The organism is Pseudomonas sp., from assembly GCF_030690725.1.
Lineage (GTDB): Bacteria > Pseudomonadota > Gammaproteobacteria > Pseudomonadales > Pseudomonadaceae > Aquipseudomonas.
Map to the genome: position 1 here is coordinate 1 of NZ_JAUYGD010000037.1, position 115,343 is coordinate 115,343.

Here is a 115,343-nt window from a genome sequence, read left to right on the forward strand (position 1 = left end):
AATGGCCACCGGAGTGGGGTCCGGGTGGCGAAAACGTAAGAAATACTCGTCGAATTGATTGTTTTTTGATCATTTGGCGAGTTTAAAAGTTGCGCTAGGTGGTATGCCGGGGAAATACATGGCTACTTCAGACCATCCTTAGCACTTGCTAGCGCTTTGAACCGTCCGCAATGCCTGCGGCAAGTATTTTTAATGAACTAGGAACAATTACTCTGTGCAGGGGGGGCGACAAAGAACATGTAAATTTTTCCGAGTACATTATTCACATGCACCACTGTGGTGACATGAACAACTGCATACTCGCCATCAGGCTCAACTAAGAACGAAACCCGTACATCCAAATGCTTATCGCGATCTTCCAGAATCACTTCATTCTCAAGATTTTCTGCAAGCTTAAATATCCCGACTACATCTCCAATCTTGTAGGTTTCACTGGACTCCCCATGGTTAAACTCATTTATTCCTCCCAGATCTTTAAGACCAAGCTTAGAGACAACCCAATTCCTCAAGCTCATCAGCTGAACCACCCAAGAAGGAGTGCTCTTCGCAACTGCAATGTAAAAATCCAGAGCAGATTGTTTGTTGTATTTTGTTCTTGCTGAGTGACTATCCCAGAAATATGCACTTTCCAGTGAGCCTTGAAGAATTGAGTTTTGGGGTGCGTTCATTTAATACTTCCATGTAATGGCTTAGCGTTTGATTAATGGATGAGATCCCAGTAAGTAGTCTGAATCGCTTGCTATACGGCACTTTTCAAAATCTCTAATTCGTCAGATTCTAGTGTTTTTGGGCTGACACGAGGCAGACCTGAGGAATTGAACAGAGGCGATTTCTTGTACTGTCCGCTGATACAGCTTTTGGCTACGATCCAGATAAAACGAGCTATAACACCCAAGAGCCCGTGCTGAGTTGGCTTCGGTTTACCCAGTGCGGTGTCAGTGTTTAACACAGCAACCTTGGTGCCAAAGTCTTTGTCCATTTGCTGGCGATCAAGGCAAGTATGGATAAGACCTATAAATGACACTTTACGGCTGGCCATCGTATTACCAATAGGCGATGTACAGCATGTGGCATACCAGCGGAGCATACCTTTTTCAGTAAGGCGGACTGCCGCCAAAAGATCTTCGCCTTGGCAGAATCGCAGATAGCTCTGAGCTACTTGGACGATCTCGGTTCCGCCTTGTTTATCCAGCACAAAAGGCGCTTTACCAAGAAAGTGTGCGAACGCCCGGCAATCGGTGCAATAGCAGATAATACGATTACTGACGCCAATACTGTCGAGTTCCCCTCTAACAGCACCGCATTGACATTGAATTGAATGCATAGATATCACCACTCCTTGGCTTGGTACGACCTGTTTTGTGCCGTTACGGGTTAAGGTTGGACTACAGTGAACTGCTTTAAATGCTGCTAGCTGAAATCTAGGCCCCGTGGCATTTTTTATATTTTTTCCCACTTCCACAAGCGCAAAGGTCGTTTCGTGATTGTTTTTTAGCACAGTTCCTTTCTATGACCAATTGCACTCTTTGCTTCAAAGCAGTAACTAATTCTGCCGATTCAGGGTCTATTCGAATCATTTCATCATAGTGGCTAATTGCTTTATTATGCTCACCTAAAAGCTCGGAACAGTAACTTCCATACGCAAAATGCGCCTCGAGATAATCCGGATTTAACACCAAGGCCTTCTCGTAAAGTTCGCATATTTTTTCTCGCGACTCCTTGCTGTCTTTTTTGTACGATTTATAGTAATTGGTTAAATTTGCGTACGCCTTTGACTCTGCTGGATTGTAAGAAATTATTGTTTCATATTGCTCTTTCGCGCCTTCATAATCATCAAAATAATTAGTCAGCAGCACTCCCAGATTAAGTCTCGCCTCAGTTAGATTTGGCATTATGCTAACTGCCCTTTCAAACAGACCCCTTGCTTTCTCTAGCTGCGTTTTCCGACAATAGAGCATGTACCCATAGTTGTTTAGGGCGTATGCATTATCGCCATTTAGCTCTAGCGACTTCTCATAATTAATTTCCGCTTTTTTGATGTTTCCTCGGCGCGAAGCGATACCGGCCCTTATTGAGTAGGCATCTGATATAGGTTCGTTTTCTTCCAGCCATTGGTCTAGAGCAATTTCTTTTTCATCAATATCCTCAATGAACGAAATTCTTAATAATCCAACTAGATGCGTAATATTTAACCCGCCCAGACAGGTTATAATCGACGCATAGCTTTCCTTCTTAAGCTCATCAAAAGTCAGATTCTTCCTGTCACTTATATAAGCCAAAAACTCATTGATGCAAGATGCAATACTCTCAACTGATCTTAGCTCATTAAGCTCGCTGATTATTGAGGTCGGCGGCAAGGCATCTATCAGATATTTAATCTTTTCCTGCTCTTGAAGCCAGTGCCTTGTATATGCAAGCCGGTCTGCGACTGAATAAATACTAGTGCCCCTGACTATTACAGGTAGGATTTTATTTTCATAATCCCTATCTTTTAGCAAGTGCAGAACTTCTCTCATGCAGTTTTTTGAGCGCAAATAACCATCGCTAATCAAAATAACTGCAAAGTCAGCTTCCCTTATCGACTCCATAAAGCCAGATATGCTGCTTTTGTATTCAAGGTCCCGTACGTCGCGAGTTATGTTTAGCTGCAGTGCAGTTAGGTCTTTTTCGATTTGATCTGCAATTTCCATGTCGGACCAAGAGTACGACAGAAATATGTTCTTTCTTATACTCACAAAAATTACTCGCTGGTTATTTTTACCCGCAACTAAACAGCTGGCTCACAATTAATTGCCATTGTGGCTAAGTAATAAAAACATGATCTGTATTAGTCTCCAACCTAAAGGCACCACATGGCTTTCAAGAAAGCGACACCCCATAAACCAGCCAGAACCTACGTCTTTGCCGCCGCACTGTCTAGCAGCTCTCGATCAATTCCTCAGTAGCGCCAGCCCAATGCCAAGCCTCGGTTTTTCACGTTAAAAACAAGCCTCCCTAAAAAATGCTCACCAAGCCAGCCGTGTGCGGGCGTCGAGCAGGCATGGGCTGATAAAGCTGCGCCGCGCTGGTTTTGTGCTAGATATTTAGCTGATGGTTTTGCCGTTTTTTAAAACCCCAAAACAATAATCGCAAGGGACGGTACGTGCATATGAGTACAGAGCTGAACACAGCCCAGCCCAAGTCCGCCCATTGGCGGTTTAAGTTGGGTATCGCGATTATCTGTTTGATTCCGGCTTTGTGGCTTCTGGTGCCGCTGGCAGCGGCGGCGGATGTGCCGGGGTCTAAGGTGGCGGCGCTTTCGGGGGCGCTGTTTATCCTTAACAAGATTCTCTTGCTGCTGGTTATCGCCATCATGGGCAAGGCGGGTTTCCAGGAGCTGAAGCAGCATATCTACGGCTATATGTCTTCGATGGTGCCGAGCACTGAGGATGAGATCAGCCCGATGCGCCATCGCATTGGCTTGGTGATGTTCTGCCTGCCACTGATTTCTTCCTTTCTTGAACCCTATATCGACGCTATCGCGCCCGGTCTGCGGCCTAATAACTGGGCACTGCAGATGCTCGGCGATGCCATGCTGATTGGCAGCTTCTTTGTTTTGGGCGGCAATTTCTGGGAGAAGCTGCGTGCGCTGTTTATTCGCACCGCACGGGTTAGCAGCCCCGACGCTGCGTGATCTACCCCGCACTGCCGAGTCAACCTTGGTGCTTGCTCCATCTGCCTTACGGGAACCCTTATGTCTGAAGCACTAGAGCAGCCTGACAGCACGCCACCGGACGAGACGCCGGTGGCCGTCGATAAATCCGCGCCGCCAGCCAACCCGCTGCGACGTATTGCGTTGATCGTGGTGTCAGTTGCCGCCGCGCTGTTTGTGCTGTCCATCCTGATGGAGCGCAGCACCCCGTCTACCTCGCAGGCGGTGGTGCAGGGTTATGTGGTGCAGATGGCATCCGAGGTGGGTGGCCGCGTGGTGGAAATCGCGGTGCTCGACAATGCGCGGGTGGAGGCTGGGCAGCTGCTGTTTCGCATTGATCCGCAGCCTTACAAGATCGCCATTGCCGAAGCCGAGGCGCGCCTTGAGCAAACAGGCCAGGCGTTGGGGGCCAACACCGCATCGGTGGATGCGGCCCAGGCTCAGCTCGTTTCCGCCCGCGCCCAGCGTGACAATGTGCGCGAGCAAGCGCGCCGGGTAATGCAGCTGGTTGAACGCGGCGTTTATGCGCGGGCGCGTTTGGATGAAGCCACCGCGTCGCTGAACTCCGCCGAAGCTGCCGTGGTCAAGGCGCAGGCCGATTTGCAACGCGCACGTCAGGAACTGGGGCCAACCGGTACGGCTAACCCGCAGTTCAAGCAGGCCCTCGCGCAGCTGGAAAAGGCCCGGCTTGATCTGGTGCGTACGGAAATTACCGCGCCAGCCGACGGGGTGATCACCAATCTGCAGCTCGCCGTTGGCCAGGTGGTCAGCGCCGGCCAGCCCGCGCTGACCTTTATCGACACCGGCACTGTATGGATTTCCGCGGCCTTTAAAGAAAACAGCCTGGAGCACGTGCAGGCCGATGATACGGCCGAGCTGGTGTTCGACGTGTTGCCTGGGCGTATTTTCAATGCGCGGGTCGAGAGCGTCGGCTGGGGCGTTGCAACAGAAGGCAGCAGCTCTTCTGCCCTGCCCTCGGTACGCAACCAGAGCGGCTGGGTACGTGACCCGCAACGCTTCCCCGTGCGCCTGGTGGTGATGGAGCCTTATCCGAAAGGCCTGCGCTATGGCTCACAGGTTACGGTGGTGATTTACACCGGCGATAACCCGCTGGCGAATATGTTTGGCGTAATCACCGCGCGGCTTGTGGCGCTGCTGACCTATGTCAACTGAGGCCTTGGCGGCCCCCTCCCCGTCAATCGATCTGGCGCGCGCCAAGCGTCAAGGCTTGCGTGTGGCTCTGGCAGTAACGCTGGGATTCAGCCTGGGCTTGGTCAACGACAGTGTGCTGCCCTTTCTCGCACCGCTATTTGCCACTCAGTTTCTGCTGGCCAGCTACAACCCGCCCGGTTTACGTCAGGGGCTGGGCACTGTATTGCTGATCTTTATGGTGGGCGCGCTGCTGATCTTCCTCACCGGCCTGCTCGGTGAGCGGCCGTTGGTGCTGCTGCCGTTGCTCTGGCTGTGCTACTTCAGCTGCTTTTTCGCCCAGGGTCGCCAGGTGGGTGGCGCGGGGCCGGCGTTGATGCTGGTGATTGCGATTGTGGTGCCGCTGCTCGACATCCTCCAGCGTGACCTCGGCGAGTCGATTGTCTTGGTTCTGGCCAAGGCGGTCAGCATCGGCCTGCTGCTTGCCTGGGGCGCTCATGCAGTATTCCCGGATCTCGGCCCCGCGCCGGTAGCCCCTGCGCCTTTGCCGCGCACGGAGCTGGGCTACGTGACGCGCCAGGCCATGGTCAGTGGCGCCATCCTGCTGGGCATGGTTGCACTGTGCTTGATCGACTCGCGCCTGGCCACGGCGATGGTCATACCGATTACCGTGGCCTCGTTGCTCAGCCAGTTCGAGCTGGGGATGAGCAGCCGAACCGCTGCCGCGCTGATCGTCATCAACCTGCTGGGCGGGGTTGTCGCATCCCTGGCATTTACCGTGAGCGAACTGCGGCCCAGCCTCTTGTGGGTCATCCTAATCCTGCTGACGGTGAGCCTGCTGTTTGCCGGCCGAGCTGTTATGGGCGCGGTGACGGGCAAGGTGTTTGGCGGCGGGCTGACGACCTTTCTGATTCTCTTTGGTCTGGGCGTTTCGCCATTGCCCGGCGAAACGCCAGAGCTGTTTTCCACGCGAATTGCCTATGTGCTGTTCGCGGTTCTGTATGCCTTGTGCATGGCCAGCCTGTTCTGGCCCAGGCCGCGTAACGCCAGTCATTAATCGCTGTACTGCTGCTAATCAGGTGCCGTCTATGCGCAAGCTCTGGAGCAAGTACCTGGCGCTGCTGGATGCAGACTTAAGCGCCAAGATCTTCGACAACATCAAAAACCTGCTGGTCTGCGCGCTGCTGTTTGCCGCCGGCACTGACGCGTTGCATGGCAACCATCAGATCTTTATGGGGCTCTGGGGCTCAACCCTGGCAGGTTGGGGGTTGATCATCGTATCGGCGCTTCTGCTGCTACTGAATATCAGCGACGCCCTGCGGCGCCTGGCCAAATTGCGCCATCACGTGGTGCTGCAGCTCATCCTGTTTCTGCTTTACCTGATCCTGGCTGTGCGCGTGGTGGAAATAGTCTGGAGTTTCAGGGCGACATAAGCCCACTGGAGCGTTGGCAATGCTCAATCAGCTGGTCTGGGTGCAACTCGGCTGCCCAGCCGAGTAACGCACGCCGGGGCTGACTGCGGCGTTGAATTCTTTCAGGGCCGATGAGCCGATCAGCAGCGGGAATTCAAAGGCGCTGCGGTCGGTCAGGTTGACCTCGATGTTCTTCAGTTCATCACCCACGCAGATGTCCATCGCGATCACAGGGCGGGCGGTATACAGCTGTTTGTCGCCGGGTTTGCGGTCATCGGCGCGGCGTTTGATATAGCTCATGCGCGCCAGCGGCCTTTCGATGATCTGCGCTTGCTTGGCGTCTTGCATACCCAGCTGGAAACGCACCCATTCGCCGCCATTACGCTTGAACATTTCAATGTTCTTGGCGCTGAGCGAGGCGGTCTCGGCACCGGTATCGAGCTTGGCGGGCAGCTCCAGGGCCAGTTCATGCAGCGAAACCTTCTCGTGCAGGCCGTAAATCTGCGGCTGGTTGGCCATCGTGCCGGTGGCGAACAGTGCGGCGCAGAATGCAAAGGCGGCCGGCAGCTGTTTGAGCGGTACGCAGGCGAGGTTCGACATCAGGTGGCTCCAATAGCATTTAGAAAGTCAGGCTAAGTTAACGGCGCTGGCTGAATTCAAGCTTAATCAGACACTTATAAAAACTTCGCCCCGCCATGAATGACCATGGAGGGGCGAAGTGGTTTCAATTGAGGCCGGCTAGGCCTCTATGCGGATCACTTGAGATCAAAGCGATCCAGGTTCATCACTTTGGTCCAGGCGGCGACGAAGTCCTGCACAAACTTCGCGGGTGCATCGCTGGTGGCATAAACCTCAGCCTGAGCGCGCAGCTGCGAGTTGGAGCCGAACACCAGGTCAACCTGGGTGGCGGTCCATTTCAGGTCGCCAGTTTTACGGTCGCGGCCTTCCAGCACACCTTCGCTGGCAGACTTCTGCCACTTGGTGCCCATGTCGAGCAGGTTGACGAAGAAGTCATTGCTCAGGGTTTCCGGGCGCTTGCTGAACACCCCATGCTGGGCTTTACCGGCATGGGCATTCAGTGCGCGCAGACCGCCGATCAGCACGGTCATCTCCGGCGACGTCAGTTCCAGCAGCTGCGCCTTATCGACCAGCAACTCGGCCGCAACGTTTTCGTAACCCTTGCGGGCGTAGTTACGGAAGCCATCGGCCTTGGGCTCCAGCACCGCGAAGGATTCGACATCGGTCTGATCCTGCGAAGCGTCGGTACGGCCTGGGGCGAACGGCACCACTGCATCCACGCCGCCCTTCTTCGCCGCGGCTTCCACCGCTGCGGAGCCGGCGAGAACAATCAGGTCGGCCAGGGAGATTTTCTTGCCGCCGGCGGCCGAGGCGTTGAAGTCCTTCTGGATGGCTTCCAACGCTGCCAGCACCTTGGCCAGTTCGGCCGGCTGGTTAACTTCCCAGTCCTTTTGCGGCGCCAGACGAATACGCGCGCCGTTGGCACCACCACGTTTGTCGCTGCCACGGTAGGTGGAGGCCGATGCCCAGGCCGTGTTGACCAGTTGCGCAATCGACAGGCCGGATGCCAGCACCTTGGCCTTGAGGCTGGCGATGTCCTGCGCATCCACCAGGGCATGGTCGACGGCCGGAACCGGGTCTTGCCAGATCAGCACTTCGGCAGGTACCAGCGGGCCGAGGTAACGGGCACGCGGGCCCATGTCACGGTGGGTCAGCTTGAACCAGGCGCGGGCGAATGCATCGGCAAACGCTTGCGGGTTCTGGTGGAAGTGGCGGGAAATCTTCTCGTAGGCCGGGTCCATACGCAGCGACATATCGGCGGTGGTCATCATCGGCGGGTGTTTCTTCGCCGGGTCGTGAGCATCTGGGATCAAGTGCTCAGGTTTGACGTTCTTCGGCGTCCACTGGTGGGCACCGGCCGGGCTCTTGCTCAGTTCCCACTCGTAGCCGAACAGCATGTCGAAATAGCCGTTATCCCAGGTGGTGGGGTTGGGCTTCCAGGCGCCTTCGATACCGCTGGTGGTGGTGTGCACGCCTTTGCCAGTGCCAAGCTTGTTGATCCAGCCCAGGCCCTGTTCTTCAAGCGGTGCGGCTTCGGGCTCAGGGCCGACCAGTGATGGGTCACCCGCGCCGTGGGCTTTACCGAAGGTGTGACCGCCGGCTACCAGGGCCACGGTTTCTTCATCATTCATGGCCATGCGGGCAAAGGTTTCGCGCACATCGCGGCCCGATGCCAGCGGATCAGGGTTGCCGTCCGGGCCTTCCGGGTTGACGTAAATCAGGCCCATCTGCACGGCGGCCAGCGGGTTTTCCAACTCGCGATTGCCGGTGTAACGGCTGTGTGGTTTGTCGCTGGTGGCCAGCCACTCGGTTTCCGAACCCCAGTAGGTGTCTTCTTCCGGCTCCCAGATGTCCGGGCGGCCGCCGGCAAAGCCGAAGGTTTTGAAGCCCATGGACTCCAAGGCAACGTTACCGGCCAGAACGAACAGGTCAGCCCAGGACAGCTTGCGGCCGTACTTCTGCTTGATCGGCCAGAGCAGGCGACGGGCCTTGTCCAGGTTGCCGTTATCCGGCCAGCTGTTAAGCGGCGCAAACCGCTGGTTACCGGTGCTCGCACCGCCACGGCCATCGTGGATGCGATAAGTGCCTGCAGCATGCCAGGCCATACGAATCATCAGGCCGCCGTAATGCCCCCAGTCGGCTGGCCACCAGTCTTGCGAGTCGGTCATCAATGCCGTGAGGTCTTTGATAACGGCATGCAGATCAAGAGTCTTGAATTCATCGGCGTAGTTGAAGCCCGCACCCATGGGGTCGGACTTGGAGGAATGTTGATGGAGAATTTTCAGGCTGAGTTGGTTAGGCCACCAGTCGGCGTTCTTCGGTGCGCCGCCAGCCACACTGTTGGTTCCGGCAGCACCCGAGAACGGGCATTTCGCATCGTTTGACATGTCTCTCTCCTGTTGTTTTTACCTAACGGGGTGGACTCAGCTTGGTAGCTGGACTGCGAACGAGCCAATAGGATTTGGGTATGACCTTTATAGTAGTCAGGGTATATGACTCAGTGACTATAGAGTCATCGCCGTAAAACAGCTGATAAAGTGGCGGGTGTCTGCGCCCTATTCGCGCCGAAAAACACCGCGTTAAATCACCCCAAATGAGCGCTTGAACCGTGGAAGAGACCCGCCAAACAGCAGCCGCCAGCGACGCCGAAGTGCTGGCTTATATGCAGCGTCAACTGCGCTCCGGCCGCGTAAAACCGAGCGTGCTGGTGAGCCTGACGCAAAAGGAATTCGCCGATGTCAGCCATGAGCGCATCGTGCAGTGCTTCAATCAGTTGGACTCTTCGTTGCTTAAACGCTGAGCGCTAGATCAATGGGCACGCCACTAGCCGCTCGCCAGCCGATGCAGGCTGTTTGCATCCATCTCGTAAGCACGCCATTTCTCGACTGCTTTGCCGCCATGACGCTGATAGAACTGCTCGGCGCGGTTATTGCCGGCCAGCACATCCCAGCGCAAGCGCCCTGCCCCGTCGGTCAGCGCCCGGCCTGCGATAGCCTTGAGTAACTGCGCACCGACGCCAGCCGAGCGGTAAGCGGGATTGACGTAGAGTTCTTTCAGCACCAGGGTTGGCCGCAAATCGTAGGTAAAGGCAATCGGCAAGGTCACTGCGTAGCCCTGCACCATGCCGGCAGCTTCGGCGACCTGGATATGGCACTGCGCGTCAGGGCCAAACGCCCGTGAGCGCAGTGCCTCGATATCTACTGCGAAGGCCTCGATATACCCCTCAAAGCGCGCCAGTGCCTGCATCAGCGTCAACACCTGAGGAAGGTCCGCGACAGTGGCGTCGCGGATGCACAGGGCCGAACTCAGCATTCGCATGCCACAGCTCGATTGGACGGTTCCGGTAAAGCCGTGTTCAGACTGAACCCTTCATCCAGCCAGCCGCTGATGCCGCCGATCATTTCCTTGACTGGGTAGCCCAGCGCCGCAAGTTTCAGCGCCGCACGGTTGGCGCCGTTGCAGTGCGGCCCGGCGCAATACACCACAAACAGGCTGTTCTTGCTGTACTGCTGCATAAAGTCGGCAGTGATCAAGCGGTGTGCGATATTGATCGCTCCCGGTATATGACCCGAGGCGAACGCGTTGGGACCGCGCGCATCAACCAGCACGAAATCGACCTCGCCGGCCTGCTGGCTGGCATGCACATCGGAGCAGTCGGTTTCAAAGGTCAGGCGGTTGCTGAAATGCATCATGGCAATCGCGGATGGCGCGGCGGGTGTTTCACGAACCAGGCTTGGCATGGTCTTACTCCATTGGTGAGTGGTGGTGCGAGGCACTGTAACTTCAGCAAAGTTGCCGCTACAGTGGCGCACAAGACACTTACTGGTAGTTTTACGCCAATGCATCAGGTTCCTGGTTTGGTCGCAATTCTGGCCTATGACGGCCTGTGCACCTTTGAATTCGGTATCGCGGTGGAGGTATTCGGTCTGCCGCGCCCCGAGTTCGATTTCCCCTGGTACGAGCACCGTATCGTGGCCGTCGATCAGGGGCCGATGCGGGCCATGGGCGGCATCCAGGTTCTCGCGGATGGCGGTTTGGAGCAGCTGAAAAGCGCACACACCATCATCATTCCCGGCTGGCGCAGCCGCACCGAGCCACCACCCGAACAATTGCTTGAAGCGCTGCATCAGGCCCATGCCGGTGGCGCGCGAATCGTGTCGATCTGCTCCGGCGTCTTCGTCCTGGCGGCCAGTGGTTTGCTCAACGGCCTGGGCGCCACCACCCATTGGCGCTACACCGATGAGCTGGCAAGCCGTTATCCGAGCATTACGGTCGATCCGGATGTGCTCTATGTCGACTCCGGCCAGCTGATTACCTCCGCCGGCAGCGCCGCAGGAATAGATGCCTGCCTGCACCTGGTGGCCCGCGACTTTGGTGCGCAGGTGGCCAATAGCGTGGCGCGCCGCCTGGTAACCCCACCACAACGCAGCGGCGGGCAGGTGCAATTTATTCCGGCACCGGTCAGCCGCACGCCACGCAATGACTTGTCGGGCGTTATGCAGTGGGCCCGTGAACGCCTGCATGAGCCGCTGGATGTTGGGCAGTTGGCCAGTCGAGCAGCGATGAGCGAGCGGACTTTTCTGCGGCACTTCAGCGAGGCCACGGGATTGCCGCCGAAGTCCTGGCTCCAGCATGAGCGCCTGGCCCGGGCCAGGGAACTGCTGGAAAGCACCACCCTGAGCAGCGAGCAAATCGCCGAAATGTGCGGCTATCGTTCGGTAGAAAGTTTTCGCGTGGCGTTTCGCGGCAGCGTGGGTGTGCCGCCATCGCGCTACCGTGAACGCTTCGGTGCCCGTTAAATCTAGCCCTCGCTTGCCCGCTCGACCCGGCACTGGAAGCAGTTGAACTTGGAGCGGATATGCACGTAGGCCACGCTGGGGTCGCGAAGAATCTGCTGACAGACCGCTGTTAACTCTTTGCCTGACACCACCTGGCCGGTGTCGTAACGAATCCAGTCGTCACTGCCGTAGCCACGCACAATCGCCGGTTCCAGAAACGCAAACCAGGCAGGCAATGTCGCCTGTTCATACCGTTCACAGGGTTGCTGATGCAGAAAGATCGGTCCAGTTTCGGCATAGGGTTGCAGCGCCGCAAAGGGCCGGTAAGCCAACACCAGTTTGGTGGCGCCGGGGGTAATCAGGTTCAAGCAGTGTCTGCAGGGATTGGCCAGGCCTTCAGCCGGCCGTTGCACGGGTAACTGGCCGTTGGCATCCAGCCCGCCCTGCCAGATATGCATGGCCTCGGCACTGGCTATGCCGCGAACGCGCAACGCAATGGGCGCTGCATCAGTGGATGGGTTCATCGCCAAGCTCCTTTGTCCGGGGTGTGCGACAGACCTTAGCCAGCGGAAATGCTGCCCGCTATGCACTTTTGGCTTTCAAACTTCTGGGCTTTTGCTCAACGCCTGGTGCGCCGTTATGCTCGCGCAAATCCAATGGCTTTCTACAGGGAGCGTTATCCATGCTTGGCAAACTGCTGGTGACCCTTGGCATCGTGTTTTATGCCGTGGTGGTGCCGATTTTCGAGCTGAACGACTCGCATGTGTTTAACCCAAGCTGGGAGGCCCATGCGCGTTTGCATGAGGTCTGGCAGCTGGCGACCAATTGCGCGATTGGCGCGTTCTCGTTCTGGCTGGTGTGGTTTAGAGCCAACCTGCGCCTGAGCAGCCTGATGACATTCTTCGTCACCGGCGGCTTTCTCCTGGCCTATGCCTTGCGCGGCAGCTATGGCGGCTCGATGGTGTTGTCCGATGGTTCGGAAAAAATGATCCTGGGCATCAATCTGGGCTTGTTTGCCTATTCGCTGGCGATCATCCTTGCGCTGCTAGCCCTGTATCTGGATCGCTCAAACAGGCCTGCAACTTAAATTCGCGCCGAGCATCTGATGCCTCGGCAGAGTATCTGCCTCAGTCAATGCGAACGCCTCTACCGGAGATTCAGATGTCCCGCGCCACCTCAATCAAGCCTCTGCTCGCCCTGATTGCTCTCGCCTGCTTTGCCATGCTCGGCGGTGCCTTGCTGCTGCAGCATTTGGCCGGTTGGGAGCCTTGCACCCTGTGTATTCAGATTCGCCTGTGGCTGCTCTGTGGTGGCGTTGTCAGTCTGTTGATTCTGGCCGCAGAAGCCCTCGGCCTGCGTTGGCTGACCTTGCCGCTCTGGCCGTTACTACTGGCCGCTGCGGGTATGGCAGTGTATGACAACACGCACCTGGTGCTGATCGAAACCGGCGTGCTGGAAAGCTCCAGTTGCTCGCCCTTCCCCTTCTATGCCTTCTACCTGCCACTGCATGACTGGCTGCCCAGCGTATTTATGAGCGCCGGCGTGTGCGGGCAGAACGACTACAGCATCCTCGGTCTGTCGTTTACCCACTGGACCCTGCTCAGCGTCGCCCTACTCTTGGCTTTGTGTCTGTTTACGGCCTGGCGCGCCGCACGTCGCTGATCCGCCGATAGCACTTCCCCCGCAGGTGGCGGTAAAACGCCACCCACGCCCTCAATAAGCGGTTTTTTGCCGATTTTTGCGCATAAATGGCGATTTCTCGCCAGCGGCTGTGCGTTCGATCACGGCCACTTTGTGGCCGCTCAAGCCCTGCAGCCGTTTTGCCACTCTGGCATAGGCATTGCGATATAGCCGGTGCACTGCGCACGGCAACCTAGCGTGCTGCCGCGCCAACCTGACAGCCCGCACCAGCCAGCCTGCTGAAACGTACCCTGGCACGCCGTCAACACAACAACATAAGAAGAATAGGAACACCGCTATGTTCAAGTCGATCTGCGCTATTGTCGCTGGCAGCCTGCTGCTGGCGTCTACCACGCTTCACGCGGCAACCGACAAGGGGCCAATCGTGATCAAGTTTGCCCACGTGGTTGCAGACAACACCCCCAAAGGCCAAGGCGCACTGCTGTTCAAGAAGCTGGCCGAGGAACGCCTGGGCAACAAGGTAATAGTCGAGGTGTACCCCAACTCCACGCTGTATGGCGATGCCAACGAACTCGACGCGTTGGCTAAAAACGAAGTGCAACTGCTGGCACCGTCGCTGGCCAAGTTCGAGAAATACACCAAGCAGCTGCAGGTGTTCGATCTGCCGTTTCTGTTCGATGACCTGGATGCTGTCAACCGCTTCCAGAAGCGCGCCAAAGGCCGCCAGCTGCTGCGCTCCATGGAAGACCACAACATCGTCGGCCTGGCCTATTGGCACAACGGCATGAAGCAGCTTTCGGCCACCAAGGCGCTACTGGTACCGGGCGACGCAGCCGGTTTGAAGTTCCGTATCCAGCCTTCCTCGGTGCTTGAAGCGCAGTTCAACCAGCTTGGCGCCACGCCTTTGGTCATGCCATTTGCCGAAGTCTTCGACGCGCTGAAAAGCGGCAAGGTGCAGGGCGCTGAAAATCCCTGGTCGAACATCTACAGCAAGCAACTGCACAGCGTGCAGCCGTTTATCACCGAGACCAACCACGGCGTGCTCGACTACATGCTGGTGAGCAACCCACGCTTCTGGTACGCCATCCCGCATCAGATCCGTATGGAGCTGGAAGGCATCATCGATGAGGTGACCTACGAGGTGAACCGCCAGGCCGAAGCAGCCAACCAGGCCGACCGCGACCGCATCGCCGCTGCCAGCGGCACCCAGGTGATCGCCCTCAGCGACGAACAACGCGACGCTTGGCGCAAAGCCATGCAGCCGGTGTGGCAACAGTTCGAAAGCGTGATTGGGGCTGACGTGATGAAGGCCGCGCAAACGGTTAACCGCAACAAGCGTTAAGACGTGCGCCATCGCACTCCACGCCCTCACCAAGTGCAGTAACCTGCGCGCCGCTCTAACTAGCCCCTCGCCCATCCCTGGTTGATCACCAGGGATGCCGGCAAAAAGCCGCTACGCTTTAACCTGGGTTTAAACCCCGACTATTCAAGACTGCTCGCCTGCCTCAACCAAGGACTCACCTATGTTCAAGTCGATTGCTGTTATAGCCGTTGGCACCCTGCTGTTCAGTGCATTCAACCTCTGCAACGCTCAAGAACAGGAGCCCATCCTGATCAAGTTTGCCCATGTCGCCGATGAGCACACGCCCAAGGGCCAGGGCGCACTGCTGTTCAAACAGCTGGTCGATCAACGCCTGGCAGGCAAGGTCAACGTCGAGGTTTACCCGACATCCAGCCTATTTGGCGATGACAACGAATTGCAGGCTTTGGCTAACAATGAGGTGCAATTGCTGGCGCCGTCGCTGGCCAAGTTCGAGAAATACACCAAACAACTGCAAGTCTTCGACCTGCCCTTCCTGTTCGATGATCTGGAAGCCGTAACGCGCTTCCAGAAACGCGCCAAGGGCCGCCAATTGCTGCGTTCCATGGAGGCGCATAACATCATTGGTCTGGCGTATTGGCATAACGGCATGAAGCAGCTCTCGGCAACCAAAGCGCTGCACGTGCCCAGCGATGCAGCGGGTTTGAAGTTCCGTATTCAGCCCTCCAGCGTGCTGGAAGCGCAGTTCTATCAGATCGGTGCGACGCCACTGGCCATGCCTTTTGCCGAAGTCTTCGACGCGCTGCAGAGCGGCAAGGTGCAAGGCACCGAAAATGCCTGGTCAAACATCTACACCAAGCAGTTGCACACCCTGCAGCCGTTTATCACCGAGACCAACCACGGTGCGCTCGACTACATGCTGGTCAGTAACCAGCGTTTCTGGTTTTCCATTCCTCACCATATCCGCAGTGAGCTGGAAGCCATCATTGATGAAGTGAGTTTTGAGGTGAACCGCCAATCCGAGGCCGCCAATCGCGCTGATCGTCAGCGTATCGAGGCGTCGGGCAGCAGCCAGATCATCAGCCTCAGCGACGAACAACGCGCCGCCTGGCGCGCCGCTATGCAACCGGTTTGGCAGCAGTTTGAAGCCGACATCGGTGCAGACATCCTCAAAGCCGCGCAAACGGTTAACCGCAAAAACCGCGAATAGCACTCCCTGAGCCTTGAGCGTCAATACGGCGGTAGTCCGTACTGACGCTTGGCTTGTTTAGCGGTCTTCTTGCTTTTGCTCTTGCACCTCTAAATCACCCTGCCAACCACCACCCAGCGCAGCGATCAGTTGCACGCTGGCGGTCAAACGGCTGCCCAGCAGGCTGAGATTGCTGCGTTCGTTGTTCAGCGCCGTGGCCTGCACGTTGACCACGCTGTTGAAGTCCACGGTGCCGGCGCGGTACTGGTTTTCGATCAGGCGCAGGGATTCACGGGCGGCGTCCAGCGCTTCCTGCTGGATCACGGCTTCCTGCTGCAGTACGCGCAGTTGCACCAGGTAGTCCTCCACCTCACGGAAGCTGTCGAGCACCGCTTGGCGGTATTGCGCCACGGTCTGGTCGTAGGCCGCTTCGCTGCGTTCCAGCTCGGCGCTGCGCGCGCCGCCATCGAACAGAGTCAGTGCCAGCTGCGGGCCGAGCGACCAGAAGCGGTTGGGCAGATCGATCCAGTCGGCAAAGCTGCTGCCGCGGTAACCGCCGCTGGCGGAGATGGTCAGATCCGGATACCAAGCGGCTTCTGCTACGCCGATCTCGGCGTTGGCGGCTATCACCCGGCGCTCCGCAGCAGCCACATCCGGGCGGCGCTCCAGCAGTTGCGATGGCAATGCCACAGGGATTTCCGGCAGCGCGGGCAATTGCTCACGCACGACGATGCTGAGCTCGCTGGGCGGTACGCCGATCAGCACAGCAATCGCATGTTCCAGCTGGGCGCGCTGCCATTTCAAATCGATGGCCTGGGCCTGGGTGCTTTTCAGCTGGGTCAGCGCCTGGCTGACGTCGGATTTCGGCACGATGCCGGCGTTGTACTGGTTCTCGGTGAGTTTCAGCGAGCGAGCGTAGGCCGCGACTGTGGCATCGAGAAGACGCTGCTGATCGTCCAGCACGCGCAGTTGCAGGTAGTTCTGCACCAGTTCTGCCTGCAGGCTGAGCTTTAACGCAGCCAGGTCTGCGGCGCTAGCCTCGAAACCGGCGCGACTGGATTCCAGCGAGCGGCGCAGCTTGCCCCAGATATCCAGTTCCCAGGCGGCATTCAGACTGAGGTCATAGCTGGTGGACACGCCGCTGTTGTTGGAGCTGGTGCCGCTGGACGTGCTCTGGCTCCCTGTGCCCTGCCCGCTGCGGCTGGCCCCGGAGCTACTCGACAGGCTCGGGTAGAACGCCGCTCGTGCACCGCGCACCAAAGCGCGAGCCTGGCGATATTGCGCCTCGCTGGCGGCCAGGTTCTGGTTGGAGATATTCAACCGCTCGACCAAAGCATTCAGCTCAGCATCGCCATACAACTGCCACCAGCTGCCGCGCTCCAGCACGTCGCCGGGCTTGGCCTGGGTCCAGCCTTCGATCTGTTTGAACTGCGCCGGGGTTTGCAACTGCGGGCGCTGATAATCCGGGCCGATGGCGCAGCCGCCTAACAATAAGCTGAGTGTAAGCAGCCCCATGTAGGAGCGGGCCATGCCCGCGAATGGCTTGGCAACAGAAAAGGTTTCGCGAGCACGGCTCGTTCCTACGTGTGTGGGCAGCAGAGTCATAACGGGGTTTCCAGAGCAGCGTCAGTGCGCACACCGCGCCAGCGGTTGACCCGGTGGCGCAGGCGGTCGAAATACAGGTAGATCACCGGCGTGGTGTAGAGGGTCAGCAGCTGGCTCAGCACCAACCCGCCGACAATGGTGATGCCCAGCGGCTGGCGCATTTCTGCGCCTTCGGCGCTACTGAGCATCAGCGGCAGCGCGCCGAGAATCGCCGCCAGGGTGGTCATCATGATCGGCCTGAAGCGCAGCAGGCAGGCCTGGCGGATCGACTCCTCCGGGCTCAGGTGCTGCTGGCGTTCCAGCTGCAGCGCCAGGTCGATCATCAGAATGGCGTTCTTCTTGACGATGCCGATCAGCAGGAACAGACCGAGCAGCGAGATCAGGCTGAATTCGATGCTCATCAGCTGCAGCGCCAGCAGCGCGCCGACCCCAGCCGAGGGCAAGGTGGAGAGAATGGTCAGCGGGTGGATATAGCTCTCGTACAGCACGCCGAGGACGATATACACCACCACCAACGCCAGCAGGATCATCCACGGCTGGTTCTGCTGGGTCTGCTGGAAGGCACCGCCGGTGCCGCCGAGCATGCCCTGCACCTCGGTGGGTAAACCGACCCGAGCAACCGCGTTGTTGATCGCCTCGCTGGCCTGATCCAGGCTGACCCCTTCGGCCAGGGCGAAGCCGATGTTTTCTGCGGCGAACTGGCCCTGGTGATGCACGCGGTCTTCTTCCAGGCTGCGCTCCCAGCGGGCGAAACTGGATAACGGCACCCGCGCGCCCTCGGCGGTGATCAGCTGAATCTGGTCGAGGGTTTCCGGGTACTGGGCAAACTGCGGGTTGATCTCCATCACCACGCTGTACTGATTCAGGCTGTCGTAGATAGTCGACACCTGACGCTGGCTAAAGGCGTTATTCAGCACCGCGGTGATCATGTTCATGTCCACACCCAGGCGCTTGGCCATGTCGCGGTCGACCACCAGGCGGATCTGCTGGGTGCCTTCGGCTTCCTTGGCGTCGATATCAGTCAGTTCCGGCAAGGCGCGCAGTGCTTCGCGCACCGGTGGCAGCCACTTGCGCAATTCGTCGAGATCGCCGGATAGCAGCATGTACTCGTTTTCCGAGCTACGCCCTTCCCGCCCGCCGATCTGCAGATCCTGATCGGGCATCAGGAACATCCGTCCGCCCGGCACTTTTGGCACCGACTGGCGCAGGCGGTTGATCACCTCCTGGGAGCTGACCTTGCGTTCGGCGACCGGCTTGAGGCGCACGATCATAAAGGCGTTATTGATCCCGCCATTGCCGCCGATAAACCCGGCCACGCTGTCCACCGCAGGATCGGCCAGCACCGCGCGGCGGAAGATTTCCATCTTCGGCTGCATCACCTGAAACGACAGGCCGTCATCGCCACGGATCATGCCGATCAGCTGGCCGGTGTCCTGCTGCGGCATAAAGGTTTTCGGCACGCTGACAAACAGAAAGATATTCAGCGCGATGGTCGCCAGCAGGCTAAACAGCATCAGCAAGGAGTGCTTCAGTGCCCAGTCCAAACCGCGCGCGTAAAACGCCAGCACACGCGTCTGCACGGCCCCACCCCAACGCTGCATGGCACTGGGCTTATGCTCGGCGGTTTCGGCCTTGAGCCAGCGTGCGCAGAGCATCGGCGTCAGGGTCAGCGACACCAGTAGGGAAATCACGATGGCCACGGCCAAGGTGATGGAAAACTCGCGGAATAGCCGCTCGACGATGCCGCCCATAAACAGGATCGAGATAAACACCGCGACCAGCGACAGGTTCATCGCCAGCAAGGTGAAGCCCACCTCGCGCGCGCCCTTGAACGCCGCCGCCATGGGCGTTTCACCGGCCTCGATATGCCGCGAAATGTTTTCCAAGACGACGATGGCATCGTCCACCACCAGGCCGGTGGCGATAATCAGCGCCATCAGCGACAGGTTGTTCAGGGAGAAATCCAGCAGGTACATCACCGCAAAGGTGCCGACCAGCGACACCGGTACGGCCAAGGCCGGAATCAGCGCCGCGCGCCAACGGCCGAGGAAGGCGAACACCACCAGAATCACCAGCACCACGGCGATCAGCAGAGTTTGCTCGGCCTCATGCAGGGTGGCGCGAATCACCGGCGAACGGTCCATCGCCACTTCCAGCTCGATGCTGGCGGGAATCACCGCACGCAGAGCCGGCAGTTGCTCGCGAATACCGGCGATGGTTTCGATGATATTGGCCCCGGTCTGGCGGTTGATTACCAGCAGCACCGCCTGCTCATCGTTGAAGAAGCCGCTGTTGTAGCGGTCCTCGACGCCATCGGTAACGCTCGCCACATCGCCCAGGCGCACGGCCGCGCCGTCCTGGTAGCGAATGATCAGCGGCAGGTAATCGGCGGCTTTTTCCAGTTGATCACTGGCCTGCACCTGCCAGTGCCGCTCGGCATCTTCCACCGCGCCTTTCGGCCGCTTGGCGTTGGCTGCGCTGATGCTTTGGCGCACTTCATCCAGGGCGATGCCGTACTGATCGAGCAGGCGCGGCTCCAGGGCCACTCGCACGGCGGGCAAGGAGCTGCCGCCAATCTGCACTTCGCCGACGCCGGTTACCTGGGCGAGTTTCTGCGCCAGGATGGTCGAGGCCACGTCGTACAGCTGGCCCTTGTTGAGTACATCGCTGGTAAGCGACAGCACCATGATCGGCGCCTGCGACGGGTTGACCTTGGCGTAGGTCGGCATGCTGCGCATACCGCTGGGCAGCAGCTCGCGTGAGGCATTGATCGCCGCCTGCACCTCGCGGGCGGCGGCGTTGATGTCTCGGTCCAGGTCGAACTGGATCATGATCCGCGTGTTGCCCTGACTGCTGCGGCTGTTCATCTGGCTGATGCCGGCGATGGTGCCGAGCGAACGCTCCAGCGGCGTGGCCACGCTGGACGCCATGATCTGCGGGCTGGCCCCCGGCAGGCTGGCCTGCACGGTGATCGTAGGGAAATCCATTTGCGGCAGCGGCGCTACCGGCAGCAGACCGAAGCTGACGCCGCCGAGCAGCAGAATCGCCAGGCTCAGCAGCAGCGTGGCCACCGGCCGGCGGATAAAGGGGCCGGAGAGGTTCATGGGTTAACCACAAGCCCGGCCGCGCTACGGCCGCTGACCCGCCGCGACAGGCGGTCGAAGTACAGGTAGATCACTGGCGTGGTAAACAGCGTCAGCACTTGGCTCAGCAGCAGCCCACCAACCATCACCAGGCCCAGCGGCTGGCGCAGTTCAGCCCCGGAGCCAGTCGCCAGCATCAGCGGGATCGCGCCAAACAGCGCGGCCAGGGTGGTCATCAGAATCGGCCGAAAGCGCAGCAGCGCCGCCTGGTAAATCGCCGCTTCCGGCTGCATGCCCTGGTTGCGTTCGGCGTCGAGGGCGAAGTCGATCATCATGATGGCGTTCTTCTTGACGATGCCAATCAGCAAGATGATGCCGATGATCGCAATCAACCCCAGCTCGTTTCCGCTGAGCAGCAAGGCCAGCAGCGCGCCGACCCCGGCCGAGGGCAAGGTGGAGAGAATGGTGATCGGGTGGATATAGCTCTCGTAGAGCACGCCAAGCACGATGTACATGGTGACGATGGCCGCCAGAATCAGCAGCAGGGTGCTCGACAAGGAGGCGCGGAAGGCTTCAGCCGCGCCCTGGAAGCGGCTCTGCACCGCCGACGGAATGCCGATCTCCTGTTCGACCCGTTCGATCACCGCCACCGCCTCGCCCAGCGATACGCCGCTGGCCAGGTTGAATGACAGGGTGGCGGCCGGGAATTGACCGATGTGGTTGATCAACAGGCTGGCGGCGCGCTCCTCGACCTGGGCCAGGGTCGACAGTGCGACCTGCTGGCCATCGGCGGCCTTGACGTGTATCTGCCGCAGCGCCGCTGGGCCGATGCTGCCGGCGTTCTCGCTTTCCAGCACCACGCGGTACTGGCTGGCCTGGGTGTATATGGTGGAAATCTGCCGCTGGCCGAAGGCGTCGTACAGCGCGTTGTCGATATCGGCAATGCTTACGCCAAGGCGCCCGGCCATATCGCGGTCGATCTGCAGAAACACCTGCAGGCCGCGGTTCTGCAGGTCGCTGGCCACGTCAGTCAGCTCCGGCTGCTCGCGCAACGCACTGACCAGCTTGGGCACCCACTCTTCGAGCAGGCTGATATCCGGCGACTCCATGCTGAACTGGAACTGCGTGCGGCTGACCCGATCCTCGATGGACAGGTCCTGCACCGGCTGCAGGTACAGCTCGATTCCGGGAATCCGCGCCAGTTCCGGGCGCAGCCGCTCGATGATTTGGCTGGCGCTGACATCGCGCTCGGCCCGTGGCGTCAGGTTGATTAACAGGCGGCCGCTGTTCAGCGTCGGGTTGTCACCGTCCACGCCGATGTAGGACGACAGGCTGGCCACGGCCGGGTCCTGCAGAATGACTTCGGCCAGGCGTTGCTGGCGCTCGCTCATGGCGCGGAAGGAAATCGACTGCGGCGCCTCGGAAATGCCCTGGATCACCCCGGTGTCCTGCACCGGGAAAAAGCCCTTGGGCACGGCCAGGTACAGCACTACGGTCAGCGCCATCGTGCCGATGGCCACCAGCAGGGTCAGCGGCTGATGCTTGAGCACCCAGGTCAGCCACACGCCGTAACGGGCGATCATGCCGTCGATTACCGCCCCGGCGGCGCGGTAGAAACGCCCTTCTTCCTCGGGCTTTTCCGCCTTGAGCAGGCGTGCGCACATCATTGGCGTCAGGGTCAGCGACACCACCAGGGAAATCAGAATGGCTACCGCCAGGGTGATGGCGAATTCGCGGAACAGCCGCCCGACCACGTCGGCCATAAACAGCAGCGGAATCAGCACGGCGATCAGCGAGATGGTCAGCGACACCAGGGTAAAGCCGATCTGCCGCGCGCCTTTCAGCGCCGCATTTAGCGGCGTTTCGCCCTCCTCCAGATGACGGGTGATGTTCTCCAGCATGACGATGGCATCGTCCACCACAAAGCCAGTGGCGATGGTCAGCGCCATCAGCGTCAGGTTGTTGATGGTGAAACCGGCCAGGTACATCACGCCGAAGGTGCCGATCAGCGACAGCGGCACGACGATGGACGGGATGATGGTCGCTGAAACCTTGCGCAGAAACAGGAAGGTCACCAGCACGACCAGGGCGATGGCCAGCAATAGCTCATGCTGCACACCCTTGACCGCGGCGCGGATGGTTTCGGTGCGGTCGGTCAGCACGCTGACCTCGACGCTGGCCGGCAGCCCCTGAGTCAGGTTGGGCAGCAGGGTCTGAATACTGTCGACCACATCAATCACGTTGGCACCGGGTTGGCGCTGCACATTGACCAGTACCGCTTCGTTGCGATTGGCCCAGGCGGCCAGGCGCTGGTTTTCCGCGCCATCGATGATCTCGGCGACATCTTTAAGGCGCAGCGTGGCGCCGTTCTGGTAGCCGAGAATCAGCTCGCGGTATTCGTCGACGGATTTCAGCTGGTCGTTGGCATCCAGCTGCGACACCCGGGTCGGGCCGTCGAAGTTGCCCTTGGGCTGATTGACGTTGCTGGCGGTGATCAGCGTGCGTACATCGCTGAGGTTCAAGCCATAAGAAGCCAGCGCTTCCGGGTTGACCCGCAAACGCACCGCCGGGCGTTGCCCGCCGGCCAGGGTGACCAGACCGACGCCGCTGGTTTGCGCAAGCTTCTGCGCCAGGCGGGTATCGACCAGGTCGAACACCTGCGGCAGCGGCATGGTTTTCGAGCTGATGGCCAGGGTCAGTACCGGGGTGTCGGCCGGGTTGACCTTGTTGTACACCGGCGGTGCGGGCAGATCGCTGGGCAGCAGGTTGCTCGCGCCATTGATCGCCGCCTGCACTTCCTGTTCGGCGACATCCAGCTTCACCTCCAGGTTAAAGCGCAGGGTAATTACCGAGGCGCCGCCCGAGCTGGTCGAAGACATCTGTTTTAGCCCGGCCATCTGGCCGAACTGGCGCTCCAGCGGCGCGGTGACCGCACTGGTCATCACATCCGGGCTGGCGCCGGGATACAGGGTCATCACCCGGATGGTCGGGTAATCCACTTCCGGCAGCGCCGAGACCGGCAGCAAGCGGTAGGCGATCAGACCGCTCAAGAAGATCGCCAGCATGATCAGCGTGGTGGCGACCGGGCGCAGGATAAACAGGCGAGAGGCGTTCATTGGACGCGCGGCGCTCCTTTGCGCTCAGGCGTATCAGCTTCCGTCTGAGCGGCAACCGGTTTGTCGCCGATCACTTCGACCGGATTGCCCGAACGCAGACGGTCGGTGCCTTCCAGCACCAGGCGATCACCGGCTTTGAGGCCCTGCTCGACCACGCTGAGCTGGCCGTCGCTGGCGCCAACGCTGATCGGCGTCAGCTGCACCTTGTCTTCAGCGTCCACCACATAGGCGAAGGTGCCGCTGGCGCCGAACTGCAGCGCGGCGGCTGGCATCAGGGTGACGTTCTGCAGGGTTTTCACCCGCAGGCGCACGTTGACGAACTGATTGGGGAAGAGCATTTCTTCGGCGTTGGCGAAGCGTGCCTTGAGCTTGACCGTGCCGGTGGCCGTGTCGATCAGGTTGTCGACGCTTTCCAGCTCACCTTCGGCCAGTTTGAGCTTTTCACTGCGGTCCCAGGCCTCGACGGCCAGGGTTGCGCCGCTACGCAGCTGCTGCACCACCGCCGGCAATTCGGCTTCGGGCAGGGTAAACATCACGGCAATCGGCAGAGTCTGGGTAATCACCACCAGCGGTAATGCATCGCCGGAGCTAACCAGGTTGCCGACATCGGCCTGGCGGATGCCCAGGCGGCCGCTAATAGGCGCGCGCACCTGGGTGAAATCCAGGTTCAGCCGCGCAGTGGCAACATTCGCCTGCAGGCTTTTGATCCCGCCACGGTATTGGTTGACCAGGGCTTCCTGGGTGTCGAGGGTCTGCTTGGCAATCGAATCTTCAGCAAACAGACCGCGGTAGCGCGCCAGATCCAGCTCGGCATTACGCAGCTGCGCCTGGCTTTCCTGCAGCGCGCCTTGAGCTTGCTGCAGGGCGATCTCGTAAGAGCGCGGATCGATCACTGCGAGCAGGTCGCCGGCCTTGACCTGCTGGCCATCCTTGAACAGCAGCTTGACCAGCTCACCCTCCACCCGGCCACGCACATTCACCGTGTTGTAGGCAGTGACGGTGCCCAGGGCCTTGAGCTCAATCGGGAAATCACCCTGGCTGACAGTCGCCACGCGCACCGGCACCGGCCCGCCATCGCGCCAAGGCCCGCCACGCTTGGGCGCTTCCGGCGGGCTGGGCCAGAACCACCACAGCAATAAGGCGAGAACAGCCAGCGCGAGCGAGCCGACCAGCCATTGGCGCGACAGGTTGCGAGGACGGGGGGTGAGCTGTGTATCAGGCATGGCAACGATCACTTCCTTGGGGAGCGTGAACGATATGCAGTATCAGCCGGCCTGCAAAGCTTCTTTACCGCCTATTTACCTTTTCCTTACGTAACTAAATATCTGATCCACATATGAAAAGTGCTTGTCATAAAAACCTGCATCAACAAAAACGGCCTGCAGAGCAGGCCGTTGGACACACATTGAGCGGGTGTTACTTGAGCGCAGCAATCGCGGCGTCGTAGTTCGGCTCATCGGCAATTTCGCCAACCAGCTCGCTGTGCAGCACCTTGTCGTTTTCATCCAGCACCACGACTGCGCGAGCGGCAACACCCACCAGCGGGCCGCTGGCAATGGCCACGCCGTAGTTCTGCAGGAAGTCAGCGCCACGCATGGTCGACAGGTTGATCACGTTTTCCAGACCTTCAGTACCGCAGAAACGCGCCTGGGCGAACGGCAGGTCGGTGGAGATACACAGCACCACGGTGTTGGCCAGCTTGCTTGCGCTGGCATTGAACGTACGCACCGAGGTGGCGCAGGTCGGGGTGTCGACGCTTGGGAAAATGTTCAGAACTTTGCGCTTGCCGGCCAGGCTGGCCAGGCTCACATCGCTCAGGTCACCGGCAACCAGGCTAAACGCCGGCGCTTGCTGACCAATTTGCGGCAGTTGACCGGTGACTTCAATCGGGGAACCTTTGAGGGTGACTTGTGCCATGGGATTGATCCTTATCAGTGGAAATGAGGGGCGGAAAACAAGTAAGGGCGCGAACCTGCCAAATGGCAAGCTCGCGCCCTCTTGAAGCAAACCGTTGAAAAACGTAAGCGAGGCAGGCAGGACAAGGCAAAAACAGGCGAGGAAGCGGAGTTTACGGGTTTGTAAATGAGCATTCCGAGCCTGTTTTTAACGCAGTACTGCCAACGCAGGTAGTTTTTCAACGGTTTGCCAGGGTGGGCAAGCATAGCTGACCAGAAAGTCAGACTACCCTGCCCGCCCAGGCGACACATCAATTTTTTGCGAAGTGATCCTTGGTCAGCTTGACCACGATCGGACTGAGCAACAGCAGCGACAACAGGTTAGGGATCGCCATCAGACCGTTGAGGGTATCGGCCACCAGCCAGGCGAAGTCCAGCTGGGCAATCGCGCCAAACGGCACAGCAATCACCCAGAGAATGCGGAACGGCAGGATCGACTTGGTGCCGACCATGTATTCCCAGCACTTCTCGCCGAAATAGCTCCAACCGAGGATGGTGGTAAAGGCAAACACCACCAGGGCGATAGTCAGAATATAACCACCGACGCCAGGCATGGCCTGCTCGAAGGCTGCCGCCGACAGCGCTGCACCGCTGGCACCGCTGGTCCATACGCCGGAGGTGATGATCGCCAGGCCAGTCATCGAGCAGATGATGATGGTGTCGATAAAGGTCCCGAGCATGCCGATCATCCCCGAACGTACCGGGCTATTGGTGGTGCCGGCCGCCTGAGCGATACCTGCAGTACCCAGGCCTGCTTCGTTGGAGAAAATACCGCGCGCCACACCGAAGCGAATCGCTGCCATTACCGCTGCACCGGCAAAACCACCGGTAGCCGCAATCGGGGTAAAGGCGTAGGTGAAGATCATTTCAAAGGCCGCCGGGATTTCCGCGGCATTGACCACCAGCACCACCAACGCGGCGATGATGTAGGCGACACACATAAACGGCACCAGGGTCGCCGCCACTTTACCGATACGCTTGATACCGCCGAGGATCACCATGCCAACAAACAGCATGGTCACCACGCCGGTGACCCACAGCGGAATGTTGAAGGTGGTGTGCAAGGCTGCAGCCATGCTGTTGACCTGCACCATATTGCCGATACCGAAACCGGCAAAGCCGCCGAAGATGGCGAACGCGGTACCCAGCCACAGCCACTTTTTGCCTAGGCCGTTTTTGATCGCGTACATCGGGCCGCCGACGTGTTCGCCGCGCTTATCCTTCTCGCGGTAATGCACCGCCAGCACCACTTCGCAGTACTTGGTGGCCATGCCGACCAGTGCGGTACACCACATCCAGAACAATGCACCTGGGCCGCCGAGGAAGATTGCGGTGGCCACACCGGCGATATTACCGGTACCCACAGTGGCGGCCAGGCAGGTCATCAATGCCTGGAACGGGCTGATCTCGCCGCTCTCAGCATCGCCTTTCTGGCGGCCTTGCCACATCAGTTTGAAGCCGGCGCCGATCTTGCTCAGCGGCATGAATTTCAGGCGCAACATGAGGAACAGACCGGTGCCGAGAATCAGCACCAGCATGGGCGGGCCCCAGACCACGCCATTGAGTTGATTGACCAGGGTGTTGACGAATTCCATGCTCATTTCCTTATTCTTGTAGTGAACGCGAGGTGGGTAGCCTTCGCTTGTCCGATTGCCGGGTAGGCCAGGCTGTTACGCAGAACGCGAGCCGGGTTGGCGCGCCTGCAAACAACGGATCGGGCTATACCAGTCAGCGCAATGACTGCCCGGTGATCAGCGGCGGTCAGTATATGAAGACTGTGATAGTGGTTTTCACTGTTTAGATTTCAACGCTCAGACGTTTTGAGCGAGGGGCGCAATTTAAACGCGAATTAACTGGGTTAATCCAGCGTTGCCCCGCAGAAACATGGCCTAGAAATCGCGTCGATAGAACAAATCCAGGGAGCTGGCCAACCCGCTGGCAGCCTCTAGGTAGAGCCGTCGGCTCAGCTCATAACGCAAGGCGATGGTATTGGCTGGCTCGAATACCCCGACGCCGTAACGCAGGCTCAAACGCTCGGACAGGTTGCCGCTGGCCACCACGCTGGTGGTCACCCCCGAGCCCTGGGTGTCGAGTTGAAAATCGCTGATGCCCAGGCCCTGCGCCAAGGTATTGACCAGCGGTGCACTGCCGGCCATGCCCAGGGCCAGCGCAGCTTGCGCCAGCATGCTGTTGTCACCACCGCCCTGCCCCAGCGGCCGGCCCATAACCAGATAGGACAGCGCTTGCTCCTGGCTCATGGCCGGCTCAGAAAACACCGTACTGGTCGGTTGCGCGGCATTGCCACTGAGGCGCAGGCCGGCGGTCACGTCATCGACCTGGCGCACCGCCTCGATATCGAGAAACGGCTGATCGATAGGCCCGGCAAACAGCAGGCGCGCGCGGCGCACATTCAGGCGCTGACCATAGGCGCGGAATCGGCCCTTGTTCAGGCTCAACTCGCCACGGGTATCCAGGTCATTGCCGATATGCACGCGGCCGAGCAGCTCGGCCTCCAGGCCAAAGCCGCTGAAGGTCAGGCGCTGCTGGCCGACTTCAACATCGATATCCATGGCGATTGCCGTGGCCTGCTGCTGCGTGCTGTCGCGGCCCACCACCACGGCATCGCTGGAAACCTGCACAGTTGAGGGCGGCAGTTCGCGCACTTGAATCTTGCCGCTGGGAATCAGCACCTTGCCGGCCACTGCCAGCTGTTCACCACGCAGGCTCAGGCGCAGATCCGGCGCGACTTCCAGCGCGGCGTAGGGCTCCACCGTCACCGGCAGCTGGCTGCCGCGCAGCTGCATGTCAGCTAGCAATCCATCGGCCCAGCTCAGCTCGCCATTCAGGCTGCCCTGGCCCTGCTCGCCACTGCGCCAATCGCCCTCCAGCTGCAGCCGCTCACCCTCGATGCGCGCCTGTAGTTGCAGCTGCTCGATATTCATCGGCAGCTCGCCACCGGCTACTTCGCCATTAACCACGCGCAGGTTGCCGTTGATCTGCGGCGCCAGCAGCCCGCCTGACAAGGTGCCCGCGCCATTCAGTTGCCCGGCAATACGCTCGACCATCGGCACAAATGGACGGGCCAGCGCCAGATCCAGGCCATTTAGGCGGAAGCTGCCAGACAGCGGCTTGCTCGCTGGGCGCGGATCAAGCTGGGCCTGCAGCGACAGCTCGCCAATGGCCGGGCCGCGCAACTCCAGCAGGCTGTCGATGCGTTGCGGGCGCAATTGCGCGCTCAGGCGCAGGCTGTCGTAGGCAAAGTCCAACCACTGTTGTTGATCACGAATACGCCAGATACCGCTGCCGGCATCCAACTCCAGGCTGCCATTCGGCCCGCTGGCCGGCAGATCCAGCTGCAGCCGGCCATTGAGCTGGCCTTGCCAGGCGAAGTCCTTGGGCCACCACTGCGCCAGGCTATCCATGGGGAAGTTGCTTAGCTGGTAGTTCAGCTTGGGCTGCGGCAGCAGGCGCTGCTCCGCGCCACACAGGCTGGCAGCGCCAGAACGCCAGCAATGTGCGCCCAGGCTGAGCAGCCCATTGGCCAGCCGCACCAGCGTGGCCGGCTGTTGCAGGCGCCAATTCTGGCCGCCGCTTTGCACCTCGCCACGGCTCAGGCTGCCGCGCCAGTTGCCCTTATCCAGCTTGCCGGCCAGGGCCAGCTGACTTTGCAGCAAGGGCCCTTGCAGTTGCAGTTCAAGGCTTTGTTGCTGCTGATCACCGGCGGCAGTGACATCCAGGCGACCCAGTTCGGTTTCACCCAGCTGAATTCCCAATGCCTCCAGGGTTACTCGGCCGCGTTGGGCGCTGTTCAGGCTGGCATCGAGTTTGAGCTGTTGCAGGCGTTGGTCATCAAAGGCCAACCGCAGGCCTTGCAGCTGCAACTGCCCCTGGGGTGCTTGCAGGTTGCCGGCCAGATCCAGCTGACCATTGAGTTGGCCCTGCAAGCCCGGCCAGAGCTGCCCCAGCCGCGGCATTGCCAGCAGCAATTGACCGCTCAGCTGTTGACGCAGCGCCGCTTGGCCGCTGATGCGGTTATCCCCCAGGCGGATATCCAGGGCACTCAACTCGCCTTGCTCCAGGCCGCCGGCAAACTTCGCCAGCAGCTTGGCTGGCTGCCCGCGCAAACGGCCAGTGAGGTCGATATCGGCGTTAAGGTTCAGTTGCTGATTGATCAGGCTGCCGGAGCTGTTTAACGGGCCGGCCAGCGTGCCAGGCAGTTCGGCCAACCAGTAGGCCGGATCGAACTGGCTCAACTGCAAACGCACATCCCAGCTGAGCTGCTCGGCAAACCCCAGGCTGACCTGGCCCTCGGCGCGGCCTTGGCCGGCTTGCAGGCGCAGCTCAGGCAGATACAGCTTCTGTAGATCGCCACTCAGCGGGCTTTGCAGGCTAAAAGCGCCGGCCGGGCCATCCAGCTCGGCGGCAAAATGGCCGAGGTAGTTGCCATCCTGATAGGCCAACTCACCACTGAGCGTGCGCAACGCCACCGGCAGCTCTTCTTCCAGGGGATAGAGACGCTGCCAGGGAAAGTTCTGCCAGTTGACGCGGCTGTCCAGGCTCAGGCCCTGCTGCCAGTTCAGCTCGCCGCTGACGATTACTTGCTGCTCAGGTTCGGCCGTAAGGCTCAGGTTGCTGATGCTCGCACCGTCAGCCTTAAGCAGCCCCGCTAACGCCAGGGCAATTGGCCCCTCGGTTGCCGGCAAGCTGGCACTGCCGGAGACCTGGTAGCCGGCCTGCAGATCGCCCTGGGCATTGAGCTCAACCTGCTCAAGACTCAAGGTATCGGGCAGTTCAGCACTGGCCTTGAAGGTGGCAACCTGCAAGCGCAGTTGCGCCGGCAGATGCTCCGCCAGCGGCTGCAGCCAGCCAGTCAGTTCACCATGCAAATATCCGCTGCTGCTGGCTTTCAGTTGCACCCGCTCGCGCAGCTCACCTTTAAGCTGCAGCGCCACCGGCCAGGCCTGTTGCTCGGGCGCCGGCAATTGCAGTTGCCCGCTCAGTTGCAGCGGCCAGCTGCCGGAGGTTTGCAGCTGGCCCTGCAGCGCCACCTGCAGATCGGCGTTATGCACGCTGAGGTTATCGATCTGAATGCCCTGCGCAGTCCAGCGTGCGGCCAGCTGCAGGCCTTGCAGCTGCTCGACGCCATTGAGCTGCAGGCTGTCGATATGCACCTGCCCCAGCTGCAACGCCAGCGGCAAGCTCAGGTCCGGCAGGCTAAATGGCTCGCTGCTGGGCTGCTCATCATCCGGGAAAACCAGACTGATCGGCCCGCTGTGCAGTTGCTCGATACACAGGGTCAAGCGCAGCAAGCAGGCTGGCGACCAATCCAGACTAGGCGCCATTACCTGCACGCTATTCTCGCCTTGCTGCCAGCGCAGCTCTGTCGTGCTCCAGCTGCCGCCCAGGCGACCGTTGAAGTCGTCTACCTGCAAGCCCGGCACCTGCGTCAATAACCAGCGGCTGCCAGCCTGGGTGCCCAGCAGCAGACTCAGGCTGATGACCAGCACCAGCAGCAGCCCTAGCAGACTGAACAGCCCATTACGCAGCCCGCGCTTCACAGTTCCGGCCCCATGGAGAAATGCAGGCGCACACCGCCCTGATCATCCAGCGGATGCGCCAGGTCAAGGCGCAATGGCCCCAACGGCGACACCCAGCGCACGCCAACGCCCACCGCGCTTTTTAGCGAGGGAATTTCCAGCGAATCGAAGGTATTGCCCTGGTCGAAGAAGCTCGCCAAGCGCCAGCGCTCGGTCAGGCTGTATTGGTATTCCAGGCTGCTGGTAAACAGATAGCGCCCGCCGATCTTGTCGCCGGCACGGTTCTCCGGCGACAGGCTCTGGTAGTCATAACCGCGCACGCTCTGGTCGCCCCCGGCGAAGAAGCGCAGCGACGGCGGCACCTTGGCAAAGCCATCGGATTCAGTGCCGCCCACTTGCACCCGGCCGAGCAGTCGATGGCGGTTAAAGACAGTGGTTAGCCCCTTGAGCTGGATATTGCCGTGCAACACATTGGCATCGGACAACAGCCCCTTGGCCGCGCCAGACAGATCGAGTTGCAGGCGATAGCCGTGGTTGGGGTCGATCTGGTTGTCACTGTGCAGATAGGAATAACTCAGGCCCGGCATCAACAGCGTGCTGGTGCCGGCGTCGTCACCGAGGTCGTACTGTTCGTGCCGCCACTTCAGCGAGAGCACGCGCTGCCAGCCGCTGTCGAGCTTGCTGTGCCATTCCGGGCCGAAGGTCAGCAGGCGGCTACTGCTGTCGGTATTGGCCAGGTCTTCGGCCTGGTAACCGCCGGCCACGCGCAGTTTGTCGGTCAGCGGTGGATCGAGCGGCACGTCGTACCACAGGCCGACATTCTGCCGTGGCGCCGACAGCTCGAACTCCGCGCCATAGCTATGCCCCTGCGGGTTGGCCCAGTGCCGCGTCCAGTTGGCCCGGCCACGCGGGCCAACGTCGGTGGAAAACCCCAAGCCCAACCCCATGCTGCGCGGCTTGCGCGCCTGCAATTGAACCTGCACCGGGATCTGTTCGGCGGCAGCGCTGCCAGGGTTGGCATCCACCTGTACCGACTCGAAATAGCCGCTGGAGCGCAGCGCCTGATACAGCTCGGCAATCAGCGCCGAGTCGTAGGGTGTGTCGGCCGGGAACGGCACCATGCGCTGCAGCAACTGCTCATCGAACGGCGCATCGCCGACAAAACTCACTTCACCCAGTTGGTAACGCGGCCCGCTGAGATAGATCAGCTCGATATCGGCAACCCCGGCGGCGGGGTCGATGCTCAGTCGCTGCTGACTAAAGCGCCCGGCGAAGAAGCCATAGCGCGAGGCCTGATTCTGAATCTCGCGCTTGGCCGTGTCGTAACGCCCGTGATTGAGCTGCGCGCCGCTGCGCAGCTGCGGGTCATTGGGCGTGCGAAAGGCGCGCAGCTGCGCGGCAGGCCCGTCGACGCGCACCACCACATCACGTAACCGCACCGGTTCACCGGGCTGGATGCGCAGGGTCAGGCGCGGTGTCGTGCCCTCGCTGACTTCGCTGCTGATCTGCGCCTGGTAGTAGCCCAGGGCCTGGGCGGCTTTTTCCGCCTGGTTCTCGGCGACTCGGCGAAAACGCTGCAGGGCCTCGGCATCGCGCTCGCCCAGGCTGCCGATATAGCCCTCGATATTGCTTTTCAGCGCGCTATTGGCCGGTTCAACCCGCACACGCAACTGCGCTTCGGCCAGGGCCGTAGCACTCAGCAGCAGGAGAAACAGCCCGGCGAGAAGGTTGGGAAAAACACACATGAGGGCGATGCTAGCACGAGCTCAGGGCCGACTTAGAGCACCAGTGCTGGCAAATAGTTGCGACTCGATGTGTCGGTAAACACATCGAGTCGGCCATTCTCAGGCGCTGGCCTTGATTGCTTCTTGCGGGCTGGGATGGAAAAACACGTGCTCGATAATCGGGCCAATGGCCACTTCGCCGATTTCCTCGTAGCCCTGACGCTTATAGAAATCCAGGTAATGTCCATTGCCTGTATCCAGTACCACGCCCTGGGAACTGGCGTCTTCGGCGCACCAGTTGTGCAGCGCCTCAAGCAGTTGCTCGCCGAGGTGTTTGCCCTGGTATTCCGGGTGAATGCCCAGCAGTGGCAGTACGTGATACGGCCCCGGCGGCAGGCAGGCGATCACCGCGTCGTGATATTCCAGATAACGCTTGGTGCAGCGAAAACCAGCGGTCAGCAGCATGCGCATGCGCCAGCCCCAGCTTTCGGTGATGTCCATGCGCCGCTGCGGCGGTGCGATCAGCGCCATGCCGATCAGGCGGTCGTCGATCAGCAGGCCAATGGCCGGCAGGTCCTCATTAAAGTGCTGCTGCACCAGCTCGCGCACAGTGGCGCGCACACGCTGGTCATAGCCGGGACGCTCGGCTTCAAACAGGTAGGCGAAGGTGGGGTCGTGGCGGTAGGCGTGGTACAGCAGCGAGCGTGCTTCGCGGGCATAACCGCCATCGAGCATGCGTACTTCGGCGAGACTGTTGGGCATCTGCTTGACCTCTGTTGTTCTTGATTTACTGGGCCTGCAGCCACGTTAGCACCGCGCACCCAGCACCGCCACAGGCTGGCCGGCAGGGCCGCTAATCGGCTAGCATCGCTGGCTTTCCAGAGCCACAGCCAGGACTGCCGCCCATGAAGATCGTCTCCTTCAATATCAATGGCCTGCGTGCACGCCCCCATCAACTGGCAGCATTGATCGAGAAACACCAGCCGGATGTGATCGGCCTGCAGGAAACCAAGGTGGCCGACGAGCAGTTCCCTGAGGCGGATATCCGCCAGCTCGGCTACCACGTGCATTACCACGGCCAGAAAGGCCACTACGGCGTCGCCCTGCTCTCGCGCCAGGAACCACTGAGCCTGCACAAGGGTTTTCCCGGCGATGCCGAAGACGCGCAGCGGCGCTTTATCTACGGCACCTTCGCCGATGCCCAGGGCAACCCGGTCACGGTAATGAATGGCTATTTCCCGCAGGGCGAAAGCCGCGACCACCCGACCAAGTTCCCGGCCAAGCAGCGCTTCTATGCCGACCTGCAGCAACTGCTGCTCAGCCAGTTCAGCCCCGAGCAGGCGTTGGTGGTGATGGGCGATATCAATATCTCGCCGGAAGACTGCGACATCGGCATCGGTGAACCCAATCGCTTGCGCTGGCTGAAAACCGGTAAATGCAGCTTCCTGCCGGAAGAGCGCGAGTGGTTGGCCACCCTGAAGAACTGGGGTCTGGTCGACAGCTTCCGCCACCTCAACCCGGCGGTGAATGACCGCTTCAGCTGGTTCGATTATCGCAGCCGCGGTTTCGAGGACGAACCCAAGCGCGGCCTGCGCATCGACGTGATTCTCGCCTCCCAGGCACTGCAGGAGCGGATCAAGGACGCCGGCGTCGACTACGACCTGCGCGGCATGGAAAAGCCATCGGACCACGCGCCGATCTGGCTGGAGCTGGTGCAGTAACCCTGTAGTAGAGCCTTCACATAGATAAGTGACTGTCATATTGCAGTCACTTTTTTGTCTTATCGTCGCGGCACTTTCACTCACCCATATAAGGTGTTTGCCGCATGTTGCGCGCCTGCTCTGCCTTCGAACGTGATACCTGGATTCGCACCGTCAGCTTTCTGCTGCTCGGCTCCATCTGCTACGCCCTGCCCTGGTCGGTATTTGCCGCCCTGCCCATCCCCAGTGACAACAGCAGCGTGCTGCGTATACAGGGCTCCAACACCATCGGCGCGCGGCTTGGCCCGGCGCTGGTCAAAGGCCTATTCGAAGAACAGGGGCTGAGCGCCATTCGCATCGAAGCGGGCGCGGCGGAAAACGAGCAGAAGATCATCGGTAAGACCGCCGATGGCCGCAGCGTAAGCATTGAAGTGGCGGCCCACGGTTCGGGCACCGGCTTTACTTCGCTGGCCGACGGCAGCGCCGAACTGGCCGCCTCGTCCCGGCCGATCAAGGACAGTGAAGCCACCAGCCTGCTGAGTCTGGGCGACCTGAAAAGCGCCAGCGCCGAGCAGATCATCGCCCTCGATGGCCTGGCCATCATCCTGCATCCAAGCAATCCGCTGGCGGCGCTGAACACCGCGCAGCTGGCGCAAATATTTGCCGGCGAGATCAACGACTGGGCACAACTCGGTGCGCCCGCCGGAGCCATCAACCTGTACGCCCGTGATGACAAATCCGGCACCTTCGACACCTTCAAGGAGTTGGTACTCAGCGCCAACGGCAAAGCCCTGGCTGCCAACGCCAAACGCTTCGAGTCCAGCGAAAAACTCTCCGACTCGGTCAGCCAGGACCCTAACGGCATCGGCTTTATCGGCCTGCCTTATATCCGCCAGGCCAAGGCCGTGGCGATTGCCGCCGGCGACTCGCAACCGATGCTGCCGAGTCTGACCCTGATTGCCACCGAGGATTACCCGCTGTCGCGCCGGCTGTTTCTGTATAACCAGCCGGAGCTGAGCAACCCCTGGGGCCGTGCATTGGTGCAGTTCGCCCACAGTACCCGTGGCCAGGCGATTGTCGACCAGAGCGGCTTTATCGCGCAGACCGTGCAGGCGGTGAAAATCCCCGCCAATGCGCAAATGCCGGCGAACTACCAGGATCTAGCGAAGAACGCTCAACGCCTGTCGGTGAACTTCCGCTTTCAGGAAGGCAGCGCCAACCTAGACAACAAGGCCCTGCGCGACCTCAACCGGCTGATGACCTACCTGCGCGAGCAGGACAAGCTGCACGACAAGGTGGTGCTGGTGGGCTTCGGCGATGCCAAGGCCGACACCGCTCGCGCCGAGCTGCTATCGAAACTGCGTGCTATGGCCGTGCGCCGTGAGCTGAACAAGGGTGGCGTGATCTTCCGCGACATCATCGGCATGGGCGATGAGCTGCCGGTAGCGGCCAACAGCGGCGATGACGGGCGAATCAAGAACCGCCGGGTGGAAGTCTGGGTTTACTAAGCCTGGAATCACCCCCACAGAAAACCCGGCGTTGTTTGCAGGTATTGCTGCATCAGGCAGTGATTAACAGCGCCGAGTGGCTAAGCTGAACAGACTTTCTCGCCTCTATTTGAGGTTCTGCCATGCCCGCTAAACCTCTGCGGCTGATCCTGCTGCTGGCTCTGCTGCTCGTACAAACCGCCCAGGCCGAGGTGTTTCGGGTGTTTGGCGCACACGATGGCTTCCCCAAGTACTTTGAGGAGGATGGCGAGGCCAAGGGCATTGTCGTGGACATCAGCAAACATTGCCTGAACCAGATGCAGGTGCCCTATCAGATCCAGCTCTTGCCGTGGAAACGCGCCTACACCATGGCTGAGCGCAGTGAAGGCGGCGTGATCGGCTTGTCGATCAGTGATGAGCGCCTGACTCTGTTCGACTTTTCTGAGCCGATCTTCACTGAACATATCGTGCTGGTGGTGCAGAAAGGCCGCGAGTTTCCCTACCAGAACATCATTGACCTCAAAGACAAGCTGATCGGCGCCACTATCGGCACCAGCTATGGCACTGCGTATGACGAAGCCGTGGCCAACGGCACCCTGACCATCGTCGGTTTCAACGACACCCGCAGCGGCCTGGGTATGCTGCAGCGTGAACGCATCGATGCGATCCTGCTTGGCTCCAGCGTCGATATCCGCAGGCTCGCCCAGAGCTGGCCTGGTCTGCATCCGGATGCCTTCACCACCTTACCGGTGCCATTCAAGAGCGACAGCAAGCACATGGGCATTGCCAAAGCGCTGAAGATGGGCTGGTTCCTCGAGCAGTTCAATCAGTGCCTGAAAAATGGCCACGACACCGGGATTTTTGCCCCGATCATCTACCAGTACAGCAACTGAAATCCCCCGCTCCTGCGCTTGCCAAGTTCGCCGCCAAGGCCTATTGCTTAATCAGCGTGACGCCGGGCCCCTCTGGCGGTGAGCCTTCACCGTGATGTCGGAGTCACTGAGTTGATTTTCAACTTAGGCAGACATTCGAGGTGGCTCCATGGATAGCCTGACAAGCATGCTCACAACCCCACTGTTTGGCACCCCTGGCTGGTTCTGGCTGGCCTTTTTGCTGATCATTCTCGGCCTCTTGATACTCGACCTCGGCGTGCTGCACCGCGATCAGCACGAGATCGAGATGCGCGAGAGCCTGCTGCTATACAGCGGCTATTTCAGCGTTGGCCTGGCCTTTGGCGGCTGGATCTGGTTGCAGCTGGGCGCGACCAAGGCGCTGAAGTTCTACACCGGCTTTCTGGTCGAGCAATCGCTCTCGATGGACAACGTGTTCGTTATGGCGGTGATTCTCAACTTCTTCGCCATCCCCAGGCGCTATCAACACCGCGTGCTGTTCTGGGGCATTCTCGGGGTGATCGTGCTGCGCGCAACGATGATCGGCCTGGGCACGGCGCTGGTGCAGAACTTCGAATGGGTGCTGTACCTGTTCGGCGCGTTTCTGCTGTTTACCGGCGTACGCATGCTTTCGGCCAAGGAAGAACAGCACCCCGACCTCAGCCAGAACCGCCTACTGCAGTTTCTGCGCAGGCATATTCGAGTAACCGAGGATATGCACGAGGGCCGCTTTCTTGTTCGCCAGCCGGATAGAAAAACAGGCAAGCACCTGCTGCATGCCACCCCGCTGCTGCTGGCGCTGGTGCTGATCGAGCTGGCCGACCTGGTGTTTGCCGTGGACAGCGTGCCGGCGGTGCTGGCCATCTCCCAGGACCCGTTTATCGTCTACACCTCAAACATCTTTGCGATTCTCGGCCTGCGCGCGCTGTACTTTGCCCTGGCGGCGCTGATGCACCGTTTTATCTACCTGAAATACGCCCTGGCACTGGTGCTGATGTTTATCGGTGGCAAGATCTTTCTCCACGACATGATCAAGGTGCCCGCCCTGCTCTCGCTGTGCATGACCCTCGGCTTGCTGGCGGGCGGAGTGGTACTGTCGCTACTGAAAACCCGCGCACCCAGGCAGGAGCATTGATCGTTTGAGTTCACCGAGCATCGTTATTGAGCCGCTGGTGCAGCGCGGCAAGCTGCGTTGGCAAGTGCGCATGGGCCGCCGCAGCCTGATCTTCCATCAGGAGCAAGCCGCTCGCGCCTTCGCGGCGCAGTTGCATATGCGCCTGCTCTGGCTGCAACAAAGCGCTAATCCCGATGATGAGTTTGCTCCGCCGGGAACACCGCATTAGCCATAACGCACAAGGCCCGCAAATGCGGGCCTTGTGGTTTTTCAGTGACGCGCTTTAGCGGCTGGCGTTCATCACTTCTTTCGACACGTACTTGCCGATCTCGAACTTACCGATGGCCGCGCGGTGCACTTCATCCGGGCCGTCAGCCAGGCGCAAGGTGCGCTGCATGGCGTACCAGTAGGCCAGCGGGAAGTCGTTGGAAACCCCGGCGCCACCGTGGATCTGGATTGCACGGTCGATCACCTTCAGCGCCACATTCGGTGCGACCACCTTGATCTGAGCGATTTCACTGGCGGCAATCTTGTTGCCCACGGTGTCCATCATATAAGCCGCGTTCAGGGTCAGCAGGCGGGCCATATTGATCTCCATGCGCGAATCAGCGATGTGATCGATATTGCCGCCCAGGCGGGCCAGCGGCTTACCGAAGGCAGTGCGGTTGATCGAGCGCTCGCACATCAACTTCAGCGCGCGCTCGGCCATGCCGATGGAACGCATGCAGTGGTGGATACGGCCTGGGCCAAGGCGACCCTGGGCAATCTCGAAACCACGGCCCTCGCCCAGCAGCACGTTCTCGTACGGTACGCGGACGTTTTCGAACAGTACTTCGGCATGGCCGTGTGGCGCGTCGTCGTAGCCAAATACCGGCAGCGGGCGCAGCACTTTCACGCCTGGGGCATCCATCGGCACCAGAATCATCGAGTGTTGTTGATGGCGCGGGCCATCCGGGTTGGTCAGGCCCATAAAGATCATGATCTTGCAGCGCGGATCGCAAGCGCCGGAAGTCCACCACTTGCGGCCGTTGATCACCCACTCATCGCCCTGGCGCACGGCGCTGGCCTGCATATTGGTGGCATCGGAGGACGCTACGCCTGGCTCGGTCATGGCGAAAGCGGAACGGATGGTGCCGTCCAGCAGCGGCTTGAGCCACTGCTCTTTCTGCGCTTCGTTGGCGTAACGCACCAGCACTTCCATATTGCCTGTATCTGGCGCGGCGCAGTTGAACGGCTCAGCACCGATCAACGAGCTGCCCATGATTTCCGCCAGTGGCGCGTATTCAGTGTTGGTCAGGCCGGCGCCCAGCGCGGACTCCGGCAGAAACAGGTTCCACAGGCCTTCGGCTTTAGCCTTGGCTTTCAACTCTTCCATGATCGCGGTGGGCTGCCAGCGGTCGCCTTCATTGACCTGCTGCTCGAACACGGCCTCGGCTGGATAGACATGGGTCTCCATAAACGCGGTGACGCGTTCACGCAGCTGCTGAACCTTGGGGGAGTAGGCGAAATCCATGATGGCTACCTTCTGACGCTGATTTTTGGGGAGTTCGGTGAAGTGGAAATGATGCTAGAACAGGGCTTAGGATTTATCTAATCTATTCTCACCGTGTATAAACATTCATCACCGATATATGATCCACTGATACCGACAACCTGCGGAGCGAGCGTGCAATGAATCTGAACAAGGTCGACCTCAACCTCTTTGTCGTCTTCGATGCCATCTACACCGAGGCCAATCTGACCCGGGCCGGACAGATCGTCGGCATTACTCAGCCCGCAGTATCCAACGCCCTCGCTCGCCTGCGTGAAACCTTCAATGACCCGCTGTTTGTGCGTACCGCCCAGGGTATGGTGCCCACGCCCATGGCGCAGAACATCATCGGTCCGGTGCGCAACGCGCTGCAGCAACTGCGCATCTCCGTGCAGGAAAGCCGCATCTTCAACCCGGGGCAGGCCAACAAGACTTTCCGCATCAGCATGACCGACCTCACCGAGGCCATCGTCCTGCCGCCGCTGTTTCAGCGCCTGCGCCGCCTGGCGCCGAACGTGAATATCGAGAGCATGCTGGCCCGGCGCCGCGAAACCACTAAAGAGCTGGCCGCTGGCCGCCTGGATTTTGCCGTGGACGCGCCGCTCAACACCGACCCGCAGGTGCGCCATGTCAAGCTGATGGAGGACCGCTACGTGTGCGCCATGCGCCGTGGCCATCCGCTGGCCAAAGAGAAAATCAGCCTGGACGAATACATGGGCATGACCCATATCCATATTTCCAGCCGCCGCAGTGGTCTGGGCCACGTCGACCTGGCCCTGGGCCGCATGGGCATCCAGCGCAAGATCGCCCTGCGCTCGCAGCATTACCTGATGGCCACCACCGTGCTGCAAGGTACCGATATGGCCATGACCGTGCCGGAGCGCTTTGCTCGGCGTAACGACCTGCACTTTGTCGAGCTGCCAATCAAGGACATGACGCCGCTGGAGACCCACATCTACTGGCACGAAAGCACCGACCAGGACCCAGCCAACCGCTGGATGCGCGAGCAGATCATCGAAATTTCCCAGCAGGCCACGGCCCAGGAAAAGAAAGCCTGACGGCGAATGCACCGCGCTATTTGTGATCAAGGAAATCGCCTGCAAGACACCATCACTGTGCTTCAATGGCCTGGACGGCCCTGCCTTTGAAACCGCTGGCGATTAGCTCAGGCGCTGCACGAGGATCACAACATGAATTCAATCCGGATTATCTCTATCGCACTGGTCGTGGCTGGCCTGTTGGGGCTGCTGTATGGCGGTTTCAGCTACACCAAGGACACCACCGCAGTGAAGCTCGGCCCGATCGAGCTCTCGGTGCAGGAGAAGGAAAGAGTCAACGTGCCAGTTTGGGCGGGTATCGGCGCCATACTCGCGGGCGGCCTACTATTCGGCTTCGCCGGCAGAAAGCCCTGAGCTGCGCTGAAATAACTTAACCCCGCGCCGATTGTGGAAAACTTTTTTGCCTCTCAAGTTACTGTTTATCTGCGCTAAAAATCGCCTACGCAGCCCTACCGCCGAGCAGCTGTTCGCTGATTGGCCCGGTGTGGAAACCGCATCGGCCGGCGTCAATCATGACGCCGACACACCAGTCTGCCCCGAGCTGCTGGCCTGGGCCGATCTGGTTCTGGTGATGCAGCGAGTGCATCGCAGCAAACTGGCCAGCAAATTCAAAGCCCACCTGACCAACAAACGCGTGGTTTGTCTGGATATTCCGGACGACTACGAGTTTATGGACCCCGCCCTGATAGCACTGCTGAACACCAAGATGCAGCGCTTTTTGCCGCCACGCTAAATCCCCCGATCTATCTCGCCGCTTAGCCAGCGAGGCGCGTCTCCGTCCGCTCGCGTCTTCGAAGTGGCATAAATTCCTCATGTCATCTTTAGCTATCCGCCCTAAGCCTTTGTTTTAAAAGTTATCCGGCGAACCTATAAAACACATCAACTAGGCACCCACTAAAGGTGATTGACTAAATATCGGCGCAGCCTTACGTTAACGTAAAGGTAAACAAGAGCGCTGCCGCATGTCCGCCACCACCTACTCCATTTCCGAACTGGCCCGCGAGCTGGATATCACCACCCGCGCCATTCGTTTCTATGAAGAACAGCAGATGCTCAGCCCCGAACGCCGCGGCCAGGAACGCATCTACACCGCCAAAGACAAGGTCACCCTCAAGCTGATCCTGCGCGGCAAACGCATCGGCTTTTCCCTCGCCGAGTGCAAGGAACTGATCGAGCTGTACGACCCGGTGCACGGCAACCACAAGCAGCTGCACACCTTTATGGCGAAGATCGCCGAGCGTCGCGCCCAGCTGCAGCAGCAACTGCTGGACATCGAACAGATGCAGCTTGAGCTGGATACCGCCGAAGAGCGCTGCCTGGCTGCCTTGGCTGAAACTGATAAAAAACAAACCGTTATCTCCTGAACTTAATTCGAACAATTACAGGTGGAACCATGAGCTACCCATCCCTCAACTTCGGTCTCGGCGAGACCATCGATATGCTGCGCGACTCGGTGTATCAGTTCTCACAGGCCGAACTGGCGCCGCGTGCCGCGCAGATCGACCGCGACAACGAGTTCCCCATGGACATGTGGCGCAAGTTCGGCGACATGGGCCTGCTCGGCATGACCGTGGAAGAGGAATACGGCGGCACCAACATGGGTTACTTGGCCCATGTGGTGGCGATGGAAGAGATCAGCCGCGCCTCGGCCTCAGTCGGCCTGTCCTACGGTGCCCACTCCAACCTGTGCCTGAATCAGATCCGCAAGAACGGCACGCATGAGCAGAAGGCCAAGTACCTGCCCAAGCTGTGCTCCGGCGAACACGTCGGCGCCCTGGCCATGAGCGAGCCGAACGCCGGCTCCGACGTGGTATCGATGAAGCTGCGCGCCGAGAAACGCGGCGACCGCTACGTGCTCAACGGCAACAAGATGTGGATCACCAACGGCCCGGACGCCCACACCTACGTGATCTACGCCAAGACCGACATTAGCGCCGGCTCGCGCGGCATGACCGCGTTTATCGTCGAGCGTGACTACAAGGGTTTCTCCCGCCACCAGAAGCTGGACAAGCTGGGCATGCGCGGCTCGAACACCTGCGAGCTGGTGTTCGAGGATTGCGAAGTACCGGAAGAGAACATCCTCGGTGCCGAAGGCGGCGGCGTGCGCGTGCTGATGAGCGGCCTGGACTACGAGCGCACTGTGCTCTCCGGCGGCCCGACCGGGATCATGACTGCCTGCATGGATGTGGTACTGCCCTACGTGCACGAACGCCAGCAGTTCAAGCAATCGATCGGCGAATTCCAGCTGGTGCAGGGCAAGCTGGCCGACATGTACGCTGGCATGAACGCGTCCAAGTCCTACCTCTACAACGTCGCAAAGGCCTGCGACCGCGGCGAGGAATCGCGCAAGGACGCCGCCGCAGTGATCCTCTACACGGCAGAAATGGCCACCAAGATGGCGCTGGACACCATCCAGCTGCTCGGTGGTAACGGCTACACCAACGAGTACCCGGCCGGCCGCCTGCTGCGCGACGCCAAGCTCTACGAGATCGGTGCCGGCACCAGCGAAATCCGCCGCATGCTGATCGGCCGCGAACTGTTCAACGAAACCAAATAGCCTGACGGAGCGCGCCAGATGGCCATTCTGCACACCCAGATCAACACCCGTTCGCCGGAGTTCGCCGCCAATAGCGCGGCGATGCTTACTCAGGTAAACGACCTGCGCGCCCTGCTCGCCCGCGTTCACGAAGGCGGCGGCGCCAAGGCTCAGGAGCGTCACACCTCGCGCGGCAAACTGCTGCCACGTGAACGGATTAACCGTTTGCTGGATATCGGCTCGCCGTTTCTCGAAATCGGTCAGCTGGCCGCCCATGAGGTGTACGGCGAAGAAGTGCCGGCGGCGGGCGTGGTGGCCGGTATCGGCCGGGTCGAGGGTGTGGAATGCATGATCGTGGCCAACGACGCCACGGTAAAAGGCGGTAGCTACTACCCGTTGACGGTGAAAAAACACCTGCGCGCGCAGACCATTGCTCAGCAGAATCGCCTGCCGTGCATCTACCTAGTGGATTCCGGCGGTGCCAACCTGCCGCGCCAGGATGAGGTGTTCCCGGATCGCGAGCACTTTGGGCGGATCTTCTTCAACCAGGCCAACATGTCGGCCATGGGCATCCCGCAGATCGCCGTGGTCATGGGTTCCTGCACCGCTGGTGGTGCCTATGTGCCGGCCATGGCCGATGAAGCGATCATGGTGCGCAATCAGGCCACCATCTTCCTCGCCGGGCCACCGCTGGTAAAAGCCGCCACCGGTGAGGTGGTCAGTGCCGAAGACCTCGGCGGTGCCGATGTGCACTGCAAAACCAGCGGCGTGGCCGACCATTACGCCGACAACGATGAGCACGCCCTGGCTCTGGCGCGGCGCAGCATTTCCAATCTGAACTGGCGCAAGCTCGGCGTGCTCAACAACCGCGCGCCGATCAACCCGCTGTACAGCGGCGAAGAGCTGTATGGGGTGATCCCGGCAGATGCCAAACAGCCCTTCGATGTGCGTGAAGTCATCGCCCGCACCGTCGACGGCAGCGTATTCGATGAATTCAAGGCGCTGTTTGGCGCAACCCTGGTGTGCGGCTTTGCGCATATCCACGGCTATCCGGTGGCGATCCTCGCCAATAACGGGATCTTATTCGCCGAGTCAGCACAGAAAGGCGCGCACTTTATCGAGCTGGCCTGCCAGCGCGGCATTCCTTTGCTATTCCTGCAGAACATCACCGGCTTTATGGTCGGGCAGAAGTACGAAGCCGGCGGTATCGCCAAGCACGGCGCCAAGCTGGTCAACGCAGTGGCCTGCGCCAAGGTGCCGAAATTCACCGTGATCATCGGCGGCAGCTTTGGCGCCGGTAACTACGGTATGTGCGGCCGTGCCTACGATCCACGCTTCCTGTGGATGTGGCCGAATGCGCGCATCGGCGTGATGGGCGCCGAACAGGCCGCCGGCGTACTGGTGCAGGTCAAACACGAACAAGCCGCCCGCGCCGGACAGAGCTTCTCCGCCGAAGATGAAGCCAAGCTCAAGCAGCCGATCCTCGAACAGTACGAGCGCCAGGGCCATCCGTATTACTCCAGCGCCCGTCTGTGGGACGACGGTGTTATCGACCCCGCGCAAACCCGTGACGTACTGGGCCTGGCGCTGTCCGCCAGCCTTAACGCGCCGATTGAGCCGACCACCTTTGGCGTGTTCCGCATGTAAGGCAGCGCCCTGCCCCGGATTCTAGAGCGACAGACCATGACCGACTTCAACACCATCGAACTGCAAACAGACCCACGCGGTTTTGCCACCCTCTGGCTCAATCGCGCGGACAAGAACAACGCATTTAACGCCGAAATGATCCGCGAGCTGATTCTCGCCCTCGACACGGTGATGGCCGACAAAACCCTGCGCTTCCTGCTGCTGCGCGGCCGCGGCAAGCACTTTTCCGCCGGCGCGGACCTCGCCTGGATGCAGCACGCGGCGACCCTGGACTACAACGCCAACCTCGCCGACTCACGCGAGCTGGCCGAGCTGATGCACAACCTGTATCAGCTGAAGATCCCGACTCTGGCCGTGGTGCAAGGCGCGGCTTTTGGCGGCGCACTCGGTTTGATCAGCTGCTGCGATATGGCCATCGGCACCGTTGACGCCCAGCTGTGCCTGTCCGAAGTGCGCATCGGCCTGGCGCCGGCGGTGATCAGCCCATTTGTTGTGCAAGCCATCGGCGAACGTGCTGCGCGGCGCTATGCCCTGACGGCTGAGCGTTTTAGCGGCCAACGTGCCCAGGAACTGGGGCTTTTTGCCGAATGCTATGCCCCGGACGCTTTGGAGCAGGCTGTGGCCGAGTGGGTCGACACATTGCTGCTCAACAGTCCGCAGGCGATGCTCGCCAGCAAGGATCTGCTGCGCGAAGTCGGCAGCGGCGTGCTGACGCCGGCGCTGCGCCGTTACACAGAAAACGCCATCGCCCGTATCCGCGTTAGCCCCGAAGGCCAGGAAGGTCTGCGGGCCTTTCTGGGCAAACGCAAACCCGCATGGCAGGAGCCGCAAACATGAACCTCAAGCCTATCGACACCCTGCTGGTGGCCAACCGTGGTGAGATCGCCTGTCGGGTGATGCGCACGGCCAAGGCCATGGGCATCCAGACCGTGGCGGTACACAGCGCCATCGACGCCAACGCGCGCCATGTGCGCGAAGCCGATCTGGCGGTGAATCTGGGCGGTGCCAAGCCAGCGGACAGCTATCTGCGGATCGACGCGCTGATCGCTGCGGCCAAAGCCAGCGGTGCCCAGGCCATCCACCCCGGTTATGGCTTTCTTTCGGAAAACGCCGGCTTTGCCCGCGCCATCGAAGCCGCCGGCCTGATCTTTCTCGGCCCGCCCGCCAGCGCCATCGACGCCATGGGCAGCAAGTCCGCGGCCAAGGCGCTGATGGAGGCCGCCGGCGTACCGCTGGTGCCGGGCTATCACGGCGAAGCGCAAGATGTAGAAACCTTCCGCGCTGCCTCGAACGCAATCGGCTACCCGGTGCTGCTCAAGGCGGCGGCCGGCGGTGGCGGCAAGGGCATGAAGGTGGTCGAGCGCGAGAGCGAGCTGGCCGAGGCCCTGGCCAGCGCCCAGCGCGAAGCGCAGTCCTCCTTCGGCGACTCGCGCATGCTGGTGGAAAAATACGTGCTCAAACCGCGCCATGTGGAAATCCAGGTCTTTGCCGACTCGCATGGCAACTGCCTGTACCTGAATGAACGCGATTGCTCGATCCAGCGCCGTCACCAGAAGGTCGTCGAAGAAGCGCCGGCTCCGGGTCTGTCAGCCGATCTTCGTCGCGCCATGGGCGAGGCTGCGGTCAAGGCCGCTCAGGCCATCGGCTATGTCGGCGCCGGCACCGTGGAGTTTCTGCTAGATGAGCGCGGCGACTTCTTCTTTATGGAGATGAACACCCGTCTGCAGGTCGAACACCCGGTCACCGAACTGATTACGGGCCTGGACCTTGTTGCCTGGCAGATCCGCGTCGCCCGTGGTGAAGCGCTGCCGATCACCCAGGAGCAAGTACCGCTGATTGGCCACGCCATTGAGGTGCGGCTGTATGCGGAAGATCCGGATAACGACTTTCTGCCTGCCACCGGCACCCTCGCGCTGTACCGCGAAGCCAATACTGGCCCAGGCCGCCGGGTAGACAGTGGGGTCAGCGAAGGTGATGAAGTCTCGCCCTTCTATGACCCGATGCTCGGCAAGCTGATCGCCTGGGGCGAAAACCGCGAAGAGGCGCGCCTGCGCCTGCTGGCCATGCTTAAGGAAACCTGCGTCGGTGGAGTTAGAACCAATCTAGCCTTTCTCACCCGCGTGCTGGCCCACCCGGCCTTTGCCAATGCGGAGCTGGATACCGGCTTTATTCCGCGTCACGAGGCACAGCTGCTGCCTCCGGTAACCGATTTACCGGCCGAATTCTGGCAACTGGCTGCCGAAGCCTTTGTGCAAAGCGAAGCGCCGCTGCAACGCCACGACGACTATCACTCGCCATGGGCGCGCAATAACGGCCTGCGTCTGGGGCTGCCGGCGGAAACTGACCTGCATCTAAGCTGCCAGAACGAGCGCCAAATAGTACGCCTGCGCCATGCTTCGGCTTCCACCGTACAACTGCAAGGTGAAAGCCTGTCGGTTGAACGCGATGGCCTGCGGCAGCAGCACCTTGCGATTCGCCGCGGCGACAGCCTGTATCTGCACTATGCCGGCGAGCTGCGCAGCATCCAGCGCGTCGACCCGATTGCCGAAGTCGAAGCCAGCCATCAGCATCACGGCGGCCTGACGGCACCGATGAACGGCAGTATCGTGCGCGTACTGGTCGAGGCCGGCCAGCCGGTCGAAGCCGGCACTGCGCTGGTGGTGCTGGAAGCGATGAAGATGGAACACAGCATCCGCGCGCCCCATGCTGGCACCGTCAAGGCGCTGTATTGCAGCGAGGGCGAGATGGTTAGCGAAGGCGCCGTGCTGGTGGAGCTGGAAGAAGCCCCTTGATGGGTTGAGCGCAGCGATACCCATGCTGCTCAGCAACGTAGGATGGGTTGAGCATCGCGATACCCATCACTGAGAACAACGAGGCAACGATGAACCTACCCCAACAAGTCCGCCTGGTCGAAGTCGGCCCGCGCGACGGTTTGCAGAATGAGAAACAGCCGATCAGCGTGGCCGACAAGGTGCGTCTGGTCGATGACCTGTCGGCCGCAGGCCTAGGCTATATCGAGGTCGGCAGCTTTGTATCGCCCAAGTGGGTGCCGCAGATGGCCGGAAGCAGAGAGGTGTTTGCGCAGATCCAGCAGTTGCCAGGTATTACCTACACTGCGCTAGCCCCAAATCTGAAAGGCTTCGAAGGCGCGCTGGAAGCGGGCGTGCGCGAAGTGGCGGTATTTGCTGCAGCTTCGGAAGCCTTCTCGCAGAAGAATATCAACTGCTCAATCAGCGAGAGCCTTGAGCGCTTTGTCCCGGTAATGGACGCAGCCAAGCAGCATGGCATTCGTGTGCGCGGGTATGTTTCCTGCGTGCTGGGCTGCCCCTATGACGGCTCTGTGCCGCCCGAGCAGGTCGCCATGGTCGCCCGCGAGCTGTTTGCCATGGGCTGCTATGAAGTATCGCTGGGCGACACCATCGGTGCCGGCACCGCTGGCGACACGCGCAGATTGATCGAAGTGGTTGGCCGCGACGTTCCACGCGACAAACTGGCCGGACACTTCCACGACACCTACGGCCAAGCCTTGGCCAATATCTACGCCAGCCTGCTCGAAGGCATCAACGTATTCGACAGCTCGGTCGCAGGCCTGGGCGGCTGCCCTTACGCCAAAGGCGCCACCGGCAATGTCGCAACCGAAGATGTGCTGTACCTGCTTGAGGGCCTGGGCATCGAAACCGGTATTGATATGGGCCGCCTGATCGCCGCTGGCCAGCGCATTTGCGCGGTGCTGGATAAGCCCAATGGCTCGCGGGTGGCGCGGGCCAAGCTGGCCAGCGCGTAGTTGTAGGTAGTGCGTAAGGTTTTATTTACGCACTGTAAAGCACCGCCGTCAGGATTACTGCCCGCTGCCTGATGGCGTTGCAAAGCGACTACAGCAGCTGCTGCTAGCGATCAGCGCGAGCGCTCAACAACTCGACGCAAGGCCCTCCGCCAGCCAGTAGGCTTGCAGCAATAAGCCGGCTAACCGCGCCGGCATAACAAGAATGATGAGGAAGCACGATGCAACAGCCACTGTGGACGCCTTCTGCCGAACGTATTGAGGCGACACGAATGGACAGCTTCCGCCGCTTCGTCAATCAGCGCCACAGCCTGCAACTGGCCGACTATCCGGCCCTGCACGCCTGGAGCGTGGCGCAGCGTGAAAGCTTCTGGCAAGCGATTGTCGAGTTCTTCGAGATCCGCTTTAGGGCACAGCCCGAGGCCGTGCTGCAAGAAAGCAGCGCCATGCCCAGCGCCCACTGGTTTCCTGGCGCAACTCTGAACTTTGCCGAACACCTGTTGCGCCGCCGCGATAACCACCCTGCGCTGATCGCCATTGGCGAGGACGGTAGCCGCGAGCAACTGAGTTACGCCGAGCTGGCCGCCCATGTCGCCGGTCTGCAAAAGAGCCTGCGGGCAGCCGGCGTCGGCAGCGGCGACCGCGTCGCAGCCTTTATGCCAAATACCTGGCAAACCCTGGTCGGCATGCTCGCCGCCAGTAGCCTGGGCGCGACCTGGTCAAGCTGCTCACCGGACTTCGGCACCCAAGGAGTTATCGACCGATTCGGCCAGATCGAACCCAAGGTACTGATCGCCGCCGCCGGCTACCGCTACGCCGGCAAGAGTCTCGACCTGACCACCAAACTCAATGAGATCCTCGAACGCCTGCCCTCGCTTGAGCAGCTGATTGTGGTGCCCTACTCCAATACCCAGGCCAAAGCCGCCGACTTCCATTCGACGGCCAAGGTCGCGCTATGGCAGGACTTCTACCAGGCCGGTGGCGAGCCCGAATTTACCCAGGTGCCGTTCGATCATCCGCTGTATATCCTCTATTCTAGCGGCACCACCGGCGTGCCCAAGTGCATCGTGCATGGCACTGGCGGCACCCTGTTGCAGCACGTCAAGGAACTCGGCCTGCACACCGATCTACATGCCGACGACACGCTGTTCTACTACACCACCTGCGGCTGGATGATGTGGAACTGGCTGGTCTCGGGCCTGGCTCTAGGCGCAACTCTGGTGCTGTTTGACGGCTCGCCCTTCCATCCGGGTGCCGAGCGCCTGATCGACCTGATCGACGCGGAAAACATCAGCATCTTCGGCACCAGCGCCAAGTTTCTCGCAGCTCTGGAAAAAGCCGGTGCCAAGCCGGGCAACACGCACAAACTGCAACGGCTTAAAGCCATTCTGTCGACCGGTTCGCCGCTGTCTCACGAGAGCTTCGAGTACGTCTACCGCGAGATCAAAGCCGATATCTGCCTGTCGTCGATCTCCGGCGGCACCGATATCGTTTCCTGCTTTGCCCTCGGTAACCCGGTGCTGCCGGTGTGGCGTGGCGAGCTGCAGTGCAAGGGCCTGGGCATGGATGTGCAAGTGTGGAACGACGCAGGCCAGCCGGTGACGGGCGAGAAAGGCGAGCTGGTTTGCGCGCAGCATTTCCCCTCGATGCCGGTGGGCTTCTGGAAGGATGCCGATGGCAGCAAGTTCCAGGCGGCCTACTTCGAGACCTTCCCCGGTATCTGGGCCCACGGCGATTACGCCGAGATCACCGCCCACGGTGGACTAGTGATTCACGGCCGCAGTGACGCGGTACTCAATCCCGGTGGCGTACGCATTGGCACCGCGGAAATCTATCGCCAGGTGGAAAAGGTCGAAGCCGTGCTGGAGTCCATCGCCATCGGCCAGGAGTGGGACGACGATGTGCGCGTGGTGCTGTTTGTCCGTCTGCGCGATGGAATCGAACTGACTGACGCGCTGCAAACGCAGATCCGTCAGGTGATCCGCGCCAACACCACACCACGCCATGTACCGGCGAAGATCATCGCCGTGGCGGATATTCCGCGCACTATCAGCGGCAAGATCGTCGAACTGGCGGTGCGCAACGTGGTGCACGGTAAACCGGTAAAAAACACCGACGCCCTGGCCAACCCGCAGGCCCTGGAGCTGTACCGCGACCTGGCAGAGCTGCGGGACTGAAGTACCAAAAACTCCAGCCGAGCCCGGCGCGCAGTGCTTATACTCCAATCCAGTCGTTGTTGGAGTGCTGCCGTGGCTGTGCGCTGGATCTGTCTCGCTGTACTGCTGACCTCGCTGAGCCTAAGCGCAACAGCACAGGAACCGCTGGAGCTGCATATGCCGGACGCGCCGCCGCTGACCTTTGTCAGCTTTCAGGGCGGCTACGGCATGGTCGGCGATGTGGCATTGGCCGCGATTGCCCGCGCAGGCTACCTCAGCCATATCCATGTAACCCCCTGGGCCCGGGCGCAGCAGCGGGTCAGTCGCGGGCAGAATCTGCTGATCATCCCGCTCTCGCGTACTCCCGAGCGCGAAGCGCTGTACACCTGGATTGCAGCCATTTCGCCACTTGAACGCGCCTTCTTCAGCCTCGATGCGCCCGTGGCCGACTTTGCCGAAGCGCGTCAGCGTTACCGGCGTATTGCCGTCGGTCATGGCACAGCACAGATGGAAATCCTCAAGCGCGAAGGCTTTAGCGAAACGCAGATTGTCAGCCTTAAGCTTGGCGATAACCCTGCGCGCATGCTCGAGCTGGGCCGCGTCGATGCCTGGTTTACCGGCGTGCCGGAAGGGCTGTATCTATGGCCGCAAAGCAACAACAAACTGCAGATGAGCCCCGTGCTGGCCAGTACCGATATGTACCTGGCCTGCTCGAAAGACTGCGATGCGCAGTTGCAGGAAGATCTGCGCAAGGCCGTTGAAGCGCTACGTGCCGAAGGCATGATCCAGCGTATTCAGGACGCCTACCGCCCCGAACAACGCTAGCGGTAAGCCGCTCTATTGGCGCCGGTGTTCAAATACCTTTGCGCCCTGGGTCCTCTGGCAGCTGTTCTTCTTCAATATCTTCCAGCTTCAACTCCAACCCCCACTCTCCCGCCGAAGCAGCGGGCGCCGCAGGTGCAGCAGGCGTCGGTGCGGCGGCCGCTGGCGCGGGCGCAGCGGCAGGTGCTGAGGTGCCTGGGTTGTCGCGATAGAGTTTGAGCTTGAGGCGTACGTTGTTCGCCGAGTCAGCGTTTTTCACCGCTTCTTCTTCATCAATCGAGCCATCGTTGACCAGGTCGATCAGCGCCTGATCGAAGGTTTGCATACCGAGGTTTTTCGACTTTTCCATGATCTCCTTGATCTCGGAAAACTCATTGCGCTTGATCAAATCACGAATGGTCGGCGTGCCCAGCAGCACCTCCACCGCCGCCCGGCGCTTGCCGTCGATGGTCTTGACCAGGCGCTGGGAGACGAACGCCTTGAGGTTGTTGCCCAGGTCATTGAGCAACTGCGGGCGGCGGTCTTCCGGGAAGAAGTTGATGATGCGGTCCAGCGCCTGGTTGGCGTTGTTGGCGTGCAGCGTGGAGATTGCCAGGTGGCCGGTGTCGGCAAAGGCCAAGGCATGCTCCATGGTTTCGCGGTCGCGGATTTCGCCGATCAGGATTACATCCGGCGCCTGACGCAGGGTGTTCTTCAGTGCGGCGTGGAAGCTGCGGGTATCCACCCCCACCTCACGCTGATTGATGATCGACTTCTTGTGCTTGTGCACATACTCCACCGGGTCCTCAATGGTGATGATATGGCCGCCGCTGTTGCGGTTGCGGTAGTCGATCAGCGCCGCCAGGGAGGTCGATTTGCCCGAACCGGTGCCGCCAACAAATAGCACCAGGCCGCGCTTCTCCATCACCGTTTTGAGCAGCACTTCCGGCAGCTTGAGGTCTTCGAATTTGGGAATTTCCATCTTGATATTGCGCGCGACGATCGACACCTCGTTGCGCTGCTTGAAGATATTGATGCGAAAACGCCCAACGCTGGGAATGGAAATCGCCAGGTTCATCTCCAGCTCACGCTCGAATTCCTCACGCTGCGCGCTATCCATCACCGAATCAGCAATGGCTGCCACCTCGCCGGCCTTGAGCGGCTCGGCGCTGAGCGCCTTGAGCACGCCATTGAACTTGGCGCAGGGCGGCGCACCAGTGGAAAGATAGAGGTCGGACCCGTCCTGGCTGGACAGGATTTTCAGCATGGCGTTGAGGTCCATAACGAGATTTCCCGCGAGTTGGATTTATTACGTTAGGCCAAGATTACGCATCGCTCCTGGGAAAATCAGAGCGTGCCAGGTTCAAGCGCTAAGCGGCTGATAATACTGGCACAATACGTTCATCCAAATCCGAGGAGCCCGTCATGCCAAAGGCAATGGCCCGCCATATTCTGGTGAAAACCGAAGCAGAAGCCGCCGCACTGAAAAAACGTATTGCCGCCGGCGAGGCGTTTGACGTGCTGGCGCGCAAATACTCAACCTGCCCCTCCGGCAAGAAAGGTGGCGATCTGGGTGAGGTGCGTCCGGGACAGATGGTGCGCGCCATCGATCAGGTGATATTCAAAAAGCCAGTGCGTGAAGTCCACGGTCCGGTGAAAAGCCAGTTTGGCTACCATCTGGTGCAGGTCTTCTACCGCGAGTGACCCCGTTATGACGCCTGAACACGTTGCTGCTTTTTGCCTGAGCCTGCCGGGTGCCCGTGAGGACATCAAATGGGGCGGCGTGCGAGTGTTCTCGGTGGCCGAGAACAAAATGTTCGCCCTGTTCCACCTGGGTAGCCATGACGGCCTGGCCTTCAAGGTCGATGCCGACCTGTTTCTCGGCTATTGCGACCGTCCCGGCATCCGCCCTGCGCCTTATCTGGCGCGCGCTCGCTGGATCAGCATGGCCGCGCCCTACCCACTGAACGATGGCGAACTGCGCGAGCTGCTGACGCGCTCCCATCAGCTGGTGGTAGCCAAACTGCCCAAACGCCTGAAGCTGGCTCTGTTGCTCGACCCACCAGCAGCGGATTCGTAACAGCCACGTCATGCCGCTGTAACCCGCTCAACGCAGACTGCGCTGGCGCTGGTCTAGCCCACCCACCTTTCGATCATTCTCGCGGTTAACGGTGACTGGAAGACTGGCCATTCCCCTACCCGGAGGCCACCCTATGCATCGCTGCCTGTTGCCACTGCTGTGTTTCAGTACGCTTGCCCTATCCGCCCCGACCTTTGCCCAGGCAAACCCGGATGAGCAGTTCAAACTGCTGGCACATAACGTATTCCTGCTGCCCAGCACGATAAAGCCGGGTTGGGGCCAACAGCAGCGCGCGGCGTTGATCGCTGAGGCGGCGTATATCAAGGGCCAGGATGCAGTGATTCTCAACGAGCTGTTCGACAACCCAGCGTCGGCCATTCTGCTCAATGGTTTGCAAAGCCAATACCCGTTTCAGACGCCCGTGCTCGGTCGTAGCCGCACGGGCTGGGATGCCACTCTGGGCGCCTATTCGGACACCACCCCGGAAGACGGCGGCGTGGCCATCGTCAGCCGCTGGCCAATCGAGCAACGCGTGCAATATGTCTACAGCCAGGGTTGCGGGGCGGATTACCTGTCCAACAAGGGCTTTGTCTACGTCAAACTCAATCGCAATGGCCAGGCCGTGCATATCATCGGCACTCATGCGCAGGCAGCGGACACCGGTTGCCCGGATGGCAAAGGCACCGCTGTGCGGGCCAGTCAGTTTGATGAACTGCAGAACTTCATCAGCGCGCGCGGCATTAGCCTTGATCAGCTGGTGTTTATTGGCGGCGACTTCAACGTCATCAAGGACAGCAGCGAGTACCACGACATGCTCGCCCGCCTGCAGGTCAACGCACCGGATAGCTATGCCGGCAGCGACACCACCTTTGACACCAAACGCAACGGCATCGCCAACTACCAATACCCCAACCATGCCCCGGAATACCTGGATTACATCTTCCTTTCGCGCAACCACCAACAACTGCCGTTCTGGCACAACCAGGTCCTGGATACCCCGGCGCCACGCTGGACGGTCAACCTGGCGGGCGCGACCTGGCAATTTCAGGACTACTCCGATCATTCCCCGGTAGCCGGCTTTACCCGCGCCGACAGCACGACGCCAACCCGCGCCAGCAAGCCGCAGCAAAACCTCTACGGCGAAGTGGTCTTGCAAAGCACCACCACCGGCAAAACCCTGCGCGCCGGCAGCAGCAAGGCCAACGACTGGGTGAAGATCAACGGCAACGGGCTGGAGCCAGAAAGCCTGTTCAGCCTGCGCAACTGGTACCACCCGGAGAGCTTCTGCATCCGCAGTGGCGACTACATTGAAGTCGAATCGCGCCGCCACCCGGGCTATTGGCTCAACTGGTGGCTGGGCGGTGGTGGCGGTAACTACGCCTATTACATGAAAGCAGGCGATTCATCCAACCAGCTACGCATCGAGCTGGCCAACAACAACGGCTGCCTCAAGGATGGCGACAACATCCGCCTGCGCGACCGCGACACGGTGCGCGGCACTGACTACTACCTGCAAAACTGGGCGTCCGGCAGCTGGAAAGAGCACCTGTACCTGTGGAGCAGCTCACCCGCCAATGCCGAACAGTTCCGCGTGCACCTCAAACGCCCGGCGCACTACCCGGACTGGAGCAGCAAGCTGCACTACTGATAGGCAGAAGGCGGCAGTAATAAGCCGCCGTTCGTGACGGGGCCTGTTTGGCAGCCAGGGGCATCTCCGATGCCCCCCATGCCCCGTCATCTGTTGCTGAGCGCTTTCAGCCAAACGTCTGGCTAAACGGCTGAGCGCTTGCCCGGATGGCTGCGGCCACCTGGGGAGCTTGCTCGCAGAGCTCGGGAAAGCGCGCGAGCACCCTTTCATGAGCGGCTAACAAACGCAGAATGCGTGCCTTGGGCTGGTCGACATCACAGGTTTTGGCGAACTCCAACAGCCCTTGCCGTGAAGCGAACAGCGACTTGTTACCGAGCAGATCCAACGCCAGCACATCGTCCGGGATATAGGCGGTGGTATTGACGATGTCATAGGCCGGGGCCAAGCGCGCATCACGCTGCGTCGGGTCGCAATAGAGCAAGCCAAAGTTCTTCAGGTGCGCATCACCATTGCCGACGATGCAGCTCAAGGCCACGCTGTCGAACAGCTGATCAAGCGAACTGCGCAGGTGCTCCGTCGGGCAGAACAGGCGGATGGCTTTGGCGATGGCAGCGTAGCTTTTGCTGTATTTCTGCTCGGCAGATAGCCCCATCAGTGCCGCCATATCTTCAAAACCAATCGGGTTCTGCTGCTCATCACGGTCAAAGCGGCGCATGACAAACAGCCTGGCGTTATCTGACAGGTAGAACTCCGGGGTGGGAATGCCGGCTTCTTGGGCAATCGACATGCAGAGAAACTCATTGATCGCCAGGCCGGGAAACTCATCGCGGCCGCTCTTGATGATCAAGTCAGAGGTTTTGCTCGTAAATTTATGCGGCACAGACGCCGCATGTTCCGGCACCAGAACCTTGGGCTGAACGCCAGAAATGCCGGCACGCAGAATGTAGCGGTCGACCAAATCGATAAAAATGTCCTCGGCACCGTCCCAGGTGAGGATTTCCTCCAGGCGTTCACCGGGAAACTGCTGGCGCAGCAATAACGCATCGACGGCCTGAGAACTTACGAAGACCCGACCAATAGGGGCGCTGCTGCCTGAAAGCGCCAGCAACAGCATCGGGTCGACATTAACGGTCTTGGCCAGACGGTTACGCAACTGTTCCAGCACATAGCCTTCGGGAAGATTCATCTGGAAAATCGGGTGCAGTTCGCGGCGGCGATACTCATCCATGCGCACAGGCATCAGCAGGCTGATCGCGGCACCTGCAGTCGCTTGGTCGGCATAGCGGAAAATGTAGTCTTCCGCACTGGTGAAGATTCGCCCGCTATCCCCTGCCGGCGTGCTGACCTGCAATGGCGTGCTCACTCAAACACCCCCTGCACTTCTTCCAGCGTCGGCATGCTGGCAGGCACAACCGACAGCTCACAGCCGAGAGCACCCAGCACGCGGGCATAGGCCGTCATACCCACAGAAATGCTGCCCTTTTCCACGGCAATGACTTTTTGCCGCGTAAGCCCGGCAATATCTGCAAGCCCAGCTTGAGTCAGCCCACGGTTAAGCCTCCGCGCGCGGATCTGCTGGCCTAATCGCTGAGTAAGAAGTAGATAGTCCATGTTACGTATACGCGACCTTTGTTTGTAAATGTAACGTATACGAAACTAAAGCTAAGATCAAATCGCCCACTAGGAGCATATTCCGCCGAATGACCTCTGCACGCAGTAAGCCTGCGGTTATTCAAACGGCGCCGTTACTGCTGAGGTTGAACGGCGCAGAGTTCTGATCAGGAGCCGAGCACAATAGAGACACTGAAGGCGCCGCCGAAACGCTGAGCGTAACGGCAGCACTATTCACATTGACGGCTAACCCTCAGCGCAACAGCCAGCGAGACAGGGCACGTGTCGCCCAAGGCATCAACCAATAGACCATGCCCAGAGACACCAAGCCGGCAACCATGACCTTAAACAACCAGGCCGGTAGGTCCAGCTCTGTACGTTCAAGAACGGCTGACATTATCCAGGGTATGAACACGGTTAACGGCAACACGACCACCCAAGACAGTAGCCATTGCTTCCACCGGGCAACAGTGACGCGCCCCTGCAACGGCTCAAACCAGAACTTTGAGTCATCCTCAGCGCGATAATAGTCCTGTCGTAGCCATGGTAACGACTCGCGCAGCAGGCCTTGGCGCACCTCAGACTTCAGCCAGGCCAGGACGTGCTCTTTGCTGACAAACCGCAGAATTATCGCGTAGCGCAGTTGCTGCCCTACCGGTTTAACAATATCCGTGGCCAAGTAGCCGGGGAAATTTTGATGAGCCTCAATAGCCTTGCTCATCCATTGTTCATAAAGCGCCTGATATTGCGGGCTAACCTCATGAACAATCACACTGACACCGGTTTCATTACTCATGGTTGTTGCCTGCGTTGCACAGCGCGTTGGTAGATTCGCGCGCGTGCTTGAATCATCGGGTCGTGGCTTGCCGAGATACCGTCGGGCAATCGCCCGGGGTTGAAATCAAGGCGTTGCTGGGTGGCTTGTTGCTCCGCCATCGGCACCACAGCATCGAGGGTGAGGATGCCCAGCTCCACCTCTTGATGGCTGCGTGACCACGGAATCGAGCCATCGTCTATGGCGTCTCCGGGAGCGGCCAACTGCACCACCAAGCGCAACTTCACTGGCCCTCTGGCAAGGCGTGTGCCGATTTCGTCCTGCAAATAATCTGCAGGCATTTCTGCGGCTTGCTGCTCAGCTAGTACGGCCTCTGCCACTAGTGGCTCAATGCGATAACGGCCGATACGCTGCTCGCCCTTCGCATTGCTGAAAACTAGAGAGTTGACACCGAAGTACTCCACAGCGGCGTAACTTTTGGGTACCTGTTTGGCTGCCTCAAGAAAGTTCTGCGCCCTTGGATGAGTGGCCAGGAATACTTGCAGCGGCAACGGATCAGGCGGTGTAGCGACATTGGCGGCAATGCCTTGCAAAAAGCTGAGAAAGTCTTCGGGCGTGGCAACCGGAAAGCCATCGAACGAGTGCGTCACAATATCCGTGAACTCGCCACTCGGTAGCGAGAAACGCACAGCCAGACCATGCGGACTGGCCATCGGGTCACCGTCTGCAGTACCTGGCAAACCACTGAAGTTGGAGAACCGCAGTTGCAGCGGAACTGCTTGACCCTGGAAATGGGCCGCTCGACTTAACACCGCAGCATCTTGCGTGGCAGTAAACATGCCGCGCATTAAAACGCCTTTAGCATGAGTAATACGAAAGCCAGGGTGATGACCAAAGGTTGCATAGAGCGCATCAAGCAATGCGTCATACAGACTGTCTTGCTGTTGGGTCAGGTTATTCATAGGAGAAAAATCATCTTCGTTTGCTGCGATGGCAAAGGGCGCTGCCATCGCCCATGCCAATGCTGCGCCGGGCAAAAATAGAGGTAGTCGCATTGGGTTCAACTCAGGGTTGCCAGGACTGGATAGTCGGTATATCCGCGGGCATCACCGCCGTAGAAGGTATTGCTATCCGGCTGCGCCAGCTCAGCATCACGGATAAACCGCTGCGGCAGATCCGGGTTGGCAATAAAGGGTTTGCCGAACGCTACTGCATCGGCCAAGCCCTGCATGAGAATGTCCTGAGCGTCTGTTTGCTGATAGCCGCCACAGACAAAGATCGCACCACTGAATAGCTCACGCAGTTGGGCACGAAAGCCCACGGGATACTGCACACCAGGCCACTCAGACAAATGCAGATAGGCAATGCGCCGCGCACTGAGGGCCTCGGCCAAGTACAACGTAATCTCTTGGGCTTCGACACTGAAGTCCATATCGTTAACGCTTGGCGGACACCAAGGCGAGAGACGAATACCCACGCGCTCCGCACCGACGACTGCAGCAACGGCATCAACCACGTCCAGGACAAATCGGGCGCGGTTTTCCAGGGAGCCGCCGTAACGGTCATTGCGCTGATTGGTGGTTACAGAGAGAAACTGCTCGAGTAAAAAACCGTTCGCCCCTTGTAGCTCAACCAAATCAAAACCTGCCTCACGAGCCCACAGTGCCGCCTGGACAAACTCCTGCACCACCACGGCAATACTCTCTTCACTCAATGCCTGTGGCGTGTCGCAATCGACCATGGCGGGGGCGCCTTGCGCATCAAACGCGAAGGTCTTGGCCTTTGCGCGGATGGCAGAAGGGGCAACGGGTAACTGTCGCTCGGGTAATACCGAGTGGTGAGAAATACGCCCGACATGCCACAGCTGAGCAGCGATCAGACCGCCATTGCCATGCACCTCATCGACGACCTGCTTCCAGCCCAGTTGTTGAGCTTCGGTATAAATACCTGGGGTATAGGCATAACCCTTGGCCCCAGGCGAGATAGGCATCCCTTCGCTGATCAACAATCCGGCACTGGCACGTTGTCCGTAGTATTGGGCGTTCAGCGCAGTTGGAATATCACCGGGCTGAGCTGAGCGTGAGCGGGTCATAGGGGCCATCAACACGCGATTAGCCAGGGTCAGAGGACCTACATGCAATGGTTCCAGCAAGGTTTTCATACGACTCATAAAATAGTTCTCATGCTGCCGCCTACGCAGCACTGTGCGCAGGCGAGCGAGTGGGATTTAGTGGTGGCGTAAGCCGGGATTGAGAGCGATGTGTTTGTATTCAACGAAATCATCCATCGCCGCCACACCATTCAAACGGCCCTGGCCGGACTGTTTGAAACCACCCTCCTCGAACTCGTCGTAGACCACTGCCCAATCATTGACCCAGACAGTGCCGGCCTCCAGCTCGCGAGCAACCCGTAAAGAGCGATCGATATCGCGAGTCCATACACTCGCGGCCAAGCCAAATTCGCTGTTGTTGGCCAGAGCAATCGCCTCTGCTTCGCTATCAAACACCTGCAGCGTCAGCACCGGACCGAACGTCTCACGCTGAACAATAGGCATCTCGGGATCAGTTACCCGCAGCAATGTTGGCCGGTAGAAAGCGCCGCTGGCCAAAGGTCCCTCGGTAACCGGACCGCCGCGCACGATGACCTCAGCACCGCCAGCGATGGCCTCTTCCACCACGTGGTTAACCCGCTGAACGTTGGGCTTATCGATCAAAGGCCCCATCTCGCTGCTTGGATCGGCAGCGGGCCCCACGCGCACGGCTTGCAGCCTCGCGGCCAAACGCTCGATCAACGCAGGAGCAATATCGCGCTGCACCAACAGCCGCGAGCCCGTCATACAAAACTGTCCAGCGAATACGGTCAGGGCTTTTTCAAGCGTTGGCACTGTTGCATCAAGGTCGGCATCGTTAAACACCAGCATGGGGGTTTTCCCGCCCAACTCCAGACCAAAACGCTTCAGCGACTGCGCGCCGACGGCGGAGATTGCGCGGCCCGTTGTGGTGCTGCCGGTAAAACTGATCACCGGAACCTTGGGCGACTCCACCAGATGGATGGAACCAGCGGCGCCATGCTCACTAAACAAGTTGATGACACCACGCGGCAGTGACACAGACTCGCTCATGATGCGTGCCACCAACGCATTGGTTTGAGCTGTTTGCCCAGGCATTTTAATGACAGTGGTACAGCCGGCCGCCAGGGCTGGTGCCAGGGAGCGAATCATCAATACGACTGGCGAGTTCCACGGCACGATGATGCCCGCCACACCAACGGCTTGACGAATCACCAGGGAAATTTTGCCGGGTTTAGGCTCTGCTGCACGACCGTACTCAGCGCGAGCCTGAGCGGCGTAGTAGCGCAACTTGGAGGGCACCATAGTGACCTCGAACGCGGCTTCGGGTTTGATCTTGCCGTTTTCCAGGGCAAGTATTGCGATCAGCTCTTCGGCATTGCGCTCAAAGGCATCCGCCAACTCCAGCAGCACCTTGGCGCGCAAGTTGCGATCATCTTTCCATGGCGTCTCGGCGAACGAGCGCTTAGCCGCTTCAATCCCCTGCTGCGCTTCATGCAAACCACCTTCAGCGTATTGACCAATGCGTTCATAGGTCGCCGGGTCGATGGAGTCTTTATAAACGCCGGAGTCCAGCCACAGGCCATCGATCCAGTTCAAAACCGGGGTGTTATTCATAGAGGTAATTCCTAGATTATTAAGCGTAGAGGCTGGCGACTTTCTCAGCCGCAGCAATCACAGTGATGTTGGTTGCCACGGAGGGCACGTCGGGAAAGATCGAGGCGTCCGCTACACGTAGCCCCTGCACACCCATTACACGCGCTTCAAGATCAACCACTGCGTGTGCGTCACCCGGTCGCCCCATGGGCGCCGTCGAGGTTGGGTGGTGATAGGTATCAAGACTGGCTTTGACACTGGTAAGCAACGCCTCGTCGGTGTCATTGCCCGGGCCTGGATTGAGTTCTGAATGAATCAGCGTGTTCAACGGCGCTGTTGTGCCGATTTTGCGAGCCAGACGAATGCCATCAAGCAGGCGCTGACGATCCTTGGGCTCGGCGAGAAAATTGAGGTCAATGCGCGGTGCAACAAACGGATCGCGACTGGCCAAGGTCACCTTGCCACGCGACAGCGGCCGAGTCAGCGCGACCGCGAGCACAAAGCCAACCTGCGTCGGGCTTTGCTCATGGGGAAACAAATGGGTCGCGGTGATGTGCAGATCCAGATCGCCGTTTTCGGCTGTGCTGCTGTGGGTCCACAGCTTGGCGCCAATGGCGGGCGACTGACTGCCAATTAGCTCAGGGTTGGCCGCGTAGGCATTGTAGTAAAACGGATGATCCATCAGGTTTTGCCCAACGGGCAGTTCAGCAACCAGCGGGATCTGCAAGGCACGCAAGTCCTCACTCGGACCTATACCGGAGCGCAACAGGATCGCTGCGCTGCCGTAGCTACCCGCAGACAGAATGACTTCACCGGCCAAGAGTCTTTCACCATCGGCCAATTGCACACCGATTGTGCGTTTACCATCAAAAAGCACTTTGTCGACAAGACTATCGGCGCGGATCAGCAGATTAGCGCGGCTGCGTACTTCATCAGTGAGATAGGCCATGCCGGTGTTGACCCGTACACCGTTGACGATATTCATCGGATACGGCCCTACACCATTGGCATCCGTACCATCAAAGTCGCCAACTTTCGTGTAGCCATTCGCCACTGTCGCGCTGATAAAGGCCCGCTGCATTGGCGTGACATCGGCATCACTAAGTTGATGCACTGGGAGAGGGCCATCATGGCCGTGCAAGCGACTAGCACCGGCACTGTGGGTTTCCAATTTCTTGAAGAATGGCAATAGCTCTGCATAGCCCCAGCCTGGTAGCCCCCAGCGCTCGAAATCAGTAGGCCGCGCACGAATTGCCACAGCGCCATTGATGGCCGAACTCCCGCCCAACACCTTACCGCGCAGAGCACCGATGGCATGATTGATGTATCCCGGCTGAGCCTTGTAGCCCCACTCAAATTCAGGATTGCCATTGGCACCAACAACATCGCTGCTGGCAATAAGCGCAGGATAACTTCCAGGGCTATAGCTGTGCCCTGCTTCCAGCAGTAGCACTCGACGAGCAGTGTTTTCGCTCAACCGCCGGGCAAGCACTGCGCCAGCCGAACCACCACCGACGATGATTACATCGAATTCGCCAGGCTGCCCGTCACCCTTACCGGACTTGTCAGCAGGCTCCAATGCACGGGCTAAACCACTGCCCACTGCAAGGGTAGCTGCAGCCATGACACCACCAGCCAACACAGCACGACGAGTGGGGTTGTTTAAGGAATTTGTCATCCGTCTTCTTCCATTTCTTCCTGTCAGACGCAGGTAATGCGCCTGTTGGAAAAAAGGATAAGTCAGGGTTCAAACCCTCATAAGCCAGAGAAAAACGAATCGATGTTTCGTTTTTCTCGAACGACTCAAGACGGTGGCTGCAAATGGGCGCTCAGCATCTGATCCCAAATCGCCGGGTTGCCGATCTGCTCACTGAGGAAGCCACTGAGCGCACGAAGCTTGGGCGAGGTTCGCTGCGACTGACGATAGACCACAGAAATATTGCCACCACGGGGTGCATAGGGCTCCAGCACCTCTCGCAGCTCACCGTCCACAATGGCCTGCGCGGCCAGGAACGTAGGCAGTATCGCGAGGCCAAGACCCGCCTTGGCCGCCTCCATAAGTTGATGGCCACAATTGGTACGCATTCGGCAGCGCACACGGAATGACTCCAATGTGTTGTTCACCGGTAGCGTCCACATGCCATGAGGCTCGCGATTCACGTAGAGCATGGCGAAATGCTGGGCCAGGTCTTGTGGGATCTGCGGCGTGCCATAAGTATTCAGATAATCCGGGCTGGCACAGATGATATGGCGGTTGGGGGTAATGGTTTTGGCCACTAGCGAAGAGTCTGGCAGCTCACCAATGCGCACCGCCGCATCAAACCCTTCTTCGTGCAAGTTGACGCGCCGATCATCGAACTCAACGTCCAAATCCAACTCTGGATACTGCCTGGCGAAAGACGACAGAATCGGCGTCAGATAGCGCATACCAAAAGCCATCGGCACTGCAACACGCAGACTCCCGCGAACAGTCGAAAGCGATGTTAAAACGGCGTTTTCGGCATCCTCAACATCAGCAAGGATACTGATGCAATGACGGTAAAAAACCTCGCCAGATTCAGTCAGTCGAGTCTGCCGACCACGCTCTAGCAAGATGCTTCCCAAGCGTTTTTCTAGCTGCTGAATCCGCTGGCAGACCATCGATTTGGCCGTACCCAAACGGCGAGCGGCCTCAGAAATGCTACCGGTGTCCGCCACGGTGACGAAAGAATGCATCTCAGACAGTTTGTTCAAGTTCTAAATCCATAAAGAGTAATGTGCATGTCTTCCAGACTGACATGCACTCATGAAAAGTTTATGTTCAGTGGCAGGTTGGTGATTACGCCAGAAAGCTTTTCAGTTTTCACTGACAATGATCCTCCAGCGCCACTCAACTGCTGAAGAGTCAACAGTTCAAGTGACCTACCAAGCGTTTCTATCGCGTTAGCCCCCCATTGGAAACCGGCCTATTGAACCGCACGCAAGACGCTGACGAATCAACACGCCTAATCCCCGCCGGTCCATAAGCTGCCTTTTGTAGTCGTAAACCGCTACAATCGCGCCCCTTTCGCGCCCGTGCGCCCGTTTATCTGGACCAAGATTCGTGATCTCCACCGCCAATATCACCATGCAATTCGGGGCTAAGCCCCTGTTTGAGAACGTTTCCGTCAAGTTTGGCGGCGGCAACCGCTATGGCCTGATCGGGGCCAACGGCTGCGGCAAGTCGACCTTTATGAAGATTCTCGGCGGCGACCTGGAATCGAGCGGTGGCCAGGTGATGCTGGAGCCGAACGTGCGCCTGGGTAAGCTGCGCCAGGATCAGTTCGCCTACGAAGAATTCAGCGTGATCGACACCGTGATCATGGGTCACGAAGAGCTGTGGAAGGTCAAAGCCGAGCGCGACCGCATCTACTCGCTGGCGGAAATGAGCGAAGAAGACGGCATGAAGGTCGGCGAACTCGAAGGTGAGTTCGCTGAAATGGACGGCTACACCGCCGAGTCCCGCGCCGGTGAGTTGCTGCTCGGCCTAGGTATTCCGCTGGAGCAACATTTCGGCCCGATGAGCGAAGTCGCGCCAGGCTGGAAACTGCGCGTATTGCTGGCGCAGGCACTGTTCTCCGATCCGGAAGTGTTGCTGCTGGACGAGCCGACCAACCACCTGGACATCAACACCATCCGCTGGCTAGAAAACATCCTCACCCAGCGCAACAGCACCATGATCATCATTTCTCACGACCGTCACTTCCTGAACAGCGTGTGCACCCACATGGCTGACCTGGATTACGGTGAGCTGCGCCTGTTCCCGGGCAACTACGATGAATACATGACCGCCGCTACCCAGTCGCGCGAGCAGTTGCTGTCGGATAACGCCAAGAAGAAAGCGCAAATCAACGAGCTGCAAAGCTTTGTTAGCCGCTTCTCGGCCAACGCCTCGAAATCCAAGCAGGCATCGTCGCGCGCCAAGCAGATCGACAAGATCCAGCTGGCCGAGGTCAAGCCATCCAGCCGCGTCAGCCCGTTCATCCGCTTCGAACAGAACAAAAAGCTGCACCGCCAGGCCGTGATGATCGACAAAATGGCCAAGGGTTTCGACGGCAAGACGCTGTTCAAGAATTTCAGCTTCCAGGTTGAAGCCGGCGAACGCGTTGCGATTATCGGCCCGAACGGTATCGGTAAAACCACCCTGCTGCGCACCCTGGTCGGCGAACTGACCCCGGATGCCGGCCATGTGAAATGGACCGACAGCGCCGAACTGGGTTACTACGCCCAGGACCACGCCCACGACTTCGAAGACGACGTCAGCCTGTTCGACTGGATGGGCCAGTGGACCACCGGCGAGCAAATGATCCGCGGCACTCTGGGGCGCATGCTGTTCAGCAACGACGAAATCCTCAAGTCGGTGAAAGTCATCTCCGGTGGTGAGCAAGGCCGTATGCTGTTCGGCAAGCTGATTTTGCAGAAGCCGAACGTGCTGATCATGGACGAACCGACCAACCACTTGGATATGGAGTCCATCGAAGCGCTGAACCTGGCGCTGGAAAACTACCCGGGCACGCTGATCTTCGTCAGCCATGACCGTGAGTTCGTCGGTTCCCTGGCTACTCGCATCATCGAGCTGTCGGCCAACGGCATCACCGACTTCAGCGGTACCTACGATGACTACCTGCGCAGCCAGGGCGTGATCGTCTAAACCGGCAGTAACCTGCGACCAATAAAAAGCCCGCTCAATTGAGCGGGCTTTTTGCTTTATGCCGGGCAATCAGGCAGTGGCGAACAGCTCCGCGACTTTCGCTTGCGCCGACGCGAACGCATTGGCGCGCGGCTCTTCACCGTAGGCCAGGCCTTCAGCGCGGACGATCTCAATGTCGGTAATGCCGAGGAAACGCAGCACCAGCTGCAGATACTCTTCATGGGCCTGACCGCTTGGCTGGCCAGCGTGAATGCCGCCCGCTGTGGACACGATCACTACTTTCTTGCCGCCTGCCAAGCCTTTCGGACCGTTCTCGTCGTAGGCAAAGGTCTTACCGGCTACGGCAACCCGGTCGATCCAGGCCTTGAGCTGGGTCGGCACGGTGAAGTTGTACATCGGCGCGCCAATCACAATGGCATCGGCCGCGAGAAACTCGTTGAGGGTGCCTTCCGCCAGCTCGACTTCATGCTTCTGCGCCGCATCGCGCAGCTCCGCAGGTGTACCACCGGCGATCAAGCTGGCGGCGGACAGATGGCTCAGTGCATCGCTGGCCAGGTCACGATAGCTCACCTGCGCTTCAGGCTCAGCGGCCAGCCAGGCGTCGACCACGGCGCGGCTGAGTTGGCGGGAAACGGACGAGTCGCCGAGGATGCTGGAATCGAGGTGCAGTAGTTTCATGACAATCTCCAAATTGAGATCGCCCCGCGGCGATCAAGATGCTGGAGATACTATCGATGAAAGCAATAGCCGATTAGTCAGCGTAAATGCGATAGTTCGTCCTACTGATAGGACGATAAACCATGCATGACCTCAACGACCTGTTCTACTTCGCCAAAGTGGTGGAAGCCGGCGGCTTTGCCGCAGCCGGGCGCACCCTTGGCATTCCCAAATCACGCCTGTCGCGGCGGATTGCTGAGCTGGAAAACCGCCTCGGCGCGCGCCTGCTGCAACGCACCACACGCAAACTGGCGCTGACCGATATCGGCGAGCGCTACCTGCGCCATTGTCAGGCCATGCTGCAGGAAGCCGAGCAAGCCGAGGAAACCGTGGCCAGCCTGACCAGCGAGCCGCGCGGCCGCCTGCGGGTCAGCGCGCCGGGTGGCATCGCCCTGCTCTCGGAACTGGTAGTGAGTTTTCTCGCGGCCTACCCCAAGGTGCAGCTGGAGCTGATCCAGACCAATCGGCGTATCGACCTGCTCAACGAGGGGGTGGACGTCGCCTTGCGCGTGCGCAGCGCCGAGGATGAAGACCCCACGCTGATCACCCGCCGTCTGCGTCCGGCACAAGCTTTTATGGTCGCCGCACCGGCCTTGCTGCAGCAGGCGCGAATCAACACGCCAGATGATCTGGCTGCACTGCCAGCGCTAGGCGCCCTGGAGGCGGACCGCAAGATTCACCTGCGCTTGCAGCACGACAGCGGGCGCGTGCAGGAAGTGGTGTTGGAAGCGCGCCTGGCCATCGAGGATTTCAACGTACGCAAACACGCCGCCATGAGCGGCCTGGGCTTTACCATGCTGCCCGCGCCCCTGTGCCTGGATGAACTGACCGATGGCCGCCTGATCCGCCTGCTGCCTGACTGGGCGCTGCCCGCCGCTAATCTACAAGCGGTGTACACCCACAGACGCGGCATGCTGCCAGCCGTGCGCGCGTGGATCGAACATATCAGTGAGGCCTTTAGCCGTTGGGATCAGCCGATCTAGCCATGCGGCACGGGGGGTCTTGTGGTTTAACGGGGGAAATGCCGAGCAAGAAACGCCAGCAGCAACTGATTGACCTGCTCGGCCTGCTCGTTCTGAATCCAATGCCCGCAGTCTTGCAGCACATGCTGTTGCAACTGGGTCACGCGTTTGGGCATCTGCTTGAGGGTGTAGGCCTCCAAGGTGCCGACCGGGTCCTTATCACCGAGCAGAAACAGCGCCGGCTGTTCAATCTGCCGCTCAGCCAGAGCCTCGGTGCGCTGCCAGTTGCGCTCGAAATTGCGATACCAGTTCAGCGCGCCATAGAAGCCGCGGCCCTCGAAGGTTTTCAGATAGTGATCAAATGCTGTGCTGTCACACCAGGCCGGCAGCGTACCGGGGTCCTGCATACCATCGAACAGCCCAGCGCCAGCAGGTTTCTCCTGCAGAAAGTGATCCCTGGGCACGGCTGCCGAGGTGTTGTGCATCATCATCCTCAGAGTGCGTGGGATATCGGCATCCATCTCCGCCTCGGCCACGCCAGGCTCCTGGAAATGCAGGATGTAATGGAAACGCCCGGCATACAGCTGGCGCATGATCTCGATGGCCGGCTGCCTGGGCCGTCCACCAAACGGCACCGCCATCCCGACCACCGCCTGCACTCGCTCAGGTTCAAGCAGGGCTAAATGCCAGGCAATCGGTGCGCCCCAGTCGTGGCCGACCACACACACCTGCTGCTGCTGACCGAACTGATCCATGGCCGCCTGGATATCGGCGCAGATGGTCAGCAGGTCATAGGCTGCAGGATCACGCGGCGCGCTGCTCTGGCCATAGCCGCGCATTTCCGGGATCAACACGCGGTAACCGGCAGCGGTCAGCGGCGCAATCTGCTGGCGCCAGGAATGCCAGCACTCGGGAAAGCCGTGCAGCAGCCAGACCGGCCGCCCAGTGGCGGGGCCGGCACTGTACAGGCTGAGGTCGATACCGTTGACCTGAAGGATTTGCTGTTCAAGCTGATGCATAGGCGCCTCCATTTAACCGAGGCCACTATGACAAAGGCGCACCCTGGGGTGCGCCTTTATTTATCCGCCGAATACAGCGCCAGCAATCACGGCTGCGCCGTGCTCCAGTCAATCCACTGCAGCTGCCAGGTCGCCAGAATCAGCAAGCCGAAACCAATGCGGTACCAGGCAAAGGCGGCATAGCTGTGCTTGCCGATAAAGCTGAGCAGCGCCCGCACCGCAATCATGGCGAAGATAAACGAGGTGACAAAGCCAATGGCAAACACCGGCAGGTCGCTGGCCTGGAACAGATCGCGGTACTTGTAGCCGGAGTACACCGCAGCACCAACCATGGTTGGCATGGCAAGGAAGAAGGAAAACTCGGTGGCCGCCTTGCGCGACAGGCCAAACAGCAGGCCGCCGATGATTGTCGCGCCAGAACGTGAAGTCCCCGGAATCATCGCCAGGCACTGGGCGAAACCGATCTTCAGTGCATCCTTCCAGGTCATGTCATCCACGCTCTCGGCGTGAACCAGGTGCGTACGCCGTTCAGCCCAAAGCATGATCACCCCGCCCACCACCAGCGCCAGCGCCACGGTGATCGGGTTGAACAGATAATGGTGAATCAGGTCGGCAAACAATACGCCCAGCGCCACGGCCGGCAGGAAGGCAATCAGCAGATTGGCCGTGAAGCGTTGCGCCTGTGGCTCTTTAGGCAAGCCCACAACGATGTCGAGAATCTTGCGCCGGTACTCCCACACCACCGCGAGAATCGCCCCCAGCTGGATGATGATATTGAAAGCCATCGCCCGCTCGCCGCCAAAATCAATCAGGTCGGCAACTATGATCTGGTGGCCGGTGCTGGATATCGGCAGAAACTCGGTCACGCCTTCCACAATGCCCAGAATCAGCGCCTGAACAGCAACCCAAAGATCCATCCCCACTCCTAAATACGTGCGTTATCCAGCACGAACCGCAAAAAATATGATGATGAACGTGTGAGGGCGTCCGACCGATTTTTTTAGAAAAGGTTCCTGTCGGACAGAATAAATAAGTAAATCACGCACTTAACTCGCTACGGCGCAAATCCTAGCAGAGAACCTGCGCATTTAGCGCATGCCGCGGCGCTCCGCCCCTATTCACAGCACAGAGAGCCCCACGGCATAGCTCACCTACACTTTGCATATCTGCCAATTAGCCTAAGGTCTAACGTAGCCAATAAACGCTCTTGACCTATAAGAGGCGTAAAACAACAAGGGAGAATACCCATGAATAGCCTGCGCAGCCTGCCCATTAACCGTCGCCTCTGGCTGATTCTGGTCGTTGCCATCGTCATGCTGATTATTCAGGGCGCACTGTTGCTCCAGCAGATCCATGCTGATCTGTACGCCGCCAAAGCCGAGAAAACCCAGCACGTAGTACAGAGCGCCTCCGGCATTCTGCAGCACTATCACGCCCTGGAAGCTGCCGGCAGCCTGCCCCGCGAGGATGCGCAGAAGCAGGCGATGGAAACCATCCGCGGCCTGCGCTACGCCGGCCAGGAGTACTTCTGGATTAATGACCAGACCCCAGTGATGGTCATGCACCCGACCAACCCCAAACTGGAGGGCCAGAACCTCTCGGGCTTCAAGGACCCTGATGGCAAAGCGCTGTTCAATGAAATGGTTGCCATCAGCAAAAGCCAGGGCGCCGGCCAGGTCGATTACCGCTGGCCCAAACCGGGCGCCAGCGACCCCGTGCCCAAGGTGTCTTATGTGCAACTGTTCCAGCCCTGGGGCTGGATTATCGGCTCGGGCGTCTACGTCGATGATGTGCAGGCCGAGTTTCAGGCCCAAGCGCTGAAAGCCATGCTGATCGGCCTGGTGATTGCAGCGTTGGTGGCCCTGCTGATCGTGTTGATCGTACGCAGCATCACTCAACCCCTGCAGCAAGCAGTCAGCGCCATGGCCAATATCGCCAGCGGCGATGGTGACCTGACGCGCAACCTCGATACCCACGGCAACGATGAGTTGTCTGCCCTGTCCCGCCACTTCAATGCCTTTACCGACAAGCTGCGCCTGGTGATCAAGCAGTCCCTCGACTCTGCCGGCCAGCTCGATGCCGCCGCGCGCAACCTCGGCGAGGTTTCCGGCCAGGCCCAGCAGCACAGCGAACAGCAGTCGCAGCAAATGGAGTTGGTCGCCACCGCGATCAATCAAGTGACGTACGGCGTGCAGGATGTGGCGAAGAACGCCGAGCATGCCTCATCCGAAGTGCACTCGGCCGAAGAACAAGCCCTGCAAGGCCAGCAAAGCATTGAAGCGAGCCTGCGGCAGATCAACGAACTGTCCGGCACCATCGACCAGGCCGTGACGGTGATTCAGGCCTTGGCCCAGGAAAGCACGCAGATCGGCAGCGTATTGGAGGTGATCCGCTCGATTGCCGAACAAACCAACTTGCTGGCACTCAATGCCGCCATCGAAGCCGCCCGTGCCGGTGAGCAAGGCCGTGGCTTTGCCGTGGTAGCCGATGAGGTGCGCCTGCTGGCGCAGCGTACGCAAAAATCCACGGCGGAAATCCAGGTCATGATCGAGCGCCTGCAAGGCAACTCGGAAGCCGCGGTCAAGGTTATCAACGACAGCAGCAAGGCCTCGCAGCTGACCATCGAGCAAGCCAGCCAGGCCGGCGCCAGCCTGACGCTGATCGCCAGCGGGCTGCGCAATCTCACCGGTTTGAACGCTTCCATCGCCAGCGCGACACTGCAACAATCGCACGTGGTCGAAGACATCAACCAGAATGTCACCCAGGCAGCCAGCCTGGCCCATAACAACGCCCTGGCGGCGCAACAATCCAGTGATGCCGGGCAACACCTAGGTCAGTTGGCCGAGCAGCTCAATCATCTGCTTGGGCAGTTCAGGGTATGAAAACGCAATGAGCGATATGGAACACCAGGAAGTCGACCTGAGCAAACCACAGAACCAGGACCTGATCTGGGATCTGGACAGCATCGCCCGCCGCGAGCTGGCGGAACGCTTTATCAAACTGTTCGAGAACCGCCTGTGCGTCTACTCGGAGTCAACGCGCCAGTTGTACACCAACTACGACCTGCACTTCCCCAGCGATATGGGCCGCAAGATGGTGGTGCTGCCCAACCCCTACGCCTTCCACGACACCCTGCATGGCATCGAAGCGCATGCTGTGCGCAAAACCGGATTGTGCGTGCTGCCCGGCGTGGTCCTGCGCAAACCAGGCTTGCTGCTGACGACGATGATCAAGGAAGGCGGCCCGGCACCGAAAACCATGCCGTTCAAACCGGCGTTGGCGCAGATCATCAGCAACCAGAAGAAGGCCGGCGATATCTTTCTGCCGATCATGATGAAGGGCGACCTGCGCGAGTTCGATCAGCAGATGCCCTACATTCACCTGCATCGTCTGCAGGTCGGCCGCCTGACGCGACTATCGACCTTCGAGCGTGACGATATTCAGCAGTCCATTACCCGCAAGCTGCTTATGCTCTATCGCCAGGCCGACAGCCTCAGCTGCCAATGAATAGCAGCCCTACCTTGCGGGCAATAAAAAGCGGGCACTCGTTAACGAGTGCCCGCTTTTTGCTTTAGCCGCTGCTAGGTCTTATTGCTGGCTGACCCAGAACACCGCGGTGACAACGAAAATCACAATCAAGGCGAAAATAGCCTTGGCATCGACCACGCTGTCAGCATTATCCGGTTCACTGTGTTCGCTCATGGACTACCCCTCTTGTTGTGTTTATGGGTGAATCGTCTTGTGCAGTTAAGACCAGCATGCCCGCTTACTCAAGCCGTGGGGCTATGTTCAACGGCCGTCTTATCCCTTTAAGTTCTTTCCATATACTCAAACATCACTTTTGCGCATAACCCTGAGCTGGTATCTTCCTCCGGCTCCGCAGGGAGTGCGCGGCCGTGCGCGCTGATTAGCTGTAAAAGCCTGATAACAGGACACCCCATGTACGTATACGACCAGTACGACCAGAAAATCGTCGAAGACCGCGTCAAGCAGTACCGCGATCAAACCCGCCGTTACCTCGCCGGTGAACTGAGCGGTGAAGAATTTCGCCCGCTGCGCCTGCAGAATGGCCTGTACATCCAGCGCTTTGCGCCCATGTTGCGCGTTGCCGTGCCGTACGGCCTGATGTCGTCCGCCCAAGTGCGCATGATGGCCAAGATTGCCCGTGACTACGACAAGGGCTACGCACACATCAGCACCCGTCAGAACGTGCAGTTCAACTGGCCGGATCTGGAAGATGTGCCTGACATTCTCGCCGAGCTGGCTACCGTGCAGATGCACGCCATCCAGACCAGCGGCAACTGCATCCGCAACACCACCACCGACCAGTTCGCCGGTGTGGCCAAGGATGAAATCATCGATCCGCGTCCGTGGTGCGAAATCATCCGTCAGTGGTCGACCTTCCACCCTGAGTTCACCCACCTGCCGCGCAAATTCAAGATTGCCGTCAACGGTGCAGTGAGCGACCGTGCTGCGATTGAAGTGCACGACATCGGCCTGGAAGCGGTGCAGAACGATGCCGGTGAGCTGGGCTTCCGCGTATCCGTCGGTGGCGGCCTGGGCCGTACCCCGATCGTTGGCAGCTTTATCAACGAATTCCTGCCGTGGCAGCACCTGATCAGTTACCTCGACGCCATCCTGCGTGTGTACAACCGCTATGGCCGTCGCGATAACAAGTACAAGGCGCGCATCAAGATTCTGGTCAAGGCGTTGACCCCTGAAGTGTTCGCCGAGCGGGTGAATGCGGAGTGGGCTCACCTGAAAGACGGCCCGACTACCCTGACCGAAGCCGAAGTGGCCCGCGTTGCCGCGCACTTTATCGACCCAAGCTACAAAGCCCTCGACGATCAGGATGCCGCACTGGCTGTCCTGGACGCCGAACACCCAGGCTTTGCCCGCTGGCGTCAGCGCAACACCTTCGCGCACAAAAAGCCCGGCTACGTTGCTGTCACCCTGTCGCTGAAACCGACCGGTGTGGCGCCAGGCGATGTCACCGACAAGCAGTTTGATGCGATTGCCGACCTGGCCGACCGCTACAGCTTTGGCGAGGTGCGTAACAGCCACAACCAGAACATTATTCTGGCGGATGTCGAGCAGGCGCAGCTGTTCACCCTGTGGGGCGAGCTGCGTGAAAACGGTTTCGCCACGCCGAACGTCGGCCTGCTGACCGATATCATCTGCTGCCCGGGTGGCGACTTCTGCTCGCTGGCCAACGCCAAGTCGATCCCGATTGCCGAAGCCATCCAGCGCCGTTTCGACGACCTGGATTACCTGTTCGACATCGGCAATATCGACCTGAATATCTCCGGTTGCATGAACGCCTGCGGTCACCACCATGTTGGCCATATCGGCATCCTCGGGGTGGACAAGAAAGGTCAAGAGTTCTATCAGGTGTCGCTCGGCGGCAGCGCCGGTCGTGACGCCAGCCTGGCGCAGATCCTCGGCCCCTCCTTCGCCGAAGCGGACATGGCCGATGTGATCGACAAGATCGTCAAGGTTTATGTCGAGCGCCGCACCGAAGAAGAGAGTTTCCTCGACACCTTCCGCCGTATCGGCGTCGACCCGTTCAAGGAGCGCGTATATGCAGCGAATCATTAAGAACGGTCAGCTGATCGACGAAAGCTGGCACCTGCTACCCAAGGACGCCACGCTGGACGGCATTCCCAACTGCGACGACCTGATCGTGCCGTTGGCCTTGTGGGTCGAGCACAGCACCGCGCTCAAGGCCCGCGATGGCGGCCTGGGCGTGTGGCTGGACGCGGGTGAGGAAATCGAGGAAATCGCCGATCAGCTGGATAACTTCCAGGTCATCGCACTGAACTTCCCTGCTTTCACCGATGGCCGCCACTGCTCCACCGCCTACCTGCTGCGCAACCGCTACGGCTACAAAGGCGAAGTGCGCGCCATCGGCGATGTGCTGCGCGATCAGTTGTTCTCTTATCTGCGCGTAGGCTTCGATGCCTTCGCCCTGCGTGAAGACAAAGATCCACTGGATGCCTTGAAAGCTTTCGAGGAGTTCAGTGAGGTCTATCAGGCCTCCACGGACCAGCCGCTGCCGCTGTTCCGTCGCCGCGCCTGATCCTGCCGGCAACGCAAAAGGCCACCCCATGGGGTGGCCTTTTTAGTTTCTCGCGGCTCAGCCTAGATTGACCAGCACGCGACCGACCTGTTTGCCCGCGAGAATCTGCGCAATCGCCTCCGGCAACTGCTCAAGCGTCACTTCAGTGACCAGTGCATCGAGCTTGACCTTCCACTGCAGCGACAGCTTGTCCCACATTGACGCCTTGACCACCAACGGCAGCTCGACCGAATCGACCCCAAGCAGATTCACCCCACGCAGGATAAACGGCAGCACACTGCCCTTGAAGCCGACACCAGCGGTCAGGCCGCAGCAGGCGGCGCTGGCGCCATAGCGCAGCGACTTGACCACGTTGAACAGGATATCCCCGCCCACGCAATCCACCGCGCCAGCCCACTGCTCCTTGAGCATCGCTTTGTCGGTGCCGTCCAGCAGTTCGGAACGCAGCACAATCTGCTGCGCACCTAGCGCCTTGAGGTAATCCGCCTGCTCGACCTTGCCGGTCGACGCGGTCACGCGATAGCCCAGGGAAGTGAGCAAGGCCACCGCGACACTGCCGACACCACCGGTTGCCCCGGTTACCAATACGGGACCAGCATCCGCCGTGAGCCCTGCCTGCTCCAGTTTGTCGACACACAACGCGGCGGTCAGCCCAGCGGTGCCAAGTACCATGGCCTCGCGCAGCGACAAGCCCTTGGGCCGCTTCAGTGCCCAGCTGGCAGGAATACGAATGTATTGAGCAAAGCCGCCAGAGGTGTTCATGCCCAGGTCGTAACCGGTGACGATCACCTCATCGCCGGCGCTGAACTCGGCCACGCTGGACGCTTCCACCACACCGGCAGCGTCGATGCCCGGGGTATGCGGAAAGTTCTTGGTCACGCCGCGGTTGCCACTGGCGGACAAGGCGTCCTTATAGTTGAGCGAGGAATACTTGACCCGAATCAGCAGCTCGCCAGCCGGCAAGTCATCGATCTCGCGCTGCACAATCACCTGTTCGAAACCGCCCGCTGCGCTTTCACGGGCTTGCAATGCATTGAACTTGCTCATGTTCTTCCTCTATATGGCAAACCGATTACCAGAAGCGCTGCTGATTCAAACGACTCAGCCAGCTCAGAACGAAGCGATCCAACGCCACGCTGCCCGCCAGCCCAACGCGCTCCTGCAGGGTTTTCTTCTCGGCATAGTGCAAATGAAACAGCTCGGCGCTCTTCGCTCGCTCTGCCAGGTATTCGTCACTGGTCTTAAGTTCATCGACCAGTTGCTTCTCCAGCGCCGCCAGACCCAGCCAGACTTCGCCGGTAGCAATCTGGTCAATGTCCAGCTGCGGGCGGTAGCGTGCAACAAAACCTTTGAACAACTCATGGGTGGTTTCCAGGTCTTCCTGGAACTTCTCCCGGCCCTTCTCGGTGTTCTCACCAAATACGGTCAGGGTGCGTTTGTACTCACCAGCGGTAAGCACCTCGAAATCGATGTCATGCTTTTTCAGCAAGCGGTGCACGTTGGGCAGCTGCGCCACCACGCCAATCGAGCCGAGGATGGCGAACGGTGCGGAGATAATCTTCTCGCCAATGCAGGCCATCATATAGCCACCGCTGGCCGCGACCTTGTCGATGCAGATGGTCAGCGGTACGCCCGCCTGACGAATCCGCGCCAGCTGCGAAGAGGCCAAACCATAGCTGTGCACCATGCCGCCGCCACTTTCCAAACGCAGCACCACTTCATCCTGCGGCGTTGCCATAGTCAGTAAAGCAGTGATTTCGTGGCGCAGGCTGTCGGTGGCTGAGGCTTTGATATCGCCATCGAAATCCAACACGTAGACGCGCGGTTTGTGAATGCCGGCCTTCTTCTCCTGCTTGGCGGCCTTGGCTTCGGCTTTGCTCGCGGCTTTCAGCTGCTCCTTGTCGAGCACCGCGTGTTCCATGCGCTGATGCAGCTGCTTGAAGAAGTCATTGAGTTTGTTCACCTGCAGCTGACCTGTGCTCTGCCGGCCTTTGCTGCGCAGTGCGGCAATCGTCACCAGCACCACCAGAATGGCCACAACCAGGGTCACTGTCTTGGCCAGAAAGCCGATGTACTCTGCAAAAAACTCCACGTATTCCCCCTTGTCCCAATGGCAGCGCGCGCTCATCGACCGCGCGTAATAGTGCCCAAGCATACCGAGGCCATGGGTTGGCGGCCAGCAAGCAAGGTCTAGACATTCAGCGCATCCATGCAATTCAAACAAGCGTATGTTTTTACGTTGACAGCTCCTGAGCTTCCTCATACCCTCGCGAAACTTTCAACGTACCGGAATCGAGCGGACGTGGGCAGCATCTACCTGATTCGACATGGCCAAGCCTCCTTCGGTGCAGACGATTACGATGTGCTATCGCCCATTGGAATTCGCCAGGCCGAAGTGCTGGGCGCGCACCTCGCGCAACTCGGCACGCGCATTGATCGCAGCGTCAGCGGTGATCTGCGTCGTCAGCAGCACACGGCCAACAGCACCTTGCAGCAGCTGCACGAGGCCGGCATTGGCATACCACCACTGGAGATTGACTCGGCCTTTAATGAGTTCGATGCCGACGCGGTGATCCGCAGCCTGCTGCCGGGCATGCTTGGCGAAGAACCTGAAGCCCTGCATATCCTGCGCAATGGCGCGCAGAACCGCGCTGAGTTTCAGCGCCTGTTCGCCAAACTGATTGGCCGCTGGATTTCCGGCGAGCACGACACGCCGGACCTGCAAAGCTGGCAAGGCTTCGTCGAGCAGGTTCAGGGCGGCCTCAGCCGCCTTCTGGAACAGGCCGACAGCAAACAGAACATTGCTGTCTTCACCTCGGGCGGCACTATTACCGCTCTGCTGCACCTGATTACCGGTATCGCGCCTGGGCAGGCGTTCGAGCTGAACTGGCAAATTGTTAACACCTCACTAAGCTGCCTGAAGTTTCGCGGCAGCCAAGTGAGCCTGGCTTCCTTCAACAGCCATGTGCATTTGCAGCTGTTGAAGGCGCCGGAGCTCATCACTTATCGCTGAGCTGCGGCCCACTGCACCCATCACGGGCGCTAGAAAAACCTGAGAAAAAGGAAGAAACCATGAGCGTTGCAGACATCGTCAATACCATGCAGTCCAAATTCAACGCCGGTGCCGCTGCAGGCCTGGACCTGGTGTTCCAATTCAACATCGAAGACGGCGAGAACTACGCGCTGATCGTCAAGGACGGCACCTGCGCCGTTGAGAAAGGCGACAACGCCAACGCCAACGTGACCCTGATCATGGACACCGAAACTCTGAAAGGCATCACCAGCGGCGAAACCGACGGTATGCAAGCGTTCATGTCCGGCAAACTGCGCGCCGAAGGCGACATGATGCTGGCCATGAAACTGGGCGAGCTGTTCCCGGTTTAAGCGGTAAGGCAACGAAGATACAAAACAAACCGGAGTCCTCGACTCCGGTTTTTTTATGCCTACAAAACCGGGCTTGAATGACCAATCAGGCAGCTTGATTGGGTAGCAACACGCGCGCCTATAACGGCGGGTAATCCTTGTGAGCCGCAGGTTGCAGCATTAGATTAGCTAATTATCTTAGGCACCCATCATAAGCAGAAGGGATAAACATGGCGCTTACTGACCAGTCCACCCGAATCCGCGAAGGCGAAGAGCTCGACACCGCGGTCATCGACCAGTACCTCAAGGCGCATATCCCCGGTCTGACGGGCGAGCCACGCATCAGCCAGTTCCCCGGCGGCGCCTCGAACCTGACCTACCTGCTGGAATACCCAGACAAAGAATTTGTACTGCGCCGCCCGCCCTTTGGCCATAAGGCCAAATCCGCCCACGACATGGGCCGCGAGTACCGCATCCTCAACCAGCTCAACGCTGGCTTTCCCTACTGCCCGAAAGCCTACGTGCACTGCACCGACGAGTCGGTGATCGGTGCCGAGTTCTATGTGATGGAGCGGGTCAACGGCATCATCCTGCGCTCAGACATGCCAGCCGAGCTGAACTTCAGCGCCGAGCAGACCCGCGAGCTGTGCAAGAGCTTTATCGACAAGATGGTCGAGCTGCACAACGTCGACTATCAGGCCTGCGGCCTGGGCGACCTGGGCAAACCCGAAGGCTATGTGCAACGCCAGATCGGTGGCTGGAGTGATCGCTACGACAAAGCCCTGACCCCCGACGCACCCTTGTGGGAACCGGTCAAAGCCTGGCTCAAGGACAAGATGCCAGCCGACCACCACAAGCCTGGGATCGTGCATAACGACTACCGCTTCGATAACGTGATTCTCAACCCGCAGAATCCAAGCCAGATCATCGGTGTGCTGGACTGGGAGCTGACCACCATCGGCGATCCGCTGATGGACCTGGGCAACACCCTCGCCTACTGGATCGAAGCTGGCGACTCGGCACCGATCCAGCTGATGCGCCGCCAGCCAAGCAATGCGCCGGGCATGCTGACTCGCCAGCAGTTCGCCGACTACTACGCCGAGCGCTCGGGCATCGAAATCAAGAGCATCGATTTCTACTACACCTACGGCCTGTTCCGTCTGGCCGGCATCGTGCAGCAGATCTACTACCGCTATTTCCATGGCCAGACCCAAGACAAACGCTTCGCGCAGTTCATACATATGAACAAGCTGCTGGAGCAGATGAGCCTACAGGTCATCAATAAATCGCAGCTGTAAACGGCCGAACAGGCCTCTCATAAGAAAGGAAAAGCCCATGTCCAAGACCCAACTGTTCGACCTCGACGGCAAGATCGCTTTCGTTTCCGGCGCCAGCCGTGGCATCGGCGAGGCCATTGCCAAACTGCTGGCCCAGCAAGGCGCTCACGTCATCGTCTCGAGCCGCAAGATCGACGATTGCCAAAAAGTCGCTGATGCCATCATCGCCGACGGCGGCAAAGCCACCGCAGTGGCTTGCCATATCGGCGAAATGGAGCAGATCAGCAACGTCTTCGCGCAGATCAAAGAGCAGTTCGGCCGTCTCGACATCCTGGTCAACAACGCCGCCACCAACCCGCAGTTCTGCAACGTGCTGGACACCGACCTGTCGGCATTCCAGAAGACCGTCGATGTGAACATCCGCGGCTACTACTTTATGTCCATCGAAGGCGGCAAGCTGATGAAGGCCAATGGCGGCGGCAGCATCATCAACGTGGCCTCGATCAATGGCGTTTCGCCGGGTGAGTTCCAGGGCATCTATTCGGTGACCAAGGCCGCGGTGATCAGCATGACCAAGGTCTTCGCCAAGGAATGCGCGCAGTTCGGCATTCGCTGCAACGCCCTGCTGCCAGGCCTCACCGACACCAAGTTCGCCTCGGCACTGACCAAGAACGATGCCATCCTCAAAATCGCCTTGCAGCGCATCCCGCTCAAGCGCGTGGCTGACCCGAGTGAAATGGCTGGCACCGTTCTGTACCTGGCCAGCGATGCCTCCAGCTACACCACCGGTGTGGCGCTGAATGTGGACGGTGGCTTTCTCTCCTGAGAAAAACTGTCCACTAAAAAAGGCGACCCAAGGGTCGCCTTTTTTACATCCACTGGCAGTTATTGCCAGTCTTTCAGCGCCTGCTTGGCTGCCGGGTTCATCGGTTCAGCAAGCAAACCGGCGGGCGTCAAGTTGATGCTGTACACCGCCTCATCAGCCAGCGGCAGGTAAGTCACCCGGCGCGCCTGCGGATCGAAGATAAACAGGTCATGCTGGCCCAGTCGCAGCCAGCGCCACAGATCGATGCCGTAAGGGCTGCGCGCCAGTTCGACGCGGGTGTGCTGCGCCAGGCTCTGCTGCTCGATGGAGAGAAAACGCCCCGAGAGCTTTTCCAGGCGATAACCCGGTTGTAGACCGATCAACGCAGCCAGGCCCTTCCATTGCAGAAAGCGCGCATCCAGCTGCCAAAGATCGCCCTCCATGGTCAGCGTGCGCTCACGGCCGCCCTCCAGCACACTGACGCGATACAGCGGGCCGTCCGCCTTGAAGCTCAGCGTGGCCAGCGGCTTTCCTTCAGGAATGGCTGCATAGCTGCGCAAATCGTTGGCCAGCAAGCCAATCAGCGCCGCCAGGGCGAGAAATGCCAGGCCGCAAGTGCCACGCAACCAACCGAGAAACCACTGCCTATTGAACAGAATGCGCGCCGCAATAAACGCTGCCAGTAACCCCAGCAATGCCGTTGCCCATGCCAGTCCGCCGTATTGCATCGCCGTGCATTCCTTATGCTTGAAATTGCCGGCATTATGCGCAGCTACCTGGCTGTAGAACAGCAAGAGAACACCACAATTAGACACAGGACGTGTTTTTAAATGGCTTTCCCGTTTGAACTCAGTGTTGACCTGACCACCCTGGCAATTCTCGCCCTGGTCGCGTTTATTGCCGGTTTTATCGATGCCATTGCCGGCGGTGGCGGCTTGCTGACCATTCCCGCGTTGCTGACTGCCGGCCTGCCGCCGCACCTGGCCCTGGGCACCAATAAACTCAGCTCGACCTTTGGCTCGGCCGCCGCCAGCTACACCTTTTACCGGCGCAAACTGTTTGACCCCAGCCAATGGCGCAATGCCTTGATCGGTACGGCGGTCGGTGCCCTGCTGGGCGCCGCGATGGCGCAATGGCTGCCGTCGGAGTGGTTGAACCAGTTGTTGCCAGCCGTGGTATTTGGCTGCGGCCTGTACCTGCTGTTTGGCAAAACTCCAGATGCGCCGCTGCTCGCCGAGGCGCCGATTGCCAAAGGCCGGCAGTGGCCACAAAGCCTCAGCCTGGGTTTCTATGATGGCGTGGCGGGCCCGGGTACTGGCGCCTTCTGGACGGTCAGCAGCCTGCTGCTCTACCCGCTCGATCTGGTCAAGGCCAGCGGCGTGGCGCGCAGCATGAACTTCGTCAGCAATATCTGCGCGCTGACCGTGTTTATCATCAGCGGGCAAGTGGCCTGGTTGCTGGGCATCTGCATGGGCTTGGCGTTGATGATCGGCGCGTTTCTCGGCGCGCGCACGGCGATCAAGGGCGGCTCGAAATTTATCCGCCCGGTGTTCATTCTGGTGGTCTTGGCGTTGACCGTGCGCCTAGCCTGGCAGCACTGGTTCGGGCAGGCCTAGGCGGCGCGCCACATAAACGTCGATCAGATAGCGGGCAATCGAACGCGAAGCCGGCAATGGCGGCAGGTCATGTACGCTGAACCACTGCGCATCCTCGATTTCATCGACCTGCATTACGATATCGCCACCGGCGTATTCGGCATGGAAGCCCAGCATCAGTGAATGTGGGAACGGCCAGCCCTGGCTGCCGAGGTACTGCAGGTTGCTGATCTCGACCCCGACCTCTTCGCGCACTTCACGGGCTACGCAGTGCTCGACTGATTCACCCGCTTCAACGAAGCCAGCCAAGGTGCTGTAGACCCCAGCGACAAAGCGCGGCGAGCGCGCCAGCAGAATCTCATCGCCGCGAGTAACCAGCACAATCATGCTCGGTGAAAGCCGCGGGTAATGCTGCAGCTCGCAGCGTACGCAGTGCATCGCGCGTTCGCCCGGCACATGCTGCATCGCTCCCCCGCAGCTACCACAGAAACGGTGCTGGCTGGCCCAGGTGCCAATCTGCGTGGCGTAGCTGAGTAACTTGAAGGTATCTGCATCGCCCTGCAGCATAAATTGGCGCAGGCTCTGCCAGGCACAGCCAGGCATGTCGAAGGGCTGGCTCAGCTCCAGCAGGTAGACCGCATCACCATCAAAATGGCCAAGGCCATGCTCGGCGATAATCGGCAAATCCTGCTTTTTCAGCCACTCACGGGGAAACAGCACACCGTTGCTGTCCGCAAGAAAGTGCTGCTTGCAGTGCGCGACCACCCAACCACCGGGTTGCTGACTATCAAGCAAAGTGGGCTGCCAGCGTTGCATGCTCAAGCCCCCAGCGGCATGCCCAGGGCCCGCACGCTTTCTGCGGCGAGATCAAGCACGCTTGGCTGGGTTTCCGGACGCATCACCGCACCGGCTTCGAGGTAGTACTCAAGACTGCTCAAGGCATCGGCAAGGGTTTCCAGCATCTGCTCGGACGGCATCTGCGGCGCATCGAACATATGCTGCTGGATGTAATCGGCGCAGGCACCGACCAACAACGCAGCGCGCTCCTGACCAAGGAACCACAACCCGCCGCGCACGGCTTGCAGGCTGAACGGTACGTTGGACAGCTGCATGCGCTCACCACCCGACTCCAGGTACGCGGTAATCGCTCGCTTGGCCAGGGCCAGGCCAGCCTGGGCCTCATCGACGACGACGATGCGGGCTTCATTAAGCTGATGCAGGGCAAAGGAGTCAGCCTCTTCGCCTGGCTGCGCCTGGGCAGGACGCGTTTCACGGCGCTCGCCGCGCTCCAGGCTGGCAACCATGCCTTCAACGTACAGCACGGCATCGGCCAGTTTGTGCAGCTCCTGAGGCGCTGGTGCACTCTCCTCACTCCAGCTGGCAACGATTTGCAGCTGAGCGTTGAGGGAGTTGCCAGCCGAACTCAGGCCGACCATGCCGAGGGTCTTGCTCAGCTTGCCGAGCAAGGCATGCAGGCTATTGAGGCTGTCGCTTTGCAGAGTGCCACGCTCGATCAAGTCGAGCATGTCCTTGACGCTGTTGAGCTCTTCACGGATCGCCGAACTCAGCGAACGCATGACCGCCTGCCCAGGCCCTGCCAGACGCTGGTATTCCTCTTCCAGCAGGTGATCGGTAAAGGGCAGCGGCGTCAGGCCGAATACTTCACTGAGGGCTGTTGCCAGCGGCCCACGGCTGTCCGCCAAGGCCACCAAGTAGAGCAATTCCTTGAGCAGACCACGAGGCGCTTCGTACTGCCCATTGACCAGCATCTGCTTGAGTTCGCGGTCAATCCGCGAAAACAGCTGTTTACGCGATTTGCGCGCCAACAACTGCCCCTCGACCTGCGCCTCAACGGCCGCCGCGCCGACCCAGCACAGGCGACCGCGCGGCTCGTTGGCAAACAGGTTATCGAGCCGCGTCAGCGCGCGGCCCATCAGTTTGAGGCTGGCCTGCGGGTTCTGCTCACGGATAAAACCCAGCAGCCCCACTTGATACATGTGGCGCAGACGGCGCCCTTCACTTTCACGCGCCGCACCATCAACCGATGGCGGCGAGGTACGCGGACGAGCGTGATCAAGGCGCACGCTGAAAAAGAAGCTTTCCGGCAAGGCGGGCTGGCCGCCGGCCAGACGTAGATCGTTGATCGCCGGCAGCAGCAGTTCCGGCATTTCCTGGCGATGCGCCTCAACGTTTTCCAGATAGCGGCGCAGTACGTGCAGCGCGTTGCTCAGCGCGGAAAGCTGTACATCACGCTCTTCACCGGCACCGGCGGGAATGTCGGTGGCCTGGTCCAGTACTTCCTGGGCCAGCAGCTCGGCACCGGCCAGCTCGATCAGGTTCAGCGTGCCGCGTACCTGATGCAGGTTTTCCACGGCTTGCTGCAGCAGGCTGCCGTTGTGACGGTCGGCGATAAAGTGTTCGAGGCTCGACTCTGCCTCTTCCATGGTGGTGAACAGTTCATCGCGCACCAGATTAAGCGACGTGGCTCCAGAAACCATGAGCTATTGCGCCTCCCGCGTCGGTGATAAAAACAGGTGGAAGGACAGCATCAGTCAGCGAACTCCGGTTTCTGCTTGCTCATATGAGCCGTCATGGCCACTCGCAGATCCGCCGATTGCAGCATGGCGGCGTTCCAGGTGGCGATATATTCCAGGCCGTCATCGACCCGGTGATCACGCATGTAGCGAATCATTTCCTTGGTGCCACGAATGGCCACCGGCGACTTGCTGGCGATCTCACGGGCAATGCCCATCACGCCATCAAGCAGTGCATCGGCATCGGCGTAAGTGCGGTTGACCAGGCCAATGCTGCGCGCTTCTTCACCATCGATGGTACGGCCGGTAAAGGCCAGTTCGCGCATCATGCCGTCACCGATAATGCGCGGCAGACGCTGCAGGGTGCCAACGTCGGCGGCCATGCCGATGTCGATTTCCTTGATCGAGAACTGCGCGTCAACGGTCGAGTAACGCATGTCACAGGCCGAGATCAGATCAATCGCGCCACCCAGGCAATAGCCTTGAATGGCTGCAAGCACCGGCTTACGGCAGTTGTCCACGGCATTGAACGAGGCTTGCAGTTCGAGAATCTTGCGTCGCAGTTTTTCGGCATTACGGCCAACGTCCGGGCCCAGCTGGCTGCCGACGGAGGCCAGCATCATCAGGTCGATGCCCGAAGAGAAATGCTTGCCCGCACCGGAGATCACCACTGCACGCACTTCATCGGTGTCATCGGCCCAGCGGAAAATCTCGATGATTTCGCGCCAGAAGTCCGCGTTCATCGCGTTGACTTTTTCCGGGCGATTGATCACCACATGGGCGACCTTATCTGCCAACACGACATTAAAGGCTTTGTAGTCGGACACGGCAGTCATCCTCGGCTGGGGCGCAAGCGCACAATGAAATCTTCTTATGCTAAAAATCGAGCAACTATAACAACCAACTGACAAATGTCGATGCTGGCCACTGTGACGCAGAACACGTCATCAAAGTTAAGCTCAATTTTTACTTATCGGCGATAAGCACTTGATCTACTGAGAAAGACTGGCGGCAAGCCGACACATAACGTCGGCGCCGCCAGATAGAGCAGCAGTCCAGAGCAGGATCAGGCCTTGATGCAGTCCACGGTGTAGACGCCTTCCTCACGTTGTAGGCCATGCACATCGGCATCGAAACCAGGGAAGCTGCGGTCAAAGGTGCGGGCAAAGGCCAGGTAATCGATGATCGAGCGGGTCTGCGCAGTAAAGCGCTCACCCGGCATGATCAGCGGAATACCTGGCGGATATGGCACCAGCATCACCGCGGCAATGCGGCCTTCCAGTAGCTCAATCGGCACCGCCTCTACTTCACCACGCACCAGCTGGTTGTAGGCATCGGCCGGTTTGATCGCCACTTCCGGCAGCACCGTGTACATGCGTTTGAGCGCTTTGGCCGTGGCGTTTTCGCGATAGCAGGCATGCAAGGCATCGCACAGATCGCGCAAGCCCATGCCCTGATAGAAGGTCTTGCCCGCCTGAGCAATCGAAGGCAATACATCGCTTAATGGCAGGTTGGCGTCGTAGCTGCGTTTGAACTCCAGCAGCTCGGTCAGCAGCGTGCTCCACTTGCCCTTGGTAATGCCCATGGAGAACAACACCAGGAAGGAATACAGACCGGTTTTCTCCACCACCAGGCCGCGCTCCCAGAGGAACTTACTGACCACCGCTGCCGGAATGCCGCGCGCATCCAGCTTGCCATCGGCCGTCAGCCCAGGCGTTACCAGAGTGACCTTGATCGGGTCGAGCAGCACGTAATCTTCGGCTACATCGCCAAAGCCATGCCAGTCGGCTTGCGGTTGTAACAGCCAATCCTGGGTCACCACATCATCGGTGCCTTCGGCTTTGGCTGGTTGCCAGATGCTGAACCACCAGTCGTCACTACTGAGGTTCTGCCGCAGATTGGCCAGGGCACGACGGAAGCTCAGCGCTTCATCGAAAGTTTCCTGAATCAGCGAGCGACCCGCCGGCCCTTCCATCATCGCCGAGGCCACATCCAGCGAAGCGATGATGCCGTACTGCGGCGAAGTGGAGATGTGCATCATAAAGGCTTCGTTGAAACGATCCCGATCCAGTTGGCGCACGCCGCCATCCTGCACATGAATCATCGACGCCTGGCTGAAAGCCGCCAGCAGCTTGTGCGTCGAGTGAGTGGTAAACACCAGCGGCGCATCTTCAGTGCGAGCAGTGCCCATACCGTAACGCCCGGCATAGAACTCGTGAAACGCCGCATAGGCGTACCAGGCCTCGTCGAAATGCAGCACTTCGACGCTGTTGCCTAGGGTCTGCTTGATCAATTCTGCGTTGTAGCACAGGCCGTCGTAGGTGGAATTGGTCACCACCACCAGCTTGACCATCGCCCCGCTGCTGCTCGGCACACGGCCACGCGCCAGCGGGCTGGCATCGATCTTCGCCTGAATCGACTCACGGCTGAATTCGCTCAGCGGAATCGGCCCGATAATGCCCAGCTCGTTGCGTTCCGGGCACAGGTACAGCGGGATCGCGCCGGTCATGATTATCGAATGCAGAATCGACTTGTGACAGTTGCGATCCACCAGCACCAGGTCATCTCGGCCAACCATGGAATGCCAGACGATCTTGTTCGCAGTCGAAGTGCCGTTGATCACGAAGTAGGTGTGATCGGCGCCGAAGTTACGCGCCGCGCGGGCTTCAGCCTCGGCCAGAGGGCCGGTGTGATCAAGCAGCGAGCCCAGCTCCGGCACCGATACCGAGAGGTCGGAACGCAGGGTGTTCTCGCCGAAAAACTGGTGAAACGCCTGCCCCACGGGGCTCTTGCGATAGGCCACGCCGCCGCCATGGCCGGGCGTGTGCCAGGAATAGTTGGACTGCGCGGTGTGCTGCACCAACGCCTTGAAGAATGGCGGCAACAGGCAATCCAGATAATTGCGCGCGGCGCGGGCCACCTGGCGAGCAAGGAACGGCACGGTGTCTTCGAACAGATAGAGAATGCCGCGCAACTGGTTGAGATCCACCATGGCCTCGGCCGGTGCGTTCTCGATGGTCACCTGCTCGCCGAGGGCGAAAATCGGCAACTGCGGTGCACGACGGCGAGCGATGCGAATCAGCTCGACCATGTCCTGTAGCAGGTTCTTGTTTTCACCCGCACCTTCGGCGGCGACCAGAATGCAGGCCAAGCCGTGATGGGTAGAAGCAACGATGCGCCCCTCGGCAGAGCTGGCGGTGGAAAGAATGCTGAAGCCGTCCTGCTCCAGTTCTTGGGCGATGGCGCGTACCCGGTCACCGGCCACGGTATCGGCCTTGATGTCACGGTGCACGATCAGGACGGGGAACTTGAGGTCTTTATACATTGTGGCGTCCCTGGGAGTGACAGACCCTAGCCTGCCTATCGCCTCAGGGTAGAGGCTGGCTCCGTCAGGCGGAACCCCCTCTGCGTGACGCTGTACGAAAAGGTCGCGAGTGGATAACTCGCGACGCGATCAGGCTTCGACCTTGGGCTGCTCCATCTGCACCCAGAGCGGCGGCGCGCCAGCGGATTTTTCGATAATCGCCAGACGCGCGGCATGCTCGGCAAGCTCGGCAGCACTGGCCTGGATCACCCGCGTACGCACGCGCTCAGCGGGCAAGCGGCGGATCGCGCTGGGTTGCTGACGACCATTGCTGTCGCCTTCCGAGCCATCGCCAGCCAGGGACAGATTGGTCTGCCCGCCGGTCATGGTCAGGTAAACGTCGGCGAGAATCTCGGCATCGAGCAAGGCGCCGTGCAGGTCACGGCCAGAGTTGTCGACGCCATAGCGTTTGCACAGTGCATCGAGGTTATTGCGCTGCCCTGGGTGGCGCTCGCGAGCCATCATCAGGGTGTCGAGAATCGAGCAGTGCTCGCTGATATCAGCGCGGTCATCCTGCTTGATCAGGGCAAACTCGTTGTTGATAAAACCAACGTCGAACGCCGCGTTGTGGATGATCAGCTGCGCGCCCTTGATGAATTCGAAGAACTCATCGGCGACTTCCTTGAAGCGTGGCTTGTCCTTCAAGGCATCATTGGTGATGCCGTGGACGGCGATTGCGCCTTCATCGATCTCGCGATCCGGCTGCAGGTACACGTGAAAATGCCGCCCGGTCAGGCGCCGGCCGATCAGTTCGACACAACCGATTTCGATGATCCGATGACCATCGGCCACCGGCATACCGGTGGTTTCTGTATCGAGCACCACACTACGCATGCTTCAACCCTCTTACTTCATCAACACCGCGATTGGCCAACTGGTCGGCACGCTCGTTCCCTGGATGGCCGGTATGGCCGCGCACCCACTGCCAGGTGACGTTATGCCGGTTTACCTGCTCATCCAGCTGCTGCCACAGGTCGGCATTTTTCACCGGCTGCTTGGCGGCGGTTTTCCAGCCGCGCTTCTTCCAGTTCGGCATCCAGTCCTGAATGCCCTGCATCACATACTGCGAGTCGGTAACCAGGCGCACATCGCACGAACGCTTCAACTCGGCCAGGGCGCGGATCGCGGCGGTCATTTCCATGCGGTTGTTGGTGGTATCGGCTTCGCCGCCCCACAACTCTTTCTCCACACCTTTGAAAATCATCAACGCACCCCAGCCACCAACGCCAGGATTGCCCTTGCAGGCGCCGTCGGTGTAGATCTCGACCTGTTCACTCATGTATCTGCAATCTCTCGCTCAATTAATCCGGCCGATTCTATGTTCTGCCATCTACTTCTGTGGCGTTTCGCGGCGGCTGACTTTGGCCACGGGCATCGGTAGCAGCTTGCCCACCGGTTGCCGGCTGGGTTGGCGCAACGGCCGCAGCCCTACCACCAGCTTGCGGGCTACCAGCACGTAAAAACCGCCACCGGGTGGTTGCCAGGCCGCGCCCAACCGCTCCAGTCCAGCCAGCCGCGCCTGCCAGGCCGGCGCAGAAAGCGGCGGACGATAGCACCCGAAGCGGCGTTTCTCCAGCGCAAAGCCCAGCAGGTGCAACCAGTCGCTGACCCGGCTGGGCGCAATACAGCGGGCCTGGCGCAGCGCATCGCGGGTAAACAGATGACGCATGCCCCAGCTGCTCATCAGGTTGATCCCAACGATCAGCAGGTGACCGCCCGGGCGCACGCTGCGCGCCGCTTCACGCAGCAGACCGTGAGGCGACAGGCTGAAATCCAGACCATGCTGCAACACCACCACATCGGCGGCGTGTTCGGTCAACGGCCAGGACTGCTCCTCACAGACGATCTCCACGCCTTTGAACGGCGCTCCCAGGCGCACACTGCGCTGAATTTGCTGAGCATCCGGCGGCGTGTCGGCGGCTGGACCGTAATGCACTAAATAGCCGCCAAAGAAACGCGCCAGCTCTTCCTCCAGCAATTGCCGCTCCTGCTCCAGCAGCAACTGCCCGAGCGGACCGCCCAGCCAACTGCGCGCGGCGGCGATAAGGTCGAGCCATTCACTGTCTGCGAGGGCAAAAGGGTGATCGGACATAAGAAATACCTGCATAGCCAGCACCGCCATTGCGTCCTAAGATGCACCTTTGTGCCCTGCTTAGCGACCCACTGATGATTAAAATCGACGCCCTGCCTGCATTCTCCGACAACTATATATGGCTGCTGCAAGACGCCGAACAGCGCCGCTGCGCAGTTGTCGACCCGGGTGACGCCGCCCCGGTAGAAGCCTGGCTGGCGGCCAACCCTGGCTGGCAGTTGAGCGATATTCTGATTACTCACCACCATTTCGATCATGTCGGCGGTATTGAGCGGCTAAAGGCAGCCACCGGCGCTCGGGTATTGGGCCCGGCCAACGAAAAGATCCCGGGGCGGGATCTGGCGCTGCGCGACGGCGACCAAGCCGACGTGCTGGGCCAGCGTTTCAATATCTATGAAGTGCCCGGACATACCCTGGGGCATATCGCCTATATCCAGCCCGAGCAGCACTGGCTGTTCTGTGGCGACACACTGTTTGCTGGCGGTTGTGGTCGCCTGTTTGAAGGCAGCCCCGAGCAGATGCACAACTCGCTCAGCCGCCTGGCCGCCCTCTCCGAACAGACTCAGGTGTTCTGCACCCATGAATACACCCTGAGCAACCTGCGCTTTGCCGCAGCCGTTGAGCCGGACAACGCGGAAATCCAACAACGCCTGGCGCAGGTCAGCCAATGGCGCGAGGCCGGAAAAATCAGCCTGCCGTCATCAATTGGCCTGGAGCGTGCCACCAATCCCTTTTTGCGCAGCGCGCAACCGTCGGTCGGAGCCCGTATCAGCGAGCGCGAAGGGCCTGCAAGCCGCTCGCCAGCGCAGGTGTTCGCCGCGTTACGCGCCTGGAAGGACCATTTCTAAACCTCGACAACCACACAAAAGACTGGTTAAAACTTGACCAAGGGCAGGCTGGTTCCTAGAATCGCCCGACCTTTTCGCCGGGAAGTACACCGCCGCCAATGCCCCTATCACCACGCAAGACCTTGAATTTAAAGGCATTGGCACAAAGCGCTCAGTCGCTTGTGGTGATCATGTGCGTAACCCTGGCCGGTTGCCAGACCAGCAACCAATACCGCCCTGACAGCGGCCGCGACACCGACCGCGCGGTCGGTCTTGAGCAAGAGCCGGAATGGCTCAACAGCAGCGTGGCGCCAGCCCCCGAAGAACCCAAAGACATCTGGGAACGGGTGCGCAATGGCTACCAGCTGCAGGACACCATCACCCTCAACCCGCGCATCGAACAGCAACGTCTGTGGTTCGTCAGCAACCCCTCGTTTATCGAGAAAGCCGGCGAGCGCAGCAGCCCTTATATCCACTTTATCGTTGAGCGCCTGGAACAGCGCAATATGCCGATGGAGCTGGCGCTGCTACCGATGATCGAAAGCTCCTACAACCCGCTGGCCTACTCCCATGCCCATGCCGTCGGGCTGTGGCAGTTCATCCCGTCCACGGGACGCAACTTCAACCTGCGCCAGACCAACTGGTACGACGGCCGCCGCGACGTGATGGCCTCAACCGATGCGGCGATCAGTTACCTGACGCGCCTCAAGGAAATGTTCAACGGCGACTGGCTGCTGGCCCTGGCGGCTTATAACGCTGGCGAAGGCCGGGTCAGCCGGGCGATTGAGCGTAACCAGAAGCTTGGCCTGCCGACCGATTACTGGAACCTCTCGCTGCCAGTAGAAACCCAGAATTACGTGCCCAAGCTGCTGGCCCTCTCGCAAGTGGTAATGACGCCGCAAGCCTATGGCGTCAGCCTCGCGCCGATTGCCAACGAACCGTATTTCGAGAAAGTTGCATTCACCCAGCGCATGGACCTTTCGCGCGTCGCCGCCATGGCCGACCTGGATGAAGACGAGCTGTACCTGCTCAACCCTGCATTCAAGAAAGGCATAACCCTGGATGGCCCGCAGCACCTGCTGGTGCCAACCGACAAGGCCGAACTGCTGACCGCCAACCTGTCGCTGATGAAACCGCAAGAGAGGGTCGACTGGCAGCAGTACCGGGTGCGCTCAGGCGACAGCCTGCACAGCATCGCCAACCGCCATCAGCTAACGGTGAACACCCTCAAGGACATCAACAAGCTCTCCGGCAACAACCTGCGCATCGGCCAGATGCTCAGTATTCCCGCGCAGCCCGGTGTGCCGGCGCGCGAGCCCGTGTTCCAGCGCAGCGTCGCACACAGCGCGCCAAGCCGTACCTACCGGGTGAAAAACGGCGACAACCTCTGGCTGATCGCTAAGAACCACAATGTTGCCGTCAAGGATGTGCAGCGCTGGAACAAGCTATCCGGCAACAGCCTGCGGGTCGGCCAGGTACTCACCTTGCAAGCCAGCGCACCCAGCCGTGGTGCGAGCGGTAGCAGTGGCGGCGCCCCCCGGCAGAGTGCGACCTATTACAAGGTGCGCCAGGGCGATTCGCTGTACCTGATCGCCAAGCGCTTCAAGGTGCCAATGAAAAGCCTGCAAAGCTGGAATCCGAAAGCCGGCAAAGCGCTCAAGCCAGGGCAGACCTTGACCCTGTACAGCCTCAACTGATCAGGCCTTCTTGCTCATCGCCTCCAGGCAGCGCCCGGTCAACTGGGTAAAGCGTTGAAAGGCGACAAACTGCTCATGCTTCAACGCCCGCCCGGACACCCGACTGTCGGCATACAGCAGGCCAATTTCGCGGGTGCCCGCCAATAGCGGTGCAATAAAGAACATGCCCTGCCCCAGGCGCTGGCGAATCGGCTGGGTGACCAGCTCATTAAGGTTGTAACTGGCGGGCACGCCCATCCAGAGCGCTTCTTTATTACGCAGCGCATAACTGAAGATATGCGGCTGCTCTTGCTGCGCCACGGGCAAGACGAAGTCATGGCTCCAGCCCTCGGTGCCTTCGCCAATCACCCGTTTGGCACGGAAACAGCTCTGCCCGTCGGCCAGCACCACCAGCATGATGCGTTCCAGCCCGGCACCCTGATGCAGGCCCTTGAACAGCGTATCGAGCACCAGACCGAGATCGCCTCGACGCGAAACCATCAGGCCGAGGTCCTGCAAAGCCTGTTGCAATATCAGCAGATTGGGCTGTAACAGGCGCGCCTTGCGCTGCTCCTGCTGCAAACGGATCTGCTCCGGGTCGGTATTGGGGATCAGTTTGCACAGCTGGCTGGCGCCGAAGGTCGCCGCCATCTTCACGGTTTCCTCGGCGCTGGCCAGCACCTGTTGCATGGCCTCCTGCGCAGTCACCCCGATAAAGCTGGCCAGTTGGCCGACCAGAGCCTCCATGGCCGGGGTATCCCAGCCATCCAGCGCGGCCTGACTGATCTTCGCCCCTAGGGTCACGGCTTTGACGGCCGGGTCATTCTGGCTGGTCGACTGATGCGCCAGGCTGACGGTGTCGCCCAGGTTCCAGCTTTTCACCAGCGCCAAACTCAGTTGGCGAAAACTGGTGCCCAGCAGTTGCATGACCACCTCATCCTCATCGACACCCGGCTGAGCCAGGGCGCTGGCTAGATCATCCGCCGCATCGCCGGCGCAGCCCCAGAACGCCAGCTCACCGACGTTATGTAACAAGGCGGCGATAAACACTTCCTCATCATTTTTCGTCAGCACGTAGCCGGCGATATTGCGCGCCTGCACGGCGGCATGAAACGAGCGTGCCAGCAATTCAGCAAGTTGATCGCGAGAGCTGCGCGCCAGCAGGCCGTCGATCAGGCTGACCGACAGGCCGATCTGCCGTACGTTGTCGAAGCCGATCAACACGATGGCCCGGGAAATGGTGCGAATAGGCTCTTGAGAGGGGTTGTAGTACACACTATTGCCGATACGCAGCACCTTGGTGGTCAAGGCCGCATCGCGTAGCAGAACGTCTGCCAGTTGCTGCACAGAGGATTTGTCGCCCAGGGTCAAACGATGCAGATCCTGCACCACCGCGGCCAGGGCGGGTAATTCGGCTTGGTTGAAGTGATCGATCCATGACTGCAAACCATGGCAGGCTGTTACCAAAATGATGCCCTCGCAGTGGATAGCTTGAGTGTAGTCAAAGTGCCGCTATTGCTTGGCCGCGAGCCTACCCTTTTTCCAGCCGATACAAGCTGTTAATGTGCCTGACCAGCAGCCCACAAGACGCCACGGATCGGATATTTCACTTGATACGTCCCCTCCTCTCGTTACTTCTCTGCATGGCCATCAGTTCATCTGCCTGGGCCACTCTGTATAAAAGCCACGGTTACGCCCAGTTTGGCGAGCTGATGTATCCCGCCAGCTTTACCCATTTCGCCTGGGTCAACCCGGAAGCCCCCAAGGGCGGCACGCTACGAATGATGGCCAACGGCACATTCGACACGCTTAACCCCTACACCCTCAAGGGCAGCAGCCCGATCAGCACCGCCAACTTTCTGCAGTACGGGGTCAACGAGCTGAATGCGCCGCTGATGGTCGGCACCGGCGCCTATGACCCTTCCGGTGATGAGCCGGCCTCCAGCTACGGCCTGATCGCCGAGTCGGTGGAATACAGCGATGATCGCAGCTGGGTGGTGTTCAACCTGCGCCCTGAAGCGCGCTTTCACGACGGCAAGCCGATTACCGCCTATGACGTGGCCTTCTCCTACCGCCTGCTGCTCAAGGAGGGTCACCCGCAATACCGCACCAACCTGCAGGAAGTAAAACGGGTCGATATCCTCAATCGCCACAGCATCCGTTTTGTGCTCAAGCGTGCCGGCAATTCCCTGCTGATCCTGCGTTTGGGCGAATTACCGGTGCTGCCGCAGCACTACTGGAAAGACCGCGACTTCAAGGCCACCACCTATGAACCGCCGCTGGGCAGCGGGCCCTACCGGATTACCCAGGTCAGCCCCGGGCGCAGCCTGAGGTTTGAGCGGGTCAAGGACTGGTGGGGCGCCAAGCTGCCGGTCAATCGCGGCAAATACAATTTCGACCGGGTCGATGTGGAGTTCTACCGCGACAGCCATGTGGCCTTCGAGGCATTCAAGGCCGGCGAATTCGACGTCTATATCGAACAGCAAGCGAAGAACTGGGCCAACGGCTATCGCTTCCCGGCATTGAGTCGGGGCGAAGTGATCCGCGCCGAGATCCCCCACCAGATCCCGACCCAAACCCAGGCGCTGTTTATGAACACCCGCCGCGCGGTATTTGCCGACCGCCAGGTGCGCGAAGCCCTGGGCCTGATGTTCGATTTCGAGTGGGCCAACCGCGCGCTGTTCAACAGCTCCTACACCCGCGCCCAGAGCTACTACCCCAACAGCGAATTTGCCGCCACTGGCAAACCGGAAGGCGCCGAGTGGCTGTTGCTCTCGCCCTACCGCAAACAGTTGCAGGCGCGCCTGTTCAGCGAGCCGTTCAGCATGCCGCAGACCGATGGCCGGGGCATCCCACGGGAAACCTTGCGCCGCGCCCTCGGTCTATTGGCCGAAGCCGGCTGGAAGCCCTCCGGCCAACGCCTGCTCAACAGTGACGGGCAACCGCTGCGCTTCGAGATATTGCTGGTCAACCCAAACCTTGAACGTATTCTCCAGCCCTTTACCGAGAACCTCGCCAGCATTGGCATCCAGGCCAACCTGCGCACCGTCGACCGCGCGCAGTACAAGCAGCGGCTCGATCAATACGACTTCGACATGATTTTGCTGACCCTGCCGCAAACCCTCAGCCCCGGCCTGGAACAGTCGCTGTATTTCCATTCCTCCCAGGCCAAGATCAAAGGCGGCAGGAATTACGCCGGCGTTACCCACCCGGTCGTCGACGCCATGATCGAAAAACTGCTCTCGGCACAAAGCCGTGACGAGCAGGTCGCCGCCACCCGTGCCCTTGACCGGGTACTGTTGTGGCAGCACTACAGCATTCCAAACTGGTATATCGATTACCACCGCCTGGCTTACCGCAACCGATTTGCCTTCGTCACCACGCCGCCCTATACCCTGGGCCTGCGTACCTGGTGGCTGAAATCCATGGAGAACGCTGAATGACCCATGCATTGCGCGCCCTGTTTATCCACGTCAGCAGCATTGCCCTGCTTGGCGTTGCCAGCCTGGCCCTAGCCGGCCCCAAGCACGCGCAAACCCTGTATGACGAACCGCCCAAGTACCCGGCCAATTTCAAGCACTTCGACTACGTCAACCCGGATGCGCCTAAAGGCGGCAGCTTGCGCCAGGCCGGCTTTGGCGGCTTCGATAGCCTCAATCCCTTTATCAACAAGGGTGTCGCCGCCGAAGATATCGGCATGATCTACGACACCCTGACCCGCCACGGCCTGGACGAACCCTTTACCGAATACGGCCTGCTTGCCGAGAAAATCGAGAAAGCCCCGGACAATGCCTGGGTACGCTTCTACCTGCGCCCCGAAGCGCGCTTTCATGACGGCCAGCCAGTCACCGCCGAAGATGTGAAATTCACCTTCGATACGCTGATGAGCAAAGGCGCACCGATGTACCGCGGTTATTACGCCGACGTCGACAAGGTTGAAGTTGAAAGCACCCACCGCGTGCGCTTTATCTTCAAGCAGGCCGGCAATCGCGAACTGCCGCTGATTGTCGGCCAGTTGCCGGTACTGCCAAAACACTGGTGGGCCGAGCGCGACTTCAGCAAGGGCAACCTGGAAGTCCCGCTGGGCAGCGGCCCCTACAAGGTGGCGAATGTGCAAGCCGGCCGTTCGATCCGCTATGAGCGGGTCAAGGACTGGTGGGGCAAGGACCTGCCGGTCAATCGCGGCTTCTACAACTTCGACACCCTAGAAATCGACTACTACCGCGACAACACAGTCGCCCTGGAAGCGCTCAAGGCTGGGCAGTTCGACTACTGGCTGGAAATCAGTGCGAAAAACTGGGCCACCGCCTACAACAACCCTGCTGTGGCCAACGGCCAATTGATCAAGGAAGAGATCGCCAACCACAACCCCACCGGCATGCAGGGTTTTATCTTCAACACCCGCCGACCACTGTTTACCGACCGCCGCGTACGCGAGGCACTGGGTCTGCTGTTTGACTTCGAATGGGCCAATCGGCAGCTGTTCAACGGTGCTTACACTCGCACCCGCAGCTACTTCGACAACTCCGAACTGGCCTCCGTCGGCCTGCCCTCCGCAGATGAGTTGAAGCTGCTGGAACCATTGCGCGCGCAGATTCCACCCCAGGTATTTACCGACGAATATCAGCCTTCGGCCACCGATGGCAGCGGCATCATCCGTGAACAACAGCGCCGCGCTTACCAACTGCTGCAGGAAGCCGGCTGGCGTGTGGATGGCGACAAGATGCTCGACAGCACGGGCAAACCGGTGAGCTTCGAGTTTCTCCTGGCGCAAACCGAATTCGAACGCATCCTGCTGCCGTTCAAACGTAACCTGGCCGATTTGGGTATCGATCTGGTGATCCGCCGCGTTGACGTTTCCCAGTACATCAACCGCCTGCGTTCGCGCGACTTTGACCTGATCGTCGGTGGCTTTGGCCAGTCCAACTCCCCCGGCAACGAGCAGCGCGAATACTGGCACTCCAGCAGCGCCGACAACCCCGGCAGCCGCAACTTTATTGGTCTGAAAGACCCGGCAGTGGACAAGCTGGTCGAAGGCCTGATCAATGCTGACTCGCGCCAGAGCCTGATCACCCATACCCGCGCCCTCGACCGCGTGCTGCTGTGGGGCCATTACGTGGTGCCCAACTGGCATATCAAGACCTGGCGCGTGGCCTACTGGAACCGCTTCGAACACCCCAAGGTCACCCCGCAATACGACATAGGTCTGCACACCTGGTGGGCCCGCGCGAAATCGCCTGAAGCGGCGGCCGACGAAGCTGCCGCGCAGAACACCGCAGACGTGGAGCAATAACATGCTGGCGTATATCTTTCGTCGGCTGCTGCTGATCATCCCCACGCTGTTCGGCATTCTGCTGATCAACTTCATCATCATCCAGGCCGCCCCAGGTGGCCCGGTCGAGCAGATGATTGCCAAACTGGAAGGCTTTGACGGTGCCACCAGCCGGATCGCCGGCGGCGGTGCCGAAGTCTCGGTGGCTGGTTCCAACTACCGAGGCGCCCAGGGTCTGGACCCCGAGCTAGTAGCGGAAATTGAACGCATGTACGGCTTCGATAAATCCGCCCCGGAACGCTTCTGGCTGATGCTCAAAAGCTACGCGCAGCTGGATTTCGGCTCGAGCTTCTTCCGCGATGCCGAGGTCATCGACCTGATCATCGAGAAGATGCCGGTGTCGATCTCCCTAGGGCTGTGGAGCACGCTGATCATGTACCTGGTGTCGATCCCGCTGGGCATCGCCAAGGCCACTCGCCACGGCAGCGCCTTCGACGTCTGGACCAGCTCAATGATCATCGTCGGCTACGCCATCCCGGCCTTCCTCTTCGCCATCCTGCTGATCGTGCTGTTTGCCGGCGGCAGTTACTGGGACTGGTTCCCGCTGCGCGGGCTGACCTCGAACAACTTCGACGAGCTGAGCTTTACCGGCAAGCTGCTCGACTACTTCTGGCACCTGGCACTACCCGTCACTGCCCTGGTTATTGGCAACTTCGCCACCCTGACGCTACTGACCAAGAACAGCTTTCTTGATGAGATCAACAAACAGTATGTGGTCACTGCCCGCGCCAAGGGCCTAAGCAACAACCGCGTGCTCTATGGCCATGTGTTCCGTAACGCCATGCTGATCATCATCGCCGGCTTCCCAGCGGCCTTTATCGGCATCTTCTTTACCGGCTCCTTGCTGATCGAGGTGATCTTCTCCCTCGACGGCCTGGGCCTGATGAGTTTCGAAGCCGCGATCAACCGCGATTACCCGGTGGTGTTCGGCACCCTGTTTATCTTCACGTTGCTGGGCCTGGTGGTGAAATTGATCGGCGACATTACCTACACCTTGGTCGATCCGCGTATCGACTTCGAAAGCCGGGAGGGTTGAAATGAAACTTTCCCCAATCAATCAACGCCGCTTCCAGCTGTTCAAGGCGCACAAACGCGGCTGGTGGTCGCTGTGGGTGTTTCTCGCGCTGTTCTTCGTCACCCTCGGCGCCGAACTGATCGCCAACGACAAACCATTGGTGGTGAGCTACGACAGCGAACTGTATTTCCCGGTATTCAAGCGCTACCCGGAAACCACCTTCGGTGGCGAATTCCCGCTGCAGGCCAACTACAAGAGTCCGTATATCCAGGAGCTGATCAAGGAAAAGGACGGCTGGATGATCTGGCCGCCGATCCGTTACAGCTACTCCAGCATCAACTACGACCTGCAGGTGCCCGCCCCGGCGCCGCCTTCGGCGGAAAACCTGCTGGGCACCGATGACCAGGGCCGCGACGTGCTGGCGCGGGTGATCTATGGCTTCCGCATCTCGGTGCTGTTCGCCCTGATCCTGACCCTGGCCAGTTCGGTAATCGGCGTGTTTGCCGGCGCCCTGCAGGGCTTCTACGGCGGCTGGGTCGATCTGGCTGGGCAGCGCTTTCTGGAAATCTGGTCCGGCCTGCCGGTGCTCTACCTGCTGATCATCCTCGCCAGCTTCGTGCAACCGAACTTCTGGTGGCTGCTGGGCATCATGCTGCTGTTCTCCTGGATGAGCCTGGTGGATGTGGTGCGCGCCGAGTTCCTCCGTGGGCGCAACCTGGAATACGTGCGCGCAGCCCGTGCGCTGGGGATGCAGAACGGCTCGATCATGTTCCGCCATATCCTGCCCAACGCGATGATTTCCACCATGACTTTTATGCCGTTTATCCTCACCGGCGCGATCGGCACCCTCACTGCGCTGGATTTCCTCGGCTTCGGCCTGCCGCCTGGCGCGCCGTCACTCGGCGAGCTGGTCGCCCAGGGCAAATCCAACCTGCAGGCGCCATGGCTCGGTATCAGCGCCTTTGCCGTGCTCGCCCTGATGCTCAGCCTGCTGGTGTTTATCGGCGAAGCGGCACGTGATGCCTTCGATCCGAGGAAATGACATGACCGACTCCAACACCCTCATCGAAGTCCGCGACCTGGCAGTCGAGTTCGTTACCGGCAGCCTCAAGCAGCGCGTGCTGGAAGGCGTCAGCTTCAACATCAAGCGCGGTGAAACACTGGCCCTGGTGGGCGAAAGCGGCTCGGGTAAATCGGTCACCGCGCATTCCATCCTGCGTCTGCTGCCCTACCCGCTGGCTCAGCACCCCAGCGGCAGCATTCACTACGCCGGGCAAGACCTGCTTAAACTGAACGAGAACAAGCTGCGCGGCATTCGCGGCAACCGTATCGCCATGGTCTTTCAGGAGCCCATGACCTCGCTCAACCCGCTGCACAGCATCGAGAAGCAGATCAACGAGGTGCTGGCCCTGCACAAAGGCCTGCGCGGCAAGGCAGCCACCGCACGCACCCTGGAGCTGCTCGAGCTGGTCGGCATCCCCGAGCCGCACAAGCGCCTCAAGGCCTATCCACACGAGCTGTCAGGCGGGCAACGCCAGCGTGTGGTGATCGCCATGGCCCTGGCCAATGAGCCGGAACTGCTGATCGCCGACGAGCCAACCACCGCGCTGGACGTCACCGTGCAGCTGAAGATCCTCGAGTTACTCAAGGACCTGCAGGCGCGCCTGGGCATGGCGATTCTGCTGATCAGCCACGACCTCAACCTGGTGCGGCGCATTGCCCACCGCGTCTGCGTGATGCAGCGCGGGCATATCGTTGAACAGGCGGCCTGCGAAACCCTGTTTAAAGACCCACAACACCCCTACACCCGTGAGCTGCTGGGCGCCGAACCCACGGGCGACCCGGTCGATCAGCCGCCGGGCAAACCCATGCTGGAAATCGACAACCTGCGCGTCTGGTTCCCGATTAAGAAGGGCCTGCTGCGCCGCACCGTCGACCATGTCAAAGCCGTGGACGGTATCAACTTCAGCCTGCCGCAGGGCCATACCCTGGGCATCGTCGGTGAAAGCGGCTCGGGCAAATCCACCCTGGGCTTAGCGATTCTGCGCTTGCTCGGCAGCCAGGGCGGCATCCGCTTCCAGGGCCAAGCCATCGATAGCCTGTCGCAAGAGGATGTGCGGCCGTTACGCCGACAAATGCAGGTGGTGTTCCAAGACCCCTTTGGCAGCCTCAGCCCTCGCATGTCGGTTGGCCAGATTGTCGGCGAGGGTTTGCAGATTCACCGCATGGGCAGCGAAGCCGAGCAGGAACAGGCAATTATCGACGCGCTGGTCGAAGTGGGCCTGGACCCGGAAACCCGCCATCGCTATCCCCACGAGTTTTCCGGTGGCCAGCGCCAACGCATCGCCATCGCCCGCGCTCTGGTGCTGAAACCCGCGCTGATCCTGCTGGATGAGCCGACCTCGGCCCTCGACCGCACCGTGCAGCGCCAGGTGGTCGAGCTGCTACGCTCGCTGCAGGCTAAATACAACCTGACCTACCTGTTTATCAGTCACGACCTGGCGGTGGTCAGGGCCTTGAGCCATCAGGTGATGGTGGTCAAACAGGGCAAAGTGGTGGAACAAGGCCCGGCAACACGTGTCTTTGCCGCGCCACAGGACATCTATACACAGCAGTTGCTGGAAGCGGCCTTTATGGTCCCAGCTGACTAACAGGCTATTGAAAAGCGTTGGCGAGGCAGCCAGCGCAAGGCAAAAGCAGGCGAAAAAGCGGAGTTTACGCGCTGTAAATGAGCATTTTTCGCCTGTTTTTAACGCAGTGATGGCAACGCAGGTAGCTTTTCAACTGCCTGCCAATCCTTGTAGACAGGAAGAGGAACAACACCCATGGGTTTTCTAAGCGGCAAGCGCGTACTGATCGTTGGCGTCGCCAGCAAACTGTCCATCGCCTCCGGCATCGCAGCAGCCATGCACCGTGAAGGTGCCGAATTGGCCTTCACCTACCAGAACGAAAAGCTCAAAGGCCGCGTCGAAGGCTTTGCCGCCGATTGGGGCTCAGGTCCTGAGCTGTGCTTCCCTTGCGATGTGGCCAACGACGAGGAAATCGCCTCGGTATTCGAAGCCCTGAGCAAGAAGTGGGACGGCCTGGACTGCATCGTTCACTCCGTTGGTTTCGCACCAGGCGATCAGCTGGATGGCGACTTCACCGACGTCACCACCCGTGAAGGCTTCCGCATCGCTCACGACATCAGCGCCTACAGCTTCGTTGCCCTGGCCAAAGCAGGCCGCGAGATGATGAAAGGCCGCAATGGCAGCTTGCTGACCCTGTCCTACCTGGGCGCCGAGCGCACCATGCCGAACTACAACGTCATGGGCATGGCCAAGGCCAGCCTGGAAGCTGGCGTACGCTACCTGGCCGGCAGCCTTGGTCCAGAAGGTACGCGCGTCAACGCCATCTCCGCGGGCCCGATCCGCACCCTGGCAGCGTCCGGCATCAAGAGCTTCCGCAAGATGCTCGCGGCCAACGAGAAGCAGACCCCACTGCGCCGCAACGTGACTATCGATGAAGTCGGCAACGCCGGCGCCTTCCTCTGCTCGGACCTGGCCTCGGGCGTCAGCGGCGAGATCATGTACGTCGACGGCGGCTTCAACACCACCGCCATGGGCGCCATGGAAGAGTAAGTGGTTAAACCGCAGCAATGAAAAAGGCCGCTTAATCAAGCGGCCTTTTTTATACGTCAGCGATATCGATCAGAAGCGCTCGATATCAGCCTTCTCTTCCAATAGCTTGCGGAACGCGGCGAAGTCCTGCTGACCAACGCGCGAAGCGAGGAAGCGGCTGTACATGGCCTTATCCTCATCCGACAGCGCTTGCTCAGGCTGGCTTACGCCATTGAGACGGATGATCACGAAATCGCCGTTGCTCAGACTGATACCGGCGAAGGTCGGCTTGTCGGCCGCTTCAGGCTTGGGCATGCGGAACAACGCCTGCAGCACCACCGGCTCAACGCCTTCCTGGCTGCGAGTAGCCGCTTCGACCACATTCCAGCCTTGCTTGGCATCGGCCTGGGTAACCGGCGTCTGACCTGCGCGCAGAGCAGCCAGCTGCTCCTCGGCTTGGGCTTTGACGGCTTCGCTTGCACGAACCTTGGTCAACTGAGCGCGGATGCTATCGGCAACCTGCTCAAGCGGCAGTTGCTCAGGCTTGTTGTGCTCTTTAACGCGCACCACCACCACAGTGTTCGGGTCGAGTTCGATCACACTGCTGTTGCTGCCGTCTTCCAGCACTTCATCGCTGAATGCCGCTTGAATCACCTGACGATTGGCAGTCAGGCCTTCAGTACCACCCTGACGGCCAAAGGCCTCAGTGGTCTTGACCTCAAGACCCAGCTCCTGAGCTGGCTGAGCCAGGTCAGAGGCTTCAAACGCGGCGTCTTCAAGGTCTTTGGAAACTTCGACAAAGCGCTGCTCAACCTGACGCGCCTTGAGGTCGCGCTGCAGTTTCTCTTCCAGGCTGGCGAAGCTCGGCACTTCCGGAGCCTGAACGCCCAGCAGCTTGATCAGGTGCCAGCCGAACTCACTGCGTACGGGAGCCGATACAGCATTCTCGTCCAGCGCATACAGTGCCTCTTCAAAGGCAGGGTCATATACCCCAGGGCCGGCAAAGCCCAGATCACCGCCCTCACCTGCCGAACCCGAATCATCGGAGACTTCTTTGGCCAGCGCGGCGAAATCCTCGCCCTGCTCAAGACGCTTCTGCACCGCGACCAGCTTGGCCTGGGCTTGTTCGTCATTCAGCTTATCGTTGACCTCAACCAGAATGTGCGCGACACGGCGCTGCTCGGCGAGGTTGGCGATTTCGCTCTGATAAGCGCTTTGCAGCGCCTCATCGGTGACTTCAACCTGATCGAAGAAGGCATCCTTCTTCAGCTCGACGTATTCCAGCACAACCTGCTCAGGACTCATGAACTCGCTGGTCTGGGCGTCGTAATACGCCTTGATGTCGTCATCGCTGAGCGTGACTGCATCCAGATCAGCTTTGAGGGTCAGCGTGGCGAAGTCGCGGGTCTGCTTTTCCAGGGCGGCAAAGGCTTGCACCTGGGCATCCGTTACGAAACCGCTGTTGGCCAAACCAGCGCGCAACTGACCGATGAGCATTTCCTGCTCAAGCATCTGGCGGAACTGCAAACGGCTGTAACCCAGCTGACGGATAACCTGATCGAAACGCTCAGCGTTGAACTGGCCATCGACAAGAAACTCAGGTGTTTTCAGGATCAGCTGATCCAACGCTTGTTGCGAAAAGGCGAACTTGGCGTTTTTGGCGCTATCGAGCAACAAGGTGCGCTCAACCAGGCCATTCAGGGCGGCTTCACGCAGCAGCTTCTCGTCCAGCAGGGAGGCATCGAAATCGCGCCCCAACTGTTGCAGCAATTGACGACGCTGCATCTCGACAGCCTGGCTGAGCTCGGCAGAAGTGATCTTCTCGCCATTCACTTCAGCGGCATTCTGGCTATTACTGGTGCTGGTAAAAATGGCATCCACACCCGTCAGCGCGAGCAGCGCGACAATGATGCCGATGATGGTTTTGGCAATCCAACCCTGTGAATTGTCCCTGATGTTTTGCAGCATGCGTCCCCCAGAACGACTGTACAAATAAAGCAGTCGCGCAGTGTGGGTAAAATCCGGATAGAAGAAAGGCGCATCAGTGGATGCGCCTTCTCGTAACTGGCGAAGCGGATCGAACTCAAGCAGCTGATTCGTCGTGTTCAGCGAGTTATGACTGACTGAACATCCCGCCCCGCGTCAGATCAGCCATTCAACTGATCTGCTGGGCAAAACCGAAAGAGGCTTAGTTGACAGCGTCTTTCAGAGCTTTACCGGCTTTGAAGCCTGGAATCTTGGCAGCAGCGATGCTGATCGGGTTACCAGTTTGTGGATTACGGCCAGTGCGAGCAGCACGCTCTTTAACAGCGAAAGTGCCGAAGCCAACCAGTACTACGGAGTCACCAGCCTTCAGAGCGCCAGTAACGGATTCAATTACTGCGTCCAGCGCACGGCCGGCAACAGCTTTTGGGATATCAGCAGATGCAGCGATGGCATCGATCAGTTCCGACTTGTTCACTCTTAAGTCCCCTTAATTTCTGTTGAGTTTATTTCTTGCTTTTAAATGTAAGCGAAGCTGGTGCGGAGAGCCTGCCGACACGATAAGAGCCGCTTTATAACAAGGGCTCTAAAAATGTGTCAAGAAACCCCTCCGGCTAATGCGTGCTAATTCGCTCCTTGGAATCAGTCTCGCGTTTTTCATCCTTTGCAACCATGGGAGCCGCATCAGGCAAGGGCTCCGGGGCGTATTGCAGCGCAATTTGCAGGACCTCGTCAATCCATTTAACCGGTTTAATCTGCAGGTCTTGCTTAATATTCTCCGGAATCTCTTTCAAATCGCGCACATTCTCTTCCGGAATGATCACGGTCTTGATTCCACCACGGTGAGCGGCCAGCAGTTTTTCTTTCAAACCACCAATGGCCAATACTTGACCACGCAGGGTAATTTCACCGGTCATTGCCACGTCCGCACGCACCGGTATCTGCGTCAGGGCTGAAACCAGCGCCGTACACATGCCAACGCCTGCGCTGGGGCCATCTTTGGGTGTCGCACCCTCCGGCATATGGATATGGATGTCCTGCTTCTCGTAGAAGTCCACAGGCACGCCCAGACTCTTGGCTCGACTGCGTACAACAGTCTGCGCAGCAGTGATGGATTCCAGCATCACATCACCAAGCGAGCCGGTTTTGATCAGCTGACCTTTACCAGGCACCACAACCGCCTCGATGGTCAGCAGCTCACCGCCAACCTGGGTCCAGGCAAGGCCGGTGACCTGACCAATTTGATCCTGCTGCTCGGCCAAACCATAGCGGTGCTTACGCACGCCGAGGAAATGCTCAAGCGAATCAGCTGTGACGGTGACCTGGAAGCGCTTCTCGGTGGAGTGCTCCTTGACCACCTTACGGCACACCTTGGCAATCTGCCGTTCCAGACCGCGCACACCCGCCTCGCGAGTGTAATAGCGAATGATGTCGCGGATCGCTGCGTCCTCAAACACCAGCTCAACCTTCTTCAGACCATTGGCCTGAACCTGCTTGGGCGCCAGGTATTTGATCGCGATGTTGATCTTCTCGGCCTCGGTGTAACCCGGTAGGCGAATCACCTCCATACGGTCCAGCAACGGCCCTGGAATGTTCATCGAGTTGGCCGTGCAGAGGAACATCACATCGGACAGGTCGTAATCGACCTCCAGATAGTGATCGTTGAAGTTGTGATTCTGCTCTGGGTCCAGTACCTCAAGCAGCGCCGACGCAGGGTCGCCGCGCATGTCCTGGCCCATCTTGTCGATTTCATCGAGCAGGAACAGCGGGTTGCGCACGCCAACCTTGGTCATCTTCTGAATCAGACGACCTGGCATGGAACCGATGTAAGTGCGGCGATGACCACGGATTTCCGCCTCATCACGTACGCCGCCAAGGGCCATGCGTACGAACTTGCGGTTGGTGGCGCTGGCAATCGACTCAGCCAGCGAGGTTTTACCCACACCAGGCGGGCCGACCAGACAAAGCACCGGACCTTTGATTTTCTTCACGCGCTTTTGCACGGCAAGGTATTCAAGGATGCGTTCCTTGACCTCATCCAGGCCATAGTGGTCAGCATCGAGGATCGCTTCGGCACGCGCCAGATCTAGCCGCACCTTGCTCTGCGCCTTCCACGGCACATTGACCAACCAATCGATGTAGGAGCGCACCACGGTGGCTTCGGCCGACATCGGCGACATCTGCTTGAGCTTGTTCAGCTCGGCATTGGCTTTGGTATGCGCCTCGGCGGTCAGGCCGGCATTCTCGATGCGCTTTTTCAGCTCATCAAGCTCGTTATGGCCTTCTTCGCTGTCGCCGAGCTCCTTCTGAATGGCCTTCATCTGCTCATTCAGGTAGTACTCGCGCTGGCTACGCTCCATTTGTTTCTTGACCCGGCCACGAATGCGCTTCTCGACCTGCAACAGGTCGATTTCCGCATCGAGCAGCGCCAGGACATGCTCAACCCGCGCAGCCAGATCGGTGATTTCCAGAATTTCCTGCTTCTGCTCGATCTTCAGCACCATATGCGCAGCCATGGTGTCGACCAGCCGGCTCGGCTCATCGATACCATTGAGTGACGCCAGCACTTCGGCAGGCACCTTCTTGCCGAGTTGCACGTACTGTTCGAACTGGCTGAGCAGGCTGCGGGTGAAAACCTCGGACTCACGTTCGGCGGCATCAACTTCGTCAATCAGCTGCACTTCAGCCCGACAATGGCCGTCGACCTCGATAAAGCGCTCGATCTCACCGCGCTGCTCGCCTTCAACCAGCACCTTGACGGTGCCGTCCGGCAGTTTCAGCAACTGCAACACAGTGGCTACGGTACCGACGCGATAGAGGCCCGCCTCATCTGGGTCGTCGTCAGCAGGATTCCTCTGCGCGAGGAGCAGAATCTGCTTCTCGCCCGTCATCGCAGCCTCGAGGGCTTCAATGGATTTTTCACGCCCGACGAATAACGGAATGACCATGTGCGGATAGACCACAACATCGCGCAACGGCAGGAGAGGCAATTCGATGGTTGTCTTCATGATTTCGGCTCTACGGCGGCCATACGGCCGTAAACAGATGGGATGACCCTTAGCCCTAAGATGGGGGCAGCCCCAACAAAAAACAAGCGCTGGCGCAGCAAAAGCAAAGGGGCCCGCAGGCCCCTTGCTTTCAACATGTTACAACGCTGTTACGCGTCAGGCGCAGCCTTGGCTGGCAGCTCGTTGTTCTCATAAATAAGCAACGGCTTGGAGGTGCCATCGATAACACTTTCATCGATGACCACCTTGCTGACGTCGGACTGCGAAGGAATCTCGTACATGGTATCGAGCAGGACACCTTCGAGAATCGAACGCAGGCCGCGAGCACCGGTTTTACGCTCAAGCGCCTTGTGCGCAACCGATTTCAGCGCATCCGGACGGAATTCCAGCTCTACCCCTTCCATCTCGAACAGCTTGGCGTATTGCTTGGTCAAGGCGTTCTTCGGCTCAGTCAGAATCTGCACCAGAGCCGCTTCGTCCAACTCATCCAGCGTGGCGATAACCGGCAAGCGGCCCACAAATTCAGGAATCAGACCAAACTTGACCAGGTCATCAGGCTCAACGGCGCGCAGTGACTCGCCGATTTTTTTGCCCTCTTCCTTGCTGCGTACTTCGGCGTTGAAACCGATGCCACCCTTGGTCGAGCGACCCTGGATGACTTTTTCCAGACCAGAGAACGCACCGCCGCAGATAAACAGGATATTGCGCGTATCAACCTGCAGGAACTCCTGCTGCGGATGCTTGCGACCACCCTGCGGCGGCACCGAGGCAACCGTACCCTCGATCAGCTTGAGCAGTGCCTGCTGCACGCCCTCGCCCGATACGTCGCGGGTAATCGACGGGTTATCCGACTTGCGCGAAATCTTGTCGATTTCGTCAATGTAGACGATGCCCATCTGGGCTTTTTCCACATCGTAATCGCATTTCTGCAGCAGCTTCTGAATAATGTTCTCGACGTCCTCACCGACATAACCGGCTTCGGTCAGGGTGGTGGCGTCGGCGATGGTGAACGGTACGTTAAGCAAACGTGCCAGGGTTTCGGCCAGCAGGGTTTTACCCGAACCAGTCGGACCAATCAACAGGATGTTGCTTTTGCCCAGCTCGACATCATCTTTCTTGTCACGCTGGTTAAGGCGCTTGTAGTGGTTGTACACCGCTACCGCCAGAACTTTTTTCGCACGCTCCTGACCGATCACATACTGATCGAGGATGGTGCTGATTTCCTTGGGAGCAGGCAATTTATGCGCGCTGCTCTCGGCCTGGGCTTCCTGCACCTCCTCACGGATGATGTCATTGCACAGGTCGACGCACTCGTCGCAGATAAAGACCGAGGGGCCGGCAATCAATTTGCGCACTTCATGCTGGCTTTTGCCGCAGAAGGAGCAATAAAGCAGCTTGCCGTTGTCCTCGCCGTTGCGGGTGTCAGTCATTCGTTCGATCCAAATCCGATAGGCTTGCAACACAAGATGAAGGCTTATGCGGGCTTTTTCAAGCCCGCCAGAGGCCGGACACGCCGACCCGCCCTATTTTGAGTTGCTTATATTAAGCGGGGCGCTTTTCAATCACTGCGTCGATCAACCCGTACTCACGAGCGGCTTCGGCGCTCATGAAATTATCACGGTTGGTATCGCGCTCGATTTCTTCCAAGGTGCGTCCACTGTGCTTGGCCATCAGCATGTTGAGGCGCTCACGGATGAAGAGGATTTCCTTGGCGTGAATTTCGATGTCCGACGCCTGGCCTTGGAAACCGCCCAGAGGCTGGTGAATCATCACGCGCGAGTTCGGCAGGCAGTAACGCTTACCCTCGGCGCCAGCAGTCAGCAGGAATGCGCCCATGCTGCACGCCTGACCAATACAGGTAGTGGACACGTTAGGCTTGATGAACTGCATGGTGTCGTAAATCGACATACCCGCTGTCACCGAACCACCCGGGGAGTTGATGTATAGGTGAATGTCCTTGTCCGGATTTTCCGCCTCAAGGAACAACAGTTGCGCACAGATCAGGTTGGCCATGTAGTCCTCTACAGGGCCGACCAGAAAGATCACTCGCTCCTTGAGCAGGCGCGAATAGATGTCGTAGGCGCGCTCACCGCGAGCCGTCTGCTCGACAACCATAGGTACCAGGCCGCCAGCGGCTTGGATATCAGGCATTTGCTGCATAAAAGGATTGCGGGACATGCGTGCACTCGCTCCCTAAATAGTCATGTCACAAATACGCATAAGCCAGCACGGAGGCTGGCTTATGGCGTGTTCGAACGAGGTAAAGAAATCAGGCGGCTTGTGGTGCTTCTACCGGCTTGACAGCTTCTTCGTACGAGACCGCTTTATCGGTCACGTTGGCCTTCTGCAAAACAGTATCTACAACTTGCTCTTCCAGTACAACCGAACGCACTTCGTTCATTTGCTGGTCGTTTTTGTAGTACCAGGCCACAACCTGCTCAGGCTCTTGGTAAGCCGAAGCCATTTCCTGAATCATTTCGCGAACGCGGGCGTCGTCCGGCTTCAGTTCACACTGCTTAACCACTTCAGCCACGACCAGACCCAGCACAACACGACGCTTGGCTTGCTCTTCGAACAGCTCAGCTGGCAGCTGCTCAGGCTTGAGGTTGCCACCGAACTGCTGAACGGCCTGCACGCGCAGACGGTTGACTTCGTTGCTGATCAGCGCCTTCGGCACTTCGATCGGGTTGGCAGCCAACAGACCGTCCATCACCTGGTTTTTAACCTTGGATTTGATGGCCTGGCGCAGCTCGCGCTCCATGTTCTTGCGCACTTCAGCGCGGAAGCCTTCCAGGCCGCCTTCTTTCACGCCGAACAGGGCAAAGAAGTCATCATTCAGCTCAGGCAGCTGAGGAGCCGCGATGCTGTTGACGGTGACGGTGAACTCGGCAGTTTTGCCAGCCAGGTCCAGATTCTGGTAATCAGCCGGGAAAGTCGGGTTGATTACACGCTCTTCGCCGGCCTTGACGCCAACCAGGGCATCTTCAAAGCCAGGGATCATGCGGCCGGAGCCGAGAACCAGCTGAGTGCCCTTGGCCGAACCGCCAGCGAAAGCCTCGCCGTCGATTTTGCCAACGAAATCGATGTTCAGCTGGTCGCCATTCTCGGCAGCGCGCTCGGCGGCTTCGAAACGGGTGTTCTGCTTGCGCAGGATTTCCAGCATGTTGTCGACGTCGGCGTCAGCCACGTCAGCCTGCAGGCGCTCGATGGCGATGGACTCGAAGCCGCCAACGGTGAATTCCGGGAATACTTCGAAGGTCGCAACGTATTCCAGATCCTTGCCTTTCTCGAACGACTTCGGCTCAACGGCCGGAGCGCCAGCTGGATTGAGCTTCTGCTCAACAACGGCTTCGTAGAAAGTGGATTGGATCAGATCACCCAGCGCTTCCTGACGCGCAGCATCTTCATAACGCTGACGGATCACGCTCATTGGCACTTTGCCAGGACGGAAACCAGGGACCTTGGCACGACGGGCAGTCTGCTGCAGACGCTTGTTGACTTCAGTCTCGATGCGCTCAACAGAGACGCCAACGGTCATACGGCGCTCGAGAGCAGAGGTACTTTCAACAGAAACTTGCATGGATAATCCTCGTTGCACAGACATAAGCCGGCCGCTTGCCGGCCCCTAATCAAGGGCATGCATTCTAGAGGGTCGATTTGCAGAAGTCACCCTAGATGCAGGCGGCAAACGGGAGGGAGTTAAAAGATGGTGCGGACGGAGAGACTCGAACTCTCACGCCTTGCGGCGCTGGAACCTAAATCCAGTGTGTCTACCAATTCCACCACGTCCGCGTGGTAAAGCTTTATACAAAAACGCCAGGAATTAACCTGGCGCTTTGGAATATGGGGTGGACGATGGGGATCGAACCCACGACAACAGGAGTCACAATCCTGCGCTCTACCAACTGAGCTACGCCCACCATATTGCATTTTGCTTGAGCCAAGACCGCCAAATGGCACGCCCGGCAGGACTCGAACCTGCGACCATCCGCTTAGAAGGCGGATGCTCTATCCAGCTGAGCTACGGGCGCCTATCCATCTGCAGATGCAGACTTAAAGCTTTCGGCTTCGGAAAAAACTTTGCAGCTTCGACCTTTGCCGTCTTACCCAGCGACTGGCTGTGCTCGACAAGCGGGGCGAATGTTATAGAGGCAGTTCCAGGTCGTCAACAGGAAAAGTTAAAAAAATTCAGCCATTTAAAGGAGTTACGCGAAAACCGCGGCGTGCGCCTTTGCCCCGCAGCATGGTCATGCGAGAATGCGCGTCCTTTTTCCATCCTTTCTTTATGGTTAACCAAGCGCAATGACCGCACAACTGATCGATGGCAAAGCAATTGCCGCCAGCCTGCGCCAGCAGATCGCCCAACGTGTCGCCGAACGACGTCAGCAAGGCCTGCGCGCACCCGGGCTGGCGGTGATTCTCGTCGGTAGCGACCCTGCGTCCCAGGTCTACGTTTCGCACAAACGCAAAGACTGCGAAGAAGTCGGTTTCGTTTCCCAAGCCTATGACCTGCCAGCCAGCACCGGCCAGGACGAGCTGATGGCATTGATCGACCGCCTGAATGACGAGCCGAGCATCGACGGCATTCTGGTGCAGCTGCCACTGCCAGAACATCTCGACGCTTCTTTATTACTGGAGCGCATTCGCCCGGATAAAGACGTTGATGGTTTCCACCCTTACAACATTGGCCGCCTGGCCCAGCGCATGCCGCTGCTGCGCCCTTGCACCCCGAAAGGCATCATGACCCTGCTGCAAAGCACCGGCGTCGACCTGTATGGCATGCACGCGGTGGTGGTTGGTGCCTCGAATATCGTCGGCCGACCGATGGCGATGGAGCTGCTGCTGGCTGGCTGCACCGTTACCGTGACCCACCGCTTCACCAAAGACCTGCCGATGCATGTCGGCCAGGCCGACATCGTCGTGGTGGCTGCCGGCAAGCCTGGCCTGGTGCATGGCGAATGGATCAAGCCTGGCGCCATCGTTATCGACGTGGGCATCAACCGTCAGACCGACGGCAAGCTGATTGGCGATGTGGTGTATGAAACCGCCCTGCCCCGCGCCGGCTGGATCACCCCGGTACCGGGCGGCGTTGGCCCGATGACCCGTGCCTGCCTGCTGGAAAACACCCTGCACGCCGCCGAGCATCTGCACGACTAAGTGCAGCGCTGGCAGAAATAAAAAACGGCACCTCAGGTGCCGTTTTTTATGCCGAGTTAAACCTGCTACGTCAGTCGCGGGCTTGTTCCCAGGATTTCAGCAGCTCGTTGTAGTTGATGGTTTCACCCTGAGGTTTCTCGTTGGCCAGTTTGGGCTTAGGTGCACCCGGCTGATCCAGCCAGTACTGCGGATCACGCGGTTCGTTGAGCTTGGGCCCGCACTCACCGAGCACGCCGGAACGCTCAAGACGACCCAACATGGTGTCCTGCGCCGCTGCCAGGCCATCCAAGGCCTCTTGTGGCGACTTGTCACCGCTGGCTGCTTCGGCAATGAACTGCCACCACAGCTGAGCCAGTCGCGGGTAGTCCGGCACGTTGGTGCCGGTTGGGGTCCACTGCACCCGCGCCGGGCTGCGATAGAACTCCACCAGGCCGCCGAGTTTCGGCGCAACGTCGGTCATGGCCTGCGAGTTGATATCCGACTCACGAATTGGCGTCAGGCCAACCAAGGTCTTCTTCAGCGACACGGTTTTCGAAGTAACGAACTGCGCATAGAGCCAGGCGGCCAGGCGCTGTTTCTCCGGGGTGGACTTGAGGAAGGTCCAGGAGCCGGTGTCCTGATAACCCAGCTTCATGCCCTCTTCCCAGTACGGACCTTTTGGTGAAGGCGCCATCCGCCACTTCGGCGTGCCGTCTTCATTAACCACCGGCAAGCCTGGCTTGGTCATATCAGCGGTAAAGGCGGTGTACCAGAATATCTGCTGAGCGATGCTGCCCTGCGCCGGCACCGGGCCGGACTCGGAGAAAGTCATGCCCTGTGCTTCCGGCGGCGCGTACTTGCGCATCCAGTCGACATACTTGGTGGTGGCATACACCGCCGCTGGGCCATTGGTATCGCCGCCACGGGCAACGCTGGAGCCCACCGGACGGCAACCGTCGACGCGAATACCCCACTCGTCCACTGGCAAACCGTTAGGCAGGCCCTTGTCGCCACCGCCCGCCATGGAGAACCAGGCATCGGTGAAGCGCCAGCCCAGGGATGGGTCTTTCTTGCCGTAATCCATATGGCCATAGATACGCTGGCCGTCGATTTCCTTGATCTTCTCGGAGAAGAACTCGGCGATGTCTTCATAGGCCGACCAGTTGACCGGCACACCCAGCTCGTAGCCGTAGATTTCCTTGAACTTGGCCTTCAGCTCAGGACGCTCGAACCAGTCGGCGCGGAACCAGTACAGGTTGGCGAACTGCTGATCTGGCAGCTGATAGAGCTTGCCGTCGGGCCCGGTGGTGAAGGAAATGCCGATAAAGTCCTGCAGATCGAGGGTTGGCGAGGTCACCGCCTTGCCTTCGCCTTCCATCATGTCGCTGATGGCCACGGCCTTGCCGTAACGGAAGTGCGTGCCGATCAGGTCTGAGTCGTTGATATAGCCGTCGTAGATGTTCTTGTCCGACTGCATCTGGGTTTGCAGTTTCTCGACGACATCGCCTTCCTGCATCAGGTCGTGCTTGAGCTTGATCCCGGTAATTTCGCTAAAGGCCTTGGCCAGCACCTTGGACTCATACTCGTGAGTGGCGATGGTTTCCGAGGCCACGCTGATGTTCATGCCGCGAAACGGCTCGGCAGCCTTGATAAACCACTTCAACTCTTCGAGTTGCTGCTCAGGCGTCAAGGTCGAGGGGTTGAACTCCTCGCTGATCCACTTTTTTGCCGCTTCTTCGTAGGCATCAGCCCAGGCTGCGCCGCTCAAGCCGGACAACGTCAGCAGGGCAGCCAGCGCCATGCTATGTCGAGTTTTGTTGTTATTGTCGAACATAGAGACCTCCATCTCAGGGTTTGGAATGAGGCAAGCGGGCCATGGCTGCGCCCAAGCGACGGGCGCCCCAAGGCAGCCCGACTTAGCCCCAACGCATCACTGCAAACAACCAGAATAGGGACAGCACCGAGGCTATCCAGACACTCCAATCGGTCGCGCCCACCACCAGCAGGTGCAGGTAGGCACTTCCAAGCAGACCGATAAACCGCCGATCACCACGGGTGGTGCTGATCGGCAACAAGCCTTTGCGCTCAATGCAGGGCGAACGCAGCTCCCAGATCGTCATGCCGACCAGCAGCATGCCGATAAAGCCGAAAAACAACGCGGTCGGCAGAGTCCAGGCCATCCAATCCATCGTCGCGACTCCTATACCCGGCCCAGGGCAAAGCCCTTGGCTACATGGTTACGGACAAACCAGATCACCAGCATGCCCGGCAGAATGGTCAACACCCCCGCCGCCGCCAGCACGCCCCAATCGATCCCCGAGGCCGATACGGTACGGGTCATCACCGCAGCAATCGGCTTGGCATCCACCGAGGTCAGGGTGCGCGCCAGCAGCAGCTCGACCCAGGAAAACATGAAGCAGAAGAACGCGGTGACGCCGATGCCCGAGCCAATCAGCGGGATAAATATCTTCACGAAGAATTTCGGGAAGCTGTAGCCATCGATATAGGCGGTTTCATCGATTTCCTTTGGCACGCCGGACATAAAGCCTTCGAGAATCCACACCGCCAGCGGCACGTTGAACAGGCAGTGCGCCAGCGCCACGGCGATATGCGTATCGAACAGACCGATCGACGAATACAGCTGGAAAAACGGCAGCAGAAACACCGCCGGTGGCGCCATGCGGTTGGTCAGCAGCCAGAAGAACAGGTGCTTGTCACCGAGAAAACGGTAGCGGGAAAACGCATAGGCCGCCGGCAGCGCCACCGTCAGCGAAATCACCGTGTTCAGGCACACGTAGTACAGCGAGTTGAGGTAGCCCTCGTACCAGCTCGGGTCGGTGAAGATCACCTTGTAGTTGTCCAGGGTAAAGCCGTGCGGCCACAGCGTCAGGCCGCCGAGAATCTCGGTGTTGCTCTTGAACGACATGTTCAGCAGCCAGTAGATCGGCACCAGCAGGAACAGGATATACAGCCCCAGCACTACTTTTTTACGTAGGGTCATGGTCGGCCTCAGCGAGTCTTATCGTTGTGGGTCATGGCGGTGTAGAACAGCCAGGACACCAACAGGATGATCAGGAAGTACACCAGGGAGA

Annotated in this window: 100 protein-coding genes and 3 tRNA genes (1 of these 103 running past the window's edge); 49 read left to right on the forward strand and 54 right to left on the reverse strand. The window is 59.6% G+C overall.

The window, feature by feature from the left end; all coding sequences use genetic code 11:
- Window positions 1–197 precede the first annotated feature (197 nt).
- From Q8O69_RS09210 to Q8O69_RS09220, 3 genes are all read right to left on the reverse strand, one after another.
- Entirely contained in the window at window positions 198–668 is a 471-nt protein-coding gene (locus tag Q8O69_RS09210; protein ID WP_305591477.1) for a DUF2867 domain-containing protein, read from the reverse strand.
- A 71-nt stretch (window positions 669–739) separates the two neighbouring features.
- Entirely contained in the window at window positions 740–1,324 is a 585-nt protein-coding gene (locus Q8O69_RS09215; protein WP_305591479.1) for a DUF6151 family protein, read from the reverse strand.
- A gap of 97 nt (window positions 1,325–1,421) precedes the next feature.
- Window positions 1,422–2,735: a TIR domain-containing protein gene (locus Q8O69_RS09220; protein ID WP_305591481.1), complete on the reverse strand. Its 1,314-nt coding sequence runs from the start codon at window positions 2,733–2,735 to the stop codon at window positions 1,422–1,424.
- A 413-nt stretch (window positions 2,736–3,148) separates the two neighbouring features.
- Here Q8O69_RS09220 and Q8O69_RS09225 point away from each other — a divergent pair, with 413 nt between their 5' ends.
- Genes Q8O69_RS09225 through Q8O69_RS09240 form a run of 4 tightly spaced genes read left to right on the forward strand, consistent with a single transcriptional unit; the run spans window position 3,149 to window position 6,273 of the window.
- A complete protein-coding gene (locus tag Q8O69_RS09225; RefSeq protein WP_304869175.1) occupies window positions 3,149–3,673 on the forward strand; it encodes a transporter suffix domain-containing protein in 525 nt (174 codons plus the stop codon).
- 60 nt (window positions 3,674–3,733) lie between these two features.
- Window positions 3,734–4,864, forward strand: coding sequence for an HlyD family secretion protein (locus Q8O69_RS09230; RefSeq protein ID WP_305591483.1), 1,131 nt, complete (start codon window positions 3,734–3,736; stop codon window positions 4,862–4,864).
- Between the two features lie 4 nt (window positions 4,865–4,868).
- Window positions 4,869–5,897 carry a DUF2955 domain-containing protein gene (locus Q8O69_RS09235; RefSeq protein ID WP_305591485.1) on the forward strand — a complete coding sequence of 343 codons (1,029 nt, stop codon included), beginning with the start codon at window positions 4,869–4,871 and terminating at the stop codon, window positions 5,895–5,897.
- Between the two features lie 31 nt (window positions 5,898–5,928).
- Window positions 5,929–6,273 (forward strand): hypothetical protein, encoded by a 345-nt coding sequence (locus tag Q8O69_RS09240; RefSeq protein ID WP_305591487.1) that lies wholly within the window; start codon window positions 5,929–5,931, stop codon window positions 6,271–6,273.
- A gap of 27 nt (window positions 6,274–6,300) precedes the next feature.
- On the opposite strand, the gene Q8O69_RS09245 is transcribed toward Q8O69_RS09240, so the two are convergent.
- Together Q8O69_RS09245 and katG are read right to left on the reverse strand one after the other, a co-directional pair.
- The gene (locus tag Q8O69_RS09245; protein WP_371136081.1) at window positions 6,301–6,852 is read right to left on the reverse strand and encodes an ATP-dependent zinc protease; all 552 of its coding nucleotides are present in this window, start codon (window positions 6,850–6,852) and stop codon (window positions 6,301–6,303) included.
- A 155-nt stretch (window positions 6,853–7,007) separates the two neighbouring features.
- Window positions 7,008–9,218, reverse strand: a complete 2,211-nt coding sequence (gene katG, locus Q8O69_RS09250; protein WP_305591489.1) for a catalase/peroxidase HPI — start codon at window positions 9,216–9,218, stop codon at window positions 7,008–7,010.
- Window positions 9,219–9,439: 221 nt separating this feature from the next.
- Between katG and Q8O69_RS09255 the strand changes: the two genes are divergently transcribed.
- Window positions 9,440–9,631: a hypothetical protein gene (locus tag Q8O69_RS09255; protein WP_305591491.1), complete on the forward strand. Its 192-nt coding sequence runs from the start codon at window positions 9,440–9,442 to the stop codon at window positions 9,629–9,631.
- Between the two features lie 23 nt (window positions 9,632–9,654).
- Here the strand turns inward: Q8O69_RS09255 and Q8O69_RS09260 are convergent, their stop codons facing one another.
- Together Q8O69_RS09260 and Q8O69_RS09265 are read right to left on the reverse strand one after the other, a co-directional pair.
- A complete protein-coding gene (locus Q8O69_RS09260) occupies window positions 9,655–10,149 on the reverse strand; it encodes a GNAT family N-acetyltransferase (protein WP_305591493.1) in 495 nt (164 codons plus the stop codon).
- A complete protein-coding gene (locus tag Q8O69_RS09265) occupies window positions 10,137–10,571 on the reverse strand; it encodes a rhodanese-like domain-containing protein (RefSeq protein WP_305591495.1) in 435 nt (144 codons plus the stop codon). Before Q8O69_RS09265 ends, Q8O69_RS09260 begins: the two co-directional genes overlap by 13 nt.
- 99 nt (window positions 10,572–10,670) lie before the next feature.
- Between Q8O69_RS09265 and ftrA the strand changes: the two genes are divergently transcribed.
- Window positions 10,671–11,630, forward strand: coding sequence for a transcriptional regulator FtrA (gene ftrA, locus Q8O69_RS09270; RefSeq protein ID WP_305591497.1), 960 nt, complete (start codon window positions 10,671–10,673; stop codon window positions 11,628–11,630).
- A 2-nt stretch (window positions 11,631–11,632) separates the two neighbouring features.
- On the opposite strand, the gene Q8O69_RS09275 is transcribed toward ftrA, so the two are convergent.
- On the reverse strand, window positions 11,633–12,133 hold the full coding sequence (locus Q8O69_RS09275; RefSeq protein ID WP_305591499.1) for a DUF1203 domain-containing protein: 501 nt from the start codon (window positions 12,131–12,133) through the stop codon (window positions 11,633–11,635).
- A 158-nt stretch (window positions 12,134–12,291) separates the two neighbouring features.
- Between Q8O69_RS09275 and Q8O69_RS09280 the strand changes: the two genes are divergently transcribed.
- From Q8O69_RS09280 to Q8O69_RS09295, 4 genes are all read left to right on the forward strand, one after another.
- A complete protein-coding gene (locus tag Q8O69_RS09280; protein ID WP_305591501.1) occupies window positions 12,292–12,696 on the forward strand; it encodes a hypothetical protein in 405 nt (134 codons plus the stop codon).
- A 74-nt stretch (window positions 12,697–12,770) separates the two neighbouring features.
- On the forward strand, window positions 12,771–13,271 hold the full coding sequence (locus tag Q8O69_RS09285) for a disulfide bond formation protein B (protein ID WP_305591503.1): 501 nt from the start codon (window positions 12,771–12,773) through the stop codon (window positions 13,269–13,271).
- A gap of 316 nt (window positions 13,272–13,587) precedes the next feature.
- Window positions 13,588–14,592, forward strand: a complete 1,005-nt coding sequence (locus Q8O69_RS09290; RefSeq protein WP_305591505.1) for a TRAP transporter substrate-binding protein — start codon at window positions 13,588–13,590, stop codon at window positions 14,590–14,592.
- Window positions 14,593–14,773: 181 nt separating this feature from the next.
- A complete protein-coding gene (locus Q8O69_RS09295; RefSeq protein WP_275962685.1) occupies window positions 14,774–15,781 on the forward strand; it encodes a DctP family TRAP transporter solute-binding subunit in 1,008 nt (335 codons plus the stop codon).
- 57 nt (window positions 15,782–15,838) lie between these two features.
- Here Q8O69_RS09295 and Q8O69_RS09300 read toward each other — a convergent pair whose 3' ends face one another.
- The 9 genes from Q8O69_RS09300 to Q8O69_RS09340 form a co-directional block, all read right to left on the reverse strand.
- A complete protein-coding gene (locus Q8O69_RS09300; protein ID WP_305591508.1) occupies window positions 15,839–17,290 on the reverse strand; it encodes an efflux transporter outer membrane subunit in 1,452 nt (483 codons plus the stop codon).
- Between the two features lie 71 nt (window positions 17,291–17,361).
- Window positions 17,362–20,469 carry a multidrug efflux RND transporter permease subunit gene (locus Q8O69_RS09305; RefSeq protein ID WP_305591510.1) on the reverse strand — a complete coding sequence of 1,036 codons (3,108 nt, stop codon included), beginning with the start codon at window positions 20,467–20,469 and terminating at the stop codon, window positions 17,362–17,364.
- A complete protein-coding gene (locus tag Q8O69_RS09310; RefSeq protein ID WP_305591512.1) occupies window positions 20,466–23,564 on the reverse strand; it encodes an MdtB/MuxB family multidrug efflux RND transporter permease subunit in 3,099 nt (1,032 codons plus the stop codon). Before Q8O69_RS09310 ends, Q8O69_RS09305 begins: the two co-directional genes overlap by 4 nt.
- Complete coding sequence (locus Q8O69_RS09315) at window positions 23,561–24,787, reverse strand: MdtA/MuxA family multidrug efflux RND transporter periplasmic adaptor subunit (protein ID WP_305591514.1); 1,227 nt, start codon at window positions 24,785–24,787, stop codon at window positions 23,561–23,563. Before Q8O69_RS09315 ends, Q8O69_RS09310 begins: the two co-directional genes overlap by 4 nt.
- Before the next feature lie 193 nt (window positions 24,788–24,980).
- A complete protein-coding gene (gene tpx / locus Q8O69_RS09320; protein WP_305591516.1) occupies window positions 24,981–25,481 on the reverse strand; it encodes a thiol peroxidase in 501 nt (166 codons plus the stop codon).
- A gap of 289 nt (window positions 25,482–25,770) precedes the next feature.
- Window positions 25,771–27,114, reverse strand: coding sequence for a sodium:alanine symporter family protein (locus tag Q8O69_RS09325; protein ID WP_305591518.1), 1,344 nt, complete (start codon window positions 27,112–27,114; stop codon window positions 25,771–25,773).
- 294 nt (window positions 27,115–27,408) lie between these two features.
- Window positions 27,409–31,077: a translocation/assembly module TamB domain-containing protein gene (locus Q8O69_RS09330; protein WP_305591520.1), complete on the reverse strand. Its 3,669-nt coding sequence runs from the start codon at window positions 31,075–31,077 to the stop codon at window positions 27,409–27,411.
- Complete coding sequence (locus tag Q8O69_RS09335; protein WP_305591522.1) at window positions 31,074–32,801, reverse strand: autotransporter assembly complex family protein; 1,728 nt, start codon at window positions 32,799–32,801, stop codon at window positions 31,074–31,076. Before Q8O69_RS09335 ends, Q8O69_RS09330 begins: the two co-directional genes overlap by 4 nt.
- A 99-nt stretch (window positions 32,802–32,900) precedes the next feature.
- The gene (locus Q8O69_RS09340; protein ID WP_275962675.1) at window positions 32,901–33,542 is read right to left on the reverse strand and encodes an N-acetyltransferase; all 642 of its coding nucleotides are present in this window, start codon (window positions 33,540–33,542) and stop codon (window positions 32,901–32,903) included.
- Between the two features lie 143 nt (window positions 33,543–33,685).
- Between Q8O69_RS09340 and xthA the strand changes: the two genes are divergently transcribed.
- The 5 genes from xthA (at window position 33,686) to Q8O69_RS09365 (ending at window position 38,200) form a co-directional block, all read left to right on the forward strand.
- A complete protein-coding gene (gene xthA, locus Q8O69_RS09345) occupies window positions 33,686–34,501 on the forward strand; it encodes an exodeoxyribonuclease III (protein ID WP_305591524.1) in 816 nt (271 codons plus the stop codon).
- Between the two features lie 104 nt (window positions 34,502–34,605).
- Window positions 34,606–35,988 (forward strand): phosphate ABC transporter substrate-binding/OmpA family protein, encoded by a 1,383-nt coding sequence (locus Q8O69_RS09350; RefSeq protein ID WP_305591526.1) that lies wholly within the window; start codon window positions 34,606–34,608, stop codon window positions 35,986–35,988.
- Between the two features lie 122 nt (window positions 35,989–36,110).
- Complete coding sequence (locus Q8O69_RS09355; protein ID WP_305591528.1) at window positions 36,111–36,860, forward strand: ABC transporter substrate-binding protein; 750 nt, start codon at window positions 36,111–36,113, stop codon at window positions 36,858–36,860.
- Between the two features lie 148 nt (window positions 36,861–37,008).
- Window positions 37,009–37,992: a TerC family protein gene (locus Q8O69_RS09360; RefSeq protein WP_305591530.1), complete on the forward strand. Its 984-nt coding sequence runs from the start codon at window positions 37,009–37,011 to the stop codon at window positions 37,990–37,992.
- 4 nt (window positions 37,993–37,996) lie between these two features.
- Window positions 37,997–38,200 (forward strand): hypothetical protein, encoded by a 204-nt coding sequence (locus tag Q8O69_RS09365; protein WP_305591532.1) that lies wholly within the window; start codon window positions 37,997–37,999, stop codon window positions 38,198–38,200.
- 54 nt (window positions 38,201–38,254) lie between these two features.
- Here the strand turns inward: Q8O69_RS09365 and Q8O69_RS09370 are convergent, their stop codons facing one another.
- Window positions 38,255–39,484 carry an acyl-CoA dehydrogenase gene (locus tag Q8O69_RS09370; RefSeq protein WP_305591534.1) on the reverse strand — a complete coding sequence of 410 codons (1,230 nt, stop codon included), beginning with the start codon at window positions 39,482–39,484 and terminating at the stop codon, window positions 38,255–38,257.
- Window positions 39,485–39,642: 158 nt separating this feature from the next.
- Here Q8O69_RS09370 and Q8O69_RS09375 point away from each other — a divergent pair, with 158 nt between their 5' ends.
- The 11 genes from Q8O69_RS09375 (at window position 39,643) to Q8O69_RS09425 (ending at window position 51,505) form a co-directional block, all read left to right on the forward strand.
- Window positions 39,643–40,560 carry a LysR family transcriptional regulator gene (locus Q8O69_RS09375; RefSeq protein ID WP_305591536.1) on the forward strand — a complete coding sequence of 306 codons (918 nt, stop codon included), beginning with the start codon at window positions 39,643–39,645 and terminating at the stop codon, window positions 40,558–40,560.
- A gap of 132 nt (window positions 40,561–40,692) precedes the next feature.
- Complete coding sequence (locus tag Q8O69_RS09380; RefSeq protein ID WP_305591538.1) at window positions 40,693–40,914, forward strand: hypothetical protein; 222 nt, start codon at window positions 40,693–40,695, stop codon at window positions 40,912–40,914.
- A gap of 46 nt (window positions 40,915–40,960) precedes the next feature.
- Window positions 40,961–41,293, forward strand: a complete 333-nt coding sequence (locus Q8O69_RS09385) for a low molecular weight protein tyrosine phosphatase family protein (protein ID WP_305591540.1) — start codon at window positions 40,961–40,963, stop codon at window positions 41,291–41,293.
- Between the two features lie 229 nt (window positions 41,294–41,522).
- Entirely contained in the window at window positions 41,523–41,924 is a 402-nt protein-coding gene (locus Q8O69_RS09390; protein WP_090253868.1) for a MerR family DNA-binding transcriptional regulator, read from the forward strand.
- Window positions 41,925–41,953: 29 nt separating this feature from the next.
- Window positions 41,954–43,117 carry an isovaleryl-CoA dehydrogenase gene (locus tag Q8O69_RS09395; protein ID WP_282875877.1) on the forward strand — a complete coding sequence of 388 codons (1,164 nt, stop codon included), beginning with the start codon at window positions 41,954–41,956 and terminating at the stop codon, window positions 43,115–43,117.
- Window positions 43,118–43,135: 18 nt separating this feature from the next.
- Complete coding sequence (locus Q8O69_RS09400; RefSeq protein ID WP_305591545.1) at window positions 43,136–44,743, forward strand: carboxyl transferase domain-containing protein; 1,608 nt, start codon at window positions 43,136–43,138, stop codon at window positions 44,741–44,743.
- 36 nt (window positions 44,744–44,779) lie between these two features.
- A complete protein-coding gene (locus Q8O69_RS09405; protein ID WP_305591547.1) occupies window positions 44,780–45,580 on the forward strand; it encodes a gamma-carboxygeranoyl-CoA hydratase in 801 nt (266 codons plus the stop codon).
- Entirely contained in the window at window positions 45,577–47,535 is a 1,959-nt protein-coding gene (locus Q8O69_RS09410) for an acetyl/propionyl/methylcrotonyl-CoA carboxylase subunit alpha (RefSeq protein WP_305591549.1), read from the forward strand. Before Q8O69_RS09405 ends, Q8O69_RS09410 begins: the two co-directional genes overlap by 4 nt.
- 89 nt (window positions 47,536–47,624) lie before the next feature.
- On the forward strand, window positions 47,625–48,527 hold the full coding sequence (locus Q8O69_RS09415) for a hydroxymethylglutaryl-CoA lyase (protein ID WP_305591551.1): 903 nt from the start codon (window positions 47,625–47,627) through the stop codon (window positions 48,525–48,527).
- A 218-nt stretch (window positions 48,528–48,745) separates the two neighbouring features.
- Window positions 48,746–50,701 carry an acetoacetate--CoA ligase gene (locus tag Q8O69_RS09420; RefSeq protein WP_305591553.1) on the forward strand — a complete coding sequence of 652 codons (1,956 nt, stop codon included), beginning with the start codon at window positions 48,746–48,748 and terminating at the stop codon, window positions 50,699–50,701.
- Window positions 50,702–50,773: 72 nt separating this feature from the next.
- Window positions 50,774–51,505, forward strand: coding sequence for an ABC transporter substrate-binding protein (locus tag Q8O69_RS09425; RefSeq protein WP_304869241.1), 732 nt, complete (start codon window positions 50,774–50,776; stop codon window positions 51,503–51,505).
- Window positions 51,506–51,533: 28 nt separating this feature from the next.
- Here the strand turns inward: Q8O69_RS09425 and Q8O69_RS09430 are convergent, their stop codons facing one another.
- Complete coding sequence (locus tag Q8O69_RS09430; protein WP_305591555.1) at window positions 51,534–52,763, reverse strand: PilT/PilU family type 4a pilus ATPase; 1,230 nt, start codon at window positions 52,761–52,763, stop codon at window positions 51,534–51,536.
- A 143-nt stretch (window positions 52,764–52,906) separates the two neighbouring features.
- Between Q8O69_RS09430 and Q8O69_RS09435 the strand changes: the two genes are divergently transcribed.
- From Q8O69_RS09435 to sph, 3 genes are all read left to right on the forward strand, one after another.
- The gene (locus tag Q8O69_RS09435; protein ID WP_160014225.1) at window positions 52,907–53,185 is read left to right on the forward strand and encodes a peptidylprolyl isomerase; all 279 of its coding nucleotides are present in this window, start codon (window positions 52,907–52,909) and stop codon (window positions 53,183–53,185) included.
- Between the two features lie 7 nt (window positions 53,186–53,192).
- Window positions 53,193–53,561 carry an MmcQ/YjbR family DNA-binding protein gene (locus tag Q8O69_RS09440; protein ID WP_305591558.1) on the forward strand — a complete coding sequence of 123 codons (369 nt, stop codon included), beginning with the start codon at window positions 53,193–53,195 and terminating at the stop codon, window positions 53,559–53,561.
- A gap of 133 nt (window positions 53,562–53,694) precedes the next feature.
- On the forward strand, window positions 53,695–55,209 hold the full coding sequence (sph, locus tag Q8O69_RS09445) for a sphingomyelin phosphodiesterase (RefSeq protein ID WP_305591560.1): 1,515 nt from the start codon (window positions 53,695–53,697) through the stop codon (window positions 55,207–55,209).
- 106 nt (window positions 55,210–55,315) lie between these two features.
- On the opposite strand, the gene Q8O69_RS09450 is transcribed toward sph, so the two are convergent.
- From Q8O69_RS09450 to Q8O69_RS09485, 8 genes are all read right to left on the reverse strand, one after another.
- Window positions 55,316–56,512, reverse strand: a complete 1,197-nt coding sequence (locus Q8O69_RS09450) for a type II toxin-antitoxin system HipA family toxin (RefSeq protein WP_305591562.1) — start codon at window positions 56,510–56,512, stop codon at window positions 55,316–55,318.
- Window positions 56,509–56,760, reverse strand: a complete 252-nt coding sequence (locus Q8O69_RS09455) for a helix-turn-helix domain-containing protein (RefSeq protein ID WP_304869251.1) — start codon at window positions 56,758–56,760, stop codon at window positions 56,509–56,511. The genes Q8O69_RS09450 and Q8O69_RS09455 overlap by 4 nt, the downstream gene beginning before the upstream one ends.
- 253 nt (window positions 56,761–57,013) lie before the next feature.
- Window positions 57,014–57,556 (reverse strand): antibiotic biosynthesis monooxygenase, encoded by a 543-nt coding sequence (locus tag Q8O69_RS09460; RefSeq protein ID WP_305591564.1) that lies wholly within the window; start codon window positions 57,554–57,556, stop codon window positions 57,014–57,016.
- Entirely contained in the window at window positions 57,553–58,590 is a 1,038-nt protein-coding gene (locus Q8O69_RS09465) for a catalase family peroxidase (protein WP_305591566.1), read from the reverse strand. Before Q8O69_RS09465 ends, Q8O69_RS09460 begins: the two co-directional genes overlap by 4 nt.
- A 5-nt stretch (window positions 58,591–58,595) precedes the next feature.
- Entirely contained in the window at window positions 58,596–59,705 is a 1,110-nt protein-coding gene (locus Q8O69_RS09470) for an alkene reductase (RefSeq protein WP_305591568.1), read from the reverse strand.
- A 57-nt stretch (window positions 59,706–59,762) separates the two neighbouring features.
- Entirely contained in the window at window positions 59,763–61,220 is a 1,458-nt protein-coding gene (locus Q8O69_RS09475; protein WP_305591570.1) for an aldehyde dehydrogenase family protein, read from the reverse strand.
- A 19-nt stretch (window positions 61,221–61,239) separates the two neighbouring features.
- Window positions 61,240–62,877 (reverse strand): GMC family oxidoreductase, encoded by a 1,638-nt coding sequence (locus Q8O69_RS09480; RefSeq protein ID WP_305591572.1) that lies wholly within the window; start codon window positions 62,875–62,877, stop codon window positions 61,240–61,242.
- A 125-nt stretch (window positions 62,878–63,002) separates the two neighbouring features.
- Window positions 63,003–63,932, reverse strand: coding sequence for a LysR family transcriptional regulator (locus Q8O69_RS09485; protein ID WP_305591574.1), 930 nt, complete (start codon window positions 63,930–63,932; stop codon window positions 63,003–63,005).
- Window positions 63,933–64,281: 349 nt separating this feature from the next.
- Here Q8O69_RS09485 and Q8O69_RS09490 point away from each other — a divergent pair, with 349 nt between their 5' ends.
- A complete protein-coding gene (locus Q8O69_RS09490) occupies window positions 64,282–65,868 on the forward strand; it encodes an ABC-F family ATPase (RefSeq protein ID WP_304869253.1) in 1,587 nt (528 codons plus the stop codon).
- 69 nt (window positions 65,869–65,937) lie between these two features.
- On the opposite strand, the gene Q8O69_RS09495 is transcribed toward Q8O69_RS09490, so the two are convergent.
- The gene (locus tag Q8O69_RS09495; RefSeq protein WP_305591576.1) at window positions 65,938–66,546 is read right to left on the reverse strand and encodes an FMN-dependent NADH-azoreductase; all 609 of its coding nucleotides are present in this window, start codon (window positions 66,544–66,546) and stop codon (window positions 65,938–65,940) included.
- A 122-nt stretch (window positions 66,547–66,668) separates the two neighbouring features.
- Between Q8O69_RS09495 and Q8O69_RS09500 the strand changes: the two genes are divergently transcribed.
- Entirely contained in the window at window positions 66,669–67,568 is a 900-nt protein-coding gene (locus Q8O69_RS09500; RefSeq protein WP_305591578.1) for a LysR substrate-binding domain-containing protein, read from the forward strand.
- A gap of 26 nt (window positions 67,569–67,594) precedes the next feature.
- Here the strand turns inward: Q8O69_RS09500 and Q8O69_RS09505 are convergent, their stop codons facing one another.
- Together Q8O69_RS09505 and Q8O69_RS09510 are read right to left on the reverse strand one after the other, a co-directional pair.
- Window positions 67,595–68,566 carry an alpha/beta fold hydrolase gene (locus Q8O69_RS09505; RefSeq protein ID WP_305591580.1) on the reverse strand — a complete coding sequence of 324 codons (972 nt, stop codon included), beginning with the start codon at window positions 68,564–68,566 and terminating at the stop codon, window positions 67,595–67,597.
- A gap of 86 nt (window positions 68,567–68,652) precedes the next feature.
- Window positions 68,653–69,483 (reverse strand): undecaprenyl-diphosphate phosphatase, encoded by an 831-nt coding sequence (locus Q8O69_RS09510; RefSeq protein ID WP_305591582.1) that lies wholly within the window; start codon window positions 69,481–69,483, stop codon window positions 68,653–68,655.
- Window positions 69,484–69,813: 330 nt separating this feature from the next.
- Here Q8O69_RS09510 and Q8O69_RS09515 point away from each other — a divergent pair, with 330 nt between their 5' ends.
- The 4 genes from Q8O69_RS09515 to Q8O69_RS09530 all read left to right on the forward strand — a co-directional run bounded on the left by Q8O69_RS09515 (window position 69,814) and on the right by Q8O69_RS09530 (window position 74,645).
- On the forward strand, window positions 69,814–71,448 hold the full coding sequence (locus Q8O69_RS09515) for a methyl-accepting chemotaxis protein (protein ID WP_305591584.1): 1,635 nt from the start codon (window positions 69,814–69,816) through the stop codon (window positions 71,446–71,448).
- Window positions 71,449–71,455: 7 nt separating this feature from the next.
- Window positions 71,456–72,073, forward strand: coding sequence for a hypothetical protein (locus tag Q8O69_RS09520; protein ID WP_305591586.1), 618 nt, complete (start codon window positions 71,456–71,458; stop codon window positions 72,071–72,073).
- 432 nt (window positions 72,074–72,505) lie between these two features.
- Window positions 72,506–74,164, forward strand: a complete 1,659-nt coding sequence (locus tag Q8O69_RS09525; protein WP_305591588.1) for a nitrite/sulfite reductase — start codon at window positions 72,506–72,508, stop codon at window positions 74,162–74,164.
- Window positions 74,148–74,645: a DUF934 domain-containing protein gene (locus Q8O69_RS09530; protein WP_305591590.1), complete on the forward strand. Its 498-nt coding sequence runs from the start codon at window positions 74,148–74,150 to the stop codon at window positions 74,643–74,645. Before Q8O69_RS09525 ends, Q8O69_RS09530 begins: the two co-directional genes overlap by 17 nt.
- A 57-nt stretch (window positions 74,646–74,702) precedes the next feature.
- Here the strand turns inward: Q8O69_RS09530 and Q8O69_RS09535 are convergent, their stop codons facing one another.
- Both Q8O69_RS09535 and sohB read right to left on the reverse strand, forming a co-directional pair.
- On the reverse strand, window positions 74,703–75,692 hold the full coding sequence (locus Q8O69_RS09535) for a YhdH/YhfP family quinone oxidoreductase (RefSeq protein ID WP_305591591.1): 990 nt from the start codon (window positions 75,690–75,692) through the stop codon (window positions 74,703–74,705).
- A gap of 25 nt (window positions 75,693–75,717) precedes the next feature.
- The gene (gene sohB / locus Q8O69_RS09540; RefSeq protein ID WP_305591593.1) at window positions 75,718–76,737 is read right to left on the reverse strand and encodes a protease SohB; all 1,020 of its coding nucleotides are present in this window, start codon (window positions 76,735–76,737) and stop codon (window positions 75,718–75,720) included.
- Between the two features lie 210 nt (window positions 76,738–76,947).
- Here sohB and Q8O69_RS09545 point away from each other — a divergent pair, with 210 nt between their 5' ends.
- The 4 genes from Q8O69_RS09545 to Q8O69_RS09560 all read left to right on the forward strand — a co-directional run bounded on the left by Q8O69_RS09545 (window position 76,948) and on the right by Q8O69_RS09560 (window position 80,111).
- Window positions 76,948–77,658, forward strand: coding sequence for a histidine phosphatase family protein (locus Q8O69_RS09545; protein WP_305591595.1), 711 nt, complete (start codon window positions 76,948–76,950; stop codon window positions 77,656–77,658).
- A gap of 59 nt (window positions 77,659–77,717) precedes the next feature.
- On the forward strand, window positions 77,718–78,029 hold the full coding sequence (locus Q8O69_RS09550) for an SCP2 sterol-binding domain-containing protein (protein WP_090255840.1): 312 nt from the start codon (window positions 77,718–77,720) through the stop codon (window positions 78,027–78,029).
- Window positions 78,030–78,238: 209 nt separating this feature from the next.
- The gene (locus Q8O69_RS09555) at window positions 78,239–79,306 is read left to right on the forward strand and encodes a phosphotransferase family protein (protein WP_305591597.1); all 1,068 of its coding nucleotides are present in this window, start codon (window positions 78,239–78,241) and stop codon (window positions 79,304–79,306) included.
- 37 nt (window positions 79,307–79,343) lie between these two features.
- Window positions 79,344–80,111 (forward strand): SDR family oxidoreductase, encoded by a 768-nt coding sequence (locus Q8O69_RS09560; RefSeq protein ID WP_305591599.1) that lies wholly within the window; start codon window positions 79,344–79,346, stop codon window positions 80,109–80,111.
- 59 nt (window positions 80,112–80,170) lie between these two features.
- Here the strand turns inward: Q8O69_RS09560 and Q8O69_RS09565 are convergent, their stop codons facing one another.
- A complete protein-coding gene (locus Q8O69_RS09565; protein ID WP_275962635.1) occupies window positions 80,171–80,818 on the reverse strand; it encodes a hypothetical protein in 648 nt (215 codons plus the stop codon).
- A 102-nt stretch (window positions 80,819–80,920) separates the two neighbouring features.
- On the opposite strand from Q8O69_RS09565, the gene Q8O69_RS09570 reads away from it, so the two are divergent.
- Window positions 80,921–81,706, forward strand: a complete 786-nt coding sequence (locus Q8O69_RS09570; protein WP_275962634.1) for a TSUP family transporter — start codon at window positions 80,921–80,923, stop codon at window positions 81,704–81,706.
- Here Q8O69_RS09570 and nudC read toward each other — a convergent pair.
- From nudC to Q8O69_RS09605, 7 genes are all read right to left on the reverse strand, one after another.
- Window positions 81,674–82,501, reverse strand: a complete 828-nt coding sequence (nudC, locus tag Q8O69_RS09575; RefSeq protein WP_275962633.1) for an NAD(+) diphosphatase — start codon at window positions 82,499–82,501, stop codon at window positions 81,674–81,676. The genes Q8O69_RS09570 and nudC overlap by 33 nt on opposite strands.
- 2 nt (window positions 82,502–82,503) lie before the next feature.
- Window positions 82,504–84,183, reverse strand: coding sequence for a ferrous iron transporter B (locus tag Q8O69_RS09580; protein ID WP_305591602.1), 1,680 nt, complete (start codon window positions 84,181–84,183; stop codon window positions 82,504–82,506).
- A 50-nt stretch (window positions 84,184–84,233) separates the two neighbouring features.
- Window positions 84,234–85,046, reverse strand: coding sequence for a crotonase/enoyl-CoA hydratase family protein (locus Q8O69_RS09585; RefSeq protein WP_305591604.1), 813 nt, complete (start codon window positions 85,044–85,046; stop codon window positions 84,234–84,236).
- A 239-nt stretch (window positions 85,047–85,285) separates the two neighbouring features.
- Window positions 85,286–87,544: an Orn/Lys/Arg decarboxylase N-terminal domain-containing protein gene (locus Q8O69_RS09590; protein WP_305591606.1), complete on the reverse strand. Its 2,259-nt coding sequence runs from the start codon at window positions 87,542–87,544 to the stop codon at window positions 85,286–85,288.
- A gap of 129 nt (window positions 87,545–87,673) precedes the next feature.
- Window positions 87,674–88,417 (reverse strand): DNA polymerase III subunit epsilon, encoded by a 744-nt coding sequence (gene dnaQ, locus Q8O69_RS09595; protein ID WP_305591608.1) that lies wholly within the window; start codon window positions 88,415–88,417, stop codon window positions 87,674–87,676.
- Window positions 88,410–88,862 (reverse strand): ribonuclease HI, encoded by a 453-nt coding sequence (gene rnhA, locus Q8O69_RS09600; protein ID WP_296127834.1) that lies wholly within the window; start codon window positions 88,860–88,862, stop codon window positions 88,410–88,412. Before rnhA ends, dnaQ begins: the two co-directional genes overlap by 8 nt.
- 51 nt (window positions 88,863–88,913) lie before the next feature.
- Window positions 88,914–89,675: a class I SAM-dependent methyltransferase gene (locus Q8O69_RS09605; RefSeq protein WP_305591611.1), complete on the reverse strand. Its 762-nt coding sequence runs from the start codon at window positions 89,673–89,675 to the stop codon at window positions 88,914–88,916.
- 74 nt (window positions 89,676–89,749) lie between these two features.
- On the opposite strand from Q8O69_RS09605, the gene gloB reads away from it, so the two are divergent.
- Together gloB and Q8O69_RS09615 are read left to right on the forward strand one after the other, a co-directional pair.
- Window positions 89,750–90,523: a hydroxyacylglutathione hydrolase gene (gloB, locus tag Q8O69_RS09610; RefSeq protein WP_305591613.1), complete on the forward strand. Its 774-nt coding sequence runs from the start codon at window positions 89,750–89,752 to the stop codon at window positions 90,521–90,523.
- 98 nt (window positions 90,524–90,621) lie between these two features.
- Window positions 90,622–92,199 (forward strand): lytic transglycosylase domain-containing protein, encoded by a 1,578-nt coding sequence (locus Q8O69_RS09615; RefSeq protein ID WP_305591615.1) that lies wholly within the window; start codon window positions 90,622–90,624, stop codon window positions 92,197–92,199.
- Here the strand turns inward: Q8O69_RS09615 and Q8O69_RS09620 are convergent, their stop codons facing one another.
- On the reverse strand, window positions 92,200–93,624 hold the full coding sequence (locus tag Q8O69_RS09620) for an HDOD domain-containing protein (RefSeq protein ID WP_305591617.1): 1,425 nt from the start codon (window positions 93,622–93,624) through the stop codon (window positions 92,200–92,202). It lies immediately after the preceding gene.
- Between the two features lie 167 nt (window positions 93,625–93,791).
- Here Q8O69_RS09620 and Q8O69_RS09625 point away from each other — a divergent pair, with 167 nt between their 5' ends.
- The 6 genes from Q8O69_RS09625 to fabI all read left to right on the forward strand — a co-directional run bounded on the left by Q8O69_RS09625 (window position 93,792) and on the right by fabI (window position 102,145).
- A complete protein-coding gene (locus Q8O69_RS09625; RefSeq protein WP_305591652.1) occupies window positions 93,792–95,621 on the forward strand; it encodes an extracellular solute-binding protein in 1,830 nt (609 codons plus the stop codon).
- The gene (locus Q8O69_RS09630) at window positions 95,618–97,471 is read left to right on the forward strand and encodes an extracellular solute-binding protein (RefSeq protein ID WP_305591619.1); all 1,854 of its coding nucleotides are present in this window, start codon (window positions 95,618–95,620) and stop codon (window positions 97,469–97,471) included. The genes Q8O69_RS09625 and Q8O69_RS09630 overlap by 4 nt, the downstream gene beginning before the upstream one ends.
- 1 nt (window position 97,472) lies before the next feature.
- The gene (locus tag Q8O69_RS09635) at window positions 97,473–98,546 is read left to right on the forward strand and encodes a microcin C ABC transporter permease YejB (protein ID WP_090255855.1); all 1,074 of its coding nucleotides are present in this window, start codon (window positions 97,473–97,475) and stop codon (window positions 98,544–98,546) included.
- Between the two features lies 1 nt (window position 98,547).
- Complete coding sequence (locus Q8O69_RS09640; protein ID WP_289240359.1) at window positions 98,548–99,567, forward strand: ABC transporter permease; 1,020 nt, start codon at window positions 98,548–98,550, stop codon at window positions 99,565–99,567.
- Window position 99,568: 1 nt separating this feature from the next.
- Window positions 99,569–101,176 (forward strand): ABC transporter ATP-binding protein, encoded by a 1,608-nt coding sequence (locus Q8O69_RS09645; protein WP_305591624.1) that lies wholly within the window; start codon window positions 99,569–99,571, stop codon window positions 101,174–101,176.
- A 174-nt stretch (window positions 101,177–101,350) separates the two neighbouring features.
- Window positions 101,351–102,145: an enoyl-ACP reductase FabI gene (gene fabI / locus Q8O69_RS09650; protein ID WP_275962620.1), complete on the forward strand. Its 795-nt coding sequence runs from the start codon at window positions 101,351–101,353 to the stop codon at window positions 102,143–102,145.
- A 69-nt stretch (window positions 102,146–102,214) separates the two neighbouring features.
- Here the strand turns inward: fabI and Q8O69_RS09655 are convergent, their stop codons facing one another.
- From Q8O69_RS09655 to Q8O69_RS09695, 9 genes are all read right to left on the reverse strand, one after another.
- The gene (locus Q8O69_RS09655; protein ID WP_305591626.1) at window positions 102,215–104,092 is read right to left on the reverse strand and encodes a SurA N-terminal domain-containing protein; all 1,878 of its coding nucleotides are present in this window, start codon (window positions 104,090–104,092) and stop codon (window positions 102,215–102,217) included.
- A gap of 220 nt (window positions 104,093–104,312) precedes the next feature.
- Complete coding sequence (hupB, locus tag Q8O69_RS09660; RefSeq protein WP_010490206.1) at window positions 104,313–104,585, reverse strand: nucleoid-associated protein HU-beta; 273 nt, start codon at window positions 104,583–104,585, stop codon at window positions 104,313–104,315.
- Window positions 104,586–104,721: 136 nt separating this feature from the next.
- Window positions 104,722–107,115, reverse strand: coding sequence for an endopeptidase La (gene lon / locus Q8O69_RS09665; RefSeq protein ID WP_304869314.1), 2,394 nt, complete (start codon window positions 107,113–107,115; stop codon window positions 104,722–104,724).
- Between the two features lie 149 nt (window positions 107,116–107,264).
- Window positions 107,265–108,545 (reverse strand): ATP-dependent Clp protease ATP-binding subunit ClpX, encoded by a 1,281-nt coding sequence (clpX, locus tag Q8O69_RS09670; protein WP_305591629.1) that lies wholly within the window; start codon window positions 108,543–108,545, stop codon window positions 107,265–107,267.
- Between the two features lie 112 nt (window positions 108,546–108,657).
- Window positions 108,658–109,293 carry an ATP-dependent Clp endopeptidase proteolytic subunit ClpP gene (gene clpP / locus Q8O69_RS09675; protein WP_275962616.1) on the reverse strand — a complete coding sequence of 212 codons (636 nt, stop codon included), beginning with the start codon at window positions 109,291–109,293 and terminating at the stop codon, window positions 108,658–108,660.
- 91 nt (window positions 109,294–109,384) lie between these two features.
- Window positions 109,385–110,695 (reverse strand): trigger factor, encoded by a 1,311-nt coding sequence (gene tig / locus Q8O69_RS09680; RefSeq protein ID WP_305591631.1) that lies wholly within the window; start codon window positions 110,693–110,695, stop codon window positions 109,385–109,387.
- A 127-nt stretch (window positions 110,696–110,822) separates the two neighbouring features.
- A tRNA-Leu gene (locus tag Q8O69_RS09685) sits at window positions 110,823–110,907 on the reverse strand.
- 52 nt (window positions 110,908–110,959) lie between these two features.
- A tRNA-His gene (locus Q8O69_RS09690) sits at window positions 110,960–111,035 on the reverse strand.
- 34 nt (window positions 111,036–111,069) lie between these two features.
- Window positions 111,070–111,146, reverse strand: a tRNA-Arg gene (locus tag Q8O69_RS09695).
- Window positions 111,147–111,417: 271 nt separating this feature from the next.
- Here Q8O69_RS09695 and folD point away from each other — a divergent pair.
- Complete coding sequence (folD, locus tag Q8O69_RS09700; RefSeq protein ID WP_305591633.1) at window positions 111,418–112,272, forward strand: bifunctional methylenetetrahydrofolate dehydrogenase/methenyltetrahydrofolate cyclohydrolase FolD; 855 nt, start codon at window positions 111,418–111,420, stop codon at window positions 112,270–112,272.
- Window positions 112,273–112,342: 70 nt separating this feature from the next.
- Here folD and Q8O69_RS09705 read toward each other — a convergent pair whose 3' ends face one another.
- The 4 genes from Q8O69_RS09705 to Q8O69_RS09720 form a co-directional block, all read right to left on the reverse strand.
- Entirely contained in the window at window positions 112,343–114,085 is a 1,743-nt protein-coding gene (locus tag Q8O69_RS09705) for an ABC transporter substrate-binding protein (protein WP_305591635.1), read from the reverse strand.
- 82 nt (window positions 114,086–114,167) lie between these two features.
- Window positions 114,168–114,440 carry a DUF2160 domain-containing protein gene (locus Q8O69_RS09710; RefSeq protein WP_305591637.1) on the reverse strand — a complete coding sequence of 91 codons (273 nt, stop codon included), beginning with the start codon at window positions 114,438–114,440 and terminating at the stop codon, window positions 114,168–114,170.
- 11 nt (window positions 114,441–114,451) lie between these two features.
- Entirely contained in the window at window positions 114,452–115,252 is an 801-nt protein-coding gene (locus tag Q8O69_RS09715) for a carbohydrate ABC transporter permease (protein WP_305591639.1), read from the reverse strand.
- Window positions 115,253–115,260: 8 nt separating this feature from the next.
- Window positions 115,261–115,343 carry the end of a carbohydrate ABC transporter permease gene (locus Q8O69_RS09720; protein ID WP_160014187.1) on the reverse strand. Its footprint extends 781 nt past the window's final position, so the window shows 83 of its 864 coding nt (coding positions 782–864); the start codon falls outside the window, past its right edge — the gene reads right to left on this strand; the stop codon is at window positions 115,261–115,263.

Excerpts from the sequence above, each read along its gene's own strand:
- Q8O69_RS09605 (WP_305591611.1), bottom strand. The coding sequence starts at position 89,675 with ATGTCCGATCACCCTTTTGCCCTCGCAGACAGTGAATGGCTCGACCTT.
- Q8O69_RS09215 (WP_305591479.1), bottom strand. The coding sequence starts at position 1,324 with ATGCATTCAATTCAATGTCAATGCGGTGCTGTTAGAGGGGAACTCGAC.
- Q8O69_RS09295 (WP_275962685.1), top strand. The coding sequence starts at position 14,774 with ATGTTCAAGTCGATTGCTGTTATAGCCGTTGGCACCCTGCTGTTCAGT.
- clpP (WP_275962616.1), bottom strand. The coding sequence starts at position 109,293 with ATGTCCCGCAATCCTTTTATGCAGCAAATGCCTGATATCCAAGCCGCT.
- Q8O69_RS09630 (WP_305591619.1), top strand. The coding sequence starts at position 95,618 with ATGACCCATGCATTGCGCGCCCTGTTTATCCACGTCAGCAGCATTGCC.
- Q8O69_RS09615 (WP_305591615.1), top strand. The coding sequence starts at position 90,622 with ATGCCCCTATCACCACGCAAGACCTTGAATTTAAAGGCATTGGCACAA.
- Q8O69_RS09390 (WP_090253868.1), top strand. The coding sequence starts at position 41,523 with ATGTCCGCCACCACCTACTCCATTTCCGAACTGGCCCGCGAGCTGGAT.
- Q8O69_RS09470 (WP_305591568.1), bottom strand. The coding sequence starts at position 59,705 with ATGAGTCGTATGAAAACCTTGCTGGAACCATTGCATGTAGGTCCTCTG.
- Q8O69_RS09440 (WP_305591558.1), top strand. The coding sequence starts at position 53,193 with ATGACGCCTGAACACGTTGCTGCTTTTTGCCTGAGCCTGCCGGGTGCC.
- Q8O69_RS09710 (WP_305591637.1), bottom strand. The coding sequence starts at position 114,440 with ATGGATTGGATGGCCTGGACTCTGCCGACCGCGTTGTTTTTCGGCTTT.
- Q8O69_RS09230 (WP_305591483.1), top strand. The coding sequence starts at position 3,734 with ATGTCTGAAGCACTAGAGCAGCCTGACAGCACGCCACCGGACGAGACG.
- Q8O69_RS09565 (WP_275962635.1), bottom strand. The coding sequence starts at position 80,818 with ATGCAATACGGCGGACTGGCATGGGCAACGGCATTGCTGGGGTTACTG.
- Q8O69_RS09240 (WP_305591487.1), top strand. The coding sequence starts at position 5,929 with ATGCGCAAGCTCTGGAGCAAGTACCTGGCGCTGCTGGATGCAGACTTA.
- Q8O69_RS09500 (WP_305591578.1), top strand. The coding sequence starts at position 66,669 with ATGCATGACCTCAACGACCTGTTCTACTTCGCCAAAGTGGTGGAAGCC.
- Q8O69_RS09370 (WP_305591534.1), bottom strand. The coding sequence starts at position 39,484 with ATGGATTTCGCCTACTCCCCCAAGGTTCAGCAGCTGCGTGAACGCGTC.
- Q8O69_RS09355 (WP_305591528.1), top strand. The coding sequence starts at position 36,111 with ATGCCCGCTAAACCTCTGCGGCTGATCCTGCTGCTGGCTCTGCTGCTC.
- Q8O69_RS09360 (WP_305591530.1), top strand. The coding sequence starts at position 37,009 with ATGGATAGCCTGACAAGCATGCTCACAACCCCACTGTTTGGCACCCCT.
- Q8O69_RS09245 (WP_371136081.1), bottom strand. The coding sequence starts at position 6,852 with ATGTCGAACCTCGCCTGCGTACCGCTCAAACAGCTGCCGGCCGCCTTT.
- Q8O69_RS09480 (WP_305591572.1), bottom strand. The coding sequence starts at position 62,877 with ATGACAAATTCCTTAAACAACCCCACTCGTCGTGCTGTGTTGGCTGGT.
- Q8O69_RS09335 (WP_305591522.1), bottom strand. The coding sequence starts at position 32,801 with ATGTGTGTTTTTCCCAACCTTCTCGCCGGGCTGTTTCTCCTGCTGCTG.
- xthA (WP_305591524.1), top strand. The coding sequence starts at position 33,686 with ATGAAGATCGTCTCCTTCAATATCAATGGCCTGCGTGCACGCCCCCAT.
- rnhA (WP_296127834.1), bottom strand. The coding sequence starts at position 88,862 with ATGAGTGAACAGGTCGAGATCTACACCGACGGCGCCTGCAAGGGCAAT.
- Q8O69_RS09530 (WP_305591590.1), top strand. The coding sequence starts at position 74,148 with ATGCAGCGAATCATTAAGAACGGTCAGCTGATCGACGAAAGCTGGCAC.
- Q8O69_RS09520 (WP_305591586.1), top strand. The coding sequence starts at position 71,456 with ATGAGCGATATGGAACACCAGGAAGTCGACCTGAGCAAACCACAGAAC.
- katG (WP_305591489.1), bottom strand. The coding sequence starts at position 9,218 with ATGTCAAACGATGCGAAATGCCCGTTCTCGGGTGCTGCCGGAACCAAC.
- Q8O69_RS09580 (WP_305591602.1), bottom strand. The coding sequence starts at position 84,183 with ATGGTTTCTGGAGCCACGTCGCTTAATCTGGTGCGCGATGAACTGTTC.
- Q8O69_RS09400 (WP_305591545.1), top strand. The coding sequence starts at position 43,136 with ATGGCCATTCTGCACACCCAGATCAACACCCGTTCGCCGGAGTTCGCC.
- Q8O69_RS09465 (WP_305591566.1), bottom strand. The coding sequence starts at position 58,590 with ATGCGACTACCTCTATTTTTGCCCGGCGCAGCATTGGCATGGGCGATG.
- Q8O69_RS09340 (WP_275962675.1), bottom strand. The coding sequence starts at position 33,542 with ATGCCCAACAGTCTCGCCGAAGTACGCATGCTCGATGGCGGTTATGCC.
- Q8O69_RS09640 (WP_289240359.1), top strand. The coding sequence starts at position 98,548 with ATGAAACTTTCCCCAATCAATCAACGCCGCTTCCAGCTGTTCAAGGCG.
- Q8O69_RS09285 (WP_305591503.1), top strand. The coding sequence starts at position 12,771 with ATGTCCCGCGCCACCTCAATCAAGCCTCTGCTCGCCCTGATTGCTCTC.
- Q8O69_RS09455 (WP_304869251.1), bottom strand. The coding sequence starts at position 56,760 with ATGGACTATCTACTTCTTACTCAGCGATTAGGCCAGCAGATCCGCGCG.
- Q8O69_RS09275 (WP_305591499.1), bottom strand. The coding sequence starts at position 12,133 with ATGAACCCATCCACTGATGCAGCGCCCATTGCGTTGCGCGTTCGCGGC.
- Q8O69_RS09535 (WP_305591591.1), bottom strand. The coding sequence starts at position 75,692 with ATGAGCAAGTTCAATGCATTGCAAGCCCGTGAAAGCGCAGCGGGCGGT.
- Q8O69_RS09715 (WP_305591639.1), bottom strand. The coding sequence starts at position 115,252 with ATGACCCTACGTAAAAAAGTAGTGCTGGGGCTGTATATCCTGTTCCTG.
- Q8O69_RS09350 (WP_305591526.1), top strand. The coding sequence starts at position 34,606 with ATGTTGCGCGCCTGCTCTGCCTTCGAACGTGATACCTGGATTCGCACC.
- nudC (WP_275962633.1), bottom strand. The coding sequence starts at position 82,501 with ATGCAACGCTGGCAGCCCACTTTGCTTGATAGTCAGCAACCCGGTGGT.
- Q8O69_RS09570 (WP_275962634.1), top strand. The coding sequence starts at position 80,921 with ATGGCTTTCCCGTTTGAACTCAGTGTTGACCTGACCACCCTGGCAATT.
- Q8O69_RS09460 (WP_305591564.1), bottom strand. The coding sequence starts at position 57,556 with ATGAGTAATGAAACCGGTGTCAGTGTGATTGTTCATGAGGTTAGCCCG.
- Q8O69_RS09635 (WP_090255855.1), top strand. The coding sequence starts at position 97,473 with ATGCTGGCGTATATCTTTCGTCGGCTGCTGCTGATCATCCCCACGCTG.
- Q8O69_RS09310 (WP_305591512.1), bottom strand. The coding sequence starts at position 23,564 with ATGAACGCCTCTCGCCTGTTTATCCTGCGCCCGGTCGCCACCACGCTG.
- Q8O69_RS09280 (WP_305591501.1), top strand. The coding sequence starts at position 12,292 with ATGCTTGGCAAACTGCTGGTGACCCTTGGCATCGTGTTTTATGCCGTG.
- Q8O69_RS09655 (WP_305591626.1), bottom strand. The coding sequence starts at position 104,092 with ATGCTGCAAAACATCAGGGACAATTCACAGGGTTGGATTGCCAAAACC.
- Q8O69_RS09375 (WP_305591536.1), top strand. The coding sequence starts at position 39,643 with ATGAATCTGAACAAGGTCGACCTCAACCTCTTTGTCGTCTTCGATGCC.
- Q8O69_RS09410 (WP_305591549.1), top strand. The coding sequence starts at position 45,577 with ATGAACCTCAAGCCTATCGACACCCTGCTGGTGGCCAACCGTGGTGAG.
- Q8O69_RS09555 (WP_305591597.1), top strand. The coding sequence starts at position 78,239 with ATGGCGCTTACTGACCAGTCCACCCGAATCCGCGAAGGCGAAGAGCTC.
- Q8O69_RS09515 (WP_305591584.1), top strand. The coding sequence starts at position 69,814 with ATGAATAGCCTGCGCAGCCTGCCCATTAACCGTCGCCTCTGGCTGATT.
- Q8O69_RS09645 (WP_305591624.1), top strand. The coding sequence starts at position 99,569 with ATGACCGACTCCAACACCCTCATCGAAGTCCGCGACCTGGCAGTCGAG.
- Q8O69_RS09475 (WP_305591570.1), bottom strand. The coding sequence starts at position 61,220 with ATGAATAACACCCCGGTTTTGAACTGGATCGATGGCCTGTGGCTGGAC.
- tig (WP_305591631.1), bottom strand. The coding sequence starts at position 110,695 with ATGCAAGTTTCTGTTGAAAGTACCTCTGCTCTCGAGCGCCGTATGACC.
- lon (WP_304869314.1), bottom strand. The coding sequence starts at position 107,115 with ATGAAGACAACCATCGAATTGCCTCTCCTGCCGTTGCGCGATGTTGTG.
- folD (WP_305591633.1), top strand. The coding sequence starts at position 111,418 with ATGACCGCACAACTGATCGATGGCAAAGCAATTGCCGCCAGCCTGCGC.
- Q8O69_RS09420 (WP_305591553.1), top strand. The coding sequence starts at position 48,746 with ATGCAACAGCCACTGTGGACGCCTTCTGCCGAACGTATTGAGGCGACA.
- Q8O69_RS09430 (WP_305591555.1), bottom strand. The coding sequence starts at position 52,763 with ATGGACCTCAACGCCATGCTGAAAATCCTGTCCAGCCAGGACGGGTCC.
- Q8O69_RS09315 (WP_305591514.1), bottom strand. The coding sequence starts at position 24,787 with ATGCCTGATACACAGCTCACCCCCCGTCCTCGCAACCTGTCGCGCCAA.
- Q8O69_RS09495 (WP_305591576.1), bottom strand. The coding sequence starts at position 66,546 with ATGAAACTACTGCACCTCGATTCCAGCATCCTCGGCGACTCGTCCGTT.
- Q8O69_RS09505 (WP_305591580.1), bottom strand. The coding sequence starts at position 68,566 with ATGCATCAGCTTGAACAGCAAATCCTTCAGGTCAACGGTATCGACCTC.
- Q8O69_RS09300 (WP_305591508.1), bottom strand. The coding sequence starts at position 17,290 with ATGGCCCGCTCCTACATGGGGCTGCTTACACTCAGCTTATTGTTAGGC.
- Q8O69_RS09305 (WP_305591510.1), bottom strand. The coding sequence starts at position 20,469 with ATGAACCTCTCCGGCCCCTTTATCCGCCGGCCGGTGGCCACGCTGCTG.
- Q8O69_RS09560 (WP_305591599.1), top strand. The coding sequence starts at position 79,344 with ATGTCCAAGACCCAACTGTTCGACCTCGACGGCAAGATCGCTTTCGTT.
- Q8O69_RS09260 (WP_305591493.1), bottom strand. The coding sequence starts at position 10,149 with ATGCGAATGCTGAGTTCGGCCCTGTGCATCCGCGACGCCACTGTCGCG.
- gloB (WP_305591613.1), top strand. The coding sequence starts at position 89,750 with ATGATTAAAATCGACGCCCTGCCTGCATTCTCCGACAACTATATATGG.
- Q8O69_RS09380 (WP_305591538.1), top strand. The coding sequence starts at position 40,693 with ATGAATTCAATCCGGATTATCTCTATCGCACTGGTCGTGGCTGGCCTG.
- sph (WP_305591560.1), top strand. The coding sequence starts at position 53,695 with ATGCATCGCTGCCTGTTGCCACTGCTGTGTTTCAGTACGCTTGCCCTA.
- Q8O69_RS09525 (WP_305591588.1), top strand. The coding sequence starts at position 72,506 with ATGTACGTATACGACCAGTACGACCAGAAAATCGTCGAAGACCGCGTC.
- fabI (WP_275962620.1), top strand. The coding sequence starts at position 101,351 with ATGGGTTTTCTAAGCGGCAAGCGCGTACTGATCGTTGGCGTCGCCAGC.
- Q8O69_RS09705 (WP_305591635.1), bottom strand. The coding sequence starts at position 114,085 with ATGTTCGACAATAACAACAAAACTCGACATAGCATGGCGCTGGCTGCC.
- Q8O69_RS09265 (WP_305591495.1), bottom strand. The coding sequence starts at position 10,571 with ATGCCAAGCCTGGTTCGTGAAACACCCGCCGCGCCATCCGCGATTGCC.
- clpX (WP_305591629.1), bottom strand. The coding sequence starts at position 108,545 with ATGACTGACACCCGCAACGGCGAGGACAACGGCAAGCTGCTTTATTGC.
- Q8O69_RS09225 (WP_304869175.1), top strand. The coding sequence starts at position 3,149 with ATGAGTACAGAGCTGAACACAGCCCAGCCCAAGTCCGCCCATTGGCGG.
- Q8O69_RS09405 (WP_305591547.1), top strand. The coding sequence starts at position 44,780 with ATGACCGACTTCAACACCATCGAACTGCAAACAGACCCACGCGGTTTT.
- Q8O69_RS09210 (WP_305591477.1), bottom strand. The coding sequence starts at position 668 with ATGAACGCACCCCAAAACTCAATTCTTCAAGGCTCACTGGAAAGTGCA.
- Q8O69_RS09550 (WP_090255840.1), top strand. The coding sequence starts at position 77,718 with ATGAGCGTTGCAGACATCGTCAATACCATGCAGTCCAAATTCAACGCC.
- Q8O69_RS09325 (WP_305591518.1), bottom strand. The coding sequence starts at position 27,114 with ATGGAATTCGTCAACACCCTGGTCAATCAACTCAATGGCGTGGTCTGG.
- Q8O69_RS09435 (WP_160014225.1), top strand. The coding sequence starts at position 52,907 with ATGCCAAAGGCAATGGCCCGCCATATTCTGGTGAAAACCGAAGCAGAA.
- tpx (WP_305591516.1), bottom strand. The coding sequence starts at position 25,481 with ATGGCACAAGTCACCCTCAAAGGTTCCCCGATTGAAGTCACCGGTCAA.
- ftrA (WP_305591497.1), top strand. The coding sequence starts at position 10,671 with ATGCATCAGGTTCCTGGTTTGGTCGCAATTCTGGCCTATGACGGCCTG.
- Q8O69_RS09395 (WP_282875877.1), top strand. The coding sequence starts at position 41,954 with ATGAGCTACCCATCCCTCAACTTCGGTCTCGGCGAGACCATCGATATG.
- Q8O69_RS09415 (WP_305591551.1), top strand. The coding sequence starts at position 47,625 with ATGAACCTACCCCAACAAGTCCGCCTGGTCGAAGTCGGCCCGCGCGAC.
- Q8O69_RS09290 (WP_305591505.1), top strand. The coding sequence starts at position 13,588 with ATGTTCAAGTCGATCTGCGCTATTGTCGCTGGCAGCCTGCTGCTGGCG.
- Q8O69_RS09510 (WP_305591582.1), bottom strand. The coding sequence starts at position 69,483 with ATGGATCTTTGGGTTGCTGTTCAGGCGCTGATTCTGGGCATTGTGGAA.
- Q8O69_RS09590 (WP_305591606.1), bottom strand. The coding sequence starts at position 87,544 with ATGTATAAAGACCTCAAGTTCCCCGTCCTGATCGTGCACCGTGACATC.
- dnaQ (WP_305591608.1), bottom strand. The coding sequence starts at position 88,417 with ATGCGTAGTGTGGTGCTCGATACAGAAACCACCGGTATGCCGGTGGCC.